The organism is Mesorhizobium sp. WSM4983, from assembly GCF_029625765.1.
In the GTDB taxonomy this organism is placed as follows: Bacteria; Pseudomonadota; Alphaproteobacteria; order Rhizobiales; family Rhizobiaceae; genus Mesorhizobium.
In genome coordinates, this window is sequence record NZ_JARTVM010000004.1 from 279305 (window position 1) to 386642 (window position 107338).

The following is a 107338-nucleotide window of genomic DNA, read 5'->3' on the forward strand; positions in this document are numbered from 1 at the left end:
GGTGGGCTTGACCTTCGCCGGCAAGGCCTATGACGACGTGGCGCTGCTGACGATGGCCGGCGGCTACGAGCGCGCCACCCAGCGCCGCACCGTCCCGCCACGCACGCCGCCGCTGGCCGATGATGTGTTTGAACGGAGCGAGGGCACATTGGGTCGCCCCAGCGAAGCGCTGCTTATGCTGGCCCTCACCGCCGAGACAATCCATGCCGGCGACACGGACGAGATCGCGATCGCGCTGGAGATCGACGCGGGCGAGGCCGGGCCGGATGCAGCCGTGAAAGTCCACGTCAACGGCGAACCGGTCGCCATGCAGGGAAGCGGCAACCGCCACACCGGCCGGGCCGTCGTGCCGGCTGCGACGCATCAGGGCTTCCACAGCGTCTGGCGCCGCGCTTACGGCTCGATCGTCACGGCGATCGTGAGGTTGGCGGACGGGCGGAGCGCCGGCGCTTATGTGGTGACGGGCGGGATTGGGTAGGGCGCTTATCTTCTCCCCTTGTGGGAGAAAGAGGATCGGCGGGTAGCGCCGAGACGGATGAGGGTGCTGGAAGAAGATTGAGCGCTCCGGCAGCGGTGCCGTGCCTGTAGGAGGCGGGCGTCCTTAATCTCAAACTAACCAGCGGAACAATAGAATACATCCATGAATTGGTGGATCGGACTTTGCTGGTCGGCTGGGACCCTTTGCTTTGCGGCGCTCGACTATCGGGCCCGGAAATCGGCCGGCAGGCGACATTCAGACTGGCTCTGGCGCCTGGCCATGTACTTTGCGGTGGGCGGCGGCCTTTTCGCGGCCATGGGATATGCGCCCATCGTCCTTTACCGCTTGGGTGAGTCCATCGTCGGTTTATACAATCATCCACCTGCACCGAAGATGCTGCTGGCTTTCGCAACTACTGCGGTCTGCGTGGTTCTGGCCCTGGAAATTCTTAAGGTAGCCGTTAGAACAATGCGCGAAGCCGGCAGTTCGCTGCCGGGTCGCCACTCAATGAATCCTGCCTGGCGGATCGCTATTGCTCTCGTGTTGTTCGCCATAGCCGTGGGCCTCCTTGCTGGCAGCGTCTATGTTCTGAGGAACCGCTAGCAGAAAGCTCTAGCTCGTACGGCCTGAACCCAAGCTCTGGCAAGCGGCGCCGAACTGTCGATCTGCCACAAGGGCGTGGACCACGCTCGTCCCCGTGCTTGACCCACCCCCCACCTCCGCTATCTTCGCGCCCATGCCAGACACCGCTCCCTCGGCCGCCGCTCCGCTGATCGTCATCGACCTCCAGACCGGCATGTTCGACGGCCGTTTCGATCCGCCGATCCATGATGCCGACGTCATTGCCGAGCGCGCGCGAAAATTGATCGATTGGGCGCGCAAAACCGGCCGCAAGGTGGCCTTCGTGCGTCATGACGGGCCGGCGGGGGATCCGCTGGCACCGGGCGCTTCCGGCTGGCCGGTATGGCCGCAGCTCGGCCAGGCGGCCGGCGAACCGACCTTCGGCAAGAGCGTCGGCAATGCCTTCTCCAACGCCGATCTCGGGCAGTGGGTCGCGGGGCAGGGCGTTCGCGACGTGGTGCTCATCGGCGCCCAGAGCGATTTCTGCGTTGCCGCCACGGTGAAAGGCGCTCTTGCCCAGGGCCTCGGCGTCACCGTCGTTTCGGATGCGCATTCGACGCTCGATTCCGAGGAGGAGAAAGCGCCCGACATCATCGTCCGGCACAACAAAGCCTTCGCCGAGCAGGGCGCGCGGCTGACGACGACCGCGGCGCTGATTGGGGGCTGAGGGCTTGGCTCCTCCTTCTTCCTTGTGGGAAGAACGTGTCGCCGAAGGCGACGGATGAGAAGGGAAAACCAACCAAGGAGCGCTCATGCCAATTCCCTCCCTGCCTGCCGAAGGTGGCTGCCGCTGCGGCCGCGTGCGCCTCAGGATCTCCGCCAAGCCGCTGCTCACCATGGCCTGCCATTGCACCGGCTGCCAGAAGATGTCGTCGAGCGCTTATTCGCTGAGCGCCGCCATTCCCGCGGATGGCTTCGAGATCACCAAGGGCGAGCCGGTGATCGGCGGCCTGCGCGGCGCTTCGAAGCACTATTTCTGCGGCTACTGCATGAGCTGGATGTTCACCCGGCCGGAGGGGCTCGACTGGTTCGTCAACCTGCGCCCGACCATGCTGGACGACCCCGCCTGGTTCACGCCTTTCGTCGAGACCTGGACCAGCGAGAAGCTGCCCTGGGCCGAGACGCCCGCCCTGCACAGCTACGCGGCCTTGCCGGCCTTCGAGGAATATGACGGGCTGGTCGCGGAATACGCCAAGTCCCAGGCCTGATGGCCAAAAACAAAACGGCGACCCGGGTCAGATCGCCGTTCAGTACAAGGTCGACGCGGCCGTTGGGGGCGACATTGTTGGGGATGTGCTTGGGCGTCCGCGTCGACCAAGGCGGCCTCGTACCGCAGCCTGGACTATGGCATGTTTTTCTCGTGCCGAAACTTCCGCGATAGCGGAATAGGCAGGCGACAGGGACTTCCCCACCGCCGCTTGGAATTAAGGTTAACGGCGGCGCAGGCGATCGGGCGCGCGATCTGCCAACCGCGGGTGACAGAGAACTTCGGCGAAACACTTTCTATCCCGATCCGCATTGACCTCTGCCTGCCGAGGGACGACGACTGATGCATCATTGCTGATGGATTGCATCTTGCCCCGCTTTCTCAACGCGAAAATCGCCGACGGCTCCCTGGCCGACCTCACCGTCGCCGGCGGCCGCTTCAGCGCCATCACGCCCGCCGCCAATGCCGCCGGCACGCCGCCAGGCGCCGTCGACCTCGCCGGCCAGCTCGTGCTGCCGGCCTTCGTCGAGGGCCACATCCATCTCGACACCTCCTTCTATGGCGATGTCTGGCGCCCGCACATTCCCTGCACCAACGGCTTCGACGTGCGCGAGCGGGTCGCCTTCCAGATGCGGAACCTCGAGCAGGCCGCGCCGATGGAAGAGCGCGCGAAAAACCAGCTCGAGCTTTGCGTCGGCAATGGCAGCCTTGCGATGCGCAGCCATGTCATGGTCGACGCCGCGGTCGGGCTGAAACATGTCGAGACGATCCTTGCCGTGCGCGGAAAATATCGCGAGCTGATCGACATCCAGCTCGTCGCCTTCCCGCAAAGCGGCATCCAGTCGTCGCCCGGCACCGCCGAGCTTCTGGACGAGGCTTTGAAGCTCGGCTGTGATCTGATCGGCGGGCTCGACCCGGCAAGCTTTGACCGCGATGTGAAGGGCCATCTCGACGTCGTCTTCGGCCTTGCCGAAAAACACGGCGCCGGAATCGATATCCACCTGCATGACGGCGGCACCCTCGGCCTGTTCGAGATCGAGGAGATCGCCGCGCGGAGCACGGCACTGGGCATGCAAGGCAAAGTCGCCGTCAGCCACGCCTATGCGCTGGGCGACATTTCCGCCGACGCGCTGGCCAAAGCCGGCGAGCTGCTCGCCGCCTCCGGCGTCGCCATCATGACCAACGCGCCCGGCAACCATCCTTTCCCGCCGGTGGCGGCATTGCGCAAGGCGGGCGTCACGGTCTTTGCCGGCTCCGACAACATCCGCGATTCCTGGTGGCCTTACGGCGATGGCGACATGCTGAACCGCGCCAACATGATCGGCTACCGCTCCGGCTTCTACGAGGATTGCCAGCTGGAAGCAGCCTACGACGTGGTGAGCCATGCCGGCGCCAGGGCGCTGGGGCTCGAAGGCTATGGCATCGCCGTCGGGGCCAAGGCCGATTTCGTCGCGCTCAGGGCCGAGCATGTGCCGGAAGCGGTGGTGGCCGTGCCGAAGGAGCGGACCGTGTATCGCGCGGGCAGGGAAGTGATCAGGGACGGGAAGGTGGTCGATCCGGCCGGTCTCACCGGGCTGCCATCTGCTTGACAGTCCGATAGCCGTACCGCATTTTCCGGCGAGGCAGGGGAGATTTCGCCATGAAAAAAGAATATTCGAAGCCGACGCTCGTCCGCAAAGGCCGGCTCTCGGCGCAGACCGCGCAGCAACTTCCTTCCGGTAGTACGGACTAACGCCTGACGCCTATCTTGGCGAGCAAGGCAGTCAGCAATTGTGCGCCCGTCATAGCCGGCAGCGCCGCCTGTTGGCGCTCGCCACTAATGCCGCGGCGTCGAAACCCAATTTAATTCGCACACAAATGTTTCAGGCCGCTCCGGCTTCGTGAAGCATTTCACCGTCTGCGCGCAATCGCCTGGTTACAGACGCACCTCAAAAGCGGCGCCCGGAGGGCGGCCGCCAGTTCTGCCGCTGCTTTGTGGAGGTTGCGATGTTTAAGAGCCTTAACCGAATCCGCGCCGCGTTCGCGCAGGCGAGAAGGCGCCGCAGAACGACGCGCGAGCTGAACGAACTGCCGCCGGAGATCCGCAAGGACATCGGATGGCCCGATACGGCCCGGGACGACGAGATTCGATTGCCGTTCTAATGCATGTTGCCCAAAGTGCGGAGCGGTTTGGGGATAAGGGCATGCATAAGCAAAGCCTCGGCTTGCGGTGACGTGATGCCGGCAGCACGGGACGACGAACGCGCCGTCCCTGCTGCCTGGCCAGGCCGTCAGCCGGCGGGCTTGTAGGCCCCGGCAGCCTTGTTGGCGACCGCGAGCACCGCCTTCATGTCGAGTTCTTCGAGGACGACCAGCTCGCTCAACGAGCCGCTCGCGCGCACGGCAAGGGCCATGCCCATCCCGGCGACCTGATCCGGCACCTCGCCATTGACGACGACGTCGTAAATGCCGCGCGTGAACATGACACTGCTCATCCTGCCGCCGACGCTTTCAAAGAGCGCCTGGATTGCAGCTTCGCGGTTCGATCCCTGCATCAGCCCTTTGGCGGCATGGGGTTCGTAACTTGCCAGTATGGTGACCTTCATGGCTATCTCCTCCAAATATCATTGCCTCAGGCTGCTCAATGGTTTGAGCAGCCGAGGTGCTTGTTGTTTCACTGACATTTGACCTGGTCACGGACCGCCCGGGCACCATGGCCAACAGGCGGTTCAGCCGGAGCACGGCTTCGGCTTGCGACAATATGCGCCTATTCTAATATTACGACAATCCCGCGATGAGCGGACCGCCGTCGTGTCAGATATCTCCGTCAGGATATGTGGGCCAAATGTCGTCAGAGCGATGCGCCATGGCCGTTTTGTGTATTCACGCGACGGACGTGGCCTGATAATAGGTCAACGAAGCTGACCTAAATGCTAAGACCCTGAACGAAGCACTGCGGGAGGTGCGCTTTGACCCTGTTGAACCTTCTGGCCTCGCGCTCCTCGCGCATGAAGGCCTCGGAAATCCGCGAGCTCCTGAAGCTGCTCGATCAGCCCGACATCATCTCGTTCGCCGGCGGTATTCCCGATGCCTCGCTGTTTCCGGCCGAGGCCATCGGCGACGCCTATCAGGCCGTGCTCGGCGGCGCGGAAGCGGGGGCCGCGCTGCAATACCAGGTCAGCGAAGGTTTCCTGCCGCTGCGCAAATGGCTGGCCGGCTATATGGGCGGACTCGGCATCCGATGCGACGAGGGCAACATCTTCATCACCTCCGGCTCGCAGCAGGCGCTCGACTATCTCGGCAAGTTGTTTCTGTCGCCCGGCGATACCGCGCTGGTCACCTGGCCGACCTATCTCGGCGCGCTGCAGGCCTTCAACGCCTACGAGCCGCGTTACGACCGGCTGAACATTGCCGGCGGCAACATGACGCCGGACGCCTATCGCGCGGCCGCCGCGGCTAACGGCGGCAAAGTGAAATTCGCCTATCTGGTGCCGGATTTCGCCAACCCGACCGGCAACACGCTGGATAGCAAGCAGCGCGAGGCGGTGCTCGACCTCGCCGGCGAGCTCGACATCGCCGTCATCGAGGACGCCGCCTATCGGGCGCTGCGCTATGACGGCGCGGCGGTGCCGCCGATCCTGGCGCTGGATTGTGCCCGCTCGGGCGGCATCGACAATGCCCGCACGCTCTTTTGCGGCTCCTTCTCCAAGATCCTGTCGCCAGGCATGCGCGTCGGCTGGGTCTGCGCGCCGCGCCATGTGGTGGAAAAGCTGGTGCTGATGAAACAGGCCTCCGATCTGCACAGCCCGTCGATCAACCAGATGGTCATGCATCGCGTTGCCGAGACCATCTTCGACGCCCAGGTGGAGAAGCTGATCGGTGCCTATCGCCGTCGCCGCGACGCGCTGCTCGGCGCGCTCGAGGAAAACATGCCGGACGGCATTTCCTGGAGCCGGCCGGAAGGCGGCATGTTCGTCTGGCTGACGCTGCCCGAAGGCACTGACGCCACCGCGTTGCTGGCGCGTTCGGTAAAAGAGGCGCGCGTCGCCTTCGTGCCGGGCAACGCCTTTTATGCCGACGGCACTGGCCGCAACACGCTGCGCATGTCCTTCACGCTGGCCGACGACCGCGCGGTGGGCGAGGGCGTGCCGCGATTGGCGAAGCTGCTGAGGTAGCCAATTTCCTCAAAGAGAGATCGACAGCCGGCTATCACCTCCTTCTCGCGCAGGCGTGATTGGTAGTGCGCAGCCGTGATTATAGCCCCGCCGATTCTTCGGCTAGGGTCGCGGCCGATCCAACACCCCCTGGATCGGCAGGCAGCGAAGTCCCACCTTCAAGGCCTCAACGAAAGGGCCCCGACGGCTTCCACCGGCGGGGCTTTTTTGTGTCGGCGATCCGGCGCGAATCGAAACCGCCCTACTTGTTGCAGTTCTGCATGTTCGAGGTCGTATTGCCGCTGGCCGTGTTGTTGTCGGTATCGTTGGCGCCCGTATCCTTGCAGCGATCCTGCATGCCGGCCGGCTGGTTCGTCGAATTCGTGGAATTCATGGAATTCGTGGAATTCGTGGTGGTCGTATCCGTGCCAGGGGTTGTCGGCGTGGTGACCGTGGCACCGCCCGTCGCACTGCCCGAGGCGCCGCCAGTCGTGCCCGAGACGCCGCCCGAAACGCTGCCGCTGGCGTCGCCGCTCGCGCCGGCTGTCTGAGCCATGGCGCCCGAGGTCGCGAGCGCCAGGGTAAGAACGGAAGCTGCGAGAATCTTCTTCATCATCAGGAAATCTCCATTGGTTTGCATCGTTGACTAAGTTTCCAACGGAGCTTTCCAGGGGATGTTCCGGCTGAAAAAATTCGTGAAGAACCGCATAGCTCTGTTTTTCTGAGCCAACAGCGAGATCGGGTGGCGGCACTTTCAGGAAGGGCCGGCAAGGACAAATCGTGTCGCCCGGGTTGGCGAGAGGGGGGATAGTATACACGCATCGCCGCGCGTGACACTGGTCATCCGCAGTGCTCCGGATCCTCTCCTTGTAAGGGAGATCGGCAGCTCCGGCGCCTGCCGGCCGTCACGCAAAGTTGCTCGGCTCCGGCGCGCCTTTCGGATAGACTTTGGGCAATCCAAGTAGAAGGAGTGAAGCCATGACTTCGCGCCTCAGCCTGATTGGACTTGCCTTCGCTGCCTTCGCCACCCAGGCATCCGCCTTCGAGATCTCCAGCCCATCGGTTTACAACGACAAGTGGGACGCAAAATATCTCGGCGACAAGCCCGGATGCGGCGGCAAGAGCGTCTCGATCGCGCTTGGCTGGAAGGACCCGCCGGCGGGCACCAGGAGCTACGCGCTCACCATGTTCGATCCCGATGCCAACGACGGCAAGGGGTTCTGGCATTGGCTTGCCTGGAACATCCCGGCAAGCGCCAAGGGCCTCGCCGAGGGCGCCGGCTCCAAAAGCGGCAAGCGCCTGCCGAAGGACACGGTGTCCGGCACGGGCGGCGTCGGTCGCACCGGCTATTTCGGCCCATGTCCGCCGCCCGGCAGCGGCACGCACCACTATGTCTTCACGCTCTATGCGCTGAGTGAGGCAAAGCTGCGCACGCCGGAAAATCCGTCGCCCGAAATGGTGTCGGTCGCGGCGAAGAGCCAGGCGCTGGCGGAGGCCAGTGTGACGTATACCTACGGGAGGTAGCTGATCTCCCCCTTTAAGGGCCCTCGAGGGGGAGATGTCGCCGAAGGCGACAGAGGGGGTCGGCGCGCACGATGCGCCAACTTGCCCTCTTGTTGTTCGTCGGGCGTCGGCGCTCCACGCGCAGCGAACCGCTTTGGCCTGCCGGCCATCTCCCACGCAAGGCGGGGAGATCAGCAGCTCACTCCGCCGCTTGCAACCTGTCCTGCGTCTTCGTCTCGAAATCGCTGGCGTCGTGGCGCTCGTGCAACTGATAGGCCGGATCGCCGGAGATGCGGTTGACCATGCGGCCGCGCCTTACCGCCGGCCTGGCGTCGATCGCGTCGGCCCAGCGCTGCACGTGCTTGTATTCATGCACGGCGAGGAACTGCGCGGCATCGTTGTAGCTGCGGCCTTTGGCGAGCCCGCCATACCAGGGCCAGACCGCCATGTCGGCGATGGTGTAATCCGGCCCGGCGAGATACTCGCTTTCGGCCAGCCGCCGATCCAGCACGTCCATCTGCCGCTTGGTTTCCATGGCGAAGCGGTCGATGGCGTATTCGATCTTCTCCGGCGCATAGGCGTAAAAATGCCCGAAGCCGCCGCCGAGATAGGGCGCCGAGCCCATCTGCCAGAACAGCCACGAGAAGGTTTCGGCCCTCGCTGCACGCTCCGTCGGCAGAAACTCGCCGAATTTTTCCGCCAGATAGGTGAGGATCGAGCCCGACTCGAACACGCGCACCGGCTTCGGCTCGCTGCGGTCCATCAGCGCCGGGATCTTGGAGTTCGGGTTGACCTCGACGAAGCCCGAGCCGAACTGGTCGCCGTCATTGATGCGGATCAGCCAGGCGTCGTATTCGGCGCCCTTGTGGCCGCGCGCCAGCAACTCCTCCAGCATGATCGTCACCTTCTGGCCGTTGGGCGTGGCCAGCGAATAGAGCTGCAGCGGATGCTTGCCGACAGGCAATTCCTTCTCATGCGTCGGCCCGGCGACTGGCCGGTTGATGGAGGCGAAGGTGCCGCCATTCGGCTTGTTCCAGGTCCAGACTTTCGGCGGGTTGTACTGGTTCATCTCGGGAGGCCTTGTTCCTGTGAGCGGGGTGCGGGGTTCGTTGGCGCAAGATTTAGGTGCGGTTGCGCGGGCGTCAAAGAAAAAAGTTCAAATTTCGTTGAACTAACGCTTGGGCCAGCAGCGCCCCGCCTTCTCCGTCAGGGACAGATGCCCTTGCACCGCGTCCCTTTGGCCATACTTATAGAAAAAGACCCGTAATTCAGGATCGACGATGACCATCGAAAAAATCTCGCGCTCCGTCGTGGCCGTGCGCGCCACGGTTCCGGACGACGCCTTCACCGCCAATGCGCTGGGCACGCGCCGTGAGGGCAGCGGCGTGGTGATCCGCGACAGCGGGCTGGTTCTCACCATCGGCTATCTCATCACCGAGGCCGAGGAGGTCTGGCTGACCGACCAGGACGGCCGCGTGGTTGCGGCGCATGCGCTGGCCTATGACCAGGAGACCGGCTTCGGCCTGGTGCAGGCGCTGGCGCCGCTCGGGCTGCCGGCAGTCAAGTTCGGCAATGCCAGGAAGGCCAATATCGGCGACGCCGTGACGCTTGCCGACGGCATCGGCCAGCAGGTCGACGCCTACATCGTCACCAAGCAGGAATTCGCCGGCTATTGGGAATATCTCATCGACGAGGCGATCTTCACCGCGCCGGCGCATCCGTCGTGGGGTGGTGCTGCGCTGTTCGACCGTGACGGCAAGCTGCTCGGCGTCGGCTCGCTGCGCCTGCAGATGAGCCGCGCCGGCGAGGTTGCCGACATCAACATGATCGTGCCGATCGACCTTCTGACGCCGATCCTCGACGATCTGGTCAAGCGCGGCCAGGTCGCCAAGCCGCCGCGCCCGTGGCTCGGCGCCTTCTCGGCGGAGTCGAACGGCATGGTGGTGGTGATGAGCGTCGCCGAAGGTGGTCCCGCGGCAAAGGCTGGCCTTCGCCAAGGCGACATCATCTCCGACGTGCGCGACGGCGAGGTTGACGGTCTCGCCGACTTCTATCGAAAACTCTGGCAGAACCCGGCCGGCGCGGAAATTCCGTTGCGCGTCGTGCGCGACGGCCGTGAGACCTGGCTTCGTGTAAAATCGGCCGACCGCAACTCCTTCCTCAAGAAGCCGCAGCTGCAGTAACGTGCATCCAAGGCTGCTGAAGACCTTTCTCGCGGTCGCGCGCACACGCAAGGTCACGCGCGCGGCGGGCGAGCTCAATCTCGCACAGTCGAGCGTCAGCGACCAGATCCAGGCGCTCGAGGCCGAGCTGGGCGCGACGCTGTTCATACGGTCGCGGCAAGGGCTGGACCTGACGCCGGCCGGCGAGGCGCTGCAACCTTACGCCGAGGAATTGCTGGCGCTCGCCGACGACGCCCGGGCCGCCATCGATGCCACCAAGGCCGAGACGGCCGGCAGCCTCACGCTCGGCGCGCTCAAGACGATCGCTTCGGCAAAACTTCCCGGCTGGCTCGCCGGTTTCCAGGCCGTTCATCCCGACATCGACATCAGGCTGAAAATCGCAGGCAGCGGCGAGTTGCGCCGCAGGCTGGGAGAGGGCGGGATCGACCTCGCCTTCTGCTTCGACAGACCGGGCGCCAGCGAGCCCGACGAGCGCTTCGCCAGGCGCCCCGTCGCGGCCGAGCCACTGGTGCTGATCGCGCCGCCGGGCGAGAACCGGGCGGGTGTCGATCTGGGGGAGCTTGCCGAAAAGCGCTTCGTCGCCACCGAAACCGGATGCGTCTACCGCGCCATGGTCGACACGGCCTTCACCGAGGCGGGCCTCGGCGGACCGAAGCTCGCGGCCGAGGCTGGCAGCATTGACGCCATCGCCGGCCTGGTGGCGGCCGGCGCCGGCTTCGGCCTTGTGCCGCGGCTGGCGGTCGCCGCGGCGCTCGATCGCGGCGAGGTGGCCGAGATCGCATGGCCGGGCCCGATCCGCTCGGCGGAGCTGGTCATGATCTGGCGGCGCCGGCGCGTCCAGCCGCCGGCGCTGAAGCTCTTGCTCGCGGCGATGGGCGAAAACTTCGCGATCGTCAGACCAGCCGCTGCCCGCCCTCGACATGCAGCGTCGTTCCCGTCGTAAAGCCGTTGCCCATCAGGAAGCGGATCGCGTCCGCAATGTCTTCCGGCCGTCCGACCCGTCCCGCCGGCAGGCGCTTCGCCATCGCGGCAAGCGTCTCGTCCTTCGCATCGCCGGCAACGAATTGCCAGATCGGCGTGTCGACCCAGCCGGGCGAGACGGCATTGACTCGGATCGGCGCCAGCTCGATCGCCAAGGCCCGCACCAGCCCTTCGAGCCCGGCGTTGACGGCCGCGACCACCGAGCCGCGCGCGGCCGGGCGGTAGGCGGCAATGCCGGAGACGAAGGTGAGCGAACCATTGGCCGAAAGTTTCGGCGCGCCATGCTTGGCCAACAGCAGCGGCCCGTAGAACTTGCTGTCGACAACCTTTTGCGCCGCCGACAGCTCGATCTCGGGCAAAAGCCGGTAGGCGCCTTCGATATCGGCCGCCGTGCTGACGATATGCTCGAGCCGGCCGATGCGCGCGAACAGCGCCGCGACCTCGGCCTCGCGGCTGATGTCAACCATCGCCGTTGCCAGCGCGGCCGGGCGATCGAGCTCATCGCGCGCGGCGTTCAGCCTCGCTGCATTACGCCCGGCGATGATGACGCCGGCGCCTTCGTCGAGGCAGCGCCTGGCGAGCGCCAGCCCCATGCCCGAACCGCCGCCGACGATCAGGATTTTTGTCTCGTCCATGTCCATGCCTTTCCTTTGCATGGACGGTGATGTGGCAGGCCGGCCGGCGGAGCGGAAACGGAAGAAACCGATAGTGTTATCGGAGAGTCCGATGGTTGGCTGGCGCGGCTCTGATAATTCAGCCAGCAGGGCAGACGGCGCGCGAAGGAACGCGGCCTTAAACTCCCCACGACTATAAGCCAAAGCGGCGACGACGGATTGGCGCGACAGCGCGCCCTCTGGCCTGCCGGCCGTCTCCCAACAAAGGGGAAGATCGGAGCCTCGGCTCACGCAAAAGAAGGAACACCGATGGCCCCCATCAAGGTCGACCCGAGCAAGGTCCACGAGTTCTCGGACGCTGAAAGCTTCTACGCCTGGCTCAGCTAAAACCACGCCGGCGAAAGCGAGGTCTGGATCAAGATCCACAAGGTTGGCTCTGGCCTTCCTTCGATCACGCCGAAGGAAGCGATCGACGTCGTGCTCTGCTTCGGCTGGATCGATGCGGTGCGCAAGTCGCTCGACGAGAAGAGCTTTCTGCAGCGCTACACGCCGCGCGGCAGGAAGAGCATCTGGAGCAGGATCAACGTCGACAATGTCGCGCGCTTGATCGAAGAGGGCCGCATGACGGAGCATGGCCTGCGCGAAGTCGAGGCGGCCAAAGCCGATGGCCGCTGGGACCGCGCCTATGGCGGCTCGAAAGAGATGACAATTCCGCCCGACCTGCAGGCCGCGATCGATGCCGAACCGAAGGCCAAAGCGATGCTGGCAAAGCTTTCGGCGCAGAACCGTTTCGCGCTCGCCTTCCGCGTCCACAACATGAAGACCGAGGCGGGGCGCAAGAAGAAGATCGAGACGTTCGTCGAAATGCTGAAGCGCGGCGAGACGATCTATCCGCAGAAGAAGTAGGGCACGATCCGGACCGGACGACCGCGCCAGCGACCCGGTAAGCAAAAACGCCGCCTTTGAGGGACGGCGTTTCCGGGAAGCGATGATCCCGAACCCTGTTGAAGCGGTCCGGGATCATTCGGTCATGAAGTCTTTGGCCAATTGCTGAAAAGCCAAAAGCCGGCGACGCGCCTTATGCGGCGACCTTCTTGCCGTGCTTCTTGTGGGTACGCTTCTTGGTGTGGTGCTTCACATGATGCTTCTTGGCGTGATGCTTCGAGTGCTTCTTCACGTGATGCTTGCGGGCGTGACGGCGATGATGCTTGACATGCTTCTTGTGCGGGCCGTTGGCGTCCGGCTTGGCCGTCTGGGTGGCCGCAGCCGGAGCCGCGGTGGTCGTCGTGGCCGCAGCCGTCGTGGTCGCGGCAGCGTTGGCTTCGGTAGTGCCGAGCGCCGGCACCGCGAAAGCAAGCGCGACCGCCAGGCCGAGAACGGAGAGAAGGGTCTTTTTCATAAGTCGGCATTCCTTTTTCGAAGATCGATATCAGGTTGTCGCTGGCCGTAGTTCGGCTGCTCCGGTGCCGCTTATGACAGCCGGTCTTTTCGCGAGTTTTTCCGCGCTGTTGAATCTTGTTTCCGGATTGTGTCTGGCGGGGAGGGGGCGCTTGCTGGTCAATTCGACCTGCCCCGGCTGGGTCGCGACATGGGCGGTGCCGGCGGCCGCCCCGTCGCGCAAGGCGCAGCCGGCATCGTCTGCGCCGCAACCTTGCCCGACGGTCCGACCGGCGGCTTTTTAGCGATGGCAAGCGGCTGCCCTGGTGAAGGGACACCATGCTGCCCCCAACCCATCCGCATGCTACGAAAATAGCATTCCCGGCCAGCGAAATGTGATGCTAGGCTCGCGCCCGTGCACCCAAGGCGCGCGGCGGCCCAGCCGCAAACGAGCAGACCCGCAAGAATAGGAGTGGCAGGCGGGATCGAGGCCTCAATCCACAATCCGACGGAACTGTTGAACCATTGCGAGGTCCGCCGCGTTTCCCGTGGTTGACCACAAGGGAGGAACTACCAGTGAAAGCATCCTATCTCGTCTCCGCCGCGCTCATTGCGGCATCCGCAATGCCGGCGGCGGCTGGCGAAATCTCGGACGGCAAGGTCAAGATCGGCATCTTGAACGACCAGTCCGGCGTCTATGCCGATTTCGGCGGCAAATGGTCGGTAGAGGCCGCCAAGATGGCGGTCGAGGATTTCGGCGGCAAGGTGCAGGGCGCGCCGATCGAGATCGTCAGCGCCGACCACCAGAACAAGCCGGACATCGCCTCCAACATCGCGCGCCAGTGGTACGACACCGAGCAGGTCGACGCGATCATGGAGCTCACCACGTCTTCCGTCGCGCTCGCCGTCCAGGGGCTTTCCAAGGAAAAGAAGAAGATCGACATCGTCACCGGCGCCGCCTCCACCGACCTCACCGGCAAGCAGTGCTCGCCCTATGGTTTCCACTGGGCCTACGACACCCACTCCCAAGCGGTCGGCACCGGCGGCGCACTGGTGCAGCAGGGCGGCGACAGCTGGTATTTCATCACCGTCGACTATGCATTCGGCTATTCGCTGAAGGACCAGACCGCCAAGCTCGTGGAATCCAGTGGCGGCAAGGTGCTGGGCGAGGTGCGCTATCCGCTTGGCTCCACCGACTATTCCTCCTTCCTGCTGCAGGCGCAGTCCTCCGGCGCCAAGATCATCGGCCTAGCCAATGCCGGCCTCGACACCTCGAACTCGATCAAGCAGGCGGCCGAGTTCGGCATCGTCGCCGGCGGCCAGCGGTTGGCGGCGCTGCTCTTCACGCTGGCCGAGGTGCATGGCCTTGGCCTGCAGGCGGCGCAGGGCGTTGTGCTGACGGAAGGCTATTACTGGGACCGCGACGATGTGAGCCGCGATTTCGCGCAACGCTTCTTCAAGCGCACCAACCGCATGCCAAACATGGTCCAGGCCGGCACCTATTCGGCGGTGACGCAGTATCTGAAGGCCATCGACAAGGCCGGCACCGACGAGACTGAAGCGGTGGCCAAGCAATTGCATGAGATGCCGGTCAACGACGTGTTCACGGTGAACGGCAAGGTGCAGGCCGACGGCTCGATGGTGCACGACATGTATCTCTACCAGGTCAAGAAGCCGGAGGAGAGCAAGAAGGACTGGGACTACTACACCTACCTGGCGACCATTCCCGGCGACAAGGCCTTCATGAAAGCCGAGGACAGCGGCTGCCCGCTCGTCAGCAAGTGACGCTCGACACCGCCACCGCCGTCCGCCGGGACGGCATCGACCAGACGCCGCGGGTGGTGCTTTCCGCCCGCGGCCTGCGGCGCGACTTCGCCGGATTCGTCGCCGTGAAGGATGTCGACCTCGACGTCCACCACGGCAGGATCCATGCCTTGATCGGCCCGAACGGCGCCGGCAAGACCACCATCTTCAACCTGTTGACCAAATTCCTGCAGCCGACCAGCGGCACCATCCAGCTGCTCGGCACCGACATCACCCGCACGCCGCCGGCCAAGGTGGCGCGCATGGGCCTTGTACGCTCCTTCCAGATATCGGCGATCTTTCCGCATCTCAGCGTGCTCGACAATGTGCGCGTCGCGCTGCAGCGTCCGGGCGGGCTGGGCTATCAGTTCTGGCGCCCGGTCTCGGCGCTGGACCAGCTGACGCCCCGGGCGCGCGAGCTGCTCGCCATAGTCGGGCTCGACGACGCCGCGCATCGGCTGGCGGGCGATCTCTCCTATGGCAGGAAGCGTGTGCTGGAAATCGCCACCACGCTGGCGCTCGATCCAAAAGTTCTGCTGCTCGACGAGCCGATGGCCGGCATGGGGCATGAGGATGTCGGCACGATCTCAGGCATCATCCGCTCGCTGGCGAAAGACCGCGCCGTGCTGATGGTCGAGCACAACCTCACCGTCGTTGCCGATCTCTGCGACTGGATCACCGTCATGCAGCGCGGCCAGGTGCTTGCCGCCGGCGACTACGCGACTGTGAGCCAGGACGAGCGCGTGCGCGTCGCCTATATGGGGACCGAGCATGAGTGAGCCACTGCTTGCCGTGCGCGACCTTCATGCCTGGTACGGCGAGGGCCATGCGCTGCACGGCGTCAACCTCGAAGTCCTGCGCGGCGAGACGGTTACGCTGCTTGGCCGCAACGGCGTCGGCAAGACGACGACGCTGCGCGCCATCATGGGGCTGAACCGCAAACGGACGGGCAGCGTCACTTTCAATGGCAAGGACCTGATCCGCCTGCCGCTGCACCGCGTCGCCCACCAGGGCATCGGTTTCGTGCCGGAGGAGCGCGGCATCTTCGCCACGCTCACCGTCGACGAAAATCTGATCCTCCCGCCGGTGGTGGCCAAGGGCGGCATGAGCGTGGAGGAGATCTTCGACCTCTTCCCCAACCTCAAGGAACGTCGCAACAGCCAGGGCACGAAGCTTTCCGGCGGCGAGCAGCAGATGCTGGCGATCGCCCGCATCCTGAGGACCGGCGTCGAAATGCTTTTGCTCGACGAGCCGACCGAAGGCCTTGCGCCGGTCATCGTCCAGCGCATCGGCGAATTGTTGGCGACGCTGAAGAAGCGTGGCATGACCATCCTTTTGGTCGAGCAGAATTTCCGCTTCGCCGCCCGCATCGCCGATCGCTTCTACCTGATGGATCACGGCAAGGTGGTGGAAGGTTTCCCGGTCGGCCAGCTTTCCGCGCACACCGACAAACTGCACGAGGTGCTGGGGGTATGATGGCCAAATGACCATGATCTTCGGCATCCCCATCCAAGCCTTGCTCGGCCAACTGCTTGTCGGCCTGATCAACGGCTCTTTTTACGCCATGCTCAGCCTCGGGCTGGCCGTCATCTTCGGGCTCTTGCGCATCATCAATTTCGCCCATGGCGCGCTCTATATGTTCGGCGCCTTCATCGGCTATCTGCTGCTCGTCCATCTCGGCATCGGCTACTGGCCGGCGCTGATCATCGTGCCTTTGGCCGTCGGCCTGTTCGGCATCGTGGTGGAGCGCGTAGCACTGTCGCGGCTCTACCGGCTCGACCCGCTTTATGGCCTGCTTTTCACCTTCGGCCTTGCGCTGGTCATCGAAGGCGTGTTCCGCTTCTATTATGGCGTCTCCGGCAATCCTTACGCGGTGCCGACCCTGCTTGCCGGAGGCACCAATCTCGGCTTCATGTTCCTGCCCAATTACCGCGGCTGGGTGGTGGTGGCCTCGCTCATCGTCTGCATCGGCACCTGGCTGCTGATCGAAAAGACCAGGCTCGGCTCCTATTTGCGCGCCGCCACGGAGAACTCCGAGCTGGTGCAGGCTTTCGGCGTCAACGTGCCGCTGCTGCTGACGCTCACTTATGGGCTGGGCGCAGCACTTGCCGGGCTGGCCGGCATTCTTGCGGCGCCCGTCTACCAGGTCAGCCCGCTGATGGGATCGGACCTCATCATCGTCGTCTTCGCCGTCGTCGTGGTCGGCGGCATGGGCTCGATCCTCGGCGCCATCGTCACCGGCTACATGCTCGGCCTCGCCGAGGGCCTGACCAAAGTTTTCTATCCGGAGGCCTCGAACCTGGTGGTCTTCGTCATCATGGCAATCGTGCTTTTGCTCCGCCCCGCGGGCCTGTTCGGAAGGGACGCGTAAGATGAGCGAGGCGACCCTTCACGCAGAGCGCGCCGCTGCCTCCGTCCGGCTGGAACGGGCGCTTGTGGCGCTGGGGATCATGGCGCTCGTCGCCGCCCCGTTCGTCATCTACCCGATCTTCGTCATGAAGATGCTGTGCTTCGCGCTGTTCGCCTGCGCCTTCAACCTGCTCCTCGGCTACACCGGGCTGCTTTCCTTCGGCCACGCCGCCTTCTTTGGCGGCGCCGCCTATTTCTGCGCCTATGCCGTGAAAGCCTGGGGCTGGCCGCCCGAGGCCGGCATCCTGCTCGGCGCTGCGGGCGCGGCAGGCATGGGCCTCGTCGTCGGCTTCCTCGCCATCCGCCGGCAAGGCATCTATTTCGCCATGATCACGCTGGCGATGGCGCAGATGTTCTATTTCTTCTGCGTGCAGGCGCCCTTCACCGAAGGCGAGGACGGCATCCAGGGCGTGCCGCGGGGCCATCTCTTCGGCATGCTCGACCTCAACGTGCCGATGAACATGTATTTCTTCGTGCTCGCCATCTTCCTGATAGGCCTTTTCGCCATCTGGCGCATCGTCAACTCGCCCTTCGGCATGATCCTGCGCTCGATCCGCGAGAACGAGAACCGTGCCATTTCGCTCGGCTATTCCGTCGGCCGCTACAAGCTCGCCGCCTTCGTCATGTCGGCGGCCCTTGCCGGCCTCGCCGGCGCGGTGAAGGCGATCGTCTTCCAGTTCGCGACCCTCACCGACGTCACCTGGCAGATGTCGGGCGAGGTCATCCTGATGACGCTTCTTGGCGGCATCGGCACCATGGTCGGCCCGGTGGTCGGCGCCGGCCTCGTCGTCGGCCTCGAGAACACCCTTGCCACCTCCGGCTTCCCGGTGACGATAGCGACCGGCGTGATCTTCATGGTCTGCGTGCTGATCTTCCGGCGCGGGATCGTTGGGGAGATCTATGCGCGGTTGCTGGGGAGGGAGGGCGGCAAGAGCTCTTAAGCAGCCGCCTCGAACCGTTTAATTTCCTTGAGCTCTTCCTGCAGCGACGCGCCCTCCACGGCCAGGTCGTAACTGGCTTGCATGTTCATCCAGAACTGTGGCGTGGTCCCAAAGAATTTGGCGAGACGCAGAGCGGTGTCCGGCGTAACGGGCGTGGTCTCGTTGGCGAGGCGCTCGATACGGGTACGTGGGACGTGAAGCTTTTTCGCCAGGGTGTAGGGCTTCAGGTCGAGTGGCTCTAGGAACTCGGCCCGCAATATCTCGCCGGGATGAATAGGCTTATCGAGGTTGATCATTGGTTCCGCTCCTGTCGGACAGAGCTGTTGGTTTAGCTAATGGTAGTCGGTGATCTCCACATTGTCCGCTCCTCCATCGGTCCACCGAAAGCAAACACGAAATTGGTCGTTGATACGGATTGAGTACTGACCGGCGCGATCGCCCTTCAGCGCTTCAAGCCGATTTCCCGGTGGGACTTTGAGGTCGGCCAGTTCGGCTGCGTTGTCCAGCATGAACAGTTTCCGCTGAGCGACACGAATGAGATCTGCCGGAAATCCTTTCGGAGCTTTGCCTGTCGAATCGCTTCAGTGGTCTTGTCTGTGAACGAACGTATCATCCACTGCCCCTCGCAACGTATCTTTGCATGATACGTCTGCGAGATCAAGCGCAGAGTATCATGCCGCGATACGAAATGCCCCGAGGGATCATGTTGAGTGAGGTGCGCCCACCGGCACCTCCAGCCCGACCTTTACCCGATCCATCGCAACGAACGTGCGAAACCGCCTGACGTTGTTGTTCTCCAAAAACAATCGCCGGGTCAGCGCCTCGTAGTCGGCCATCGTCGCCACGGTGACGACCAGGATGAAGTCGGCCTCGCCGGTCACGTAATAGCACTGCTGTACTTCGGGCACCGCGGCGAAGCCGCGCTTGGCGGCGTCGATCAGCTCGGCCCGCTCGCTCTCCACCTCGACCTCGACGAAGATGGTGATCGGATGGCCGACCTTGGCCGGATCGACAAGCGCGACATTGGCGCGGATGACGCCCATTTCCTCCATGCGCTTGATGCGCCGCTGCACGGCCGGCGCCGAGAGGTTCACCGTCTCGCCGATAATGCGCTGGGGCGTGCTGTTGTCCTTCTGCAGGATGGCGAGGATGGCGCGGTCGAAGGCGTCGAGGTCGGGCAAAATGGACATGACAGCATCTGAACGAAACAAACTTGCATTTCAGGTGCCGAAACAGAGCGCCTTTCTCACTGGACTTGCAATAAATTTCAGCCAACAAGACAGAGAAAGCCGATCCATGTTCCTGCTCAACCACCACCCGAGCCATCGCCAGCCGCTGACCGAACAAGACGCCGCGACGCTTGGGCTCGCCGGAGCCGCCGACGCCGAGCGCTTCCTGGCCGCACGCGACAACCATGCCGAGACGCCGCTGTATGCCTTGCCGGCGCTGGCCGGCGAACTCGGCGTCGGCTCGCTGTATGTCAAGGATGAGGGCAAGCGCCTCGGCCTCGGCAGCTTCAAGGCGCTGGGCGGCGCCTACGCCGTCATCCGACTGGTGCTGGAAGAGGCTGGGAAACGGCTCGGCCGTGCCATCGATGTTGCGGAACTGCATGGGCCCGACGTAAAGGCGATTGCCTCGGGCATGACCTTCGCCTGCGCGACCGACGGCAATCATGGACGCTCGGTAGCGCAAGGCGCCGGCCTGGTCGGTGCGCGCTCCGTCATCTTCGTCCATTCGGGCGTCAGCAACGAACGCGTCGCGGCGATTGCCCGCTTCGGCGCCGAGATCGTGCGCATCGCCGGCGATTACGACCAGTCGGTCAGGGAAGCCGCCCGTGTCGCCGCCGAGCGCGGCTGGACCGTCGTCTCCGACACATCCTGGCCGGGCTATGAGCGCATCCCGAGGCTGGTGATGCAGGGCTACACCGTTATCGTGCGCGAAACGCTGAGGCGCTTGCCGCAGCCGCCCACCCACGTCTTCCTGCAGGCCGGCGTCGGCGGCCTTGCGGCGGCGGTGGCCGGCCATTTCGCCATCGTGCTTGGCGAAGATCGCCCGACGGCAATCGTGGTCGAGCCCGCGCGGGCGGCGTGCGTCTACGCCACCGCGAAGGCGGGGCGTCCAATCGCGATTGCGCACAGCAAGCCCACGGTGATGGCGATGCTCGAGTGTTATGAACCGTCGCTCGTAGCCTGGCGCGTGCTGTCGCGGCTTGGCGACGCTTTCATGACCGTGGACGAGGAAGACGCGGTTTCGGTGATGAACCGCCTGGCGCGGCCTTCAGGCACTGATCCGGCGATCGTTTCCGGCGAGAGCGGCGGGGCAGGGCTCGCCGGGCTGATCCGCGCTGCCGGCGACAAGAAGATGCGCGGGGCTCTCGGCCTCGATGCCCAGTCGCGCGTGCTCATCATCAACTCCGAAGGCGCGACCGACCCCGGCCGCTATGCCGAGCTGGTCGGGATGGCGCCGGACGAGGTTGCGCTTGCGAGGCAGCCGGCATGAGCAGTCTGACGATCAATGCCGACCGTCTGCTTGGCCGTATCGAGGAGCTCGGCAGCCTCGGTCGCGATACGCAGGGCCGGCTCGTCCGCGTCGCCGCCTCCGACATGGACAAGCTTGGCCGCGACCGCCTTGTCGGTTGGCTGGAAGAGGCAGGGCTCGACGTCGCCATCGATCGCATCGGCAACATCTTCGGCATCTGGCAGGGCGACGCCGATGCCGGCCAGGAACCGGTGATGCTTGGCTCGCACATCGACACGGTGATCGACGCCGGCATCTATGACGGCTGCTACGGCGTGCTTGCCGGCCTCGAAGCGATCGAGAGCCTGAAGGAGGCAGGATTCGCGCCGGCGCGCCCGCTTGTGGTCGCCGCCTTCACCAACGAGGAGGGCGTGCGCTATTCGCCTGATATGATGGGCTCGCTGGTCTTTGCCGGCGGCCGGGATATCGAAGAGGCGCTGGCCTCGATCGGCACCGACGGCTCGGTGCTGGGCAAGGAGTTGGAGCGCATCGGCTATGCCGGCCGACATCAGCCCGGCTTCCTCAAGCCGCATGTCTATGTCGAGCTGCATGTCGAACAGGGGCCGGTGCTGGAGCGCGAGGGCATCGCCATCGGCGCGGTCGAGAACCTGCAGGGCATTTCCTGGCAGCGCATAACCATCGACGGCGTGGCCAACCATGCCGGCACCACGCCGATGTCGATGCGCCAGGATGCCGGCGTCGCCGCCGCGCGGGTGATCAGCTTCCTCGCTGACCGAGCCAGCGCCTCGCCGACGCCCACGGTCGCCACCGTCGGCACCATCGCTTTCGAGCCAAACGCCATCAACGTCATCCCGTCGCGGGCAATCTTCACCATCGACCTTCGCGATCCGAACGAAATGCATCTTCGCGAAGCGGAAGCGGCGCTCGCCGCCTTCCTGGACGACCTTGCCGCAAGCGCCGGCGTCACCATCCATGCCGAAAGCCTGGCGCGCTTCGAGCCGGTGACGTTCGATGCCGGCATCGTCTCGCTGATCGAGGATGGCGCCAGAGCCGCCGGCCTCTCCTGCCGGCGCATGACGTCGGGCGCGGGGCACGACGCGCAGATGATTGCCCGCATTGCGCCGTCCGCGATGATCTTCGTGCCGAGCCGGGGCGGCATCAGCCACAGCCCGGACGAGTTCACCGCCGCCGACGAACTGGTTGCGGGCGCCAATGTCCTGCTTGGCGTCGCCGCCCGGCTGGCAGCCGACTGATCGCGGAACCAAACGGTATGTTGTCGACGGCAGGTGCCGCCAAGGCGAAACACCACCAAAAATAGTCATCTCGAAACGTTGCGTGCCACCAAGGCGGGAATCCGGCGACATCTGATCGAAACAAACTTCAATCACTAGCCAGATCAGGGAGCGCGATTCTCGCGCGCGTCAAAAAAGTTCAGTGTATCGAAGAAAGAATAGCATGCTGCTCATCAACCAGCGCCCCGAACACAACCAGCCGCTGGTGCCGGCCGACGCCGAGGCCCTCGGCCTGGCGGGCGCCGACCGGGCCGAGCATTATCTCAGGGCTCGCGACGATCATGCCGAAACGCCTCTCTATGCCTTGCCGGCGCTCGCCAATGGCCTCGGCATCGCAGCACTGCATGTCAAGGACGAGGGCCAGCGTCTTGGCCTTGGCAGCTTCAAGGCGCTGGGCGGCGCCTATGCCGTCATGCGGCTGGTGCTGGAAGAGGCCGGCAAGCGCTTCGGTCGCGAAGTCGATATCTGCGAAATCAACGATCCGAAGCTGCGCGCTATCGCCGGCCAGATGACCTTCTGCTGCGCCACCGATGGCAACCATGGCCGATCGGTCGCGCAGGGGGCGGGCCTCGTCGGCGCGCGTTCGGTCATCTACGTCCATGCCGGCGTCAGCGCCGAGCGCGTGGCGGCCATCGCCCGCTTCGGCGCCGAGATCGTGCAGGTCGAGGGCGGTTATGATCATGCGGTCCGCGAGGTCGCCCGGGTCGGCGCCGAGCGCGGCTGGAAGATCGTCTCCAACACCTCCTGGCGCGGCTACGAGCGCATTCCGGGGCTTGTCATGCAGGGCTACACCGTGATCGTGCGCGAGGCGCTGCGGCATATGGCCGAACCGCCCACGCACGTCTTCCTGCAGGCCGGCGTCGGCGGCTTTGCGGCGGCGCTTGCGGGCTATATGGCGATTCTGCTCGGCGAGCGGCGGCCGAAGGCCGTGGTGGTCGAGCCGAGGCGCTCGGCTTGCGTCTACGCCTCGATGGAGGCCGGCCGTCCCGTAACGATCGCGCCTCAGCAGTCGACGGTGATGGCGATGCTGGAATGCGCCGAGCCGTCCCTGATCGCCTGGCGGGTGCTGGCCCGCGTCGGCGATGCCTTCATGACCGTCGACGAAGACGACGCGGTCGCGGTGATGAACCGGCTGGCCCGGCCCTTGGACAACGATCCGGCCATCGTTTCCGGCGAGAGCGGCGGCGCGGGGCTTGCCGGGCTGATCCGCGCAGCCGGAGACAAGGGCATGCGCGCGGCTCTCGGGCTCGATGCGACGTCGCGTGTCCTCGTCATCAATTCGGAAGGCGCGACCGACGCCGGCCGTTACACCGAGCTGGTCGGGGCGGTGCCGCGGGAGCTGGAGCTGCAGATCGCCTGAAGATTTTCAGGAAAGCGGGCTTCCCCCCGGAATCGATGGAAATGAAGCGCAACTTCGGGAAGACTCGCCTGGAACGAGCGCTGGGGAAAGAGAAGATGGCTGACCTCGACCAGCAGCAGCTGCATCGCGCGATGACGGCCTGGCGGCGCGACCTCCACGCCCACCCGGAATTCGGCTTCGAGGAAAAGAGCACCGCCGCCTTCGTGGCGGAGAAGCTTCGCGCCTTCGGGCTCGAAGTCGCGGAAGGCATCGGCGGCACCGGCGTTGTCGGCACGCTGGCCAGGGGCAGCGGCAATCGCGCGATTGCGCTGCGCGCCGACATGGATGCGCTGCGCATCGCCGAGCAAGGGACGCGAGCCTGGACCTCGCAGACGCCCGGCACCATGCATGCGTGCGGCCATGACGGCCACACCGCCATGCTGCTCGGCGCGGCGAAGCTGCTGGCGGAAGAAGGGGGCTTCGACGGCACGGTGCGGTTCATCTTCCAGCCGGCCGAGGAGTGGGGCAGGGGCGCGCTTGCGATGATCGAAGACGGGCTCATCGAACGCTTTCCCTTCGAGGAAATCTTCGGGCTGCACAATATGCCGGGCTTGCCCATCGGCCACTTCGAGACCCGGAGCGGTCCGATCATGTCGGCCGAGGACAATTTCGAGATCGTGCTGAAAGGCTTGGGCGGCCACGCCGCCAGGCCGCACGACGCTCGCGAGACGCTGATTGCCGCCTGCGCGCTGGTCGTCAACCTGCAGACCATCGTCTCGCGACGCCTGAGCCCCGTCGATATCGGCGTCGTCTCGGTCACCGAGCTCATCACCGACGGCACCCGCAACGCGCTGCCCGGCCTCGCCCGCATCCTTGGCGACTGTCGCAGTTTCCGGCCCGAGGTGAGCGCGGCGATCGAGAAGGAGATGCGCGGCATCGCCGAAGGCACGGCGCAGGCCTATAACGTAGCGGCTGAGGTCACTTACACGCGCGAGTTCGTGCCCTTGATCAACGACGCGGCGCTGGTGAATGAGGCGCTTGCTGCGGCCCGAACGGTGCTGGCCGGCGATGCCGTCGGCATCGCCGCCGAGCCGATGACCGCCTCGGAGGATTTCGCCCGCTTCCTCACCGAAGTGCCCGGCTGTTTCGTCTTCCCCGGCAACGGCAATTCCGCCCCGCTGCACAACCCGGCCTACGATTTCAACGATGAAGGCCTGCTGCATGGCGCGCGTTTCCACGCGGCGGTGGTGCGGCGAAGGCTGGCGGCGGGGTAAGGGCGTCTGCGATTGGCGAAAGCGGCGGAGCTTCTGCTTCGTCATCCTCGAGCTTGACCCGAGGATCCATTCGATGACCTTTGGCGTAGAGTTCGGCAGCGCAGAATACTGTAGCTGTTGCAACGCTTTAGCGTAACGGCATGAATCCCAGGGTCTGCGCGCGTCGCTTCGCTCCTTGCTTCGCCCTCGGATGACGAAGCAGATGGGCCGCGATCCTTCGCGCCCCCCTGTTCTGCCGGACCTTTCCTCCAAAAAGCGGGGAGATTGGCAGCTTCACCCCAGTAACCCTTTTTTGTCAGCTTTCATGCACTATGCCCGAACGGGGACGGCAAGAACGAGGGCATGGCGGACGACACCAAACGCAACGGCGAATTCTGGGCGCTGGCGCTCGATCGCGCCCAGCTCGGCCTATGGGACTGGAATCTCCCGACGGGCGATTGCTACTATTCGCCGACCTGGTGGAAGATGCTGGGTTATGCCGAGGGCGAGCTCGATACCTCCGATCTGTGGCTGAAGCTCACTCATCCCGACGACTGCGAGCGAGCACTGGCGAGCGGCGACCGCCATATCGCTGGTGACACCGAGTCGATCGAGACGGAACTACGGCTGAAGCACAAGGACGGCCGCTGGGTCTGGGTGCTTGACCGCGGCGGCATCGTCGAGCGCGATGCCGAGGGCAAGCCGCTGCGCCTGATGGGCGTGCAGACCGATATCACCAGGCAGAAGGAGGCCGAGGCCGCGCTTGAGCAGGTCAATGTCCGCTTGCGGCTCGCGCTCGCCGCCAGCGGCACCGGCATCTGGCACTACGATATCGGCACCAACAAGAGCTATTGGGACCCGCGCACCAGGGAGATCTTCGGCCTGGTCAGCGATACCGACGAGGTGACGGCCGATCTCTGGCACACCTATCTCCACCCGGACGACAAGGAGGCCACCGAGCGCGCGCATCTGCCGCCGCCGGGCTCGAAAAGCGTGACCGCCACGCAATACCGTATCGTCCGGCGCGACGGCTCGGTCCGCCATGTCGAGTCGCTGGTGCGTTTGATCGCCGGCGCCGGCTCGGCCGGCCAGATCCTCGGCACGGTACGCGACATCACCGACGAGACGAAGCGCGCCGAGGAGCTCGCTTACGCCGCCCATCACGATGCGCTGACCGGGCTGTGGAACCGCTCGGCCTTCGACCGGCTGCTCGCCGAAAACATCGGCGCGGCGGACCGGCTGCCGCTTGCCGTCTTCTATGTCGACCTCGACTACTTCAAGGCGCTGAACGACTATGCCGGCCATGCCGCGGGCGATATCGCGCTGAAGAGCGTCGCCGGCGGCATGCGCGCCAGCCTGCCGCCTTCGGCGCACGCCGCGCGCCTCGGCGGCGACGAATTCGCGCTGCTGGTTCCGAACTGCAACGACGCTTGCGCCCAGCGGCTGGCGCGTGCCGTGCTCGCCGCGGTGCGCGACGCCGATCTCGGCTCCGCCGTGTCGTCCCGCAGGCTAGCCGCCAGCATCGGCATCGCCTTCGTGCGCGATCCCCGAACGACGGTAACCGATGCGCTCGCCTGCGCCGACGATGCCTGCTACGCCGCCAAAGCCGGCGGGCGCAACCGCTTCGCCGTGTTCTCGGCCGAAACAGCTTCCGGAGCCGGCGGCCTCAACGCAGCGCGGCTTGCCGCCGATTTGGTCGATGCCATGGAGGACAGCCGGTTGAAGCTGTTCGGCCAGGAGATCCATCGCCTCGGCAGGCCCTGGCAAGACAGCCGCCATGTCGAGGTGCTGGCGCGGCTCGAGGCGCGCAACGGCAAGCTGATCTTGCCGGGCGAGTTCATGCCGGTGGCCGAACGCTTCGGGCTTGCCGCCCGGCTCGACCGCTGGATCATCCGCACGGCGCTGTCGCGCCATGGCAGGGCGATGCTCTCCGGCGCCGTCTCGCTCGGCTTCAACCTGTCGGCGCAGACGCTCTCCGATCCGCAGCTTTGGGATTTCGTCGACGCGGCGATCGCCGAGAACGGCGCGCCGCCGTCTGCAATCGGCTTCGAGATCACCGAGACCGCGGCTGTCACCAATTTCGACGCAGCGGAGGAATTCGTGCGCCGGGCAAGGCTGCGCCATTGCCGTGTCAGCCTCGACGATTTCGGCGCCGGCATGAGCTCGTTCGAATATCTGCGGCGCTTTCCTATCGATGCGATCAAGATTGACGGCTCCTTCGTCCAGCACATCGCCGACAGCCGCTTCGACCGCGAGATCGTCTCGGCAATCGCCGGCATCGCCCGCTCGATGGGCTGCGCCGTCGTGGCCGAGAAGGTCGAGGGGAAAAGCGCGCTGGAGATCCTCGTCGGCATGGGCGTCGGCTATGGCCAAGGCTATTTCCTGCACCGGCCAGAGCCGCTGGAGGCGATCGTGGCGCGGGCCGCGGCTGAGAAGCCACAAGCCCGGGTGGGTGTCGCAAATTAAGCCACGGCTAAAATTGCGAGCACCCTCCGCGATTGCCGAGATCGAACAGCAGCTCGGCCTGGATCAGCTCGGCATTTTCGCCCGATACAATGGTCCCGCGATCATCGACCCGCAGGACCCCGACCCGCTGGACCGGCGCTGGAAAAGCATCTGGGCTGGATCGACGAGACCGCTTCGATCGCGTCTGGCGAAATTGGGGTCTACGGCAGTTGATGCGATGGAGAGCCAATCTCCTCCTTGGGGAGATGCCCCGGCATGGCAGAGGGCGGCCGCCGGCGTTTACCCCATCACCCACCGCAATACCCCGGCCGAAGCCACGCCGATGACCACCGTCGGCAGCATCGACAGTCTTGTCGCCGCGAGCAATGTGATGGCGAGCGCCGCCAGGTCGGCCGGATTCTTCGACACGAAGTCGGGCGCGATCACCGAGATCAGCACGCAGCCAGGCGCGGCTTCCATCACGGCGGTGGCGCGTGGGCTGAGCGTGCGGTTCCTGAGCACGACATAGCCGCCGATCCGCGTCAAATAGGTGACGCCGGCCATGGCAAGGATGGCGAGAACGGTCCAGGGCTCGATCATTTCTCACCTGCCAGAAGCCAGGCGGACACCAACCCGGACAGCGCGCCTGCCGCCACGTACCAGGCGCCCGGAACGACCAGATAAGTTGCCGCCGCCACCACCAGGCTGACAAGCCAGGGGCGCGCCGCGGCAAAACCCTTGCACATGCCGCGCAGCAGCACCAGGAACACAGCCGGAAAGGCCATGGCGAAGCCGTAACGCTCGACGTCGCCAAGCACCGGCCCGAGCGCCGCTCCGCAGGTCGTGAAAATCACCCAGGCAAGATAGAAAGGAAGGGCAGTTCCCGCATAGTAGGCGAGGCTGAAGGCTGGCCGCAGCCCGCCTGCCGCGCGGCGCTTCGCGTCGGCGAGCCCGAGCGCCCAGCTCTCGTCACACATCAAGAACAGCGCGGGCAGCGCCTTGCGCTTGGGCAGGTGGCGCAGGAACGGCGCAAGTGCCGCGCCCATCAGGAAATGCCGGCTGTTGACCAGCAATGTGATGGCGGCGATCAACAGCACATGCGGCGGCGAGGTCCAGAGCTGGATGGCGGCAAATTCGGAGCCGCCGGCGAAGTTGAGGCCCGTCATCAACGGCACCTCGACGACGCTCAAGCCCTTCTGCGCCGCCTGCGCGCCCAGCACGAGTGCGTAGGGGACAATGCCAAGCAGAACCGGCGTCGAGGCGGCGGCGCCCCGCCGGAATTCGGCGCCGCGTGCTTCGGCGGGAGGGTGGCCCAGGGTTATCTCGGAAACGCTCATGGCTCTTCTTCGGCCAGCCTTGCGGGGCGGCCTTCTCCGGTTGCTCGATGGTCGGTTATCGCTGGCCACCATAGCCGAAATGCTCCGCAATCGGGTTGCGAAGATGCGCCGTTTCTGCCAAGGTCTGGCATTGGATAGCGAGAATTAAGCCAATATTGGAATCAGACGCCATGAAGCTGGATGAGATCGACAAGCGGATCCTGCGCGCCCTGCAGCGCGACGGGCGCATGGCCAACAACGATCTTGCGAGAGAGGTCGGCCTGTCGCCGTCACCCTGTCTCAGGCGCGTAAAATTGCTGGAGGAGGCTGGCGTCATCGACCGCTATGTCGCGGTGCTCAACCCGGCCAAGATCGGTCGCGGTCATACCTTCTTCACTCGCATCTGGCTGAAGCAGCAGGACGAGGACACTATCGAGCATTTCGCCAGGGAGGTGGCCAAGCTGCCCGAGGTGCTGGAATGCTATCTGATGCTGGGCGATTGCGACGCTATGGTGCGGGTTGTGGCGGCGGGCATCGAGGACTATCGCCGCTTCCAGTCCGAGCACTTAAGTCGCATCAAGGGGGTGCAGAACGTCAAGACCGACGTGCCCAGCCAGACGGTCAAGCAGACTTCGGAGATGCCGCTTTAGCTTTCCCTTTTCCGTTGAGGGGGAAGGTGGCCGCGAAGCGTCCGGATGCTGCTGGAAGGACCGCCGCGCGGCAATGAGGCGCCAGTTTCCCAGCGCCTCGTTTCGTTCTATCGTCTCGGATCCGCCGGTCTCCGGCAAGGGAGAAGGCGAACCCCCGCCAAGCTCCCGCCTAATGATGCGCGTGGTGCTCCGCGTTGCGTTTGCGCGTCGCCGCCGCCTTCTTGGCGGAAGCAGAACGCTCGGCCGCCGAGCGCGAGCTTGATGCTTGGCCGCCGGCCTTGCCGCCCTTATGCGCCGCCGGATGGCCGGTGTGCTTGCCACGGCCCGAGCCGCCCGCCTTCTTGCCGCCGCCATCGTCCTTGTTGACGGTCGCCCAGGCCCGGCGCTCGGCTTCCTTCTCGGAGACGCCGCGCTTTTCGTAGCCCTCGGCGATATGGTCGGCCTTGCGCTCCTGCTTGTCGGTGTATTTCGATTTGTCTCCGCGTGGCATTTTTCTTCTCCTGTTGGGCTGAGAGGAGCCGCCCTACGGCTCCTTCTTCGTTTTGACCGCGTCGCCGAGATCGGACCGCTCGGGGTCCTGGTTGTTCTCGCCGGCCGCGTCGCGATCCTTGTCGGGATCGTCCTTGGCTGGCAGATAACCTCTCGGCCGATTGGCTTTCGGACCTTCCCAACGTGGCCATTGATCGGATGTGCCTGGACGTCCCGTACGGGGTGAGTTGCTCATCGTTGCCTCGCTTTCAGAGAGCCGGTCAGCCCTCGGCCTTCATGGTTCGTGCGATTTCAAGCAGCTTGTCGCGGTCATGCCCGTGCTCGCGGATCAGCTCGCGCGCCTGCTTCGGTGAAAGGTCGGTGTTCTCGGCCAGGAACCGCACGTCCGGATCGTCGCCGCCCTTGGTCGGCAGCCTTGCGTCTTGTGCCGTTCGGCCAGCGCCCGGGCGATGTGGAAGTTTGCTTTTATCCATCGTTTTCTCCTTCCGATAACCAACCCTTGGCGAAAGGACTGGTTCCTTCGCCGAGCTGGCGACCGCGATGAGGCAGGGCGCCTGAAACGGGCGGCTGCGGTCGTGCGGGGCTGGGGCTACGCCTTCTCGTTTTCGTGCCCGCGCTCGGCAGCTTCCTTCTGGCGGCGCAGCACTTCGTCGGTGCCGACGATGTCCTTCGCGCCACCGCTGATGGCGGTGGAGACGACCGCGGGCGGATCACTCGCCGGGAAACTGTCTTCGAGACCGGACTGCAATTGTTCTTCCAGCGTGTCCGGGTTCTCCGAGCGTCCTTGCGTGCGGCGGCCGTCGATCTGTTCCACATCCTGTTTGGCGTCGGGATGCTCGCGCACATTGCGCAGCGTGGACACGACGAGTTCGATCGCGAACTCCTTCATTGCCTCGACGTCTCCCGTGACGACGTCCGCTTCTTCGATGACGCGGATGAGGGACGCCTCGACCTTGTCCATCTCGCTCTTGCCTTGGCAGCGCGCCAGCTTCTGGCTCAGGGCGGTGATGAGCAGCGGAGCGAAGGTCGAATAGGCCTGCATACGTGTCTCATCGACACGTTCGGGGTGAAGTGTGCGCACGGACATTGTTGCCTCCGTTCAAACGTCCTGCCGACGGCCGAGCCGCCGGGGTTTCGGAGGAACCAAGGGGAGGGGAAGAAGTTCCAAATTGGATGTTCTGGGCGGCGTCCCGCGAAGGGATCGCGGGACGCCTGCTTAAAGCTCAGCGCTGGCCGCCCTTGCGGCCGGCTTCGGATGCACGTTCGCGGTCTTCGGCGAAGTTGCCGCTGCCGCCCCGGTGCTGACCTGAATCCTGCTGACGCATGTTGCGGTCCTCGGCCTGCTGCTGGCCGCGGCGCTGATTGTCGCGGTTCTTTTGGCTCTGCTGGCCTGCTCTGACGTGCTGTTGGTGAGTTCCGCCTTGATTAGGCATATCTGCAACTCCGTTGGGGATTGGTCTTCGGGGTTTGATTCAAGGAGGTTCGACCGCCTTGAGTAACGAGAACCGCTGCCCGCGATCGATGTTCCCCCACGAAATATTTCGTGAATCCTTTTAGCCCGACCATGCCGCAACAGCCTTGTCGTGCGTCGCCGGTCCGCGCGGGCGCCAGGGCCCGGGGCCACGGTCGGTCTCTTTCCTACGACTGAAGTCGGAGTGGCTCGCGCATTGGGCCCTCGACGGCAACCAAAGCGGAGGCTTCGAGTTGGTAGCGGTCGTCGACGAAGTCCCCTTCGTCGGCGCCGTTTTGGGTGCCCGCCGTTTCCGCGCAAATGGCGGGCATCCAATACCATCCACAATCATTGGAACCAGGAAGTCGCGCGGCCGGCTTCGAAAGCGAGACGACGTTTTGACCTTTATTTCTGCCAAGCCCAATCTGCGAGAGCCCGAAAGCCTGCCCGCGAACGACAATCGCCTCTCCGTCCTCGCCGACACCTCGATTCTCCAATTCCTCAACGACGACGACGATGTCACCGACATCGCCAGGCGCGCCGAGCGCCTTGGCAATGCCGTGGTGATTGTGATGGCGCTTTGCCTGATCGTTGCGCCGGCGATCTACCTCACCCTGGCCTACGGCCTGTAGCCGGCAAAAAACTCGCCGAGCCTTGCGGCTGTCTCGGCCGGGGCTTCTTCGGGAAAGAAATGCCCGCCGGGCATCGTCCCGCCGCTGACCCCGCCGCTGACGTCGTCGGCCCACTCCCGCCACAGTGCCAGCGGACCGCCCTCTCGCGCGTACCATTCGGCGAGCGCGCCATGTCCGCTCCATAGCGCAAGCATCGGGCAGCCGATGCGCCGGCCGGCTTTGCGGTCCGCCTGGTCGTGCTCACGGTCTAGCGTCGCTGCCGCACGGTATTCCTCGCAGATGGCGTGCGCGTGGGCTGGATCGCGCAAGGCCTCGGCATAAGCCTGCCGGACCTCGGCGGGAAAGGCGGCAGGCGAGGAACCCCAGCCAGCCAACGCGCTGTCGACGATCGCATCCGCGGCCGCCGTCATGATCGTCTCCGGCAGCGGCTCGGCTTGCGCCAAGAGCGACCAGGGCCAATAGCCCAGCGCCAGCCGGGCGTCGGCCCTGTCCCAGACATCGGCGGTGGGTACGATGTCGAGCACGGCAAGCTTCTCGACGCGGTCCGGGTGGTCCAGCGCCAGGCGATACGCAACGCGTCCACCGCGATCGTGGCCGGCAACCATGAAGCGGCCAAAGCCGAGCTTCGTCATCAGCGCCGCGAGGTCGGCAGCCATGGCGCGCTTGGCGTAGGGCGCATGATCCGGATCGGATGGCGGACAGGAGCTTTTGCCGTAGCCGCGCAAGTCGGCGCAGACGACGCTAAAGCGGTCGATCAGCTTCGGCGCCACGTCGCGCCACATCAGATGCGTTTCGGGGAAGCCGTGCAGCAGGAGCAGCGCCGGGCCGCTGCCGGCAGTCCGGATGAATGTCCGTGCCGCGCCCGTATCGACTTCCGCGCTTTCGAAACCGCCGAACATGCTTTGTACTCCACAGGCGGAACGGCCGCGGGCGGGATGGTTGCTCGGGCCGCGGCTTCTCTCGGCTGGCGCCTTCCGTGGTCAGCTCCAGGCGGATTTGACTGTAAGGGACGCCTCGAATATCTGGCCTCTCTTGTCGGTGCGCATTTTGATGGTGATCTTGAGGTTATCACTGTTCGGCATCTCGTCGCGCGCGACATCCTGCAAGATCCTGAGCGCCTCCTTTCGCGCGTTTTCTGCTGAGGAGAAGAGCTGCCCCTCGCTGTCCATTTGCGTGTGCACGGTGTTGTACAAATCGAAGTAGAAGCGTTCCATCCGCGAAAGCATCCGCCGCAACCTGGACGTTCAATCCCTGCGCGCGATCATGGTTCCAAAGGACCGTCTTGGCCGGGGACTGCTTTGCCGGCGGCCGGCGGTGTGGTGGTCCGCTGCAACCCGGCCCGGCTCTGCAACGTTAGGCCCTTGCAAAATCACAACGGGCGGCCGCGCATGCTGGAACCCCTTTATCTGAACCTGGGTCAGCACGATGCTCTCTCCGAAAGCGAGAAGGCGTTGCTGGCCAGCGCCACATCGGTGGAGAAGTATTTCGTCGCTGGCGAGGATCTCGTCGCCGAAGGATCAAGGCCGACTTTCAGCACCCTCATCGTCGACGGGATTGCCGCGCGCTACAAGGTGCTGGAGGACGGCGGCCGGCAGTTCACTGCGCTCCATGTTGCCGGCGATTTCGTCGATCTGCACGCTTTTCTCCTGAAGACCATGGACCATGGCATCGTCGCGCTGTCGCCCTGCCATATCATCGCTGCGGAGCACAGCAAGTTGAGGGAAATCACCGAAAAGGCCCCGCATTTGACGAGGCTGCTCTGGTTGGACACGCTGGTGGACGGCGCCATCCACCGGGAATGGATCGTGGCCATGGGACGCCGCTCCAAGACCGCGCATCTGGCGCATCTGATATGCGAACTCTTCGTCAGGCTGCAGGCCGTGAAGAAGACGCGGGTCATGAGCTTCAATCTGCCGCTTTCGCAGGCCGAACTCGCCGATGTGCTCGGTCTCTCCGTCGTCCATATGAATCGGGTCATCGGCACGTTGCGCCGCATGAACGTCATCAACTGGACCAACCACCTGATCGACATCCTCGACTGGAACCGCCTGGTCGCCATTGCGGAATTCGACCCGACCTATCTCAGCATGAGGAACGAGCCAAGGTGAGAACGCGTCAGCGCGGCGGCCCTTGGTCGTCGCCAGACCACAGCGAGTCGAGCATCGAGAGTGCCGCGCTCGGGTCGGCCGTCCTCAGCAGGCCCTGCCGGGCGGCGGCCTGCTTGAAAGCGTCGAAGGCGACCGCCGGACGGCAGATGCCCGCCATGGCGTCGTCCACCAGCCGCGCCGCCGCCAAATAGTCGGGCGCTTCCTTGTTCTTCCAGGCTCCGTCCAAGGCCTTCCTTGCGTCGGCGATCGACGAAACCACCATTGAGCCGCCAGTGACGAAGCGGATGGTGAGCGGCAGGAATCTACTCATCCCCGGTCACCATCCAAGCCACTGTTGAGCCCGCCAGGCGAGGCCCGCGAAGGGCGCCGCGGTCACCGCCGCTGCCGCCAGAATGAAAAGATGATTGTTGGTCCGAAAGGGTCTCATCGTTGCCACCACATGTTTTTGGATCGTCATAACGAGGATGCCGCCGACCGGTTGCACAGGCAGGCGCTGAATAAGCGGCAAGCTAATTGCTCGCCGGCCGGCTCGGCTGCGGGCGGTACGGCGGGCGCGGACGCGGCCTGAGCGGCACGCCGGCGCGCAAAGACTGGATCGGCCACGGACGCCGGGCACCCTGGCGCAGAAATGACCTGGACAGTGTGCCGATCAGATCTCGAATTTCCATGGGACTCTCCTCGTAGAGTGCCCCCAAGCTGCGAGCGACTAGCACTCCGGCAGCATTCGCGCATTTAACTTTGATGTACGTGCGCCACGCCCTGCCGAGACCGCAGCCTCTACCGAAAGCCAACCTTTTCGGCCGGCATGCGTTGTCTCTCCGATAGCGTTGTCTCTCGAGAAGAGGATGACGAATGCCCCGGTGCCCCACCGCCACCCGGTGGCAAACACGGCGAGCGGGGCCAGAGTCGACGTCGGCCTGCCAAGGCGAACGGCTCTCCCCGATCGTCGGCGGTTGCCGAATCCATAAGGAGGATCCAATGAAGAAAGCACTTCTTGGCTTCGCCATTGTCCTGATGTCGGGCCAAATGTCGGGAACGACTGCCGCGGCCCAGACCCAGCTGGAGAATCCGCAGATCGAGGATTGCCAGGTCAAACCGGACGCCAGCGCGACCCCTAATCAGACCGGCGAGCAGCCGAAAGCGCAGGCCCCGAAAGCGCAGGCCAATGATCAGTCCAACAACCTGACCGCCAGCCTGGCGCCTTGCGACGGTGTGCTGAAGCCTCCCCCCACGGGCGACAAGAACGCTACCGCTCCGCCGGCCGACACCAGCCAGATGCCGGTGATCAAGCCGGGCGAGGTCCCGCCGCAGCCGTCGAAGTAGAACGCATGATCGGTCTGGCGGGAAACTTTTCCCGCGCGGGCGAGTTACTGACTGTGCAGTTCCCGGATACCCGAACTGCTTCCCACAATTGCCGCCCCGGTTCTCCCATCCGGGGCGGTTTTTTGCCGGCCGCGGGCCCGGCACGGCCTGCCTCGGTGCCTTATCTTCTCGGCTCCGAAGCACGGAACCATCGGGCCCGCGCCGAATTGTCCTCAGCGGGCCGCGTCAGCCGGACCTGGTGGTAAAGAGAACAGGGTTTGGTTTCTCCGGCTTCACACCCTGGCCAACGAAAAGGCAGACGAGCTCTTGTCCCACCCGGCCCGCCCAACTCGGGCGTGGGCGCATGGCAAACAGCACAGATTTCAGCAAGAGCCCTAAGCCGCGCAAAGGCATGCCGAGCCCGCGTCTTGGCGAAAGCGAATTCAAGGCACGCTATCTGAGACAATTCTACGATCCGGCCTTTCAGCCGGAGGCGGATGCCATTGGCAGGCTGGCCGAGATCGCCTGGCAGGCCTACAGCGAAGAACGCAAGGCACCGATCACCAGAAAGGCGGGACAGGGCTTCCACGATCCGGACTATGATCTCTCCGTCGACTGGTTCGCCGCGCACGAAGCGGTCGAAGCGGCACAGCGCCGGTACGAGGACAAGACCGCGCCGTCCCGCATCCTGCTCATAAACGGCTCCTCGCGCAGCGAGCACACGTGCCCGGGCGAAATGTCGAAGACCTTCCGCCTTGTCGAGTTGGCGCGCAGCGCCATTGCAGCAAGACCGGGCTTCGCGATCGAGGTTCTCGACCTTGCGCGGCTCGCCTCCGAATACGGCCGCAGGATCTTTCCCTGCAAGGCGTGCTTCTCGACGGCGGCCGCGCTCTGCCATTGGCCGTGTTCCTGCTACCCCAATCATTCGCTCGGGCAGGTCAGTGACTGGATGAACGACATCTATCCGCTCTGGGTCGAGGCGCATGGCGTCATGATCGTCACGCCGGTCAACTGGTACCATTCCTCCTCGCCGGTGAAGCTGATGATGGACCGGCTTGTCTGCGCCGACGGCGGCAATCCCGATCCTTCGCTGACGCAGGGCAAGGATGCCGCGCTCGCCAAGAAGGTCGAGCTTGCCGGCTGGGACTATCCGCGCCATCTCGCCGGCCGGCTGTTCTCCGTAATCGTGCATGGCGACACCGAAGGTGCCGGAAGGGTGCGCCACAGCCTCGCCGACTGGCTGCGCTCGATGAAGCTCGATCCGGTGGGCGAGGCTGCCGAGCTCGACCGCTACATTGGCTACTGGAAGCCCTATGCGACGAGCCATGACGAGCTCGACGCCGACCATGCCGTGCAGACGGAAGTCCGCAATGCCGCGCTGGCGCTCGCCGAAGCCGTCGAGAAGCGTCGCGCGGGTTCGTTCCAGACCATCGGAGCCGGGCTCGAGGATCCGCGCCCCAAATAGCCGACGAGGAGAAGCAGCCGACGGGAAGGAAGATGCAGCGCTGGTTCCAGGAAGCCTGGGTTGTGCTGAAAGAGAGCATCACCGGCTATGTCAACGACAATGCGCTGAGCCATGGCGCGGCGATGGCCTTCTACGCCACGACCTCGCTGGCGCCGATCCTTCTGATCGTGGTAGCGATCGCGGGCGTCGTCATCGGCAACGACGCCGCGCAGCTCGCGCTTTCGGCTGAGTTCGCGGGGGTGATGGGCCCGCAGAGCGCCGAACTCCTCACGGCGGTGATCGAGACCGCCGCGCATCGCGGGTCCAGCACGCTGGCCACCCTCATCGGGCTGATCACGCTGCTTGTCGCCGCCTCCGGCGTCTTCGGAGAGATGCAGCAGTCGTTGAACGAGATATGGAAGGTCAAGCCCAGCGGCGTTTCCCTTTCGCGCCTGGTGCGGGCGAGGGCGGCAAGCCTCGGGCTGGTGGCAGCTCTTGGCTTCATGCTTCTGGTGTCGCTCGCCGCAAGCACGGCGATCTCGGCGCTGAGTGAGGTCATCAACCAGCACCTGCCGTTCGGCGAGCTGATCGTGAGCGCGATCAACACGATCGTCTCCTTCGTGCTGATCGCGCTGCTCTTCGCGGCGATCTACAAGGTCCTGCCGGACCGCAGGCTCAAATGGCGCGACGTCGGCGTCGGTTCCATCGTCACCGCGCTGCTCTTCACCATCGGCAAGTCGCTGATCGGCTGGTACATCGGCACCAGCGCCATCGGCACGTCCTATGGCGCTGCCGGCGCGCTGATGGTCGTGCTGGTCTGGGTTTACTATTCGGCACAGATTTTCCTCTTCGGTGCCGAGATCACCCGCGCCTATTCGGTGCGGAGCGGCAGCCGGCAGGATCTCGCGCCCGTGGTGGCGGCCAGCGACGAAACGTCAAGGTCAGGCAGGTCACCGCAACCGGGCGTGCCGGACGGCGAGGTCGTCAGATGGATCGTCCTCAGCAGCCTGATCACGGTGCTGGTCTCGGAGTTCCGGCGCTGGCGGCAGGGGTGACGCTGCTGGCCGCCGGTTCGAGAGTTGGCCGTTCTCTGCCTGTCGCTCCTGCTGACGCTTTTCGACTTCGTAGGAAAGCCAGCGGCAGAACATCCCGATGATCGAGGTGGCGGCGCCGCCCAGCAGGCAGGCAATCAGCAACGGATTTTGCGAAACGTGCTCCCAACTGACGATCGCCAGCAGCATCACGCTTACCGTTGAGATCGAATAGCCTATGCCCTTGAGCAGATGCAGCGACGATATGGTCATCCCGGCCCGCCTTTCAGGTGCAACAATCAGCGGCAACCGAAGTTCCATGCACCCAGTGCCAGGCGCTTGGCAGCGGTTTCGCCGCTGTGTGCGAGCCGTTGAAACCTTGTCCGGCCGAATGCGTTGCCTCACGTATCAATCGCGGGAGGAAGTCGTCACGATGCCAAAGACAGGGCCAGGTTGGGAGCAGGCCTATCAACCGCTCGAATTCGCCCAAAAGCACGGCCTGACCCTGAGGCAGGCTGAGATCGTCATCCAGACCAATGGACCGTCCAAATACAAATGCGATCTGGCGGCTCCGATTTTTCTCAAGGCGCTGAAGCAGCTCGCAAAGAATCGCGGGACGCCTGGCCGGCAAGCAGCATCAGTGTCGGCTTTTGAGGAACCGGGCTTCGCGCAGCAGCGAAGGCCAGTCGGTTCCGATTAGCTTGATCAACTCGCGGGCATCGTTTTCCGAAATGTCCGCGTCCTTTGCCAACCGGTGGGCGAGCATTTGGACATCGGCCTCCGTTTGCTGCACCTGCTTTCCATCATTTCCAACCATGGCGCGCCTCCTCTCAGACAAGAACTTTCGAGGTGGCCGTATGTTTCATTTTGGCGGCAAGAGGCAGGGCGCCGGCGAACCTAAAGTTCGCGCCGGCTTGCGCTACTTGCGTTTGGCCTTGAGCTTTTCACTCAATTCGACCGGATCGCGGCAGCCGTTCTCAAACAAAATCAGCGCGTGCCTTGCCGCATGAAGCCGCTCCTCACTGTCCGACGGTATGCGAAATGTGCGGCAGTAGTCGTCGAGAGCGGCTGCGAGGATGACCAAATCCTCGGGGTCGAGGAAACCCGGAAAAACCATAGCTCTCCCTCCCGATGACAGGTGAAAGTGAAAGCGTGGTCCGCGCTTACAAACGCTGGCCTGGGTTTGGGAGTTGCGGATAAGCGCTGGCGGCGGGGTCACATGTTGTGTCACCCTGCCATCAAGCGGAACCTTCTCGCGTCACGGACGGAGCGGTTTGGAACCCCGGGCTTTGCCGCCGAGCACAGCACTTGTGATCCTGGCCGAAGTCCGCTGCGGGTTTGAGAAAGATCGTATCCGATCGCCCGAGGCGATGGCGCCTAGCGCTTCCGCTTTCCGGCGCCGGAAGGCTTAGGCCCCACGGTCACGAGCGCCTCGCGCATTATCCGCAGGGCTTCATCGGGGGTAAGGCCGCATTTGCGGGCAAAATAAATCGCTTCGGAAGCCTCCGATCGCGAGGCTGCGGCGATAACGGACAAGGCCGGTCTCGATTTCTTCTTGGCCATCGGTTCACCGTGCCGCGAATCGCTTAGTCAACTAATATAACGTCCCTGTTCTGAAATCAAAATTTCTGGCTTTCGACGCCGCAGCCCCGATCGGGGCTGCGGGCTCATTTCATCCGGCGGCGGATCTTACCAGCCCTGGCGATTCGCCCAGTCGTCGATGTCGCGGCGGATGCGATCCTTCTCGATGCCGTAGCGCTCTTGGATCTTGCCTTCGAGCTGCTCGCGGTTGCCGGCGATGCGGTCGAGGTCGTCATCGGTGAGCTTGCCCCACTGTTCCTTCACCTTGCCCTTGACCTGCTTCCAGTTACCTTCGACGCGGTTCCAATCCATGGTGCAGACCTCCTTTGTGTTTGCGTAAATGCTAACGACTGCGCGGGCCGCGGGTTCCTGTTTTTCGGCCGGACACGAGGGAACATTTGAACGCTGCTCATGTTCTGCCGCAGTATGGCGCGCCGTCCCCTGCAAGGCGTGCCGGCGGACCGGGTCGGGACCCAATCCTGCCCGTCTCGTTGTCCCGTTGGGGCGGGCTTCCAATAGATCGAGGAGATCATGCTTTACCAGGCAGCGAAGATCGCCGAAGAGGCCCATCGCGGCCAGAAAGACAAGACCGGCCGTCCCTTTATCGAACATCTGAGACGCGTCGCCGATGCGGTCGAAACGCTTGACGAGAAAACCGTCGCCTACCTGCACGACGTGGTCGAGAAAGGCGAGGGGTGGACGCTCGATCGGCTCGAGGCCGAGGGCTTCGGCTTTCCGGTCGTCGCCGCCGTCGACGCGCTGACGAAAAGAATGGACGAAAGCGAGCACGACTTTGTCTGCCGTGCGGCGTCCAACGAGCTTGCGCTGCCTGTCAAGCAGGCGGACCTCAAGGACAATCTCTGGCAGGCGCACCAGGCGGGCATCGACCCCGAGAAGTACGAGAACGGACTGCGCCTGCTCGACGAGTTGACCAGCGAGTGACTGGAATTGCTCTAGCCCTTGTCGCTCACCTGCAGCAGATCCGCCGACTCGGGTGAAAGGAGCGAGCGTTCTCGCAACGCCTTTTCGAGGTCGTTGCGGCTGTCAGCCGGGCAGGCGTCGGGCAGGTCGAGCGCCGTCAGCGCCTCTTCGTCGAATTCGATGGCCCCGCCATAGAGCTGAGCCACCTGCATCACCAGAGTCTCGATATCCTCGCGGGCAATGTTCTCGCCGAGATTCATCAGCCTGATTTCTTCCGACAATTGGATGATGTTGACGATGCCGTTTTCCCGCAAAGCCCGCTGGACCTTGTGGTGAGCGTCGTTGCGCAACCGGTCGGAAAATCCTCGTAACATCGGAAAAACCTCCTTTCGCGGCGGTTCATCCCTCTGCCGGCCATAATGCGCCGACGTCGCTCGGTTGGCAACTAAAAAATGGAAAATCTGTAAAAAAATCAACAAGTTAGCATAGACCGGCAAATGCGGTGTAGCCATATCGTTAGCACCGCCAGCGTCCCCCGCCTTTGTTGTCTCGCATGACCTTGACGTCTTTTGAGCCGAATCCTACTTTTACTGGCAGTGAGTGACATACTCATTCGTGTCATGACCTGCGGGAGGCTAGGGTGGTTGAATTGGAGCGGCCGCAAAGGCTGCAGATCATGTTGACGGAAGAGGAACTGGCGGCAGTCGAGAACTGGCGCTTCGAGAAACGCATGCCGAGCCGCTCGGCCGCCGTGCGCGAGCTTCTGCGAAGGGGCCTCGCATCCGAAGGTTTCCTGACAGCCGAGACCGGCATGAAGTCGCAGGATTTCGGCGTGCTGGATCCAGCAAAGGGGAATGGCGAAAATCCTGACCCCTCCAAGGCTTAGCCGCTTGCTATGAGATTCGGCCGCGCTAACTAATGCCCATGGTGACATCCGGGGGCAGGGAATTTGAAGATGCCAGCGCCAATGCGCGTCTGGCCGCCATTGTCGATTCGTCCTTCGATGCCATCATCGGCAAGGATCTGAACAGCACCATCACCGACTGGAACCGCGCGGCAGAACGCATGTTCGGCTACAGCGCGGAAGAAGCCATCGGCCAATCGATGCTGCTCCTTATCCCCGAGCATATGCACGACGAGGAGACCGACATCATCAGCCGCATCCGCCGGGGCGAGGGCGTGGCAAATCTCGACACGATGCGAAAGCGCAAGGACGGCTCGCTCGTTGCCGTTTCGGTAACGGTGTCGCCGATCAGGAGCCTTGCGGGCGAGATCGTCGGCGCCTCCACGATCGCGCGCGACATCACCGCCGCAAGGGAAAATGAGCGCCGCATCCGGCTCCTGATGCGCGAGGTCAACCACCGTGTGAAGAACCAGTTCGCGGTGATCCTGTCGATGGTCAGGGAAACCAACAAGCGTTCTGCCAGCCCCAGCGAGTTCGAGGAGATGATCCGGGCCCGGATCATGGCGCTGTCGCGCTCGCACGATCTGCTGGTCACCTCGGAATGGGCAGGCGCCAGTCTCTTCGACCTGATCCAGGAACATCTGAAACCGTTTGGTCATGAGGAGCGCATCTCGCTTTCCGGCCCGCTTTTGACGCTGCAGTCGAATGCCGTGCAGAATCTCGGCATGGCCTTCCACGAGCTTGGCACCAACTCGTCGAAATATGGCGCGTTGGCAGGCGAGGGCGGGCATGTCGAGATCACCTGGACGGTCGAGACCGGCCCGAAGGCGCAGCGCCACTTTCACCTTGTCTGGCAGGAGAGGTCGAATGGCCATGCCAATGGCGAGCCGGACGAGACGGCGCGCAAGGGTTTTGGCACCGTGGTGCTGCAGCGGGTGGCGCCGCAATCCCTCAGCGGCTCCTCCAGTCTCGAGCGCTCGTCCGGTGCGTTGAAATGGTCGCTGACGGCACCGCTAGAGGCCATTGTCATGCCGCAGCTCGGCGCCGAGAGCGGAAGCGACTTCTACGGATGACAGTCCGTTCCCCACCTCGAAGGGCTTTCCCGTAAAAGGGACGGCCCGGCCCGATCCAGCGGGAGCTTGAGCGGGCCGCCACGGCGCGCAATACGGCTGCCGCGGAAGGTTCCCTTGTCGCTCCGTAAAAATGTATTACATCATGTAACATAGCGTGCGCATTGCACGCGATTGCAGTTGCTTTGGTCTGGCTTCATCGATGGAGGTTGTCATGGCAAGCAAACTGATGGAAGAAAGGAAGAGCAAGGACTGGGTTATCCTGGTCCTCGCGATCTGCCTGTTCATCTCACCCTGGGTCATCGGATTCACCGCGGCAATGATGCCCGCGTGGAACGCCTGGATTGTTGGCGTCCTGCTCGGTGCGCTGGCGCTCGCGACGCTTTCGGTGTTCGCCGAATGGGAGGAATGGGTAAATCTCGTGCTCGGGCTCTGGCTGATCGTGTCGCCCTGGCTGCTGGGCTTCGCGGCGGACAGGAACGTGATGCTCACGCACGTCATCCTTGGCGTGCTCGTGGTCGCGGCATCTGCCTGGGCCGTCTGGGACGTCCGTCATCCCCACGCGCATGCGTGAGCGGTGATTAAGGGAGCCCGCCGCGCAAGCGGCGAGCTCCTTTGAAAAGACAATTCCAGGAAAAGCGTGCAGCCGGTTTTCCGGCCGGAACTGCATGGAAGACCAATCGGGGCACGGGGCTGAGCAACGGTTGCGACCTCACGCAATTGCTGCAACCGGAAACCTTTTCGTGCATTCTTGGGAATGGCACCGATGCTCCATCCCGATCAGCCTGCCAAATGCTGCTCCTATTGCGGCGGCCGCGATCACGAGTTCGAGGCGTGCCCGAAGCGCAAGGCCGACGCCGAGAAGGAAAAGCCGCTGCGGCAGCCCGAGCCGGCCGGCCTGCTTCAGACTGACCTGAGCACCGCCAACCTGCCAGGGCAATCTAGAGAGCGTGGCGCTTTAGTTTCGCGGCCTTGCGCAGATCGTAGTTCATCCGAGTCTGCCAGCCGGGACCTTGGGCGCGGTAAGCGCTGACCACATCGGGGTCGAGCTTCAGCGAAACGGCCACTTTCTTGACTTCGGCGCGCGGGCGGCCCGGCTTGCGGCGCGGCAATGTTTCCGCAGGTTGCGCATCCGGGTCCGCCAACGCCGCCGCCCTGATCGCCGCATCTTCCTGTTCGGACATGCGCGAAAGCGCGGCCCGGGCGATGGCGAGGGCTTCCTCTCGGGTGCGCTTCGGCGGGATTGCTTCCCGGTGCACGAGCGCGGAGCGGGAACGACTAGATGTTTTCGACATAACTCTCGATCTCCTTCTTCGTGGCCCGTCGCAGCGAAATCACCCGGATCGTTTCGCTGCGCTCGACATAGACCATCACACAGACTGACAGGCCGATGATCCCGGTGGCGACCAGGCGTTCCTCGCCATAGTCCGTGCTGTCGTCGATGGCGACGACCGCGTTGGCGAATCGAATTCCGGAGCGAGCTCGAAATCGATGCCGTGCTTGGCCTTATTGATCTTAGCCTTTGCGGCATCCCATTCGAAACGCATCGCCCCCGCCCGTCTCGACAATTAAGGTATATACCGAAATTACTCTTTGATTGCAAATATTCTTGTAGTCATTCCCTTAGCGCATGCGCCGCTGCATCGGCGAACGAGATGTCGCCCTTGATCTCACGCATCGCCATCGAGGTGACGGTGCGGCGCACGCCGGGCAGCCGGCTGAGCTCCTCGCGCAGCATTCTGTCCAGCGCCCGCATGTCGACGGTGACGATCTGCAACAGATAGTCGGCCTCGCCGGTCGTGGCGTAGCAGCGGCGGATCAGCGGGTGCTTCCTCACCGCCGCCTCGAAGGCGTCCGACACCTCGAAGTCGATCGACACCTGGATGAAGGCCTCGATGTCAAAGCCGATCGCTGCCGGATCGATGCGGGTGGAATAGCTGCGGATGATGCCTTGAGCCTCGAGCGCCTTCACCCGTTTCCAGCACGGCGTCTTGCTCAGTCCCACCTCTTCGGCCAGCTCGCCGAAGGAGATGCGCGCGTCGCGCTCGAGTGCTGACACTATCTTGCGGTCAAGTGCATCAAGCATGATCGTTCTCCAATGTCGCGGCAATGGACGGTAATCGTACTCCAATTTACGCCGTTTGGATAACAGAAAGGAACAATGTTCAAGCCGGAAGCGCTATCCTTGGCTGCCTGCCGAACATGCCCGCGCGAGGAGGATGAACCATGGACAAGTCGGACTATCACGCCCGCATCGAGGCGCCCGAAATGCGCGACTACGGCGTCTATCTCAAATGCGACCAGCTGCTCGCCTGCCAGAAGCCGCTCTCGCAAATGGTCAATGCCGACGAGCTGCAGTTCCAGATCGTGCACCAGGTCGAGGAATTGTGGATGAAGCTCATCGCCTACACGCTGGTCGACGTACTCGACTATCTGGAGAGGCAGGACACGCACCGCATCGTCACGCTGATGGGCCGCGTGCACCGGCTGGTTCGCATGATGACGGCGCAGCTCGATCTGCTGGAGACGATGTCGCCCAAGGAGTACCAGCAGATCCGCCTCGAGCTCGGTAATGGCAGCGGCCAGGAATCGCCAGGCTTCAAGCTTATCCTGCGCCTGCCGCCGGACCTCTGGCGGGCCTTCAAGCATTCCTATCTCGACGGCCGCGGGCTTTCCGTCGAGGACGTCTACGACGCTCACTACGACCATGGCGATGCTTATGTCGTGGCCGAGGCGCTGATCGAGTTCGACGAGCTGTTCCAGAAATTCCGCGCCAACCACCTCTATCTCATCCACCGCTCGATCGGTCTCGGAGCCAAGTCGCTGAAGGGCCGCCCGGTGGAGATCCTGGAAGGCGGCGCCCGCCACCGCTTCTTCCCCGAGCTCTGGGACATACGCTGCGACATGACCGACCGCTGGGGTGCGGCCTACGGCACCGTGCGCGACTCGATCAGCCACCCGCCGCAGGCGAAGGCGGGCTGAGCCTTTCCTCGCCCCGCGCGAACAGGGGAGAGGTGGCGCGGCGTAGCCGCGAGGGAGAGCGCCCTCGTTGAGCGCCGGGCTTGGCTGTGGGCTCGCCGTCTGGCGCTTCCTCCCGGCGTCGCCGGCGCCTCTCCGGCCGCTGCGCGGCGACTCTCCTCGGCCTGCAGTGGGGGTGAGGAAACAAGTGAAGCAAAAATTCCGGCCCCTGTCGGAATCATTGCCCTTCCTCCGTCCTTGGGGCATCAACAGCTTCGAACCGGAGGGACAAACTTTGGAAACGCAATCGGCCTGGCAGACCGCCGCCATTCTCATCGCTCGCCTGATCTTCGCCGCCGTCTTCGCGATGGCCGTGACCTTCAAGTTCATGGATATGGGCGCCACCGCCGGCTACATCGCCGCCGCCGGCTTTCCGTTCCCGCTGTTTCTCGCCTAGTGCGCGGCGATCCTTGAGGTGCTTTTGGTGATCGCCTTCCTCACCGGCGCCTTCTTCACGCCGGCGGCGCTGGTCGCGGCGCTTTATGTGATCTTCCTCGGCTTTTCATTCCACGGCCCGTCGCACTGGGCCGGCAACCAGGCCGAGTTCGGCTTCTTCGTCGACCATTTCACTTTCCTCGCCGGCCTGTTCTTCGCCGCCGTGCATGGGCCGGGCAAGTTGCTCGCCGTCCGGCAGGGTTGGCCGGGCCGGGCGTGAGGCGCCGCCACCTCACATCTGATCGTTGTAGGGTTCCTTCATCTGCCCGACCATGCGCGCCAGCTTGGAGAAGGAAGGCATGTCCGCTTCCGGCTGGCATTGGTTGGCGAGCTCGAGCAGGCGGATCGGGAAGTTAATCGCATCGCGGTTCGACGCCGAAATCGCCTCGGACCGGTCCTCGCCTGTCTCGACGGCCTCGGCCTTGCGCAGCGCGATGTCGATCTCCTCGACCGTCAGCACCCCCTTGCGCACCAGAGTATGGTTGATTGCCGCGACGGCCATCAGCAGGCCCTCGAGTTGCAGATTGGCGACGTTCATGGCGCTTCCTCCCATTGACCTCGCTTGAAAACGCATGAGCGGCGTTTCCGATCCGGGACCGCCTTAGGCCTCCATCAGGCGCACGCCGTATTCGGCCCAGAGCTGCTTGATCTCGCGGGCGCCCAGCGGCGGGGTCGAGCGATCTCCATAGGAGATGGCCACGGCGCTCAGGTCATATTGGCCGTCGGCTTCGGCGATGAAGCGGATGGCTTCGCCAAGCGGGCGCGAATGGAAGACCGGATCCGCCTGGCCTCGGCCAAGACTGCGAACGCCTGAAATACCTGCTGGCGCATGCCGCATCCGAAAGACCGATGCCATGGCGGATTTGTCCATGCCCGCTCTCCGCGATTCCTCTTGGGGAATGATTCCATAAGGTCCGGCTAATGACCAGCCCAACCGGGCACACCAACGACAACCGGGCACACCAACCCGCCGCTATGGAAAGGCCGGGCTCTGGGCCCGGCCTCCTTCCGCGGCCTGCGCTGGGGCGGCCGTCGTGCTCTAGCGGGTCCAGGGGCGAGCCCAGTCGTGGTCTGCGTCCGAGTTGCGCGCCATCGCCATGCCGATCAGCAAGCCGACGAGGCCGCCGAGAACCATGGCAGTGGAAACGGTGCCGGGATTCTGCTGAACGGTTTCGGAAACGCTCTGCGCCTGGCTTCGCAACTGCCTTGCCGCGCGTGAGGCGCGATCGCTCGCGCCGCCGTAGAATTCAGAAGCTCGGTCGGCCGCGCCGCTGTAGAGGCCGGAGGCCCGGTCGGCCGCGCTCTGGTACCACCCTTGCGTCGCACTGGCGGCTTCCTCGGCCTGATCGGCAAGCGCGCGGTTGAGCCGGCTCACCTCGCGCTTCAATTCGGCGATCTGCTTCCTCATCGCCGCTTCCGAAGCGGCTGAAGATCTGGCGCTGGTGCGCGAAGCGCTGCCGCTGCGGGCAGCGCTGCTGCGGCTCGGATTGCTCCGCTCTGTGCCGCCGCCCTGGGACGTCGAGCTGCCGTTGCGCGCGGCTGCTGCGTTCGTGTCCTTACCCTGGTTGGTTTCATCGTCTGCCATGGGTCTCTCCTTGCTGAACTCTGCAACGGCTCACGCCCGACCTTGCAACGGCTCACGTCCGCCATGGTTCCCTTCCAAGCAAAGGGGCCGTGGAGCGCAACTCCACGGCCCTCGCGCGACGAAACTGCCGCGTCTCGTTACTACTTGCCGCAATGATTATCGTTGACCGACGGCGATGCCGTGCCAGGCGACGTGTGAGTTGCATCCGGCTGGGCGCCCTGCGGCGTGGCGGGGCAATTCCGATCGGCGTTCGAATTCATGCCGTCCGTGGTGATGCTGCCCGTCGTGCCTGTATCGGGCGCCATCTGATCGGGCGACGGATTGGCAGGCGTGGTGGGGTCCACCGTGATGCTCTGGCCGCTGCCCGCCGTGTCGGCGGTACCGCCCGTTGAATTCTGAGCCATCGCAGCCGTAGCCAGACCGATGGTCAGAGCCGATGCCGCAAGAATCTTTATGAGCATGATCTTCTCCTTCTTGTGCGAGATCGTTTCTCTGTTCGGGAGTCTGTCGCGTCGCGACTAAGGGTGGAACCCCTCGGCCCGGAGGTGGTTCCGAGAAAAAATTTCTGGAACTTTCAGACCTGGGCCACAATTTATCGGTGCGCGAGCGAAAGTCGCTTCCCGGCAAGGCTGCAGACAAGCAGCTAGGAAAATTTACAACATATATACGTGACAAAGTATGACTGATTCGGTAAGAAAGCCGGGACAGGCCGGCACGTTTTTGAGAATCAACCAGAGGTGCTATAAAGCCGCAAACCAAACGGGGTGCGGCAGGGTGAAACGCGTAAATCTGATTGAGTACTTTGAATTGGCAGAAGAGCTTCACGTAGCGAAGCGTAACTTGTCCTCTGAAGGGACAGTCAAGGGCGGACTGGTTTGGGTTTCAACGTCTGGCCTATCCAAATCTCTGTATGATTTTGCCAATGACGACAACGGCTTCTCTACAAGCAAAACTGTCGCGCGAGATTTGTCGAGCACTATTGCTGGATGGATAGACGCAAATTTGATGGATGGGAGCGATTCCCCGCCGACGTTCTCGACTGATAATTTTGATAAAGACTTCCATAGCTGGCAACTAAGCGCGATACGAACAAAGATCGACACATTCAGAAGCGTCTTTGCGGCAGAATGCGCCGAGGTAGATGTTTATTCTGTCGGCCAGATTTCGCTCTACAAAACATCAGACTTGGTATCGTCAGCGTCCAAGACATTACCCGCCGAAATCAGAGCCAGCATCCCATTTGAGGCGGCTGTAGAGTTCGATGATGCGGGACGCTGCCTCGCGTTTGGCCTCCCGACCGCTTGCGGGTTTCATGCTCTTCGCGGTCTGGAGCTAGCTATCGATGGGTATCTTCGCGCGTTCGGCGTGACCAAGAAAATGAACTCCTGGAACGACTATGTTACCGCCGCCAAGGATCTTGCAGAAGGCAGTGCCGACAAAAAGCCGGCCAAAAAGGTTGTCCAGATGATTGACAGGATGCGCGACCTTGACCGCAACCCGTTGATGCACCCGCGCGACACTCTAGATGAGATCGGCGCGGACATGCTCTTTAGGTCGAGCGCGATCACGGTCTACGAGATCGTCAAGGATATGAAGGCGAATGGGCGAACCATCCTTGGTGTGGACGCGCCAGAAGGCGCTGTAATAGCCCTCAGCAAACCCAAGGAAGGGGATGCGGCGGCATGAAGCCTGATCATACCAAGACAGACGAAAAGCGCTTCAACGAGACGCTGAAGCGGATGCTGAAGACGCCGCCCAAGGCCCATGCCGATCAAACAAAAAAAGGCGGCGACAAAGCGCCGCCGCCCTCTAAACCCAAGAAAACGCGTCCTACCAAGTGACTTTTTGATAAGACCCTAGGACCGGGTAGCAGTCATTGGCGGGTTGCTCTGCGGCTTGCGCCGACACTTCCCATTCGCAATGAGGTTGGAAGGTTGCTAAAAGCAATGGGCCGCGCTTCCTGGCCTCGAACCCCTTACATGCCAATGCGACCACACGAGGTATGGGTTCTTTGTATGTCACGTAACTTTGGATTGCGCGCAAACTCCTACCCAGTTCCGCAGCTGCGGCTTGTCGAGTCAAGCAATTGCGCTCAAGGAAGAGCGTGAACTCTTCCCCCGTCATCTGCTCTTGTGCCAAATCCTCGACGTGAGTCGCGGGCATATCGATTGCGCCATCCTCCCATTCTAGGGTCTCGCCGTCTTCTCCGACGACGACCTTAGAGAAAGCATCCTCGTTTCGAATGGGGGCATACAGCTTGTACTGCATTACGAGCGGCGCAAGATCCACGATCTCCGTCCTGCCGGATCGCCCACCCTTAGCCCACTCAACTTGCACACGTGACTCTCCTATGGCGCGCACCGAACCGATGCGCGGCATAGGCCTAGCGTCAAATTCTCCCCTAATCGCGCTCATTTAATTCACTCCATTTCTGCATCAGCAGCGCCATATTCTGCGCGGCCCAAGCAATGATTTCGGAATGGCTTCCGCACGCCTTACCCCTTGTGATCTCAAGCGTTTCCAAACTCACGACATACGAACAGCAACCGCCCGCCCGAACGTGGAAATGTGGTGGCGCATGGTCGCCGGGGTAAAGCTGTATCTTGTGTGCTCCTATGCGGTGGACAGTTGGCATCCTGCCCTCCGACAACGGATAAGATAGTGCAATGGTTGCGCTGTGTGCAAGATAATTTGTGCAACCATTGCATATGCCTGATATCGATAAACGAAAAGCGTTAACACCGCGTTTGCGGTTAATTCATTGGCGTTTAGCGCTTTTTTCGCATTCTGAGAAGCGCTTTCGCCTTCTCTTTAGGCGATACCGGCTTCACCAATCCGCCGATAGGTAAGGCGCTTCCCTTCGATCTTGGCAAGCAACTGGTCGTGGCGCTCGGTGTCGGTGATCTGGAGCGCGGCGCGGCGATTATAACGGAAATCGAACTCGGCAAGGTAGCGGTGCAAATGCGCTTCGCCGCAATGCTGGTAGACGCCGACCATGCCGCGCTTGAACACGGAAAACACGTTCTCAATCGTGTTGGTGTGGACTTCGCCGCGAGCATATTCCTTCGCGGAATGCTTCACGGTGTCGTGCTTGGCGAACTCTAGGCCGGTGATCGGGTAGAGGTTGCTCTCGTCAGTGTAGAGCGTCGATTTACGGTCGGCATTGCGGACCAGGATATCACGCACCGTGGCCTTAGTAGCATGCTGGACATGGAAGGAACGGACAGAGCCGCCACGCTCGACCAATGCAACGATGGTGCGCTTCTGAGCGCCGCCGCTCTTGCCTTTCTTGAGGAAGGGACGGCCCTTACGCTGCGGGGAGACGTAGTGAACGTCGCGCTTGCCTATGTAGGTCTCATCGGCTTCGATGGTCTTGCCTTCGCCGCCAAGCGGGCCGGACGAGTTAACGTCTTCGGCCATGGCTTCGCGAATGCGGTGAGCCATAAACCAAGCGGTCTTGTATGTGACGCCAAGCATACGGTGCAGCTGGTGCGCCGACATGCCCTTCTTAGACGAAGCCATGAGGAACGTCGCCAGAAGCCACTTATTGAGCGGGATTTTGGAGCGCTCGAACACGGTGCCTACAGTGACGGTGAATTGTTCGCGGCATTCCAGGCAATTGTACAGGCCAGCACGGTGAGCCTTGCCTTCCATCTTCGTAATGCGGTCGGCGCGAGCATTGCCGCAATGCGGGCAGTTTGGGCCATGCGGCCAGCGCTGCGCCTCAAGGTGCTCGCGGGCGGCTTCGGCGTCGGTGAAGATCGGGTGAGTGAGTTGCATGGCGGCGTTCCCCTATGCCGCAAATCTATGAAATCGCCCGTACTTTGTCAAGTATATAATTAGGAAAATTTACCTAAGAGCCTTGTCAGGTGAGGGCAGCTCTGCTATGATTTTATCCATGGTGCTGATTTGCGCCAACGACCCGCCAGCCGGCGGGTTTTTTTGTGGCTCCTCACCTTGGGGGCTTCGCCAGTTGGCGAGGCGACGGGACAGCATCCTCCTGTGGCGTGCCAGCCATATCCCCCGCAAGAAGGGGATCGATGGTCCCCCTTGCGGGCGAGATGTCCGGCAGGACAGGCGGGGCGGGAACTCGACCTTTTTAGTTGAATCCAATCTGCGGAAGCTCTGCATGCCACGCTATGCCACCATCATCACCGGCGACGACGGCGCCGAAATCGTCAGCGCCATCGGCGAGTTCGCATCGTTCGGCGAGCCGCCCCGCACAAGCCGCGTCGAGGCAGTCGCGCCGGGTGTGCGCATCGGCATGGTGCGCGGCGGTCCGGTCGACGCGATCGCCGGCTTCGGCTTTCCGCGCCAGGGTCTCGATCCGTCGGCCATGAGAGCCGCCGCGGCGAAGCTGAAACGAACGGAGCCGTTTTCCGGACAAGTCGATCAGCCCTCCGCGCCGAAGGTCGCCCGCGCCAAGCCGCGCAAGAAGCCGGCGCGCAAGGCCGCCAGGGCGCGTGCGCTACGTTCCGCCGGAACGTCGGCGGCCGCTGCAGCCGCCAATGGCTGACGGCGCAGGCAAGGCGCGGCGCGCCGGCGCCCGAACCGCTGGAGCGAAGGCTGAGCCGGCCGCCGCGCCGATCGCCGGGCGCTCGAACAAGACGCTGGGCGACGATTTCGCCGCGGCGCTGCGCGCTGATTTCCGCGCCCATGGCGCCGGCGTCATCGCCGCGGTCAGGGCGGAAAAGCCCGACCAGTATCTGAAGGTCGTACTGACGATGCTGCCCAAAGAGTTCTCGCAGGGTCTCGATGCGAACCAAAACAGTCTGGGCCAGTTGAGCGATGAGGAGATCCGCAGCCGCATCCGCTGCCTCGAAGCGAGGCTGCGGCCGTTCCTCGATGATAGCGACCTATTTGGCGCTGCTCGAGGAGATGGACCGACGCCGTCAACGTAACCTTCTTGCTGCCTACAGGCCGTACCAAAGGCAGTCCGAGTTCCACGCGGCGGGGGCAAAAAACCGCGAGCGCCTGTTCATGGCCGGTAACCAGCTCGGCAAGACCAGGGCAGGGGGCGCCGAATGGGCCATGCACCTCACCGGCCGCTATCCGGACTGGTGGAGGGGCAAGGTGTTCGACACGCCCGTCCGGCTCTGGGCCGCCGGCGTCACCGGCGAGGGCACGCGCGACAATCCGCAGCGTGTGCTGGTCGGCCCGCCGCAGCGACAGGCGGAATGGGGCACCGGCATGATCCCGGCCGACGCCATTGCCGAAACGACGATGGGCCGCGGCGCCCCTGGAGCGCTGGACAGCGTCGTCGTGCGCTGGGGCGGTGGCGGTGATGTGCAGGCGGGCGAAAGCGTGCTCTCCTTCAAGTCCTACGAAAAAGGCCGCGAGAAATGGCAGGGCGAGACGCTGCACGGTGTCTGGTTCGACGAGGAGCCGCCGCTGGACATTTATTCCGAGGGTCTGACCCGCACCAATGCGACGGGCGGGATAACCATCGTGACTTTCACACCGCTGCTCGGGATGTCGGATGTGGTGCTGCGGTTTTTGTCGGCGGAGGCGGTTCAGGGCTTGGGTTCCTCGCCCCCGCAAGGCGGGGTGGCCGCGCAGCGGCCGGAGAGGGGGTCTTCGTAGGGCGACAAGCTTACGAGTAGCTTTCCGCTCTTGCATCGACAGCCGGCGCTGCCCCCGCTCCGTCGCAGCTTCCGCCGCGCCACCTCTCCCCACGTTCGTGGGGCGAGGAATTGGAGCCAAAAAATACGGATGAAATCTGATCAGGGATATTTGCTGCCCGCAAGCTGCCTGGCGCGAGCCTTAGGGTCGGTCGCTTTCCGGGTTAGCGGTTGGCACCATATCCTTTCGTCACGAGTAATTGGATTGTACCAGACATTGCATACTTTGTTCGGTGTGTCCGGGATACAAACTTTGCGTTAAAACCCCCTGAACTCGTGCATCCCGCAGGTCTGCTTGCTCGTGTCATAGGGCACGTTCGACTGGCAGGCTGAGGCGCTCGCGGCAATGGCCACGACGATTGCAATGCGGATCATGTATCTCGCCCGTTTCATCAGGAACTTCGCATTGATGAACAGTATTATCAACGACAATAGTTGGTTGGGGCAGATAATTACGACGAGACTAATATGTCCCGACACGTGACCTTCATGACCATCGAAGATGCCGGGCACTATTCGCCCGAGCAGCGCGCGGAAATTATCGCCGCCTTTCGGACATCGTGTTCGAGGTGCTGGTGCGGCGCTTCAGGCCCGCACCAGAAGAATGAGCGGCGCGGAATGGGAGCCGTGCCGATCAGTCCCGAGCATTGGCGACACCGGCCGGCAAGAATTCTGCCAATCGCGATGAACCAATTCGCGTCGCCATGCGACGCATCGGTGCAAATGAACACCCGTGTATCCATGGAGATTTTCGATGCCTGCAATCCTTCGCAATGCACTTCTTGCCGCCCTGGCCTTATCCACCCTGGGTGGATCCGCGATGGCCGGCCAGCAGATCTACGAATGCGACAACACGCCGACCAACAAGCTGTGGGCCGGCCGCTGCTGCGGGGTCGGCGACGCCAATTGCCTCGGTGGTGAAAGCCATGGCCATGACCGGGGGAATCCCGGCCGGGGCAACAATGGCGGAGGCGACAACGGCAGGGGCGATAAAGGGCCCAAGTGAAGCTGGCGCTCAGCCCGAGGCTCGCCGGTTTGCCCGACCGGCGAGCAATCGGCGCAGACTGAGGCACCGTGGTTCGGTTAGTTTCCCTGCCAGTCGCCCTTTTCCAGGCGCCTTTCCCGTCGCCTTTTTCAGGCGCCCTTTTCCAGGCGCCCTTTTCCAGGCGCCCTTTTCCAGGCGCTTGAGCCGCTGGAAGAAGCGGGCCACAATCCCCACTTATGGAGAAATCCAAGGAGGTTTGACATGGCTTCTTCCGAACGCGCGGTCCTTGCCGGCGGCTGCTTCTGGGGCATGCAGGATCTGATCCGCCGCTTGCCCGGCGTGATCTCCACCCGTGTCGGCTACAGCGGCGGCGACGTGCCGAACGCAACCTACCGCAATCACGGCACCCATGCCGAGGCGATCGAGATCGTCTTCGATCCGACCAAGACCAGTTTCCGCACGCTGCTCGAGTTCTTCTTCCAGATCCACGATCCGACGACCCGGAACCGTCAGGGCAACGATGTCGGCATGAGCTACCGCTCGGCGATCTTCTATACCAGCGACGAGCAGAAGCGGGTGGCCGAAGACACCATCGCCGATGTCGACGCCTCGGGTCTCTGGCCGGGCAAGGTCGTCACCGAGCTCGCTCCGGCCGGTGCCTTCTGGCAGGCCGAACCCGAACATCAGGATTATCTGGAGCGCTATCCCAACGGCTACACCTGCCATTTCGTCCGGCCGGGCTGGAAGCTTCCCGTCCGCGAAAAGGCCGCCGCATCATAAAAATAGGGCTGCGCAGCCCTTCATTCAGGATCCCGCCCGCCGTGCCGAAAGGCATGGCGGGCTTTCTTGCGTTTCGGGCGCAAGCCCGCACCTCGCCGGCATGCTCCGGCTGGAACAGTGGCCTTAGCCCTTGGCCCGGCGGTTCTCGTTTTCATGGCCGATCCAATGGGCTCGGATGCGGTCGCTGGCTTCAAGGTAAGCCATGTCGATGAGATAGGTCAGAAGCTTTTCGCCGTCGGCCTCAGCCTTCTGGCGAAGCTCGCGCAAGATCCCCTGCGCAAACTGCAGGTTTTCCATTTTGCTCGGCTGGTCCATCGGTGCCCCCAATGTCTGCGTGGAAGTTTGGCTGACTATACTTGTACGAATGTTGTCGGCTCGCTCGCGGCCAGGCTGCGCCCGGTTGCACCTGCGCTCGATCAATGAAGCTGTTGCACATCGCGCGAAAATGTCGATATTTTACGCCCCCAATCGGATGGCGAATATGCATGAAGACGAGGGCAGCACTCCCGACAAGCTGCAAGCCATGCTTGACGTGATTGCCAGGAGCGAGCCCGCGCGCGGGAGCGGACAGGCCGATCTCGGCAGGCTGCAGGCCGATGCCGCCAAGGCCGCCAACGTGCTGATCGAATTCTACGGCGACGCTGCCCTCGAGCGAGCCAAGCTTATCGAGCGCCGCTCGCCCCACTCGCATTTCGCGCGCATGGTGACGGCCGAGATCGGCAGGCGCGGCAGGCTTCCGCCCAGAAGCTAGCCCGGAACCCGGCCGAGAAACCGACAAAGATCGCCTCAGGACGATTTGCGCCTCCTCGATCTCTCGCCAAGTCTTTGCAGGATCTCTTCCTCGATGTTGTCCAGCAGGTAGGAAAGCATGTCGTCCTCGATCGACTGCGCGATTTCCCTGGCCTGCTCGACATGGTCGTGGATTTCGCGCAGCGAGTGATCCTCGCCCGCGGCATCCTGCGTCAGGTCGATGAACCAGCCGGGATAGAGCGCTGCCTCGCCCATGTCATCGACATAGCACTGGCCGACGGCAAGGATTTTGCGCAGCCCCATCTTTTCCGAGCGGACCTTGTAGACCTCGCGGAAACCTGACCTGCGCTCGATCGCCTTGCGGATCGCCAGCCGAACCCGCGGCCGATCGTCCCGCTCTATGCTTTGCATGCACCGCTCCAGCGGCGCGCCGTGCGAGAACTCCTCGAGCGTCAGGTCGAAATAAGCGGACAGATTCGCGTCCCCATAGATGCGGTCGCGCTTGATGTCCCAGGTCCAAAACCCGTCGATCGGTGGATACCGCATATGCAGGTTGCGGCTGCGTTGAGGCGCCAGTGTCATGAAAACCGCCCCGTTCGGTTTCAGGATTCGCCAGTACTATGTCTTAAAATCAAAAAGAAACAAAGGTGAGTTTTTGTACAAGGCAGGAAAATGATTGGGCCTGCCGCTTGCTTGCATAGCTACGCCGCATAGTTGGCATCATCCAGGAAATACGTTTCGTGAAAAATTTTCTCTGGCCGAAACAATTTTCATTTCCGTGTCGCAAATGAAGCCGGTGCTTCACGCGAGAAGGAAGCTTTCGAACTTAAACAGCATCAAAAGTTGTATTCGCCCGGACGCAACGCCTGGGCTGGACATACTGTCCATCTTGTAAGGCCGGCGCGGCAATGCTGGTGTTGCCTGAGCCGCGCCGGCCGAAGCGGCCTCCAAAAGGTTTTCGCCGCGCCGGGGATGCTAGCGGCCGCTGCCGCGCCGGCAAACCGACCGTTGGTTGAAAATGCCCGACTTCCAGAAGAAGACAAGGCCCTCGCGGTCAGCGTCCGGTCGTTTACGGGCATAGGCGCCGGCTCGCTGGACCGATGCGTCCTTGCTCTGCGACTTAAGCCTTACTGCCATTCAGCATTTAGGCTGATTTGCGATACGGCTCGCGCACGGTCTCCGGCTCGGCATCATCGGCCGCCGACTCAGCGACGGTCCTGTCATGCTCGAATTGGCTCGCCTCGGGCAGAGGATGCAACCACTGCTCGCGCCGACCGATCCACAATTCGTAGCTGGGCTCAAGCCCTTCGGTCGGTACGACATCCAGGCTGCCGATCATCACCTCGGCCTCGTCCTCGCGAACCGACGGCAAGCGGCTGCCGCAGGTTGGACAGAAGCTTCGCCCGCCATAAGTGCTGGTGATACCCGCGCTTTCGAATGCCTGGCGCGGCCATATGGCAAAGGCCTGATACGCCGATCCGCTGGTCTTGCGGCAGTCCTTGCAATGGCAAAGTCCCACCCTCAGCGGCTCGCCGGTCACCCGGAACTGGACACCGCCGCACAGGCAGCTGCCGCTACGCATGACATCGTCGAACATGGCCGTTCCTCCTGCAGCCGGGACATTGGTGTCACCATCCGGTACAATTCGCATGCTGCCTCAACTGTTCCACAGCGCGGTCGGAACGTCGCTCAACCGGGAAAGTCGAAGACCGGTTCCTCGCAGCGGTAGACGCGGCATGGACCGTCACGGGTCGGAACCGCGACCGACATCGGGACTTCCGGCCAGTCGCACTCATTGCCGAATTGGCGCACGAAACGATCATAAGTGTTGGGCCCGGTGGTCAGCACCGCGGCATGCCGGCGCTGGATCAGCGCCTGCGTCTCGCCACAAGTCATGGCGCGTGTGTCGGGCCGCGCATCGGCGGCGCCCGCAGTCCATAATATCGTGCCGGCTACAAGGGCGGTCGTCAGGTTTCATGGAGGCGCCAGCTTTCAGTGATCGCTTTTGCGGTACGAATATGGCTCGCCGCCGGAACACCGCAAGGCTTTTGAACAGCAAAACGACGCCGATGAGGATGTCTGCGCAACCGGCCTTGTCGCGGTCGGACGGACGACGAAGCGACCGTCAGCGCGACGTCGGTAAGAACCCGGTCAGGCATTCTGGCCTCCCGATCCGCCGCATTCCAGGCAGATCACACTGTGTCCCGGACAGCTCAGCCGGTGCGTTCCTTCCGGGCAGCAATGGCCGTTGGAGGCGACCCAGCGGTCGCAAATGAAAATTTTCCTGGCGCCATGGCAGCGCCGGCATTCCGCCGAGGGCATCAGATTCTCGTTTGGCGAGACGCGATGCTCCGCTTCAACGACCGCGTTCATCCATTTAGTCCCCAACGACTGGATTGTCGGTCCTGTTTTTCTCAAGACATTACATTAGCCATCCGAGATATAAAAGCCCCGGGCGGATGACGAAAGTTTCATCCCTCGACCCTTTCCCTTTGCGCTGCCGTTGCTAAAGCTCGTCCGGCAAAGGGCGCTCGAGCAGATTCCGTCGGGCGCGGGCAGGCAACGGGATTTCCTGCAATGACATGGACCGGTGCGGGAGCGCTTTTCATCCTGGTAGCCACTTATGCCGGCGTTGCCGTCGGCCGTATTCCGGGCTTCAGGCTGGATCGCGCCGGCATCGCGCTGCTCGGTGGCGCCGCCATGATCGCGATCGGCGCGATCGGCATGGAGGATGCCTACCGCGCCATCAATTTCGACACGATCACGCTTTTGCTCGGCATGATGATCGTGGTCGCGCATCTGAAAGTGTCGGGCGCGTTCCGGGCGCTCGGCGGCTTCGCTATTGAGCATGCGCACGCGCCCTTCATGCTGCTCGTCATGGTGACGCTTCTGACCGGAGTGCTTTCGGCCTTTCTGGTCAATGACGCGATCTGCCTGGTGATGGCGCCGATCGTCGTCCACGTCACCCGCGTCATCCGGCGCAACCCGGTTCCCTACCTGATCGCCACCTGCACGGCCTCCAACTGCGGCAGCGTCGCCACCATCACCGGCAACCCGCAGAACATGGTCATCGGCGCGCTCTCGGGCATTTCCTATCCGGCCTTCACGGCGGCGCTCGCGCCGGTGGCGCTGTTCGGCCTTGTCGCCGTCATCGTCATTGTCCGCATCGTCTACCGCGGCGAATTCTCTCGCCCCGCCGAGCTCAGCCCCGAGGTCTATCGCGGCCGCATGCTGCCGGGACAGGTGCTGAAGGCGACCATCGTCTGCGTGGTGCTGGCGTTCGCCTTCTTCGCTGGCGTGCCCGTCGCCAAGGCGGCGCTCATTGCCGGCGCTTTCCTGCTCGTCACCCGCGCGATCAAGCCGCACCGCATCTACCGCGAGATCGACGGCCCGCTGCTCTTCATGTTCGCCGGACTGTTCGTGGTCGTGGCGGGCGCGGAGCGCACGCTGCTCACCCCCGACATGATCGCCGCGGCGAAGAATATGGGTCTCGACGATGTTTGGCGGCTCTCCGGCTTCACCGCGGTGCTTTCCAACGTCATGAGCAATGTGCCGGCGGTGCTGGCGTTGAGGCCGTTCATCCCGGGCCTCGAAAACCCCCACCGCGCGTGGCTGGTCGTGGCGATGAGCTCGACGCTCGCCGGCAATTTCACGCTGCTCGGCTCGGTCGCCAACCTCATCGTGGCTGAGCAGGCAAGAGCGGCGGGCAAGGAGCTGTCTTTCGCAGCTTTCTTCAAGGTCGGTTTGCCGCTGACGCTGTTGACGCTGGTCTTCGGCACGGCGTGGCTGGCGCTCACTTCGTAGCCGTTGGACGCCTTTACTTTGGGTGCGATCGCGTCGGCGTAGGCGATTAAGCCGGAAAACGCCAAGCAGCTGGCGGGGAGAATAGGGCAAGGTTCTGCTGTGAGTGCGACAATGCCCCATGGAGCCTTGTTTTTGTTTTCAGGCCCGGTTAAGCCGCCGCGCAACCAACCGAAGGACGACATAAAGTGAGCGAACCGACCGTGGCCGAAGCGACCGAAAGCATCTATGCCTCGATCCGCGCGGACAACGCCGACATCGATGCGCATATCGCGACGCTCAAGGCGGCGATGGCGCGGGAAGGGCTGAAACAGGCGGTGTTCGAGCCGGCCAAGCTGGCGCACAACAACCGCGCGGGCCGCAAGCTGATGCAGGCCTATTTCCGCCAGCGCGGCGTGACCGTGACGTTTTCGAGCTAGGGGCCGCGCGCCGACCGGGCGCCGCTGTTGCGACGAGGCTCCGCAAGAGGCCTTTTTGGGGCGTCGCGGCACCGCGCGGCTGCCTAAGGGCAATCGCATATGGCGCGCCCGATGTGATTGGCTGCCGAGTTGGCTTCGCTCATGTCGGGTACGCGGCCGACCCTTGCCTGTTCAGGTCAATCGCACGCCGCCACGGTCTTCAGCGTCTGGGCGCGCGCAGGTCCGGGCAAATTCCCGATCCTTCGAACGGCGGCGTAGAACCTTGGATAGTCGCCGGAGCACAAGTCGAACAGGCGAAGAAACGCCGGAACCTGTTCGCCATAGACGGCAGTCGCGGCGAGCTTTGCGTTGTTGATCGGGCTATCGAACCAGGCGTCATAGCCCCGGTATCCGGCCCAGCGCGTATCGCGCATGCGCCGGTAGCGCATCCGCAGCCTGTCGATCGTGGCTGCTTTGGCGGCGGCCATCTGCTGTGGGCCACGCGGACTTCCATAGACTTGGCGCAACTCGTCCCGGGTTTTCGCTATCAGTCCGAGAAAATCGGCGTTGCGCTTGCGATTGGCTTCGTAGCGGCGCAATCCCGCGCGATTGCCTGTGGCGCGGAGCCATTTCCTGACGCCGGTGGTTTCGACCGAGACCGCGAAAGCCTCGTTGAACGCGGAGTCGCCGTTCACATAGATTTTCTGATGCGCCAGCTCATGGAAGATCAGGCTTGCGAGATAGGTGTCGTCCTGGCGCAGCATGGTGCTGAGCAGCGGATCGCTGAACCATCCGAGCGTGGAATATGCGGTGACGCCCGAGACGTAGACGTCCAGCCCCTGCCGCTGCAGTTCGGCAGCGCTCTCTGCCGCCGATTTCCGGGAAAAGTAACCCCGGTACGGAACGCAGCCGAAGACCGGAAAGCACCATGTTACGGGCGTGAGCGAGAATTGCGGCGCGGCAAAAACCGCCAAGGTCACAGCGTCCCGGCCGATGTCGACATAGCTGCGGTAGCTGCTGTTTTCGGGCAGCGCCAGTTCATCCGTGGCAAAGCGGCGTATGGCGCTCGCCGACGTCAGCTTGACGCGCAATGCCTCCGGCGTTGCGGGGTCGCGGATCAGCTTGCCGACATTCTTGCGCGCCGCCATGATCTCAACATGGCCCTCCAGCGACTGCGCGTAATAGGAAATGCTGGTGCACCCGGCCACGCCGGCCGCCAGGACCGCCGCGGCAAGCAATCGAAAAACGCGCCTCACAGCCTGCCCACCGCCTGTTCATCTCCCCGTGAAGCAAGTGTCCCCATTTGACCGCGAGTCTCAAACAGGCCCGCCGATCTTCGTCAAGACCTGGTGGGACGTCACGGGTCGGACTTTGGCAGGATCGGCAACGCCTCAGAGCTGACATCGGTGCTGACCAGGTCCATGCCGCTCACGAGATGCAACGCATCAATCGTCGGCGGCATTCAAGCTTGGAGCACGATGCAGGTATCGAGTCCTGATGCGAAGATGCCAGCCCTTGGCCTCGCCACGACGACAGATAGGGCGTATATTTGAAGACCGCTGGCTCGGACCTGACACGCCGGCGAATTGAGAGCGGGAGACGTCGCTTCAACTAGGGCGCACTTCCAACTCGGGGGGTGTTCCACGCGCTCTCATCATTGCCCGCCGCGTCCGGCTTCTGCGCGCGATCGCGGTCGCTATTCGCATTTACTCACTGAAGGAGAACTGAGCTTTTCACTGGAGGAGAAGTGATCATGCATTACCTTCCCAGACGTGAATTCATGGTTCGAGGAGGGGCAACCCTCGTGGCGCTGGCGTCCTTTCAATCGCGGATTGCCTATGCTTTTCCAACCCGGGCCGGCGAGGAAGTCATCAAATGGCTCGATCAGTTGCCGCCAAACCCGGTTCCGCAAGTCATCAAAAATCAGTTGGTGTGGGAGGATCTCGATTCCTGGGTGACGCCCAACGACAAGTTCTTCTCAATCGCGCATTTCGACCGGCCGGTCATCGACGAAAGCACGTGGAAGCTCGAAATTGGCGGCTCCGTCAAAAAGCCGACAGACCTGACGCTCGCTGACATCAAGGCTCGAACGCGCCAGGAAGTCACGTTCACGGTCGAATGTTCGGGCAATACTGGCCTCCCGTTCTTCAATGGCGGGATTGGCAATGCTCGCTGGGCGGGCACGCCGCTCGCCACGATCCTTATGGAGGTCGGCGTCCTCGACAGTGGCATCGAGGTTGTCTTCTGGGGCACCGATAAAGGTGAAATCAAGCGAGCCGACGACGTCAAGTTCACGCAGAACTTTGCGCGCAGCATGTCGCTCGCCGACGCCTTGGACCCCAAAAATATCCTCTGCTACGAGATGAACGGCACTGCCTTGCCTGCCGATAACGGGTTCCCGCTGCGGCTGATAGCGCCGGGCTGGTACGGGATCGCGAACGTCAAGTGGCTCAAGCGTATCGAAGTCAGGGACCAACGCTTCGTGAACCAGTTCATGGGACGCGATTATGTCACGCTGCGCGAGGAGGAGCACAACGGCGAGACGGTATGGATGGAAACCTCTGTCGGGCGGGCGCGTCTGAAGTCTGCGCCGGCCCGGGTCACTCATATCGGCAATGATTACAGGATCGTCGGAGCGGCCTGGGGCGCGCCGATCGAGCGGGTCGAGGTGAAAATCGATGACGGCCCATGGATGCCGGCGACCATCGATGAAACCGAAAAGGCGGACTTCGCTTGGAAGATATGGTCCGTCGACTGGCCCAAGCCCTCCGCCGGGGAGCACACAGTCACCTCGCGCGCCGTTAGTACCGGAGGGCAGGTCCAACCCGCAATGGACGATCCCGTCATCGCCAAGAAGCACACTTACTGGGAAAGCAACGGTCAGGTGACGCGACGCATCGCCATTCACTGATCGGCGGAAGCCTATCAAACCTCTCACATCGATGTGACCCCATGCTTTTGGCATGGGGTCATGACGTCGATCGGGCCGGCTGTGACGGTGGCGACCCACGCGGGAGAACGCCTCTGCCGGCGGGTTGAGCCGCCTTATGGCATCATCCTGGCCTGATGGGCGCTCATCGGAGCCATGTTCAGGTTGAGATGGGCCATGATCCAGACCGAGCCGATCACGACCAGCGCGACGATCAGCACGCCGAAGGCGAGCGCGAGCACGTTGTTGGTGTTGTCGGGCCCGGTGGTCAGGTGCAGGAAGAAGACCAGATGCACGCCCATCTGCGCGATCGCCAGCACCACCAGGGCCGAGATCACCGCCGGCTGGTAGATCAAGCCGGTCTGCGCGGCGAGGAAAGAGGCGATGGTCAGCAGGATCGCGAGGCCGAAGCCGAGCAGGTAGCCCGACAGCCCTCCCGCCAGTTCGTGCTCGGTGATGCGCTCCTCGCCCGGCGCCGAATCGCGGCGGTCGAGTTCCTCGTCGGTCCGGCTGTCGATGTCGCTCATGGCGACGCTCCCAAGAGATAGACCAGGGTGAAGATGGCGACCCAGATAATGTCGAGCGCGTGCCAGAACAGGCCGAAGCAGTGGAGCCGGCGCAGTATTTCCGGCCGGAAGCCCTTCACCCAGAGCTGCGCCATCATGGTCCCGAGCCAGAGCAGGCCGAGCCCGACATGGGTACCGTGGCAGCCGACAAGGGCGAAGAAGGCTGACAGGAAGGCGCTGCGCGAAGGGCCTGCCTGCTCGCTCGCCATCACCGCGAATTCCTGCACCTCGAGGAACAGGAAGGCGGCACCGAGCAGGCCGGTGACCAGAAGCCAGAACTGCGTGGCGGCCATCGACCGGCGATGCGTCGCGAGCGTCGCCAGCCCGCCGGTGAAGCTCGATGTGAGCAGCAGCCCCGTTTGCGCCGCAACGCGCGGCAGCTCGAACAGCTCCTTACCGGATGGCCCGCCGGCGGTCGCCGTCGACAGGACCGCATAAGCCGCGAAGAAAGCCGAGAACATGATGATGTCGGACAGGAGGAAGATCCAGAAGCCGTAGGCCACGGTGACGAACTTCGAGGCCGGGCCGCCCTGGCCGTGGCCGGTCGCCGAGAGCAGGCCATGGCCGTGTCCCGCATGGCCGTGACCCCCATGACCGTGTCCCCCATGGCCATGCCCGCCGGACCGTCCAACCCGGTAGGGATCGCGCGCCGCGCTGCCGGCCGTGATGTCGCTCATGCCACGCGCTCCCGTCTGCGCAGCCAGGCAAGCTGTGCGGCCCTGCCGTCGCGGTCTATGCGCTCGACTTCCTCCGCGGAGACTTCGTAGTCGCCGTGCTCTCGCCAGGCGAAGACGACGAAAGTGATATAGGCGCCGATGAAGCCTACGATCGCCAGCCACCAGATGTGCCAGATCAGGGCGAAGCCGATCAGCGTGCTGAAGAAGGCGGTGACGAAGCCGGTCGGGCTGTTGCGCGGCATTTCGATCGGCTCATAGCTTTCGTCCTCGCCGGGCCTTTGCTCCTCCATCGCCCGCTGCTTGATGGTCCAGTAGGGTTCCTCGTTCTCGACATGCGGCAGCCGCGCGTAGTTGAAGAAGGGCGGCGGGGAGGATGTCGACCATTCCAGCGAGCGGCCGTCCCAAGGGTCGCCCGTTTCGTCGCGCAATTCGTCGCGATGCCTGATCGAGACGACGAGCTGCGCGACCTGGCAGGCGGCGCCGACGATCATCACCGCTATGCCGAAGGCCGCCACGACCAGCCACGGCGTCCACAGGTCCATGTCGATATGCTGGAGACGGCGGGTCATGCCGAGCAGGCCGACGATATAGAGCGGCACGAAGACCAGCACGTAGCCGGCAAGGGTGAACCAGAACGCGGCCTTGCCCCAGCCCTCATGCAGCCGGAAGCCGAAGGCTTTCGGGAACCAGTAGGTGAAGCCGGCGAAGGCGGCGAACAGCACGCCAGAGATGATCACATTGTGGAAATGCGCCACCAGGAAGAGCGAATTGTGCAGCATGAAGTCGGCCGGCGGAACGGCGAGCAGCACGCCGGTCATGCCGCCGATGATGAAGGTGGTGACGAAGCCCAGCGCCCACAGCATCGGCGTGTCGAAGCGCACGCGCCCGCCATACATGGTGAAGAGCCAGTTGTAGATCTTGACCCCGGTGCCGACGGCGATGACCGAGGTGGCTATGCCGAAGGCGGCATTGACGTCGGCCCCGGCGCCCATGGTGAAGAAGTGGTGCAGCCAGACCATGAAGGAGACGATGCAGATGAACAGCGTCGCCGCGACCATCGACCGGTAGCCGAAAAGCGGCTTCGATGAGAAGGTCGAGAAGATCTCGGAATAGATGCCGAAGGCGGGCAGCACCAGGATGTAGACCTCCGGATGGCCCCACGCCCAGATCAGGTTCATGAACATCATCTGGTTGCCGCCGGCTTCGTTGGTGAAGAAATGGAAGCCGAGGTAGCGGTCGAGCGTCAGCATGGCGAGCGTGGCGGTGAGGATCGGGAAGGCCGCGACGATCAGCAGGTTGGAGGCGAGCGATGTCCAGCAGAACATCGGCATGCGCAGATAGCCCATGCCCGGCGCGCGCATCTTGAGGATGGTGGTCGCCAGGTTGACGCCGGTGAGCAGCGTGCCGACGCCGGAGATCTGGATCGACCAGAGATAATAGTCGACGCCGACGCCCGGCGAGTAGGTCGTCTCCGACAGCGGCGCATAGGGCAGCCAGCCGGTGCGGGCGAACTCGCCGACGACGAGCGAGATGTTGACCAGGAGCGCGCCGGTCGCCGTCAGCCAGAAACTCACCGAATTCAGCGTCGGAAAGGCGACGTCGCGGATGCCGAGCTGCAGCGGCACGACGAAGTTCATCAGCCCGATGACGAAGGGCATCGCGGCGAAGAAGATCATGATCGTGCCGTGGGCCGAAAAGACCTGGTCGTAATGCTCGGGCGGCAGATAGCCCGGCCCGTGGATGGCGAGCACCTGCTGCGTGCGCATCATCACGGCATCGACAAAGCCGCGCAGCAGCATCAGCGCCGCCAGAACGATATACATGACGCCGATGCGCTTGTGGTCGACCGAGGTTAGCCATTCGTCCCAGAGATAGGGCCAGTATCCTTTCACCGTGACCCAGATCAGCACCGCGGCGGCCGCCAGGAAGACGACGAGCGCGGCGCCCAGCGGGATGGGCTGATCGAAGGGAATGGCAGACCAGTCGAGCTTGCCGAGCATCGTCATCCTCCCGCTTTCGGCTGCGGCTGTTGGGCAGGCGCCGGCGTCCCGGCCTTGGGCTGGGCCTTGGGGCTTACCTGCGGCTCGCCGGCGGCGGTTTCGGCGGGACCCGGACCGGGCGGCAGCGTCTGGCGCACGATCGCGTCGAACAGGCCGTCCTGCACGACGCCGAACGAGGCCGGCGGCACGTTGATGCTCTGCCGGGCAAGCTCGCCATAGGCGCGGGCGTTGAGCACGCCGCCGGCGCCATGCAGCGAAGAGGCCCAGCGCGCAAATTCGTCGGGCGGGACCGCGCGCACGCGGAAATTCATGTCGGAGAAGCCGTCGCCGCTGAAATGCGCCGACAGGCCGAGATAGTCGCCCTCGCGGTCGGCCTGCAGGTTGAGCTCGGTCTGCATGCCGTTCATGACATAGATCATGCTGCCGAGCTGCGGCACAAAGAAGGTGTTCATCACGCTGGCCGAGGTCAGTTTGAAACGAACGGGAACGCCGGCCGGGATGACCAGCTGGTTGACCGTTCCGACGCCCTGGTCGGGGTAGAGGAACAGCCATTTCCAGTCGAGCGCCACCACCTGGATGTCGAGCGGCGGCTGGCTGGAGGCGATCGGCCGGCGCGGGTCGAGATGGTAGGATCCGTAATAGATCAGCCCGCCGAGGAAGAGGATGGTGAGCGTCGGGATCGACCAGACGATCAGCTCGATGCGGCCCGAATAGGTGAATTCCGGCTCGTAGCGGGCGTTGCGGTTGGAGGCGCGGAACATCCAGGCAAACAAAAGCAGCGCCACCAGCGTCGGAATGACGATGACCAGCATGACCGCCAGCGAGTTGAGCAGGATCGTGCGGTTGCCCGCTCCGATCGGGCCCTGCGGGTCGAGCACCCCGCCCGCGCAGCCGGGGAGCGCTGCGATCAAGCCTATCCAGAGCGGCGAGCGGCCTCGCCTTGGTCTAGGGAAGGAAAGCACTGGAACGGATCATGCTCGGCGCGAACGGATCGGTGGGACGTCTTGACTGTGGGCGGCGCGTCGTCGGCGCCGCTGGGCCGCGGCGCGGCCGGAAACAGACTTCGCGGCCAGTCCGGCTGGGCCGTGATCCTTCAAAAGCTCGCGCCTGCGAGGGTCGCGTTCTGCGGCAGCTTTCATCTGAAGTCTCCCCGTGTGCAGAGGCACTTCCGCCATATACCGTACGACTGCTGAACACGGCTGCCAACCCAAGCAGTTGCCGCCTGTTCCGCAAAGGCGGTGTTTTGCCCGATGGCTGGACGGGCCGCGGAAGACATAGGGCGCGGCTCCAGCCTGACCAGACGCCGTCTCGGCATGCTCGCGCTCGCCGATCGCCCGCCAGGATGGTGACAAGGCGTGCGGCGCGTGCATTGTACTGCGCAGGGAATTGCAGCCGACCTGCGGAGGAAGCCTTGTCCGAGATTGCAACCATCCTTTCCATCCTTGGCGTTTTCCTGCTGGGGGCGATGAGCCCGGGGCCGAGCTTCGTCGTCGTCTCGCGTATCGCGGTGGCCGGCGAGCGTACGGATGGCCTGGCGGCGGCGATCGGCATGGGCATCGGCGGCTTCATCTTCGCCATCATCGCGGTCGCGGGCCTGACCGCGCTGCTCGTCCAGATCGCCTGGTTGGACATTTTCCTGCGCATTGCCGGCGGCGCCTATCTGTTGTGGATCGGCATCAAGATCTGGCGCGGCGCCAATCAGCCGATCGAGATCGCGAACGATGCCTCGGCGCGCGCCGGCTCGTTCTGGCGGGCGCTGCGGCGCGCGCTTCTGGTCCAGCTCGCCAATCCGAAGACGGCGATCTTCTACGCCTCGATGTTCGCGGCCATGCTGCCGGCCTCGCCGCCGCTCTGGATGCTCTTGGTCCTGCCGCCGCTGCTCTTCCTCAACGAATTCGTCTGGTACGCGGTCGTCGCCTTCGCCTTTTCCTCCAGCCGGCCGCGCGCGGCCTATCTCGGCACCAAGCACTGGATCGACCGCGCCGCCGGCGCCGTGGTCGGCGCGCTCGGGATCAAGCTGATGTGGGAAGGCATGGCCGTCGCGCGGCGGGGTTTTGCCGGGTGAGGTGAGGTCGAGGCCCGAGCGGGCAGGCAACATCTCTCGCCGAGATCGTGAAACCTTCTGATTTTTGAGCCGTTGTCGGCTGATGTCTGAAGCAAAGCTCAAGCCAAGATCGGCCGACGGCGCCCAGCCGCGCGGTGCCGGGAAGTCGCGCCCCGCAAAGACCGGCGCAGCGAAGGCACCCCCGGGCAAGACGCGGCCGGAAAAGTCGCCGCCGGAAAGCTTGCACCCGGAAAGACCCCGCGAAGAAAGGTCGCCCCCGAAGCAATCGCCCGAGCAAGAGGAGCCGGCCGAAGCCACGCCGGAGGCCGTCGGCGAACCGGCGCCGCCGCCGCCGGAATCCGTCGAGCCCGGTCCGAAGCTGACGCCCGAGGAGGCCGAGCAGGCGCGCAGGAAGTACCTCTTTAGGCGGTTCTGGATCAGCGGGCGCGGCTACTGGGGCCGGAATGGCGACAAGCTCGCATGGCCGTTTACGATTGGGCTGTTGGTGCTGATCTGCGTCAATGTCGGCTTCCAGTATGGCATCAATGTCTGGAACCGCGCCTTCTTCGACGCCATCGAACAGCGCAATGTCCACACCGTCTATATGCTGAGCGCCGTCTTCGTGCCGCTAGTCGCCGGAAGCGCCAGCCTCGTCGTCGCTCAGGTCTATCTGCGTATGACGATCCAGCGCCGCTGGCGCTCCTGGCTCACCACATCTGTCATCGCGCGCTGGCTGGCCAGCGGCCGCTACTATCAGCTCAACCTCGTCGCCGGCGACCACTCGAACCCCGAAGCCCGTCTCACCGAAGATCTGCGCATCGCCACCGAGTCCCCCGTCGATTTCATCTCCGGCGTTCTCAACGCCTTCCTGGCGGCCTCGACCTTCATCGTCGTGCTGTGGACCATCGGCGGCGCGCTCACCTTGCCGCTCGGCCGCGAGAGCATCACCATCCCCGGCTTCCTCGTCGTCACCGCGGTCATCTATGCCGCCATCACCTCGACCTCGATGGTGGTCATCGGCCGCCATTTCGTGCAGCTTTCGGAGCGCAAGAACCAGGCGGAAGCCGAATTCCGCTACACGCTGACACGCGTGCGCGAAAACGGCGAGAGCATCGCGCTGCTCGGCGGAGAGGCGGAGGAGCGCAGCGGAATCGACAGGAATTTCGGCCATGTGCTGAGGCAATGGGCGCTGCTGACCGGACAGCACATGCGCACCGCGATTGTCTCGCAAGGGTCGATGCTGTTCGCGCCGGTGGTGCCGGTGCTGCTCTGCGCGCCGAAATTCCTCGAAGGCTCGATGTCGCTCGGCCAGGTCATGCAGGCGGCCTCCGCCTTTGCCATCGTGCAAGGCGCGTTCGGCTGGCTGGTCGACAATTATCCGCGCCTGGCCGATTGGAACGCCTCGGCGCGCCGCGTCGCTTCGCTGATGATGTCGCTCGACGGGCTGGAGCGCGCCGAAGACAGCGAGTCCTTTGGGCGCATCCGGCGCGGCGAGACGCAAAACGGCGCCATGCTCAGCCTGGACGATCTCTCCGTCACCCTCAACGACGGCACCGGCGTGGTCAAGGAGACGAAGGTCGAGATCAACCCGGGCGAGCGGGTGCTGGTCGCCGGCGAATCCGGCACCGGCAAGTCGACGCTGGTGCGGGCCGTCGCGGGCCTGTGGCCCTGGGGCGGCGGCAGCGTCAATTTCCATGCCGGCAAGCGGCTGTTCATGTTGCCGCAACGCCCCTACATCCCGACCGGCACGCTGCGGCGCGCGGTCGCCTATCCGGCCGCCGCCGACAACTGGACGGTGGACGAGATCGACGCCGCCCTCGACAAGGTCGGCCTCGGCTACCTGCGGGACAGGATCGAGGAAGAGGCGCCGTGGGACCAGACGCTCTCCGGCGGCGAAAAGCAGCGCCTCGCCTTCGCGCGCCTGCTGCTGCACGAGCCAGACATCGTCGTGCTGGACGAGGCGACCTCGGCGCTGGACGAGAAGAGCCAGGACAAGATGATGCAGACGGTGGTCCAGGCATTGCCGAAGGTCACCGTCATCAGCGTCGCCCACCGCGCCGAGCTGGAAGCCTTCCACAGCCGCAAGATCACGCTGGAGCGGCGCGAGGGCGGCGCGAAGCTGGTCAGCGATGTGGAGCTGGCGCCGCGCAAGGGCAAGCGCAACGTGTTCGCGCGGGCGCTGTGGGGGAGCGGGGCGAGAGGCGGGCAGGCGCGCTGAGGGCGGCATTATGGGCGGGGCGGCAAGAGCGTCAGTTGTGGTGATCGCGCTTCGGCCGGATGGCAACCTTGACGTCACCAGAGGCCCCGGTCTGTAATCGCCGCAGGCCAGGGAGAGGCGACCCCCATGGAAAAGATCATCCTCGACTGCGATCCGGGGCACGACGATGCCATCGCCATCCTGCTTGCGGCCGGCAACCCGGACATCGACCTTCTCGGCATCACCACGGTTTCGGGCAACCACAATGTCGAGAACACCACGCGCAATGCGCTCTCCGTATGCACGGCCTACGGCATAAAGGTGCCGGTGGCGAAAGGCTCGCCCGGCCCGCTGATCATCGACCAGGTGCTGGCCGTCGAGATCCACGGCGAGACCGGGCTCGATGGCCCGGAGCTGCCGCCCGCCTCGTTCGAGCTCGACAAGCGCCATGCCGTCGACTTCATCATCGAGACGGTCATGGCGCATGAGCCGAAAACCGTCACGCTGGTGCCGGTCGGGCCCTACACCAACATCGCTCTAGCCGTGCGCAAGGAGCCGCGCATCGTCGAGCGGGTGAAGCGGGTCGTCGCGATGGGCGGAAGTTTCACGCGCGGCAACATCACGCCGGCGGCCGAGTTCAACGTCTATGCCGACCCGGAGGCCGCAGACGTGGTGTTCCGCGCCGCTTGGGACGTCACCATGGTGGGGCTTGACCTCACGCACCAGGCCTTGGCCACCCCCGACCTGCAGGACAGGGTGCGCGCCGTCGGCGGGCCGATCGCCAAATTCATCCTCGACATCTGGGAATTCATTGCGACCACGCATGGCGGCCTGCTGCAGATAGCCTATCCCGCCGTCCATGACGCCTGCTGCGTGGCGGCGATGATCGACGCAGGCGTCTTCACCACCGAGAAGGCCGATATCCGCGTCGAGCTTGCCGGACGGTGGACCAAGGGCATGACGGTCTGCAATTTCGAGAAGCTGGGCGGCATGCGCCATTTCGGCGGCACGGCGAGCGAGCAGGTCGATTTCCGCCATACCGTGGCGATGAAGCTCGACCATTCGAAATTCTGCGACCTGATCGTCGATGCGCTCGAGCGCCTCACCAGTCAAAAGGCGTGAGGCGCTCCAGGGGCAAGGCCTAGCCGGCCCTCACAGCAGGAACGATTGCCTGTCGCGCAATGTGGCGCTGATGGCGGCGATGCCGGTCTCGATCTCGCGCTTGTTGGCCAGGATCGCATCGCCGGCCGCACCCTCGACCATCGATCGCAACAGGTCGGCCTGGCCGACCAGCACCGCATCCTTGTCGGCCAGCGCGACGAGCGTTGCGGCTTCGAGCCGGTAGCGCGGGCGCCTTGCCGCCCTGGGCGACTCTCAAGCCTCCAGGCCCGCGCACGCCAGGAAGTGGGGGAGAATTGGCCCGGCGAAGCCGAGACGGCCATTTCGACGAGAGCCCGGCGGTCGGCTTCAGCAACCGGCGCTGGCACGGTGGTGTCCTTGTTCTGTTGCATTTTAGTTGAAACTAATTTGAAAGTTACCCGTTAGCAGCGCGTAGGCGAGCTCAAACTTGCCCTGCTGTCGACAGCTAAGTTGAAAGGAGAAGTCCTAAGCCTTTTTCAGTGCTTGGCGTTGCCGAGACCGCTTTTCTCTCATTCGTCTTTCGAGCGGCCTCCAGCCGCGCCGGTCACCGCCGAGGCCGATGCCTGGCAGGGCGAGAAGTTGCCATCGCTCGGCACGCATTCGCGCGACGAAGGCTTCGCAGACCGCTGTCGAGCGGACGCTCGATGAGGAGCCACACAAGGTTGGCCTTGGAACAAAGGTCTGGCCATGAAAAAATACCTAGCAGCCGCGCTGGCGATCGCCATCCCGATCGGGCATGCCTCGGCGCTTGACGTCGGCGTGGGCGGCAAGGTCGGCGGCATCGGCGTCGGCGCCGGATTGGGCGCCGGTTCGCAAGGCGTGTCGGCGGGCGTGGGCGCCAGTGCCGACGGTGTCGGCGGCGCAAACGTCGGCGCATCGACCGGCGGCGGATCGCTCGGCGTCAATGCCGGCGGCAATCTGGGCAGCACCAGCACAGGCGTGTCGACAAGCGTGGGCGGCGCCGCCGCGGGCGACGATCCTTCCGCCGTCAGCGGATCGGCTGCCTCTGCGCAGAACCCGGCCGCGGTGCCGACAGCCCCTGCTTTGGCCAAGAGCGCGACGCAGACCATTGTGCTGCCTCCAGTGCTGAGGCCCTCCAGATCCGCCGGCGGCGACCTCCGGCGGGTCACCAAAGGCTATCGCATCGCGCCGCTGTCACCTCCGAAGGCGATACGGGGCACGCCGGCCGCCGTGGTGCGCGCCTGTCGCGCCGCGATCACGGCGGCCGCCAAGCCCCTCGGCGCCGTGCGTGTTTACACGGTCAGCGCCGGCCCCTTGCGTCAACGCCGAAGCGGGCTCAACGCGCCGATCGAGGTGCGCATAGACTATGACAGGCGAGGCGGCATCGAAGTGAGGCAGGCGAAAGTCGGCTGTCGCCTAAATGCGAAGGGCACGGTCACCGCGGTGATTTAGGGCAGAGGCAGAACGGCCGTTGCCATCCTTCCTGCCGGTTGCAACCTCGGCGGTTTGGCAATTCCTCGCCCCCACAAGGTGGACGGGAGAGGTGGCTCGGCGCAGCCGAGACGGAGCGGGGGAGCGCCATATCCGATAACCCTGCCGACCGCAGGCGCAGACCGCGGCCGGCTGCAGACAAGGCGCCCGCGCTTCGGCTAGAGTTCCGCCGGGCGCAAAAAAATCATCGAAGGGGAGCATCGCGATGAACGAAGTCAGGCCAATCGCCGAGATCGCCAGCTATCACGCCCATATCTATTACGGCGGGGAGGCCGAGCGGCAGCATGCCGAATGGCTTCGCCAGCGCATCGCAGAGCGCTTCCGCGTGCGCCTGGGCAACTGGCGCGACGAGCCGGTCGGCCCGCACCAGCAAGCCATGTACCAGGTCTCCTTCGCCACCGAGATCTTTGCCACGCTGGTTCCCTGGCTGATGCTGAACCACGGCGGCCTGAGCATCCTCATCCACCCCAACACCACCAACCCCAAGCGCGACCACCTGATCGACCCGATCTGGATCGGACGGGCACTGCCGGTGAAGGGCGACGTGCTTGGCGAGGAGGACGAGGCAGAGGAATCGCTGGAGGTGAATACCGAGCCGACGCTGGGGGTGTGAGGGGGGCGCGGCGATCTCGTCACGATGGCGTGAGAGGCGGCTGGCCGTCGGAGTTGTTGATTGACTGGCCAACCGCGGTGTGGCGAATTCGCGCCGATGGTTCCCTTCGGGGATCAAAAGGGAACGCGGTGCGGAGAAATCCAAAGCCGTGGCTGCCCCCGCAACTGTAAGCGGCATGCCGTTTTCACGATGCCACTGGCTGCATGGGCCGGGAAGGCGAAAGCGGCGGCAATCCGCGAGCCAGGAGACCTGCCATCATGGACGTCAAAGCAGAACATCGGACGGGGTGATCCGGTGTGCGCGCCTGGCCGGACGGCGGGGCGAGTTCCCTGCGATGACAGGCAACGTCAAAGGCAGAACCATGCTGATCCAACTATCGAAAATGCTGAAAAAAACCGCGCCCGACCTGAAGGCCAGGCTGATTACAATCTACGGCGCGCTCGCCATTCTCAACGTCGGGGCGTGGCTGTGGGCTTTCGTCGCCTTCCACGACAAGCCGACATTGCTTGGCGTCGCTCTCGTCATTTATGGCCTCGGCTTGCGCCATGCCGTCGATGCCGACCACATAGCGGCCATCGACAATGTCACGCGCAAGCTGATGCAGAACGGCAAACGGCCGGTCTCCGTCGGTTTCTTTTTCGCACTCGGCCATTCGACGATCGTCGTCATCGTCGCTGCGGCTATCGCGGCGGCAACGTCCCTGCTCGGCCGTTTCCAGAGCCTTCAGGAGATTGGCGGCACCATCAGTACCGGCGTTTCCGCACTCTTCCTGCTCGCCATCGCGGCGATGAACATCGTCATCTTCTTCTCGATCTACAGAAGCTATCGGCGGGTGCGGGCCGGTGGGGCGTTTGTCGAGGAGGATCTGGACCTGCTGCTCAACAATCGCGGCTTCCTGGCCCGCGTCTTCCGCCCGATGTTCCGGCTGGTGTCGCGCAGCTGGCACATGTTCCCACTTGGTTTCCTCTTCGGCCTTGGCTTCGACACCGCGACCGAAGTCGCCATGTTCGGCGTGTCCGCGGCACAAGCGGCCAAGGGCGTGCCGTTCGAGGCCATTCTGGTCTTCCCGGTGCTTTTCGCGGCCGGTATGTCACTGGTCGACACGACCGATGGTGTGATGATGCTCGGCGCCTATGAGTGGGCCTTCGTCAAGCCGATCCGCAAACTGTACTACAACATGACGATCACCCTGGTGTCGGTCCTTGTCGCAGTACTGATCGGCGGCATCGAGGCGCTCGGCCTGATCGGTGACAAGTTCGGTCTGTCGGGCGGCTTCTGGAACGGCGTCGGCACGCTCAACGACAATTTCAACAATCTGGGCTTCGCCATTATGGGCATCTTCATCGCCGCCTGGGCGATCTCCTATGTCGTCTACAAGGCCAAGGGGCTGGACGATGTGGAGATCGGATCCGCAGCAAAGAATTCATAAGCCGCCGGCGGCGGCTGGCTGCAGCAGGCCAGCCGCATCTCTCTGCCATCAGACGCCGGCGGGCTGCCAGCCTGCCGCCTTGAATGCCTCGGCATCGGGAAGCCGATGACGGCAAAGGTCGATCGCCGCCCCGTCAGCGGTGCTCGGCTTGACATTCTTGTTCCCGTTCACTGTTGGCAGACAGCGACAGGAGATCGCCGGCCCGTGCGCACGCGCTTCAAGGCATGCTGAGGAGCCGTAGCCCAAGCCTTTGGAAGTGTGACGGAATTCTGCGCTTGGATAAGCCAGGGGTTAAGGCCTGGGATAAGCCCCATAATCCATAAGCCAGAATCCAGAGTCCAAATATCCAGAGTCCAGAACAGAAAAGCTGGCGCTTTTCTGTTCTAAAAAAGCGGGGAAGGGGAAAGCAAAAATGGGAGCAGCGCAAGCCATTCGGCGTACGGCGCTACGGCGAGGGCTCGGCGGCGCCAGCGAGCTTCCGACGTGGCGGCGAGCCGCCCTGTTCGGTCTCCCAGGATGCAACCGGCCTCACGTCAGCCCGGCGATCTGCTCATCGCCGTCCAGCTCCGCCCCGCCGGCGACGACCACGTTGGCGAGCGGCGCCGAGAGCGTCCAGCGAACGAGGCCGGGCAGCCGTTCCATGGAGGCGCTGCCGGAGAGGCTGGTGGGGACGACGCGCTGGAGAACGACGCTGCCGAAGCCTTTATGCGGGTTGGCATCGGCGGCCGCGGGAGGTTCGGAAAAATGTTCCTCCCAGACCAGCTCGAAATCGCTGCCTTCGGGGGCCGGTGCTACCCGCCAGTCCATCCGCACGGTTCCGGCGTCGCCGGCCAGGGCGCCGTATTTCGTCGCGTTGGTGCCCAGCTCATGCAGCGCCATGCCGATGTTCTGCACCGCGTTCAGCCGCAACGTCACGTCCGGCCCGCAAGGCGAGATTCGCTCTTCGTGTCCGAACGGTCGCAGATGTTCGCGCACAAGGTCGGCCATGCCTGCGCCGCGCCAGTCGTTGAGCACCAAGAGGTCGTGCGAGCGCGACAGCGCCATGATGCGTTCGCGGATCTGGTGTTCGAACGCGCGCGGGTCGGTCGCGCGTTTGCTCGTCTCGCGGATCATGGAAAGGATCACGGCGTACTGGTTTTTGACGCGGTGGTTCACCTCGCGCATCAGAAGCTGGATCTGCTGTTCGCTCGCCCGTTTTTCGGTGATGTCGGCGGCCATGCCGAACCATTCCAGGATGCTGCCGGTGTCATCGACGATCGGGATTGCCCGTGAGGTGGTCCAGCCGGCGGACCCGTCGGCGCGCCGCACCCTGTGCTCGAGCTCGAACACGCCGCGCTCCATGATGGCGCGCTCGATCGCCGCCTGGATGCTCGCCTGGTCTTCCGGGAACAGGTATTCGTCGCGCCAGCGGATCGCCGGCCCCTGGGCGCTCGACAGGAAGCCGCGGCCGTCCAGCTCATGCATTTCCTGCCAGTCCGGGCTCATCCGGTAAACCACGTCGGAGCTAGCATTGACCAGCGCGCGAAACCGCTGCTCGCTTTCGCGCACCTTTGCTGCCGCCAGCACCCGGGCCGTGGTCTCCGAAACGATGCAGAGCACGGCTTCGACCGTGCCGTCCTGCGCCCGCACTGCGGAATAGGAGATGTCGAAATAGACCGTCTCGCCGACCAGGCCGGATCGTTCGATGTAGAAAGGCCGGTCCCTGGCCGAGAAGGTTTCGCCGGTTTCGAGAACTCCGCGCAGCAGCGGCTCGAGGTCGGTCCAGAGCTCGGACCAGTTTTCCTCGGCGGGACGGCCGAGCGCGCGCGGGTGCTTGTCGCCGATGGTCGGCGCGTAGGCGTCATTGTAGAGCGCGACAAACTCCGGCCCGCAGAAAAGCACGATCTGGGCTTCGGCGGCGAGCATCAGGTCGACCGTCGTCCTCAGGCTGAGCGTCCATGTCTCGATCGGCCCGAGCGGGCTTTCCGACCAGGGATATTCGCGAATGAATCGCGCCATCTCGCCGTTTCCGCGAGGCCACGATTCACGGAAGAGCCCGTCAGCCATAGGCGCATTAACGCGCGACGCCGTTTATGTATCCGTCTCCGTCACGCAAAATTTTAGCATCGTGAATAGACCCCAGGCTGCCGGTCCGCCGGAGGAATATTTCGGGCGCAGTTTCGTTAGTTCCTCATACGATGCCGTTTGAGGCAAAGTGCATATGTCCCGCAATCACGCATTGAAGCCGCCAGAGCGGCCGGCTCTGGCCCAACGGAGGTACCGGAGATGAAAACGGCTGTTTCGACCTCTCTTTCGAGACGAAGCGTCGTCGCCGTGCTGGCGGCGGCGGCCGCGTCGACCGCCATGTTGCCCGCCGGCGATGCGCTGGCGCAGACCAAGCAGACCGCGCCGGACAAGAGTCTATACGATCGGTTGGGAGGCGTGTTCGCCATCGCAGCCGTGGTCGATCACTTCAGCGACGCCGTCGTGAAAAACCCCATCGTCGGCAAGAAGTCCAAGAACCCGCAACTGCGCAAATGGCACACCAAGAACCTCGAACGGCTGCCGGGCCTCAAGTTCATGCGTACGCTGTGGGTGTGCGATGTTTCCGGCGGCCCCTTCAAGTTCGTGGCCACCGAGCCGGGCGCGACGCCGCTCGGCCTCGAGGAGGCCCACAAGGACCTGAAGATTTCTCCCGCCGAGTTCGACGAGGTCGCAGCGGAACTCGGGCGGACGCTCGACCGCTTCAAGGTTCCGAAAGCCGAAAAGACCGAGGTCCTGGAAGCCTTTGCCGCGCACAAGGATGAGGTCACTGCCGGCTCTGTCAAAAAGGGGTGAGGCTCAGCGCGAATCCGGCGAAGGCGGTCCGCCGCTCCGCCTATCCACCCGCCAGCCGCGGCAGCAGGAAAATCTCCGCCCCCGGCGGCAGTTCCTTCGACCACGTGTCGCGATAGATCGTCCCGTCGATCGCGACCGCGATGCCGCGATCGAGCAGGGGTTCGAACGCGGGATGCTGTTCCGCAAGCTTGCGGAACAGCTCCCTGATGTCCTTGGCCTCGATGTCGAGCTTGTCCTTGCCTCCGGCGGCGGCGCTGAGCGAGCCCCAGAGCGTGACTTGGACCATTATCGCCTGATCCTCATTGGACCGTGACGTGAGCTGAAAACCGCTTCGCGCTTTTCAGCATGCTAGCCTTCCCGTTCGGCCTCGAGCGCTGCAAGAATCCGCGGCGGCGACATCGGGATGTGGCTCATGCGCACGCCCACCGCGTTCGACACCGCGTTGGCGATCGCCGCCAGCGGCGGCACGATCGAGGTCTCGCCGACGCCGCGCACCCCGTAGGGGTGGTTGGGGTTGGGGATTTCGAGGATCTGCGTGTCGATCATCGGCAGGTCGGAGCACACCGGGATGCGGTAGTCGAGGAAGCCCGGGTTCTGCAGGCGGCCGTCCTTGCCGTAGATATACTCCTCGTTGAGCGCCCAGCCGATGCCTTGCGCGGCACCGCCCTGGTACTGGCCCTCGACATAGGTCGGGTGCACGGCCTTGCCGGCATCCTGCACCACCGTGTAGCGGATCACCCTGGTCGAGCCGGTCTCGGGATCGACCTCGACGTCGCAGATATGGGTGGCGAAGGAGACGCCGGCGCCGTCGGCGACGAGCTCGCTATGGCCGGCGATCGGCCCGCCGGTCTTGCCGGACTGTGCGGCGATCTCCTTCAGCGACAGCTTGCCGAGATTGCCGTGCTTCTCGCCCTTGGCGACCGCGTGGCCTTTTTCCCAGGCAACGTCGTCGACCGAGATGTCCCACATCTGCGCGGCGCGCTCGCGCAGCACCTTGATGGCGTTGCGGGCGGCCGAGATGGTCGCCATCGAGGAGGAGAAGGTGCCGCGGCTGCCGTCGGTCATGTCGTTGTAACCGAGGCTGGAAGTGTCGGCGACGATCGCCTTCACCTGGCTGTAGTCGATGCCGAGCTCTTCCGCCGCCACCAGCGACAGCGACGCGCGCGAACCGCCGACGTCGACCGTGCCGACGGCGAGCGACACCGTGCCGTCCATGCCGATGTTCAAGTCGGTGCAGGTCTGGCCGCCGAAGTTGAACCAGAAGCCGCAGGCCATGCCGCGGCCCTGGTTCTGAGCCAGCGGCGCGCGCATATGCGGGTGCTCCTTGACCGCCTCGAGCGTCGGTCCGATGCCGATCGGGCCGTAGACCGGGCCGTAGGAGGCGCGGGTGCCTTCCTGCGCCGCATTCTTGATGCGGAACTCGACCGGATCGATGCCGATCTCCTTGGCGAGCTCGTCGACAGCGCTTTCCACCGCGAACGCCGCCATCGGCGCCGAGGGCGCGCGATAGGCCGCGGTCTTCGGCCGGTTGACCAGCACTTCGTAGCCGACGGTCTTGACGTTCTCCAGCTTGTAGCAGGCGAATGCCGTCATGGCGCCGATCTCCGCCCACATGCCGGCATAGGGGCCGCAGGTGTAGCGCAGCGTCGCTTCGGCGGCGGTGATCGTGCCGTCCTTCTTCGCGCCGATCTTGACGTCGATCGAGGTGGCGCTGGTTGGCCCCGAGGCGCGGAACACTTCGTCGCGGGTCATCACCAGCTTCACCGGGCGGCCGGCCTTGCGCGACAGGGCCAGCGCCACCGGCTCGGCCCAGACATGGGTCTTGCCGCCGAAGCCGCCGCCGATCTCGGAAGAGGTGACGCGCAGCTTCGAGACTTCGAGGCCGAGCAGCTGGGCGCAATGCTGGCGATAGACGAAATGGCCTTGCGTGCAGACCCAGAGATCGGCCGTGCCGTCGGGATTGACGCTCGCCACGCAGGCATGCGGCTCGATATAGCCCTGATGCGTCTGCTCGGTCTTGAAGGAGCGCTCGACGACGAAATCGGCCTGGGCAAAACCCTGGTGGACGTCGCCATGGCCGTATTGCGTGCGCTTGGAGACGTTGGACGGCTTGACCGGCTTTTCCTCCAGCCCTTCGGTGAAGATGGCATCGTTGATGAGCGGGGCGTGGTGCTGCATCGCCTCGTCGACGTCGGTCACATGCGGCAGCACCTCATAGTCGACCTCGATCAGCTTCAGCGCCTGCCTGGCGGTGCGGGCATCGATCGCCGCCACCGCGGCCACGGCATGGCCGTCATAGAGCGCCTTCTTGCGCGCCATGCAATTGTCGAGGGTGTCGAACATGCCGGCATCGCCATCGGTCAGGTCCGGCAGGTCTTTCGCCGTGATCACCGCCTTCACGCCGGCGAGCTTTTCGGCTTTCGAGGTGTCGATCTTCTTGATGATCGCGTGGGCGTGCGGGCTGCGAAGCACACGGCCGACCAGCTGCCCGGCCATGTTGAAGTCGGCGCCGTAGCGGGCGCGTCCCGTCACCTTGTCGACGCCGTCGGGGCGGAGGGGGCGCGTGCCGACAGATGAGAAGCTGCGTCCCGAGTAGCGCGGATCGAAATTCATCTCAGGCTCCCTTCATCACGTTTGCCGCGTCCTGGACGGCGCGCACGATCTTGTCATAGCCGGTGCAGCGGCAGAGATTGCCGGCGAGCCCGAAGCGGATTTCCTCCTCGGTCGGGGAGGGGTTCTTCTCGAGCAGATCCTTCGCCGCAATCAAAAAACCTGGCGTGCAGATGCCGCATTGCAAGGCGGCGTGCTCGAGGAATTTCTGCTGCAGCGGATGCAGCTGGTCGCCATGCGCCATGCCTTCGATGGTCTCGATCTGGCGGCCTTCGGCCTCGGCGCCGAGCACCAGGCAGGAGCACACCAGCCGGTTGTCGACGATGACGCTGCAGGCGCCGCAGTCGCCGGTCCCGCAGCCTTCCTTGGCGCCGGTCAGTCCCAGCCGGTCGCGCAGCACGTCGAGCAGCGTCTCGTCCGGCTGGCAAAGATATTCGACGTGATCGCCGTTGATTGTCGTTGAAACCGCTACACCGGCCATCATTTGCCTCCTGCACGCTCATAGGCGGTGGTGGCGACACGCTTCGCCAGCACACCCGCAACTTTCCGTCTGAATTCGATGGTGCCGCGCTTGTCGTCGATCGGTCGGCAGGCGCCCGCGCAGATCTTGGCGAGCCGCTCCAGCGTCGCCTCATCCAGCTTCGAGCCGACGAGCACCTCGGCCGCCTCCTCGACCAGCAGCACCGTGGGCGCCGCGGCGCCCAGCGCCACGCGGGCCGACTTGATCGCGCCCGCCTCGCCGAGCGTCAGGTTCACGCCGGCGCTGACCACGGCGATGTCCATCTCGGTGCGCGGAATGAAGCGCTGATAGGCGTCGCCCGCATTTGGCGCGCGCTTGTCGAGCAGGATCGCCTCGATGATCTCGCCCTTGGCCAGCGAGGTACGGCCCGGTCCGGTCGGCACGGCTTCCACGGGGATCGTGCGCCTGCCGTTCGGCCCGGCAACCACGGCCTCGGCGCCGGCAGCCACCAACGCCGGCACGCTGTCGGCGGCGGGCGAGGCGTTGCAGAGATTGCCGACGATTGTGCAGCGTCCCTGCACCTGCTTCGAGCCGATCAGCTTGGCCGCCTCGACGACGCCCGGCCACGCCTTCTTCAGCGCCGCGTTCTCGCCGAGCACCGCGCAGGGCACCGCGGCGCCGATGCTGAAGCCTTCTGCCGTTTCCTTGATTTCGCTAAGGCCCGCGATCGCCTTGATGTCGACGATCAGCTCGGGCTCGATGAAGCCTCCCTTCATCCTCACCAGAAGGTCGCTGCCTCCGGCAAGGATCGCGGCCGGGCCGGCCGCGCTGGCCAACAGGCCGGCGGCCTCTTCTATTGATTGCGGACGTATGTAGCGCATCGTCTCCCCTTGGTGGTCATGATCAGATCGACCGTTATAAAGACTCTCCTTATAATGACCATCCGCTTCCTGCATTGCACCACCTAAGTCAGGCGCATTGCCCTAATTCCTACCCCTAAATTTTCTAAGCCTAGCCGCTAGAACTACTCGTTTGCGCTCGGCCGGCCAAGCCTCCACCATGCCCTGACGAGCCGGACATCGCATCCGGCAACAGGGAGGCTTCGATGACCGCTCTTGCCCGCAGGCCCTGGGTTCCCACGCACTGCGAGGATTTTATCCAGGCGCTGGCGACGGCCACAAGCGGGCAGGGGAACGACGCCGTGCTCGCCGCGATAGAGGGCGGCATCGCGCTCAACCGGCGAATCCACGAGGCCGACTGCATCAACCTCAATCCGGCGACCAATGTGATGAACCCGAAGGCGGAGGCCGCGCTTGCCGCCCGGCTCGGCTCGCGTCCGTCGCTCGGCTATCCCGGCGACAAATACGAGATGGGGCTGGAGGGCGTCGAACGCATCGAGGTCATCGCCGCCGAGCTGGCGGCGCAAGTCTTCGGCGCGAAATACGCCGAAATCCGCGTCCCTTCCGGCGCCATCGCCAATCTCTATGCTTTCATGGTCGCGGCGCGGCCGGGCGACGCCATCATCGCGCCGCCGCCGGCCATTGGCGGCCATGTCACGCATCATATGGCGGGCTGCGCCGGTCTGTACGGGCTGGAGATTCATGCCGCGCCCGTCGATGCCGGCGGCTACACGGTCGATATCGAGAGGCTGCGCGCGCTTGCCCTTAAGATCAGGCCGAAGATGATCACCATCGGCAGCAGCCTCAATCTCCTGCCGCATCCCATCCAGGAAATCAGGGCGATCGCCGACGAGGTCGGTGCGCTGGTGCTGTTCGATGCCGCGCATCTCTGCGGCATGATCGCCGGACAGGCCTGGCAGCAGCCGCTGGACGAGGGCGCCCATATGATGACGATGAGCACCTATAAGAGCCTCGGCGGCCCGCCTTCGGGCCTGATCGTCACCAACGACGCCGAGATCGCCGAAAAGCTCGACCGCATCGCCTTTCCCGGCATGACCGCCAATTTCGATGCCGCCAAGGCCGCCGCCCTGGCCATCACCATGCTCGACTGGAAGGCGCATGGCCGGGCCTATGCCGCCGCCATGGCCGGCACCGCCAAGGCGCTGGCAAGCGCGCTGGCTGAGCGCGGCCTGCCGGTGTTCTCGACCGCCAAGGGGCACACCGCCTCGCACCAGTTCGCCATCGAAGCGGCGGAGTTCGGCGGCGGCCAGGCGGCGGCGAAGCGGCTGAGGCGTGCAAACATCCTCACCTGCGGCATCGGCCTGCCGGTCACGGCGGTCGATGGCGACATGAACGGCCTGCGCTTAGGCACGCCGGAGATCGTTCGCTGGGGCATGACGAAGAAGGACATGCCCGAGCTTGCCGCCCTCATCGCCAGGGGACTGCGTGGCAACCATGCCGTGGAGGATGTCGCGGCGGATGTGAGTGCATTCCGGCGCCGGTTCACGAAGCTGCATTTCGTCAGCTGAGCGCCTGAACCCGCGGGCAGGGAGCCCGCTTCGTCAAAAGCAAGGGGCCGCGGGCGAGAAGCCCGCCTTCTTCAACAAAGGGGAATGACCATGCGCATGATTCTGCGATTGATGACTGCTGCCCTGATGGCCGCCGCCGCCGGCGTCGCCAGGGCGGATATCGTGCTGGGCGTCGCCGGCCCGATGTCGGGGCCGAACGCCGCCTATGGCGAGCAGTACCGCGTCGGCGTCGAGACGGCGATCCAGCGCATAAACGCCAATGGCGGCGTGCTCGGTCAAAAGCTCAGCGTCTCGGTCGGCGACGATGTCTCCGACCCCAAGCAGGGCGTGTCGGTCGCCAACAAGTTCGTCGCCGACGGCGTGCACTATGTCGTCGGCCACTACAATTCCGGTGTCACCATTCCGGCCTCGGAGATTTATGCGGAAAACGGCGTGCTCTTCGTCACGCCCACGGCCACCAACCCGATGGTGACTGAGCGAGGCCTATGGGACGCGTTCCGGGCCTGCGGCCGCGACGACCAGCAGGGCATCATCGCCGCGAAATTCGTGCTCGAGCGTTTTGCCGGCAAGAAGGTCGCGATCGTCGACGACAAGTCGACGGCCGGCAAGGGCCTCGCCGACGAGATGGCCAAGGCCTACAATTCCGGCGGCGGCAAGGAGGTGCTGCGCGAGGAGATCAACCCGGGCGAGAAGGACTACAGCGCGCTTGTCGCCAAGATCAAGGAGTCGGGCGCCGACCTTGTCTATTACGGCGGCCAGCACACAGAGGCCGGCCTGATCGTGCGCCAGATGCACGACCAGGGCGTCAAGACGGTCCTGATGGGCGGCGACGGCATATCCAACAGCGAGTTCGGCGCCATCGGCGGCGATGGCGCGGCCGGCACGCTGATGACGTCCTTCCCCGATCCGGCGAGCTTTCCCGAAGCCAAAGACGCGGTCGCCGACCTGAAGGCGAAGAACGTGCCCACTGAAGCCGTCACGCTCTATGCCTATGCCGCCACCCAGATCCTCGCCGAGGCGATCGCCAAGGCCAAGGTCGACGACCCGAAGGCGGCGTCCGACTATCTCCATTCGGGAGCGGCTATCCCGACCGTGCTTGGCACCATTTCCTATGACGACAAAGGGGATATCAAGCAGCCGGGCTTCGTCGTATTTGAGTGGCGGAAGGTCGACGGCAAGCTCGTTCCGGCGGCCCTCAAATAGACTTGAGGTCCTGGAGGCGAGCGCAGGCGGTCGCCGTTCTTTCGCTCGAAGCATTGCCGCGCCGTCATGGCAGGCGGCGCGGCATTGGGAAAGCTGCAGATGGCCGTCAATCCGCCGCGACCGCGCATGCCGCCGCTCAACGCTCTCAGGGCCTTCGAGGCGGCGGCACGCCATGAAAGCTTTGCCAAGGCGGCGGACGAACTCGGCGTGACCCCCGCCGCCGTCTCGCATCAGGTGAAGGCGCTGGAGGCTTGGCTAGGCTCTCCGCTATTCGTGCGTCACGCGCAAGGCCTGCACCTCACCGATGCTGGGCGTTCGGCGCTGCCCTCGTTTTCCACCGCCTTCGACGCCCTGGGGCTCGCCGTGCAGGAATTGCGCATCTCGGCGCCCCGGCCGCAGGTCAGCGTCGCGGCATTGCCTTCGATCGCGCAGCTCTGGCTGGCGCCGCGGCTGCCGGCCTTGCGCGCGGCGCATCCGGCGCTGCGCCCCTCCATCCATGCGCTGGAAGAGCCGCCGGACTTCCGGCGCGAGCCTTTCGACCTCGCCATTTTCCTCACCAGGTCGGGCGTCGGCCGATCCTTCAAGCTCTGCGACGACGTCATCTTTCCTGTCTGCGCGCCGGCGCTGGCCAGGCAATTGAAGACGCCGGCCGATCTTTCCTCGCAGCTCCTGCTCTGGGACACCACCTGGACGGAGGATTGGAGCCTTTGGTTCGAAGTCGCCGGCGTGAAAGGCCCTTCGATCGAGACGGGCTCCGAATTCTCGCTCTACAGCATGGCTGTGCAGGCCGCCGTCGACGGCGCTGGCGTTTTGATGGGGCATGAGGCGCTGGTGTCGCGCGCTCTCGCCGCCGGCTCGCTGGTGGCGCCATTTCCCGAGTTGCGCGTGCCGACCGGCCGCGCTCTCTCGATTCTCGCACCGGACCGTCCGCCCGCGCCCGCCGCCACCATGATCGACTGGCTGCTGGCAGAGGAGGGGGCAGCGCGCGGCTGAGGCTGCCGGAATTGCCCGTCGCGGTCCGCGGGGTCAGGACGCCAGGCGAGGTCTACGCCGCTGCCATCCGCGCCCGCACCAGCGTCGCGGCGGCGTGGCCGGCGGCCGTGATGTAGTCGGGATTGTGGTGGATCAGCATGCTGGAAAAGGCGCCGTCCATCAGAAGGACGATCTCGCGCGCCAGCATATTCGGCTCGCGCACGCCATGGTTTGAAAGCTCGCCCGCCAGCCATTTCTCGAAATTGCTCTTATGGCGCGAGCCCGCCTTCACCGCCGGATGGCCGGGCATCGCGGCGAGTTCGGCGGCCGTGCGCAGGAAGCCGCAGCCCTTCCATTTGACGTGCCGCGCCACGCGCGCCAGGTGGGTGAAGATCGCCGCGACCTTCTTGTCCGCGCCGCCTTGCGCCGCCTCGAACCAGCCGGCCATCTGCTTGAGGTTCGGCTGGTCGCGGCTGTCGAGATAGGCCGTGATCAGCTCGTCCTTGCTCTTGAAGTGGTAGTAGAGCGTGCGCTTGGTCAGCCCCGCCTTTTCCGCCACGGCATCAACGCTGACCCGGCCGATGCCTTCGGCATAGAAGAGTTTTGCAGCCGCGTCGACGAGGCGTTTCCTGGTTGGATTGGGCTTCTCGGTCATCCGTCAAGTATACCGACTAGTGAATATACAAACAAGCCGGAAGCTGATCCCTTGCAGCCGTTCCACAGAGCAATTCCAGGAAACTGCGCAGCGGTTTCCGTTCGGAATTGCGGAGAAAACGAACGGCTAAGGAGAACACTATGACCGAGCCCGTGCTTTGCGGCATCCGCGACCGCGTCGCGGTGCTGACGCTCAATCGCCCCGAAAAGCTCAATGCCCTGAATTACGGCCTTATCGACCGCCTGCTGGCGATCCTCGACAGGATAGAGACCGACGATGCCGTGCGTGCCGTGATCCTCACCGGGGCAGGGGAGCGCGCCTTCTCGGCCGGCGGCGACATCCACGAATTCGCGTTGAGCGTGGCCGAAGGCACGGATGTCGCGCTGCGCGATTTCGTCATGCGCGGCCAGCGGCTGACGGCGCGGCTGGAAGCGTTCCGCAAGCCGGTCATCGCCGCCGTCAACGGCCTTGCCTTCGGCGGTGGCTGCGAGATCACCGAGGCGGTGCCGCTGGCGGTCGCCAGCGACCGCGCCCTGTTCGCCAAGCCGGAAATAAAACTCGCCATGCCGCCGACCTTCGGCGGCACGCAGCGCCTGCCGAGGCTTGCCGGGCGCAAACGCGCGCTCGAACTGCTGCTTACCGGCGAGCCTTTCTCGCCCGCGCGGGCGCTGGAACTCGGGCTGGTCAACAAAGTCGTGCCGCATGAGGAGCTGATGCCGGCCGCGCTCGATCTTGCGAACCGCATCATCCGCCATTCGCAGGCGGCGGTGGCTGGCATTCTCACCGCGGTGGCGCGCGGCATCAGCCTTAGCATCGCCGAGGGCCTGCTGGTCGAGGCCGAGCAGTTCGCCCGCATGGCCCCGACCGCCGACCTCGGCGAAGGGCTCAGCGCCTGGATCGAGCGGCGCCAGCCCATCTATGACGGCTCATGGACGCACGTCACCCGGCTCAGCGAGGCACGGCGCGCCTCGCTTCGGCGCGATCCCGCGGCGGACTAGGGCGCCACGTTGAGGTGCCCCTTCATGTTGGGATGGAAGCGGCAGAAATAGTCGACCGCTCCCGCTTGCTTGAGCGTGATCCTGCCTTTCGATTTCGGCGGGATCATCACCTCCCAGCCGCCCTTCACTGTCGCGGTGTGGGCGATGACGTCCTTGTTCACCCACTCGATCGTGTCGCCGACCTTGGCCTCGACGCTCGCCGGCGAGTAGACCAGCCTGTCGATGGTCACCTCGATGGTGGCGGCGAGCGCCGGCGGCGCGACAAGCGCCAGCGTCAGCGAGCCGAGCAGCGATAACGCGCCCGCCCTCATTTCAACGTGCCGGCGACATGCTCGGCATGCTGCTCATGTCCCTGGAAGATTTTCAGCCCCGTCTCGAGCAGGCTCTTCAACTCGGCATTGCTGGCCGAAGGAATGAGCAGGGTTTCGAGCGCGCCGTTGACCTGCTTGTGATACGCGACCTCGTTCTCGATATAGGCCTTGTCGAAGGCAGTGCCCTCGAGCTTCGCCAGCTTGGCGCGCTCTTCCTTCGCCGCCTTGGTCAGCGCCTGGCTGGTGGCATTGTCTTCCGGCTTCACCTTCAGCTTCTTCACCAGGTCGAGAGCCTGCTTGTTCACCGCCTCGTGGTCGCGCTCCATATCCTTGGCAAAGTCGACGACCTCCTTGGTTTTCGACTTCTGGATCGCCAGCTTCGCCGCCTCGATGTCGAGCACGCCGGCTGTATAGGCGATATGGGCGATCTGCGGGTCGGTCGGCTTCTCGGCGGCCTCAGCCAGCGGCGCTGCGCTGAGGAGGAAGCCTGCGAGGGCTGCGGTCGGTCGGATAAACATGGCATCTCCTTCGCCCGGCACAGAGGCACCGGGCTCCATTCTGGGTTGACGGCCATTGGATGCGGGAGAGGGCGAAACGTTCCCGGGAAAAGTCGCGGGACACACATGTTGGACATTGCATGTTGGAGATTGGCCGAAAAGCTCATCCGCGATGCCTATCCTCAACGCGGGCTTCGCGAAATCTGAACGCGCCTCAGGCCTCGAACCCCAGCCTCTTCATCACCGCCTGCGTGAGCCGTTCGCAGCGCCGGCCGGCGAAAGGAAAAGCGTCGAGCAGCACCGGGCCGATCTCGTCGTCCAGCGCCTTGCGCACCAAGGCACGCGCCCGGTGCAGCCTTGTCTTCACCGTTTCCGGCCTGATGCCGAGCAGGTCGGCGGTTTCCTCGATGCTCAATCCCTCGATGACGCGGGCGACGAAGACCGTGCGATAGACATCGGGAAGGCTGTCGGTCGCCCGCTCGACAAGCCCGAGGATCTGCCGCTGCGCCATTGTCCGCTCCGGATCGTCGCCAGGGTTCAAGTCGCTTGAATTCAAAGGAAACCGGATGATCTGCGCGTCAGGGTTTTCAGGCATTGCCACGATGCGCTTTTTCTTGCGCAGCCGGCCGAGCGCCTCGTTGATGACGATGCGCGACAGCCAGGTCGAGAGCGAGGCATCGCCGCGGAAGCTGTCGAGGCTGGCGAAGGCGCGCATATAGGCTTCCTGCACGATGTCCTCGGCCTCGGCGTCGTTGCGTACCACGCCGCGCGCGATGCGGTAGAGCCGCTGGTTGTGCGTCTTGATGATCAAGCGAAAGGCGCCCGGGTCCCGTGCCAGGGTCCGGCGCACCAACGCCATCTCGCCGGCCTCCGCCGCCGAAACCGCGGCGGCCTGACTTGCTGACTTCATCATCGCGCCCCGATCTCCCGACAGGCGTTGCATCCGGGCAATTGGACGCGTCTGCCGGCAAAAGGTTCCCGGATTTTCCCGATCCAGTCGCGCGCTATGCTACAGCTTTCAGCGGCGGCCTGTCTGCAGCCTGCGCGCGGGCGGCGGCAGCAAGCAGATCGGTCTGGGTGATGAGTCCGAGAATATGCCGTCCGGCGTCGACGATCACCACCGCATGGCTGCGCCCGTCGGTCAGCAGCGGCAGCAGGCTCATCGCCGGCGTCTCGGGCGAGGCCGTGCCGGCCTTCGACATCACGCCCTTCACGGTGTCGGTCGCTTGCGTCAGTTCGCGCAGGCCGACGGCGCCGACCAGCCTCGCCTCGGCGTCGACCACCGGCAGGGTGCGGATATTGTGGTCGAGAAGCTGCTTGCGCGCCTCGTCGGCGGTGGCGCTCTCCGACATCGAGATCACGTCGCGGGACATGATGTCCTGGCAGAGCAGCGTCCGATGCGCGCGCACCATCGCCTGCAGCTCGACCTGGCGCAGCAGTCTTTCGATGTCGTCACGGTCGATGTCGAAGGTCTCGTCGAGTGCCGCCAGGGCGGCATCGACATCCTCGGGCCGGAAGCCGACGCGCTCCGCCGGCGGCCGGTCGGCTGTGCCGTGGCTGTTGGCGGCAGGCTGAGGCACATGCGGATAGTTGCGCCGCGACAGCTTGTGGAACAGGAAACCGAGCGTCACCAATATGATCGAGTTCAGCGCTACCGGCACGAAGGGAAACAGGAAGCCGGCGCTGATCACGGCCGGCCCGCCAAGCACGCCGGTGAGGGCTGCCGCACCGCCCGGCGGATGCAACGAGCGCGTGAAAGACATGGCTGCGATCGCCAGCGCCACCGCCAGCCCGGAGGCGATCACCGGGTTGTGCACGAAATGCGCCACCGTCACGCCGACCAGCGCGGAGATCGTGTTGCCGCCGATGATCGACCAGGGCTGCGCCAACGGGCTCGACGGAACGGCAAAGAGCAGCACGGCGGACGCGCCCATCGGCGCCACCAGCATCGCCACATGCGGTCCGTTGCCCATGGCGAGCCCGCTGATCACGCCGGTCAGCGCGATGCCGATGGTCGCGCCGATGCAGGCAAGCAGCCGCTCGCGCAGCGTCGCGCCGGCAAGGATCGGAACGAAGAGGCGGAACGCCATGGCAGCCCCAGGTCGAATGGCTTGAACTGTCGAATGGTGGAATTTGCGCTGCCCGAAATGCCGCCGAAGCCACGGATTTGGAAGCCAAACCAATCCGTATATTCGCGACTGGAGAGAATATTATTGCAGCGCGGATCGCCTGCGAGATGCCGCCAGCGGCCTCGGCTTTCTCAATCGCGCCAAGGCTTTACGGCCGTCCGCGGATTCAGTTTGGCAACGGCATTTAGCACCGTCGCTCAGGCCTCGGCCGCGGCGGCGAGGCCGCGCTGGATGTCGGCCTTGAGGTCCTCGACGTCTTCGAGCCCGATCTGCAGGCGGATCAGCGGCCCGGCATAGGCGCCCTTGGCGATGGTGCGGTCGCCGAGGAAAACCGGCACCGCAAGGCTCTCATAGCCGCCCCAGGAGTAGCCGAGGCCGAAGATGGTCAGCGCATCGAGGAAGGCGTGCTGCCCCTTCTGTCCGCCGCCATTCAGAACGATCGAAAAGACGCCGCTCGAGCCGCAGAAATCGCGCTTCCAGAGCGCATGGTCGGGATGGCTCGGCAGCGCCGGATGCAGCACCTGCGCCACGCCCGGTTGCTCCTCCAGCCAGCGCGCGATTTCGAGCGCGCTCTTCTGGTGCTGCTCCAGCCTCACCCCCATGGTGCGCAGGCCGCGCAGCGTCTGATAGATGTCGTCCGGGCCCGAACAGCAGCCCAGCGTGCAGAACCCTTCATAGAGCTGCTTCCAGCAAGCCTCATTGGCCGAGACCAGGCCGAGCAGCACGTCCGAATGGCCGGCCGGGTATTTGGTTGCCGCATGGATCGAGATGTCGACGCCGTGGTCGAGCGGCTTGAAGTAGAGCGGCGTCGCCCAGGTGTTGTCCATCATGACGATGGCGTTTGCCGCATGCGCCGCCTTGGCGATCGCCGGAATGTCCTGCACCTCATAGGTATTCGATCCCGGCGACTCGGTGAACACCACCTTGGTGTTGGGCTTGATCAGCGATGCAATTCCGGCGCCGATGCGCGGATCGTAATATTCGACTTCGATGCCGAGCCGCTTCAGCATCGTATCGGCGAAATTCCGCGTCGGGTGATAGACCGAATCGACGATCAAAACATGATCGCCGGCCGAGACGAAGGTGAGCAGGGGAATCGTCACCGCAGCCAGTCCCGACGGCACGGCGATCGTGCCGGCCGACCCTTCCAGCGCATCGACGGCGAGCGTGAGCGCATCCATCGTCGGCGTGCCGCGCGTGCCGTAGGTGTATTTCTGGCTGCGCGAGGCCATCGAGGCGGCGTCGGGGTAAAGCACCGTCGAGGCATGCACGACCGGCGGATTGACGAAGCCGAAATAGTCGCGCGGGTTGTTGCCGGAATGGGCAAGCCGCGTGTTGATGCCGATGTTGCTGCCGTCTGTCGCCATAGTTCGTCGCTCGTCGCCCATAGTTCGTCGCTCGTCGCAGTGTGTCAGGGGCTCAGCCATAGAGCGATGGAACTGGTCGCGCAACCGCTGCGAACCCGCCAAGCGATGGTGTTTGGATGGGCCAAATGAGAGGTCGCCTGCTCACCTTTCGTGCCCTTTGCAGGCCTCCGGCGACGATGCGCCGGAGGCAGCCCGGCGCGCCTTTCTTCGCTACGAATCACGCCAGTCCTTCCATTGGCGCCAACAAGTAGTAAGAGGCGGGAGTTCAGGTAACGGCCAAAATTTCGATGGCGCCGGACTTGCCGGTCCCGGCTGCAGCTCTTGACCAATTTGCGAGCGCTTTTGGCTGCAATTCGGTGATTTGCGGCAATCGGTTTTCAAACGTGTCGCAATTCGGTCATTTCCCTTGACCTCACAGGAATAATCGCCTTCGATGCGTTTCGTGAATGGGAGGCAGTGCATCGGCGAAACGATGCGGGTCCGGGAGCGGGCCCAAGTGGGAGCTGCATTCACAAACGAAAAAAGATCAAGCGTCGCCTACAATTAGGGGCGCCTGTAACAGAAAAGGGTCTGTGGGTCATGAAACACATTGCATTGGGCATGCTTGGCGCCGCCGCGCTCGGGCTCATGGCGTCCGCCGCTTCGGCCGCCACGCTCGACACCGTCAAGCAGAAGGGCTTCATCCAGTGCGGCGTCTCGACCGGCCTCGCCGGCTTCTCGGCGCCGGACGACAAGGGCGACTGGAAGGGCATCGATGCGGATTTCTGCCGCGCCGTCGCGGCCGCCGTCTTCGGTGACGGCTCCAAGGTCAAGTTCACGCCGCTCAGCGCCAAGGAGCGTTTCACCGCCCTGCAGTCGGGCGAGATCGATATCCTCTCGCGCAACACCACCTGGACGAGCAACCGCGACAGCGCGCTCGGCCTCGATTTTGTCGGCGTCACCTATTATGACGGCCAGGGCTTCATGATCAACGCCAAGAAGCTGCCGGGTGTGAACTCCGCGCTGCAGCTTTCGGGCGCCGCGGTCTGCGTGCAGAGCGGCACCACCACGGAGCTCAACCTCGCCGACTACTTCAAGAAGAACAAGATGGAGTACAACCCCGTCGTGTTCGAGAAGCTGGAAGAGGTCAACGCCGCCTATGATTCCGGCCGCTGCGACGCCTACACCACCGACCAGTCCGGCCTTTACGGCATCCGCCTGACGCTCTCCTCGCCCGCCGACCACGTCGTGCTGCCCGAGATCATCTCCAAGGAACCGCTCGGTCCGGCCGTGCGCCAGGGCGACGATCAATGGGCCCATATCGCGCGGTGGACGTATTTTGCGCTGCTCAATGCCGAGGAAGCCGGCATCACGCAGGCCAATGTCGAGGAGATGAAGTCGTCGACCGATCCGAACATCCAGCGCCTCCTTGGCACTGAGCCCGATGGCAAGTACGGCGCCGATCTCGGCCTCTCCAACGACTGGGTTGTCAACATCATCAAGGCGGTCGGCAACTACGGCGAAATGTTCGAGCGCAATGTCGGCTCGGGCAGCCCGCTCAAGATCGCGCGCGGCATCAACGCTCTGTGGACGAAGGGCGGCCTGCAATATGGTCCGCCGGTTCGCTGATTGAAATGTGATCCGGGAGGCAGGTCGTCTGCCTCCCGGTTTCTCTTTTCAGGGGATCGTCTATGGCTTCGCAGGAAATCCTTCGGCAGGAGCCGGGTCGCGGCTCCTTCATCAATGACCCGAAAATACGCGCCCTGTTCTTTCAGACGCTGGTCGTAATTCTTCTGTTCGTCTCGATCTGGTGGATCGTCAACAACGTCATCGAGAACCTCCAGCGCCTTCACATCGCCTCAGGCTTCCAGTTCCTCAGGAACAGGGCCGGTTTCGATATCTCCGACACGCCGATTGCCTATACGTCGGACGCAACCTATGGCCGTGCGCTCATCGTCGGCCTGCTCAACACAATCATCGTTGCCGCCGCCGGCATTGTCCTGGCCACCATAGTCGGCTTCATCATTGGCATCGGCCGGCTATCGCAAAATTGGCTGATCCGTAAGATCTGCACGGTCTATGTCGAGATCTTCCGCAATATCCCGCCGCTGCTGGTCATCTTCTTCTGGTATTCGGGCGTGCTCGCGGTGCTGCCGCCGCCGCGCGAGAGCTATCACCTGCCGTTCGGCTCCTTCCTCAACCAGCGCGGCTTCTATTTTCCGCGCGGCATCTGGGGCGACGGCTCCTGGCTGATCCTGGTTGCATTTGTCGTAGCGCTGGCCATGGCATGGTTTGTCGCGCACCGGGCGCGCCAGCGGCAGATGGCCACCGGCCAGCAATTCCCGGTGTTCTGGACCTCGGTCGGCCTGATCGTCGGACTGCCTGTGCTCGCCTTCCTGCTCGCCGGCATGCCGCTTACCTTCGACTTCCCGAAGCAGTCGACCTTCAATTTGACGGGCGGATTTCAGATCAAGCCTGAGTTCCTGTCGCTCCTGCTGGCGCTTTCCTTCTACACGGCCGCCTTCATCGCCGAGATCGTGCGCGCCGGCATCAAGGGCGTCAGCAAAGGCCAGAGCGAAGCGGCGGCTGCACTCGGCCTACGCTCCGGGCCGATCCTGCGCCTGGTGGTGATCCCGCAGGCGATGCGCATCGTCATCCCGCCGCTTACCAGCCAGTATCTGAACCTCACCAAGAACTCTTCGCTGGCGATCGCCATCGGCTACCCCGATCTGACGGCCACCGCCGGCACGGTGCTCAACCAGACCGGCCAGGCGGTCGAGGGCGTGTTCCTCATGATGATCGCTTATCTGGTGCTGAGCCTCGTCACCTCTGCGGTGATGAACGTGGTGAACGCCAGAATGGCGCTGGTGGAGAGGTAGAGCCATGCAGGAACACGACATGTCCTGGGTGCGCACCGAGATGACGCTGGCGCAGCCGGCGCCTCCTGGCGAGCGCGGCGCCTATGCCTGGGTGCGCAAGAACCTGACCGCCTCGGTTGGCGACACTATCCTGACCATCCTCGGCATCGCCATAGTCGCCTGGATCCTGCCGCAGGTCATCAACTGGGCCTTCATAAACGCAGTGTGGACCGGGCCGGACCGCACGGTCTGCGCCACCGTCTCGCAAGGCGGCATCCAGCCCGACGGCTGGACCGGCGCCTGCTGGGCTTTCGTCAACGCCAAGTTCGGCCAGTTCATGTTCGGCACCTATCACATCGAGGAACGCTGGCGGCCTATCCTGGTCGCCATCCTGTTCGTGGTGTTGCTGGTGCCTATGCTGATCCCGCGCGTGCCGCGCAAGGGGCTGAACGCCATCCTGCTCTTCCTCGTGCTGCCGGTCGTCGCCCACTTCCTTTTGGTCGGCGGCGTGTTCGGCCTGCCGCATGTCGAGACCTCGCGCTGGGGTGGGCTGCTGGTGACGCTCAGTCTCTCCTTCGTTGGTATGGCCGTGTCGCTGCCCCTGGGCATCGCTCTGGCGCTCGGCCGTCGCTCCCAGATGCCGATCGTCAAATGGCTTTGCGTCGTCTTCATCGAGACGGTGCGCGGCATTCCGCTGATCACCGTGCTGTTCTTCGCCAGCGTCATGCTGCCGCTTTTCCTTCCCGAGGGCGTTACCTTCGACAAGTACCTCAGGGCGCTGATCGGCGTGTCGCTGTTTGCCGCCGCCTATATGGCGGAAGTGGTGCGCGGCGGCCTCCAGGCGATCCCGAAGGGCCAGTATGAGGGCGCCGATTCGCTCGGCCTCGGCTATTGGCAGAAGATGGGCTTGATCGTGCTGCCGCAGGCCTTGAAGCTGGTCATTCCCGGCATCGTCAATACCTTCATCGGCATGTTCAAGGATACCAGCCTGGTGCTCATCATCTCGATGTTCGACCTGCTCGGCGTGGTGAAGCAGAATTTCTCCGATCCCAACTGGGCGACGCCGCAGACCCCGAAGTCCGGCTTGATCTTCGCCGCCTTCGTGTTCTGGCTGTTCTGCTTCGGCATGTCGCGCTATTCAATGTACACCGAGCGCCGGCTGGACACCGGCTACAAACGATAAAAAGGGGAATTGGCTATGGCCACCGAAAACGCCGTCAGCGCGGAAGACCTCAAGGTCGATGCCAAGAAGATGCACATCTCGACGACAGATGTCGCCATCGACATCGTCGGCATGCACAAATGGTATGGCGAGTTCCATGTGCTGAAGGACATCAACCTCAAGGTGATGCGCGGCGAGCGCATCGTCATCTGCGGTCCGTCCGGCTCCGGCAAGTCGACCATGATCCGCTGCATCAACCGCTTGGAAGAGCACCAGAAGGGCAAGATCATCGTCGACGGCAAGGAACTCACCAACGATCTGAAGAAGATCGACGAGGTGCGCCGCGAGGTCGGCATGGTGTTCCAGCACTTCAACCTGTTCCCGCATCTCACCATTCTGGAGAATTGCACGCTGGCGCCGATCTGGGTGCGCAAGACGCCGAAGAAGCAGGCCGAGGAAATCGCCATGCATTTCCTGAAGCGCGTCAAGATCCCGGAGCAGGCCAACAAATATCCTGGACAGCTCTCCGGCGGCCAGCAGCAGCGCGTGGCGATCGCCCGCTCGCTCTGCATGAACCCGCGCATCATGCTGTTCGACGAGCCGACCTCGGCGCTCGACCCGGAAATGATCAAGGAAGTGCTGGAGACGATGGTTGGCCTTGCCGAAGAAGGCATGACCATGCTGTGCGTCACCCACGAGATGGGCTTTGCCCGCAAGGTCGCCAACCGGGTGATCTTTATGGACCAGGGCCAGATCGTCGAGCAGAACACGCCGGCCGAGTTCTTCGATAATCCGCGCCATGAGCGGACGAAACTGTTCCTGTCGCAGATCCTGCACTGAGCTTCTGACGCCAATTCGAGAAGCCCGGCCGCCAACGGCCGGGCTTTTGAGCGACCGGTTGGTGAAGCGCGCTGCCGGTCTCGCTTCCATAGTTGTCGAGGCGCGGTAGCATTGGCGGTCGTGCAGGACACCGCTGCAGCGAACGCCTCACCGCCTGTTCCGCTCCTCCCAGCCATAGAGCCAGTCCAAATCTCCCGCGAGCTTCTCCGCCGGGCGCGTCGCCAGCACCAGGTTGCGCGCGATCGCAACCGGGCCCCATGCGTGCCAGGCCATGCGGTTGAGTGCGCCGCGTCTGAGCACCTTCTCGATGCGCGGCCGCCTGAGATTTTCCCATGTGGAGAGGTTCTGCCGCCGATCGCCGGGGAAGTCGGCGACCAGATCGGCGAGCGTCGCGGCATCCTCGATCGCCATCGCCGCGCCCTGCGCCGCGAACGGGGTCATGGCGTGCGCCGCGTCTCCGATCAGGGCTACCTGCGGCATCGTCCAGCGAGCCTGCTCGACGGTGTGGATCGGAAACGCCGTCCAAGGCCCGGCGAGCGCGGCGAGTCTCGCCAGCGCGGGCGACGTGCCGCGCATAGCGCTGGCGAGAATGGCGGGATCGGCATGGCCGGACCAGCCTTCGGCGATGCGCTCGCCCTTGGTGAAGGCGGCCAGATTGAAGGCGCTGCCTTTGCTCACCGGATAGGCGACCATATGGAAGCCGGGATGCAGGAAGGCGGTGATGCAGTCGCCGGCGGCGATTGCTGCAAAAGCCTGGCCGGCGGCGCTTGTCGCTGCAACCGTTGCGCGCCAGGCCAGCTCGCCCGAGAAGCGGTTCTTCCCGAAGGCCGGCTCTCGACCCGCAAGCAGCCTGCGAACCGACGACCAGACGCCGTCCGCGCCGATCAGCAGGCCGCCGGCGGCCTCGATGCTGCCGCCATCCGTTTCGGCGGCGACGGCGATGTCTTGCGGGTGAACAGCGACGTCCGTTACCCGCGCGCCGGTGACGAGTTGGATTTCAGGATGCTCCGCCATCCGCGCCGTCAGCGCCGCCTGCAGGTCGGCGCGGTGCGCCACCAGATAGGGCGCGCCCCAACGCTCTTCGCCGGCCTGGCCGAGCGGCACGCGCGCCAGTTCGCGCAAGGTGGCAGCGCCCTTCAGCACCACCGCTTCCGGGCGGATCGCGCTCAGCCGCAACCGGTCGAGCGCGCCGAGCCGACTGAGCATACGGGTGGCGTTGGGGGAAAGCTGGATGCCCGCGCCCACCGCTTCGAGCTGGCTGGCCTGTTCCAGCACCGTGACGGCATGGCCGTGTTCGGCAAAGGCAAGAGCTGCCGTCAGTCCGGCGATACCGGCCCCGGCGATGACGACCTGCCGGGACCGCGCCTCCTCCATGGTCTAGCGGTCACCCAGATCCGCGATCAGGCGGCCTGGTCGATATAGAGGCAGCCGGCAGGCTCGGTTTCCGTCGCCTTCAGCTTCGGCGAATAGCGGTAGAGCGTCGAGCAGTAAGGGCAGACCTTTTCATTGTCGTCGCCCATGTCGAGGAATACATGCGGGTGGTCGAAAGGCGGGTTGGCGCCGGTGCACATGAATTCCTTGACGCCGATATCGATCGCCGGATGGCCCGCGTCGTTCTGGAAATGGGGAATGGTACCGCCTGCCATCGTCGTCTCCTTCAGTTCGGCCCGTTTGCATCTGGATCATAACCGGCCGGTTTGCAAGATCGATGAAATGAAACTGTCGCAAAAGGCTGGCAGAGGATAAGTTGAGCCGGTTAAGCGCATGAGGCCGGAAACGAAGCGATTCCGTGACATCATGCGTCATAAAAGCGTGTTAGAGCGTGCATAGCGCGTCCGGCGGCGTATGGCGCTCAAAGAACGACGTTGTGGCCAAGAGCAGGAACCATGAACGAACTGAAGCCGGTGCAGAGCGAGTTCATCACCGTCGAGGCGGCGAGCCCGGACGGCGGCAATCCAGACCGTTTCGTCAACCGCGAGTTTTCCTGGCTGCAGTTCAACCGCCGGGTGCTCGAGGAATCGCTGAACGAGCATCACCCGCTGCTCGAGCGCGTCCGCTTCCTGTCGATCTCGGCCGCAAACCTCGACGAGTTCTTCATGGTGCGCGTCGCCGGCCTCGCCGGTCAGGTGCGCGAGGGCATCGCGTTGAAGAGCCCGGACGGCCGCACGCCTGAGCAGCAGTTGGAGCAATTGCTGCGCGAGGTCGAGCGCCTGCAGGAAGACCAGCAGAAGAGCCTGTCGGCCCTGATGGAGCTGCTCAACAAGGAAGGCATCGAAAGCATCCCCCGCGACGGCCTGACCAAGGACGAGAAGGCCTGGCTGGAGGAGCATTTCCAGGGTCAGGTTTTCCCGGTGCTCACGCCGCTGTCGATCGACCCGGCGCACCCGTTTCCGTTCATCCCCAATCTCGGTTTCTCAATGGCGCTGCAGCTGCGCCACCGCAAGAACGGCGAGGAGATGAGCGCGCTCTTGCGCTTGCCGGTGGCGCTGCGGCGGTTCATCCGTCTGCCCGACCGCAAGCATCATGTCCGCTTCATCCCGCTGGAGGAGGCGGTCGGCCTCTATATCGGCAAGCTCTTCCCTGGATATGAGGTCAAGGGCTCGGGCACGTTCCGCATCATCCGCGACAGCGATATCGAGGTGGAGGAGGAATCGGAAGACCTCGTTCGCCTGTTCGAGACGGCGCTGAAGCGCCGCCGCCGCGGCTCCGTCATCCGCATCGAATTCGACACGCTGATGCCGGCCGAGTTGCGCGACTTCGTCGCCGGCGAGCTCGGAGTGTCGTCGAGCCGCATCAGCGTGCTCACCGGGCCGCTGGCGCTCAACCAGATCTCCGAGATCGTCGCCATCCCGCGCGACGACCTCAAATTCACGCCCTATAACCCGCGCTTTCCCGAGCGCATCCGCGAGCATGGTGGCGACTGCCTGGCCGCCATCCGCGAGAAGGACATCATCGTCCACCACCCCTACGAATCCTTCGACGTCGTGGTGCAGTTCCTGCGCCAGGCGGCGGCCGATCCGGAAGTCGTCGCCATCAAGCAGACGCTCTACCGCACCTCGAACGACAGCCCGATCGTGCGGGCGTTGATCGACGCGGCGGAGGCCGGCAAGTCGGTGACGGCGCTCGTCGAGCTCAAGGCGCGCTTCGATGAAGAGGCCAATATCCGCTGGGCGCGCGACCTCGAGCGCGCCGGCGTCCAGGTCGTATTCGGCTTCCTGGAGTTGAAGACCCACGCCAAGATGTCGCTGGTGGTCCGCCGCGAGGACGGCCGGCTGCGCAATTACGTACATCTCGGCACCGGCAACTACCATCCGGTCACCGCCCGCATCTACACCGACCTGTCCTTCTTCACCACCGACCCGACGATCGCGCGCGATGTCGCGCAGATCTTCAACTTCATCACCGGCTACGCCGAGCCTGCCGAGGAGATGCGTCTTGCGGTGTCGCCGTTCACGCTGCGCGACCGCATCCTGAGGCACATCGCCGAGGAGATCGCCCATGCGCTCGAGGGCAGGCCGGCCCGTATCTGGATGAAGATGAACGCGCTCGTCGATCCGACCGTCATCGACGCTCTCTATGACGCCAGCCGCGCCGGCGTCGAGATAGATCTCGTCGTGCGCGGCATCTGCTGCCTGAGGCCGCAGGTGCCGGGTCTTTCCGAGAACATCCGGGTGAAGTCGATTGTCGGCCGCTTCCTTGAGCACAGCCGCATCTACTGCTTCGGCAACGGCCACGGTCTGCCGTCCGACGAAGCGGTCGTCTACATCTCCTCGGCCGATATCATGCCGCGCAATCTCGACCGCCGCGTCGAGACCCTGGTGCCGATCACCAATCCGACTGTGCATGAACAGGTGCTTGGCCAGATCATGCTCGGCAACATCATGGACAATCAGCAAAGTTTCGACGTATTGGCTGATGGCACCTCCCGGCGCGCTGCGCTCGAGGAGGGCGAGGAACCGTTCAACGCGCAGGAATATTTCATGACCAATCCGAGTCTTTCCGGACGGGGTGACGCGCTGAAATCGCATGCGCCCAGGCGCATTGCACAGTTCAAGCGCCGCAAGAAGAACGCCGCCGCGTGATTTCAGTCTCGCAGGGCCGGCTCCAGGACCGGCGGCCGCTGTCGATCATCGACATCGGATCGAACTCGATCCGCCTCGTCGTCTATGAAGGGCTGGCGCGCTCGCCGACGATGCTGTTCAACGAAAAGATGCTGGCCGGCCTCGGCCGCGGCATCGTTTCGACGGGCAAGCTCGATCCCGAGGCGGTGACGCGCTCGATGGAGGAGTTCCGCCGTTTTCGCGCGCTTTCCGATCAAGCCGGCGCCGAGCACATCTATGTGCTGGCGACCGCGGCCGCGCGCGAGGCGGTCAACGGCCCGGACTTCATCCACCGCGCCGAGGATGTGCTGAAGACCGAGATCCGCGTGCTTTCCGGCCGCCAGGAAGCGCATTATTCGGCGCTTGGCATCATTTCCGGCTTCTATCCGGCCAACGGCATCGCCGGCGACCTTGGCGGCGGCAGCCTGGAACTCGTCGACATCAATGGCGAGGCGATCGGCGACGGTATCACGCTGCCGCTCGGCGGCCTGCGCCTGCAGGACATGGCGAAGAACTCTCTCGTCCAGGCGCAGAAGATCGCGCGCCAGGAACTGGCGCGGGCGAAGCTTTTGAAGGGCGGGCAGGGCAGGGTGTTCTACGCCGTCGGCGGAACCTGGCGAAACCTCGCCCGGCTCCATATGGAAATGACCAACTACCCGCTCGGCGTCATGCATCATTACGAGATCGCCGCCGACAGCGCCCTGAACTTCCTCAGGCAGGTGGCCAAGGGCGAGGTCGAAAAGGTCAAGGGCATCGAAGGCGTCTCCAAGAACCGCCGCTCGCTGCTGCCTTACGGTGCGGTCGTGCTGCAGGAAATCATGGCGGCAATGCAGCCCTCGAAGATCGTCGTCTCGGCGCAGGGCGTGCGCGAAGGCTTCCTCTATTCGCTGCTCGACGCCGCCGAGCAGAAGGCGGATCCGCTGATCTCCGCGGCGGAGGAACTGGCGCTGCTGCGCTCGCGCTCGGTCCATCACGCGCATGACCTCGTCGAATGGACGGACAAGGCTTTCAAGGCCTTCGGCATCGACGAGACGGTGGATGAGGCGCGCTACCGCCACGCCGCCTGCCTGCTTGCCGATATCGGCTGGCGGGCGCATCCCGAATATCGCGGCCGGCAGTCGCTCAACATCATCGCGCATGCGTCCTTTATCGGCGTCGACCATCCTGGCCGCGCCTATCTGGCCCTGACCAACGCCTATCGCCATGACGGCATCTTCAACGATGCGATCGCGCCCGAGATCAAGACCCTGGCGCCGCCGCGGATGCTCGAGCGCGCCCGCGCGCTGGCGGCGATGATGCGCGTCGTCTACCTGCTGACGGCGGCGATGCCCGGGGTCATGCCGCGGCTGAAATGGGAAAGCCGCGGCAACGGTGCGCTTGCGCTGGTGCTGCCGGCGTCGCTTGCCGACCTCTATGGCGAACGACCTGCCGGGCGACTGGCGCAGCTGGCGCGCATCACCAACCGCCGGCTGGTGCTGGCGGTCGAGGGCGGGCCGAGCATTTCCGTCAAGTGACGGATCAGGTGATCTCGGCACCGACGCCGAAGGGGCGGCCGTCGGCCGACCATGCGCCGGCGCCGGCCATGGCGAGCGCCAGGAAGCCCCCGGCAATGGCAATGTCCTTCATCAGCATCTGCCGGTGCATGAATCCTAAGGTCGCATCCTCGCCGCCCTGGCCGAAATGGCCGATGAAGCCGGCGACGATAGTGAAGGCGGCAAGCAGCAGCGCCGCGATCCGCGTCTGAAAACCGACAAGGATCAAAAGTCCGGCGATCAGCTCGAACAGGCCGGTGCCCCAGGCCGCCAGGGTCGGTAGCGGCAGGCCGAGGCCGGTGAAGTAATCGATCGTGCCGGATATGTTGGTCAGCACCTGGAAGCCCGAGGGCACGAACAGCGCGGCAAGCAGGAGCCGCGAGGCGAGAAGCAACGCGTTGCGGTTCATGGCCCACCTCCCTTGCCGGTTACCCGGGAATGCACCGGCTCTCGGTGCAGTGTACGCCTGCACTCGGGAAAACGAAAAAGCGGCGCGGAAAATTCCGCGCCGCCAATTTCAGCTTGGGAGGGAAGGAGATCAGCCGCGCTTGGCGTCGATCGAATAGGCGCCGGCGCCGGAGGAGGCGAGCAGGATGAAGCCGCCGGTGATGGCGAGGTTCTTGAGAAACTGGATCATCTGCATCTGGTCGGCCCAGCCGGTGTGAGCAACCAGGCCGGTGGCGATCGTGAAGATGGCGAGCACCCAGGCGGCGACCCGCGTCTGGAAACCGACGAGAATGGCAAGGCCGCCGAGCAGCTCGATGAGGCCGACCACGACGGCCGTCACGGTCGGCAGCGGCAGGCCGAGGGCGCCGAAATAGCCGGCGGTGCCGGAAATAGCGGTAAGCTTGCCGAAACCGGAAAGCAGGAAGATCACGGCGAGCAGGATACGGCCGAGCAGGATGGTGGTGGAACTGTTGGACGCGATGCTGGTACCGGCGGCGGAAGTGTTGATGGACATTGGCGAGTCTCCGAATCGGGTTGAATGCCCAGTGAGATAGACGACGAAGACTGTTCACCAAAGCCGCCGATGCGGCGACACATTGTTCACAGGCAGTATGTTTCGGTGACCGTCGGACGCGCGCGAAAATCGTGTCGGCGGACTGGGATTAACGAGTAAATTGTGCCCCCGCAAAATAGCCAAGCCATCGGTGGGGCTGCAGTCGCAGACCTCGGAGGCTAGCCGAAACGCCCGATCGGGTCGTCTTCGCCCTGAAATGGCGACCTCTTGGGTCAGTCCGCGCCGCGAGAACTAGCCCGGATGCGTCATGTCCTCGGGCCGCACCAGCCGGTCGTAGTCGGCCTCGCTGACCAGCCCGGTGGCAAGAGCTTCCTCACGCAGCGTGGTGCCGTTCTTGTGCGCGGTCTTGGCGATCTTGGCGGCGTTGTCGTAGCCGATGGTGGGGGCGAGCGCCGTCACCAGCATCAGCGAGCGCTCCAGCGCCGCCTTGATGTTGTCTTCCCGCGCCTCGATGCCGACGACGCAATTGTCGGTGAAGGATACGGAAGCGTCGGCAAGCAGCTGCACCGACTGCAGGAAATTATAGGCCATCAGCGGGTTGTAGACGTTGAGCTCGAAATGGCCCTGGCTGCCGGCGAAGGTTAGCGCGGCATTGTTGCCGAACACCTGCACGCAGACCTGCGTCAGCGCCTCGCACTGCGTCGGGTTGACCTTGCCCGGCATGATCGACGAGCCCGGCTCGTTCTCCGGCAGCGACAGCTCGCCGAGGCCCGAGCGCGGGCCTGAACCGAGCAGGCGGATGTCGTTGGCGATCTTGAACAGCGCCGCCGCCGCCGCGCTGATCGCGCCATGCGAGAACACCATGGAATCGTGTGCTGCGAGCGCCTCGAACTTGTTCGGCGCCGTGACGAAGGCGATGCCGGTGATGGCGGCGATCCGGTCCGCCACCTTTTCCGCAAAGCCAACCGGCGCGTTGAGCCCGGTGCCGACCGCGGTGCCGCCCTGCGCCAGTTCCTGCAGGCCGGGCAGCGTCTGCTCGATGCGCTTGATCGACGACGCGACCTGCGCGGCGTAGCCGGAGAATTCCTGGCCGAGCGTAAGGGGTGTGGCGTCCTGCGTGTGGGTGCGGCCGATCTTGATGATGTGGTTGAAGGCGCGGGCCTTGGCGTCGAGCGCTTTGTGCAGATGGTGGAGCGCTGGGATCAGGTGATGCGCGACCCGCTCGGCGCAGGCGACATGCATGGCCGTCGGATAGGTGTCGTTTGACGACTGGCTCATATTGACGTGGTCATTCGGGTGCACGGGCTTCTTGGAGCCCATCACGCCGCCGAGCATCTCGATGGCCCGGTTGGAGATCACTTCATTGGCATTCATGTTGGACTGCGTGCCCGAACCGGTCTGCCAGACCACGAGCGGGAAATGGTCGTTGAGCTTGCCGTCGATCACTTCCTGCGCGGCGTCCACGATTGCCTTGCCGATGGCTGGATCCAGTCGTTTCATCTCCATGTTCACTTCGGCCGCGGCGCGCTTGACGATGCCCAGTGCGCGCACGATCGAGGCCGGCTGCTTTTCCCAACCGATCTTGAAATTGCCGAGCGAACGCTGCGCCTGCGCGCCCCAGTAGCGGTCGGCCGCGACCTCGATGGGACCGAATGTATCGGTTTCGGTTCTGGTCTTCTCAGCGCTCACGGGAAATCTCCGGTCTGTCGATTTGCGCAAGGGCGTATCGCGTTGCACAAAACCCTTCAAGCGGAGATTGCGGGCGAGGAAGATGCAAATCGGTTGAAGGGGGCTGCCGATCTCCCCCCTTGTGGGCCAGATCAGCCCTCCATCGGCGGTCCAACGATGTCGATGCCGTTCTCGGCGCAGAGTCTCGTCAGCGTCGCCATCATCTCGGGCGTCGGCGCCCCCGGCTGCGGCAGGTCCGGCCGTTCGGCGGGGCGGCTCGCCAGGCGCACCATCGTCTCGAAATCCGAGCCGCGCGTGACGGTGAGCGTATGCGCGCCTTGCGGAGATTCGACCCTGTATGTATGCGGCAGGCCCTTCGGCGCGATGACGGTTTCGCCCGCGCCCACGACCCGCTCATGGCCGTTGATCTGGAAACGCATTTGTCCTTCGAGGATGTGAAACACCTCGTCTTCGTTGCGGTGCATATGCAGCGGCGGGGAATCGCCATAGGGCAGGCGATGCTCGATGACGCAGATGCCGTCCTCTCCGTCGGCCGAAGAGACCTGGATGGCGACGAGCGTGTTGTTGAACCAAAGGAGTTCCTTGCCTGCGATGGTCCGGTTGATCATTGTCATGGTGTCTCTGCTTTGTGTTGGGCCGGCGAAGCGGCGTCGACGGCGAACTAACCAGCGACGCGTGGGCGATGGAAATCGAATGATCATATGGGCTGAATTGATGCGATGAATTTGAACGCGCTCGATCTCAACCTGGTGAGGGTGCTCGACGCGCTTTTGCGCGAGAAAAGCGTGACGCGCGCCGGCGAGCAGATCGGCCTCAGCCAGCCTGCGGTGAGTGCCGCGCTCAACCGCCTGCGGCATACGCTCAACGACCAGCTCTTCGTGCGGCGCGGCAACGACATGGTGCCGACGCCACGCGCCGAAAGCCTGGCCGGGCCTGTGCGTGCCGCGCTGCGCGAGATCGAGCGTGCTTTCCAGCCGGCGAAGGACTTCGATCCGGCCAGGCTGGAGCGGACCTTCACCTTCATGGGCGCGGATTTCTTTTCCATGCTCCTGATGCCGCCCTTTGCCGCGCGCATCGCGGCGGTGGCGCCATCAGTGTCGTTCCGCTTCCTCGACAGCGCCATCGGCGACGTCTCGAAACTGTTGCAGGAGGACCAAATCGACGTGGCGCTGGAGCGTCCCCTGGAAGTCGCCGAATGGGTTTCCAGCGTACCGCTGTTCGGCTCGCCTTTCGCCGTCATCGCGGCGAAGGGCAATGCAGCGCTCAATCGGGCCGGCATCGCCGAAGGCGAGCAGGTGCCGCTCGATCTCTTCTGCGAGCTGCCGCACGCGCTGCGCTCCATCGACGGCTCGATGTCGGGCTTCACCGATGACGCGCTGGGGAAGATGGGCCGGACGCGCCGGGTCACGCTTGCCTTGCCGCATTTCCAGGCGGTCGCGCTGGCCGTGGCGAGCGGACCCTATCTGGCGGCCGTTCCAATGCAGTTCGCGGCGGTGGCGGCGAAATCCTTGCCGCTCGGCATCTACCGGGCGCCGATCTCGATTCCCTCGCCGGCGGTCAGGATGTACTGGCACGCCCGCCATGACGACGAGGCGCCGCATCGCTGGATCCGCGAGCAGATCCTGGTGGAGGTCGAGGCGCTCGGTTTCCGCAACCTGGAGGATGAGGTCGGGGAGTAGATCTCACTCTGTTATCCGGCCGCCAGGCCGATGGTCCCGGGCTGGCGCAGCGCGAGCCGCCCCGCGACATAGTCCTTGACCTGGCGGACCGCCTGCGCGCGCGACACGCTGCCCGGCTGCAGGCCAAGCCTGAGCCACAGCCCGTCGATCAGTGCGGTGACGCCGAGTACGATCTCCGCGGCCAACTCCGGGGATGCGAGGCCGCGCAGGCCGGACAACAGGTTCGAGCGCATGCGCGCGTGGATCACTCGCTGGATGCGCGCCAGCTTCTCGTCGCGCGGCACCTCGGCGCAGAGCGACAGCCAGGCGTGACAGAGCGGCGGCAGGAACAAATGCTCCTCGAAATTGCCCTCGATCACCGCGTCCAGCCGCTCGATCGGCGTTCGCGCGCGCTTGAGCCGCGCCACCACCGCGTTGCACAGCACGGCATTGGCCTCGCGCATCGCGTGCTCGAACAATTCCTGCTTGTTGCGGAAATAGTGCAGCACGATGCCCTTCGAGGCGCCGGCCTGGGCCGCGACCTTTTCCAAGGTGGCGCCGGCAATGCCCTCGCGCTCGAGCACCGCAAAGGCCGCTTGCCGCAACTCCTTGCGGCGTATGTCGCTGAGACGTGTGAGCTTCACCGGATCGATCCATGTTTGCGAATCCATGTTGACATTTTCGCCCGCTCAGATCAATGATTGACCACTGGGACAATAACATGACCAAATGGTCAACAGAGGAGAACCGGAATGGTGCGCTTGCTTGCGAATGGCGTCTGTCTCGCTGCCTTGATGGTGGCCGCTCAAACCGTTCAGGCGGCCGAGGCGGAGGAATGTAAGGTGGTGCGAATGGCCGAGCCCGGCTGGAACGATCTCGCCTTCACGACGGGCGTGGCCAAGGTCCTGCTCCAGGTGCTCGGCTATGAGCCGCAGAGCGACGTGCTTGGCATCAACGTCATCTACGAAGGCATGAAGAACAAAGACCTCGACCTGTTCCTCGGCTACTGGGATCCGGCGATGGTCACTTATTACGAGCCTTACAGGAAGGACGGCTCGATCGAGAATGTGCGGGTCAATCTGGTCGGCGCCAAATACACCTTCGCCGTGCCGACCTATGTCTGGGAAGCCGGCGTCAAGGATCTCTCCGACCTGCACAAATTCGCCGACAAGTTCGGGAAGAAGATGTACGGCATCGAGCCCGGCTCGAACCAGCTGATGATGGATGCTATCGCCGATCCTCAGTTCCAGCTCGACGGCTGGCAGGTGGTCGAATCGAGCGAAGCCGGCATGCTCTCGGAGGTCGGCTACGAGATCAAGGAGAAGCAGTTCATCGTCTTCCAGGGCTGGGCGCCCCATCCGATGAACACGATGTACGACTTCAAGTATCTGACCGGCGGCGACAAGTTCTTCGGCCCGAATTTCGGCGCCGCGACGGTGACGACCCAGGTGCGCAAGGGATTCCTGCAGGAGTGCCCGAACGTGGCGCAGTTCCTGAAGAACCTTGCCTTCGACATCGATCTGGAAAATGTCGGCATGGGCTACCTCATCAATGACGGCATGAAGCCGGAGGAAGCGGCGCTTAAGTCGATCGCGCTCAACAAGGATCGTGTCGACGCCTGGCTTGCCGGCGTCACCACCTTCGACGGCAAGCCCGGCCTCGCCGCGGTCAAGGAAAAGCTTGGACTGTGAGGCCCGCGGCATTGGATCTGTCGGGACAGGGGGGCGAGCAGGACGC

General features: G+C 64.1%; 125 protein-coding genes, 3 pseudogenes and 1 riboswitch (2 of these 129 cut by a window edge). Of the genes and pseudogenes, 64 read left to right on the plus strand and 64 right to left on the minus strand.

Annotated elements, in window-relative coordinates; translation table 11 throughout:
- The 6 genes from P9254_RS15335 to P9254_RS15360 form a co-directional block, all read left to right on the plus strand.
- Nucleotides 1-478: the end of an amidase gene (locus P9254_RS15335; RefSeq protein ID WP_278056838.1), read on the plus strand. It extends 1535 nt beyond the left edge of the window; only the last 478 of its 2013 coding nucleotides appear in the window; its start codon lies beyond the left edge, outside the window; its stop codon occupies nt 476-478.
- A gap of 162 nt (nt 479-640) precedes the next feature.
- Nucleotides 641-1081 (plus strand): hypothetical protein, encoded by a 441-nt coding sequence (locus tag P9254_RS15340; RefSeq protein ID WP_127325577.1) that lies wholly within the window; start codon nt 641-643, stop codon nt 1079-1081.
- A gap of 133 nt (nt 1082-1214) precedes the next feature.
- Entirely contained in the window at nt 1215-1766 is a 552-nt protein-coding gene (locus tag P9254_RS15345; RefSeq protein ID WP_127246774.1) for an isochorismatase family protein, read from the plus strand.
- An 85-nt stretch (nt 1767-1851) separates the two neighbouring features.
- Nucleotides 1852-2307, plus strand: coding sequence for a GFA family protein (locus P9254_RS15350; RefSeq protein WP_067322530.1), 456 nt, complete (start codon nt 1852-1854; stop codon nt 2305-2307).
- Nucleotides 2308-2674: 367 nt separating this feature from the next.
- Nucleotides 2675-3895 carry an amidohydrolase family protein gene (locus P9254_RS15355; protein WP_442920315.1) on the plus strand — a complete coding sequence of 407 codons (1221 nt, stop codon included), beginning with the start codon at nt 2675-2677 and terminating at the stop codon, nt 3893-3895.
- Between the two features lie 397 nt (nt 3896-4292).
- Nucleotides 4293-4448: a DUF1127 domain-containing protein gene (locus P9254_RS15360; protein ID WP_082953795.1), complete on the plus strand. Its 156-nt coding sequence runs from the start codon at nt 4293-4295 to the stop codon at nt 4446-4448.
- Nucleotides 4449-4576: 128 nt separating this feature from the next.
- Here the strand turns inward: P9254_RS15360 and P9254_RS15365 are convergent, their stop codons facing one another.
- On the minus strand, nt 4577-4891 hold the full coding sequence (locus P9254_RS15365) for a GYD domain-containing protein (protein WP_067322535.1): 315 nt from the start codon (nt 4889-4891) through the stop codon (nt 4577-4579).
- A gap of 402 nt (nt 4892-5293) precedes the next feature.
- On the opposite strand from P9254_RS15365, the gene P9254_RS15370 reads away from it, so the two are divergent.
- Nucleotides 5294-6460: an aminotransferase-like domain-containing protein gene (locus tag P9254_RS15370; RefSeq protein ID WP_278056988.1), complete on the plus strand. Its 1167-nt coding sequence runs from the start codon at nt 5294-5296 to the stop codon at nt 6458-6460.
- A 241-nt stretch (nt 6461-6701) separates the two neighbouring features.
- Here the strand turns inward: P9254_RS15370 and P9254_RS15375 are convergent, their stop codons facing one another.
- Nucleotides 6702-7055: a hypothetical protein gene (locus P9254_RS15375; RefSeq protein ID WP_095824669.1), complete on the minus strand. Its 354-nt coding sequence runs from the start codon at nt 7053-7055 to the stop codon at nt 6702-6704.
- A 362-nt stretch (nt 7056-7417) separates the two neighbouring features.
- Here P9254_RS15375 and P9254_RS15380 point away from each other — a divergent pair, with 362 nt between their 5' ends.
- Nucleotides 7418-7963, plus strand: coding sequence for a YbhB/YbcL family Raf kinase inhibitor-like protein (locus P9254_RS15380; RefSeq protein WP_278056843.1), 546 nt, complete (start codon nt 7418-7420; stop codon nt 7961-7963).
- A 178-nt stretch (nt 7964-8141) separates the two neighbouring features.
- Here the strand turns inward: P9254_RS15380 and yghU are convergent, their stop codons facing one another.
- On the minus strand, nt 8142-9011 hold the full coding sequence (yghU, locus tag P9254_RS15385; RefSeq protein WP_095801381.1) for a glutathione-dependent disulfide-bond oxidoreductase: 870 nt from the start codon (nt 9009-9011) through the stop codon (nt 8142-8144).
- Between the two features lie 211 nt (nt 9012-9222).
- On the opposite strand from yghU, the gene P9254_RS15390 reads away from it, so the two are divergent.
- Nucleotides 9223-10125 carry a S1C family serine protease gene (locus P9254_RS15390; protein ID WP_278056845.1) on the plus strand — a complete coding sequence of 301 codons (903 nt, stop codon included), beginning with the start codon at nt 9223-9225 and terminating at the stop codon, nt 10123-10125.
- A 1-nt stretch (nt 10126) separates the two neighbouring features.
- Nucleotides 10127-11068: a LysR family transcriptional regulator gene (locus P9254_RS15395; protein WP_278056846.1), complete on the plus strand. Its 942-nt coding sequence runs from the start codon at nt 10127-10129 to the stop codon at nt 11066-11068.
- On the opposite strand, the gene P9254_RS15400 is transcribed toward P9254_RS15395, so the two are convergent.
- Nucleotides 11019-11741 carry an SDR family oxidoreductase gene (locus tag P9254_RS15400; protein ID WP_442920316.1) on the minus strand — a complete coding sequence of 241 codons (723 nt, stop codon included), beginning with the start codon at nt 11739-11741 and terminating at the stop codon, nt 11019-11021. The genes P9254_RS15395 and P9254_RS15400 overlap by 50 nt on opposite strands.
- A 288-nt stretch (nt 11742-12029) precedes the next feature.
- Between P9254_RS15400 and P9254_RS15405 the strand changes: the two are divergent.
- Nucleotides 12030-12626 (plus strand): annotated as a pseudogene (locus P9254_RS15405) (YdeI/OmpD-associated family protein).
- 172 nt (nt 12627-12798) lie between these two features.
- On the opposite strand, the gene P9254_RS15410 reads toward P9254_RS15405, so the two are convergent.
- Nucleotides 12799-13119, minus strand: coding sequence for a hypothetical protein (locus P9254_RS15410; RefSeq protein ID WP_095824513.1), 321 nt, complete (start codon nt 13117-13119; stop codon nt 12799-12801).
- A 554-nt stretch (nt 13120-13673) separates the two neighbouring features.
- Between P9254_RS15410 and P9254_RS15415 the strand changes: the two genes are divergently transcribed.
- From P9254_RS15415 to P9254_RS15435, 5 genes are read left to right on the plus strand one after another with little or no spacing between them, the layout of a single operon-like run.
- Nucleotides 13674-14882: an ABC transporter substrate-binding protein gene (locus tag P9254_RS15415; RefSeq protein WP_066998453.1), complete on the plus strand. Its 1209-nt coding sequence runs from the start codon at nt 13674-13676 to the stop codon at nt 14880-14882.
- Nucleotides 14879-15679 carry an ABC transporter ATP-binding protein gene (locus P9254_RS15420; protein ID WP_245418863.1) on the plus strand — a complete coding sequence of 267 codons (801 nt, stop codon included), beginning with the start codon at nt 14879-14881 and terminating at the stop codon, nt 15677-15679. Before P9254_RS15415 ends, P9254_RS15420 begins: the two co-directional genes overlap by 4 nt.
- Nucleotides 15672-16376, plus strand: coding sequence for an ABC transporter ATP-binding protein (locus P9254_RS15425; RefSeq protein ID WP_278103886.1), 705 nt, complete (start codon nt 15672-15674; stop codon nt 16374-16376). The genes P9254_RS15420 and P9254_RS15425 overlap by 8 nt, the downstream gene beginning before the upstream one ends.
- Before the next feature lie 7 nt (nt 16377-16383).
- Complete coding sequence (locus P9254_RS15430) at nt 16384-17271, plus strand: branched-chain amino acid ABC transporter permease (protein ID WP_278056849.1); 888 nt, start codon at nt 16384-16386, stop codon at nt 17269-17271.
- A 1-nt stretch (nt 17272) separates the two neighbouring features.
- Complete coding sequence (locus P9254_RS15435) at nt 17273-18250, plus strand: branched-chain amino acid ABC transporter permease (RefSeq protein ID WP_067322567.1); 978 nt, start codon at nt 17273-17275, stop codon at nt 18248-18250.
- Here the strand turns inward: P9254_RS15435 and P9254_RS15440 are convergent.
- From P9254_RS15440 to P9254_RS15450, 3 genes and pseudogenes are all read right to left on the minus strand, one after another.
- Nucleotides 18247-18546 (minus strand): HigA family addiction module antitoxin, encoded by a 300-nt coding sequence (locus P9254_RS15440; protein WP_067322571.1) that lies wholly within the window; start codon nt 18544-18546, stop codon nt 18247-18249. The genes P9254_RS15435 and P9254_RS15440 overlap by 4 nt on opposite strands.
- Nucleotides 18547-18582: 36 nt before the next feature.
- Nucleotides 18583-18863, minus strand: a pseudogene (locus P9254_RS15445) (type II toxin-antitoxin system RelE/ParE family toxin).
- A gap of 88 nt (nt 18864-18951) precedes the next feature.
- Complete coding sequence (locus tag P9254_RS15450; protein WP_095801374.1) at nt 18952-19440, minus strand: Lrp/AsnC family transcriptional regulator; 489 nt, start codon at nt 19438-19440, stop codon at nt 18952-18954.
- A 106-nt stretch (nt 19441-19546) separates the two neighbouring features.
- On the opposite strand from P9254_RS15450, the gene P9254_RS15455 reads away from it, so the two are divergent.
- The 5 genes from P9254_RS15455 (at nt 19547) to P9254_RS15475 (ending at nt 27078) form a co-directional block, all read left to right on the plus strand.
- Nucleotides 19547-20749 carry a diaminopropionate ammonia-lyase gene (locus P9254_RS15455; RefSeq protein WP_278056853.1) on the plus strand — a complete coding sequence of 401 codons (1203 nt, stop codon included), beginning with the start codon at nt 19547-19549 and terminating at the stop codon, nt 20747-20749.
- Nucleotides 20746-21981 (plus strand): Zn-dependent hydrolase, encoded by a 1236-nt coding sequence (locus P9254_RS15460; RefSeq protein ID WP_278056854.1) that lies wholly within the window; start codon nt 20746-20748, stop codon nt 21979-21981. Before P9254_RS15455 ends, P9254_RS15460 begins: the two co-directional genes overlap by 4 nt.
- Before the next feature lie 202 nt (nt 21982-22183).
- On the plus strand, nt 22184-23380 hold the full coding sequence (locus tag P9254_RS15465; protein ID WP_278056855.1) for a diaminopropionate ammonia-lyase: 1197 nt from the start codon (nt 22184-22186) through the stop codon (nt 23378-23380).
- Between the two features lie 95 nt (nt 23381-23475).
- Nucleotides 23476-24633, plus strand: coding sequence for a M20 aminoacylase family protein (locus tag P9254_RS15470; protein ID WP_278056856.1), 1158 nt, complete (start codon nt 23476-23478; stop codon nt 24631-24633).
- 342 nt (nt 24634-24975) lie between these two features.
- Nucleotides 24976-27078, plus strand: a complete 2103-nt coding sequence (locus P9254_RS15475; protein WP_278056857.1) for an EAL domain-containing protein — start codon at nt 24976-24978, stop codon at nt 27076-27078.
- A gap of 279 nt (nt 27079-27357) precedes the next feature.
- Here P9254_RS15475 and P9254_RS15480 read toward each other — a convergent pair whose 3' ends face one another.
- Together P9254_RS15480 and P9254_RS15485 are read right to left on the minus strand one after the other, a co-directional pair.
- On the minus strand, nt 27358-27657 hold the full coding sequence (locus P9254_RS15480) for an AzlD family protein (protein WP_067322590.1): 300 nt from the start codon (nt 27655-27657) through the stop codon (nt 27358-27360).
- Complete coding sequence (locus P9254_RS15485) at nt 27654-28394, minus strand: AzlC family ABC transporter permease (protein ID WP_278056859.1); 741 nt, start codon at nt 28392-28394, stop codon at nt 27654-27656. Before P9254_RS15485 ends, P9254_RS15480 begins: the two co-directional genes overlap by 4 nt.
- 170 nt (nt 28395-28564) lie before the next feature.
- Between P9254_RS15485 and P9254_RS15490 the strand changes: the two genes are divergently transcribed.
- Nucleotides 28565-29023: an Lrp/AsnC family transcriptional regulator gene (locus P9254_RS15490; RefSeq protein ID WP_095778267.1), complete on the plus strand. Its 459-nt coding sequence runs from the start codon at nt 28565-28567 to the stop codon at nt 29021-29023.
- 169 nt (nt 29024-29192) lie between these two features.
- Here P9254_RS15490 and P9254_RS15495 read toward each other — a convergent pair whose 3' ends face one another.
- From P9254_RS15495 to P9254_RS29075, 5 genes are all read right to left on the minus strand, one after another.
- Complete coding sequence (locus P9254_RS15495; protein ID WP_127214958.1) at nt 29193-29513, minus strand: plasmid stabilization protein; 321 nt, start codon at nt 29511-29513, stop codon at nt 29193-29195.
- 33 nt (nt 29514-29546) lie between these two features.
- On the minus strand, nt 29547-29747 hold the full coding sequence (locus P9254_RS15500) for a hypothetical protein (RefSeq protein WP_067322603.1): 201 nt from the start codon (nt 29745-29747) through the stop codon (nt 29547-29549).
- Between the two features lie 25 nt (nt 29748-29772).
- Nucleotides 29773-29985 carry a hypothetical protein gene (locus P9254_RS15505; protein WP_066998409.1) on the minus strand — a complete coding sequence of 71 codons (213 nt, stop codon included), beginning with the start codon at nt 29983-29985 and terminating at the stop codon, nt 29773-29775.
- 116 nt (nt 29986-30101) lie between these two features.
- Nucleotides 30102-30599: a hypothetical protein gene (locus tag P9254_RS15510; protein WP_066998406.1), complete on the minus strand. Its 498-nt coding sequence runs from the start codon at nt 30597-30599 to the stop codon at nt 30102-30104.
- A gap of 136 nt (nt 30600-30735) precedes the next feature.
- Nucleotides 30736-30945, minus strand: a complete 210-nt coding sequence (locus P9254_RS29075) for a KGG domain-containing protein (RefSeq protein ID WP_442920317.1) — start codon at nt 30943-30945, stop codon at nt 30736-30738.
- A 415-nt stretch (nt 30946-31360) separates the two neighbouring features.
- Here P9254_RS29075 and P9254_RS15520 point away from each other — a divergent pair, with 415 nt between their 5' ends.
- Complete coding sequence (locus tag P9254_RS15520) at nt 31361-31594, plus strand: hypothetical protein (RefSeq protein ID WP_067322613.1); 234 nt, start codon at nt 31361-31363, stop codon at nt 31592-31594.
- Here the strand turns inward: P9254_RS15520 and P9254_RS15525 are convergent.
- The gene (locus P9254_RS15525) at nt 31582-32493 is read right to left on the minus strand and encodes an alpha/beta fold hydrolase (protein WP_278056863.1); all 912 of its coding nucleotides are present in this window, start codon (nt 32491-32493) and stop codon (nt 31582-31584) included. The genes P9254_RS15520 and P9254_RS15525 overlap by 13 nt on opposite strands.
- 81 nt (nt 32494-32574) lie before the next feature.
- Nucleotides 32575-32808, minus strand: a complete 234-nt coding sequence (locus P9254_RS15530; protein ID WP_278056865.1) for a DUF6894 family protein — start codon at nt 32806-32808, stop codon at nt 32575-32577.
- A gap of 174 nt (nt 32809-32982) precedes the next feature.
- Between P9254_RS15530 and P9254_RS15535 the strand changes: the two genes are divergently transcribed.
- Complete coding sequence (locus P9254_RS15535) at nt 32983-33702, plus strand: Crp/Fnr family transcriptional regulator (protein WP_066998395.1); 720 nt, start codon at nt 32983-32985, stop codon at nt 33700-33702.
- Between the two features lie 7 nt (nt 33703-33709).
- On the opposite strand, the gene P9254_RS15540 is transcribed toward P9254_RS15535, so the two are convergent.
- A complete protein-coding gene (locus P9254_RS15540; RefSeq protein ID WP_095824503.1) occupies nt 33710-34012 on the minus strand; it encodes a DUF982 domain-containing protein in 303 nt (100 codons plus the stop codon).
- Nucleotides 34013-34211: 199 nt separating this feature from the next.
- A complete protein-coding gene (locus P9254_RS15545) occupies nt 34212-34370 on the minus strand; it encodes a hypothetical protein (RefSeq protein WP_278103887.1) in 159 nt (52 codons plus the stop codon).
- Between the two features lie 310 nt (nt 34371-34680).
- On the opposite strand from P9254_RS15545, the gene P9254_RS15550 reads away from it, so the two are divergent.
- From P9254_RS15550 to P9254_RS15560, 3 genes are all read left to right on the plus strand, one after another.
- On the plus strand, nt 34681-35025 hold the full coding sequence (locus P9254_RS15550) for a hypothetical protein (protein WP_067322626.1): 345 nt from the start codon (nt 34681-34683) through the stop codon (nt 35023-35025).
- Between the two features lie 343 nt (nt 35026-35368).
- The gene (locus tag P9254_RS15555; RefSeq protein ID WP_095801364.1) at nt 35369-36469 is read left to right on the plus strand and encodes a flavodoxin family protein; all 1101 of its coding nucleotides are present in this window, start codon (nt 35369-35371) and stop codon (nt 36467-36469) included.
- Nucleotides 36470-36501: 32 nt separating this feature from the next.
- Nucleotides 36502-37503 carry a YihY/virulence factor BrkB family protein gene (locus P9254_RS15560; RefSeq protein WP_278056866.1) on the plus strand — a complete coding sequence of 334 codons (1002 nt, stop codon included), beginning with the start codon at nt 36502-36504 and terminating at the stop codon, nt 37501-37503.
- On the opposite strand, the gene P9254_RS15565 is transcribed toward P9254_RS15560, so the two are convergent.
- From P9254_RS15565 to P9254_RS15585, 5 genes are all read right to left on the minus strand, one after another.
- Nucleotides 37399-37800 (minus strand): hypothetical protein, encoded by a 402-nt coding sequence (locus P9254_RS15565; RefSeq protein WP_141247079.1) that lies wholly within the window; start codon nt 37798-37800, stop codon nt 37399-37401. The genes P9254_RS15560 and P9254_RS15565 overlap by 105 nt on opposite strands.
- A 316-nt stretch (nt 37801-38116) precedes the next feature.
- A complete protein-coding gene (locus tag P9254_RS15570; protein ID WP_082953924.1) occupies nt 38117-38296 on the minus strand; it encodes a hypothetical protein in 180 nt (59 codons plus the stop codon).
- Nucleotides 38297-38398: 102 nt separating this feature from the next.
- Nucleotides 38399-38596: a hypothetical protein gene (locus tag P9254_RS15575; RefSeq protein WP_067325226.1), complete on the minus strand. Its 198-nt coding sequence runs from the start codon at nt 38594-38596 to the stop codon at nt 38399-38401.
- 260 nt (nt 38597-38856) lie between these two features.
- Nucleotides 38857-39042, minus strand: coding sequence for a hypothetical protein (locus P9254_RS15580; RefSeq protein ID WP_067325223.1), 186 nt, complete (start codon nt 39040-39042; stop codon nt 38857-38859).
- A 126-nt stretch (nt 39043-39168) separates the two neighbouring features.
- Complete coding sequence (locus tag P9254_RS15585) at nt 39169-39372, minus strand: CsbD family protein (RefSeq protein WP_067325220.1); 204 nt, start codon at nt 39370-39372, stop codon at nt 39169-39171.
- Nucleotides 39373-39591: 219 nt separating this feature from the next.
- On the opposite strand from P9254_RS15585, the gene P9254_RS15590 reads away from it, so the two are divergent.
- Nucleotides 39592-40002 carry an HD domain-containing protein gene (locus tag P9254_RS15590; RefSeq protein WP_067325217.1) on the plus strand — a complete coding sequence of 137 codons (411 nt, stop codon included), beginning with the start codon at nt 39592-39594 and terminating at the stop codon, nt 40000-40002.
- Between the two features lie 11 nt (nt 40003-40013).
- Here P9254_RS15590 and P9254_RS15595 read toward each other — a convergent pair whose 3' ends face one another.
- Nucleotides 40014-40493, minus strand: coding sequence for a hypothetical protein (locus P9254_RS15595; protein WP_278056869.1), 480 nt, complete (start codon nt 40491-40493; stop codon nt 40014-40016).
- A 128-nt stretch (nt 40494-40621) separates the two neighbouring features.
- Between P9254_RS15595 and P9254_RS15600 the strand changes: the two genes are divergently transcribed.
- The 3 genes from P9254_RS15600 (at nt 40622) to P9254_RS15610 (ending at nt 42529) form a co-directional block, all read left to right on the plus strand.
- On the plus strand, nt 40622-40867 hold the full coding sequence (locus tag P9254_RS15600; RefSeq protein ID WP_067325210.1) for a hypothetical protein: 246 nt from the start codon (nt 40622-40624) through the stop codon (nt 40865-40867).
- A gap of 38 nt (nt 40868-40905) precedes the next feature.
- On the plus strand, nt 40906-41958 hold the full coding sequence (locus P9254_RS15605) for a sensor histidine kinase (RefSeq protein ID WP_095802604.1): 1053 nt from the start codon (nt 40906-40908) through the stop codon (nt 41956-41958).
- A gap of 211 nt (nt 41959-42169) precedes the next feature.
- Nucleotides 42170-42529: an SPW repeat protein gene (locus P9254_RS15610; RefSeq protein WP_066999436.1), complete on the plus strand. Its 360-nt coding sequence runs from the start codon at nt 42170-42172 to the stop codon at nt 42527-42529.
- Between the two features lie 367 nt (nt 42530-42896).
- Here P9254_RS15610 and P9254_RS15615 read toward each other — a convergent pair whose 3' ends face one another.
- From P9254_RS15615 to P9254_RS15620, 3 genes are all read right to left on the minus strand, one after another.
- The gene (locus tag P9254_RS15615; RefSeq protein WP_278056872.1) at nt 42897-43250 is read right to left on the minus strand and encodes a BrnA antitoxin family protein; all 354 of its coding nucleotides are present in this window, start codon (nt 43248-43250) and stop codon (nt 42897-42899) included.
- Nucleotides 43234-43425, minus strand: a complete 192-nt coding sequence (locus tag P9254_RS29080) for a BrnT family toxin (protein ID WP_197507481.1) — start codon at nt 43423-43425, stop codon at nt 43234-43236. Before P9254_RS29080 ends, P9254_RS15615 begins: the two co-directional genes overlap by 17 nt.
- Nucleotides 43426-43570: 145 nt before the next feature.
- Nucleotides 43571-44041: an Lrp/AsnC family transcriptional regulator gene (locus P9254_RS15620; protein WP_067325198.1), complete on the minus strand. Its 471-nt coding sequence runs from the start codon at nt 44039-44041 to the stop codon at nt 43571-43573.
- 140 nt (nt 44042-44181) lie between these two features.
- Between P9254_RS15620 and P9254_RS15625 the strand changes: the two genes are divergently transcribed.
- Nucleotides 44182-44937, plus strand: a complete 756-nt coding sequence (locus tag P9254_RS15625; RefSeq protein ID WP_278056874.1) for a tryptophan 2,3-dioxygenase family protein — start codon at nt 44182-44184, stop codon at nt 44935-44937.
- A gap of 343 nt (nt 44938-45280) precedes the next feature.
- A pseudogene (locus P9254_RS15630) lies at nt 45281-45628 on the plus strand (DoxX family protein).
- A 12-nt stretch (nt 45629-45640) separates the two neighbouring features.
- Here P9254_RS15630 and P9254_RS15635 read toward each other — a convergent pair.
- The 4 genes from P9254_RS15635 to P9254_RS15650 form a co-directional block, all read right to left on the minus strand.
- Nucleotides 45641-45946 carry a hypothetical protein gene (locus P9254_RS15635; protein WP_066999393.1) on the minus strand — a complete coding sequence of 102 codons (306 nt, stop codon included), beginning with the start codon at nt 45944-45946 and terminating at the stop codon, nt 45641-45643.
- A 63-nt stretch (nt 45947-46009) separates the two neighbouring features.
- Complete coding sequence (locus P9254_RS15640; RefSeq protein WP_095778279.1) at nt 46010-46279, minus strand: hypothetical protein; 270 nt, start codon at nt 46277-46279, stop codon at nt 46010-46012.
- A 168-nt stretch (nt 46280-46447) separates the two neighbouring features.
- Nucleotides 46448-46993, minus strand: a complete 546-nt coding sequence (locus P9254_RS15645) for a hypothetical protein (protein ID WP_095802599.1) — start codon at nt 46991-46993, stop codon at nt 46448-46450.
- A gap of 140 nt (nt 46994-47133) precedes the next feature.
- A complete protein-coding gene (locus P9254_RS15650; protein WP_278056102.1) occupies nt 47134-47454 on the minus strand; it encodes a hypothetical protein in 321 nt (106 codons plus the stop codon).
- A 217-nt stretch (nt 47455-47671) separates the two neighbouring features.
- Here P9254_RS15650 and P9254_RS15655 point away from each other — a divergent pair, with 217 nt between their 5' ends.
- Nucleotides 47672-48679 (plus strand): hypothetical protein, encoded by a 1008-nt coding sequence (locus P9254_RS15655; protein WP_278103888.1) that lies wholly within the window; start codon nt 47672-47674, stop codon nt 48677-48679.
- Complete coding sequence (locus P9254_RS15660; RefSeq protein WP_278056879.1) at nt 48676-48834, plus strand: hypothetical protein; 159 nt, start codon at nt 48676-48678, stop codon at nt 48832-48834. The genes P9254_RS15655 and P9254_RS15660 overlap by 4 nt, the downstream gene beginning before the upstream one ends.
- Here P9254_RS15660 and P9254_RS15665 read toward each other — a convergent pair.
- The 3 genes from P9254_RS15665 to P9254_RS15670 form a co-directional block, all read right to left on the minus strand.
- On the minus strand, nt 48824-49282 hold the full coding sequence (locus P9254_RS15665; protein ID WP_336619654.1) for a hypothetical protein: 459 nt from the start codon (nt 49280-49282) through the stop codon (nt 48824-48826). The two genes, P9254_RS15660 and P9254_RS15665, sit on opposite strands and share 11 nt — an antisense overlap.
- Nucleotides 49283-49394: 112 nt before the next feature.
- Complete coding sequence (locus P9254_RS29085; RefSeq protein WP_442920318.1) at nt 49395-49628, minus strand: DUF4160 domain-containing protein; 234 nt, start codon at nt 49626-49628, stop codon at nt 49395-49397.
- Nucleotides 49629-49804: 176 nt separating this feature from the next.
- Nucleotides 49805-50773, minus strand: a complete 969-nt coding sequence (locus tag P9254_RS15670) for an IS1595 family transposase (RefSeq protein WP_278056880.1) — start codon at nt 50771-50773, stop codon at nt 49805-49807.
- 349 nt (nt 50774-51122) lie between these two features.
- Between P9254_RS15670 and P9254_RS15675 the strand changes: the two genes are divergently transcribed.
- The 3 genes from P9254_RS15675 to P9254_RS15685 all read left to right on the plus strand — a co-directional run bounded on the left by P9254_RS15675 (nt 51123) and on the right by P9254_RS15685 (nt 52576).
- A complete protein-coding gene (locus P9254_RS15675; RefSeq protein ID WP_278056881.1) occupies nt 51123-51509 on the plus strand; it encodes a hypothetical protein in 387 nt (128 codons plus the stop codon).
- On the plus strand, nt 51502-51894 hold the full coding sequence (locus P9254_RS15680; RefSeq protein WP_278056882.1) for a hypothetical protein: 393 nt from the start codon (nt 51502-51504) through the stop codon (nt 51892-51894). Before P9254_RS15675 ends, P9254_RS15680 begins: the two co-directional genes overlap by 8 nt.
- A 79-nt stretch (nt 51895-51973) precedes the next feature.
- Nucleotides 51974-52576 carry a terminase large subunit domain-containing protein gene (locus tag P9254_RS15685; protein ID WP_278103889.1) on the plus strand — a complete coding sequence of 201 codons (603 nt, stop codon included), beginning with the start codon at nt 51974-51976 and terminating at the stop codon, nt 52574-52576.
- 296 nt (nt 52577-52872) lie between these two features.
- Here the strand turns inward: P9254_RS15685 and P9254_RS15690 are convergent, their stop codons facing one another.
- The gene (locus tag P9254_RS15690) at nt 52873-53007 is read right to left on the minus strand and encodes a hypothetical protein (protein ID WP_278056884.1); all 135 of its coding nucleotides are present in this window, start codon (nt 53005-53007) and stop codon (nt 52873-52875) included.
- A 361-nt stretch (nt 53008-53368) separates the two neighbouring features.
- Between P9254_RS15690 and P9254_RS15695 the strand changes: the two genes are divergently transcribed.
- Nucleotides 53369-53620, plus strand: a complete 252-nt coding sequence (locus tag P9254_RS15695; protein ID WP_278056885.1) for a hypothetical protein — start codon at nt 53369-53371, stop codon at nt 53618-53620.
- Between the two features lie 240 nt (nt 53621-53860).
- Nucleotides 53861-54379: a peptide-methionine (S)-S-oxide reductase MsrA gene (gene msrA / locus P9254_RS15700; protein ID WP_067325167.1), complete on the plus strand. Its 519-nt coding sequence runs from the start codon at nt 53861-53863 to the stop codon at nt 54377-54379.
- A 123-nt stretch (nt 54380-54502) separates the two neighbouring features.
- Here the strand turns inward: msrA and P9254_RS15705 are convergent, their stop codons facing one another.
- A complete protein-coding gene (locus P9254_RS15705; RefSeq protein ID WP_067325165.1) occupies nt 54503-54694 on the minus strand; it encodes a hypothetical protein in 192 nt (63 codons plus the stop codon).
- A gap of 166 nt (nt 54695-54860) precedes the next feature.
- Between P9254_RS15705 and P9254_RS15710 the strand changes: the two genes are divergently transcribed.
- Nucleotides 54861-55130, plus strand: coding sequence for a hypothetical protein (locus P9254_RS15710; RefSeq protein WP_127246804.1), 270 nt, complete (start codon nt 54861-54863; stop codon nt 55128-55130).
- A gap of 35 nt (nt 55131-55165) precedes the next feature.
- Here P9254_RS15710 and P9254_RS15715 read toward each other — a convergent pair whose 3' ends face one another.
- The 3 genes from P9254_RS15715 to P9254_RS15725 form a co-directional block, all read right to left on the minus strand.
- Nucleotides 55166-55711, minus strand: coding sequence for a hypothetical protein (locus P9254_RS15715; protein WP_095824462.1), 546 nt, complete (start codon nt 55709-55711; stop codon nt 55166-55168).
- A gap of 562 nt (nt 55712-56273) precedes the next feature.
- On the minus strand, nt 56274-56726 hold the full coding sequence (locus P9254_RS15720) for a GFA family protein (protein ID WP_067325159.1): 453 nt from the start codon (nt 56724-56726) through the stop codon (nt 56274-56276).
- A 92-nt stretch (nt 56727-56818) separates the two neighbouring features.
- Nucleotides 56819-57025: a hypothetical protein gene (locus P9254_RS15725; protein WP_442920319.1), complete on the minus strand. Its 207-nt coding sequence runs from the start codon at nt 57023-57025 to the stop codon at nt 56819-56821.
- A gap of 681 nt (nt 57026-57706) precedes the next feature.
- Here P9254_RS15725 and P9254_RS15730 point away from each other — a divergent pair.
- A complete protein-coding gene (locus tag P9254_RS15730; RefSeq protein WP_067325157.1) occupies nt 57707-58933 on the plus strand; it encodes an anion transporter in 1227 nt (408 codons plus the stop codon).
- Nucleotides 58934-59118: 185 nt separating this feature from the next.
- Nucleotides 59119-59349 (plus strand): hypothetical protein, encoded by a 231-nt coding sequence (locus P9254_RS15735; RefSeq protein WP_067325155.1) that lies wholly within the window; start codon nt 59119-59121, stop codon nt 59347-59349.
- Nucleotides 59350-59525: 176 nt separating this feature from the next.
- Here the strand turns inward: P9254_RS15735 and P9254_RS15740 are convergent, their stop codons facing one another.
- Nucleotides 59526-60584, minus strand: a complete 1059-nt coding sequence (locus tag P9254_RS15740; RefSeq protein WP_067325154.1) for an aminopeptidase — start codon at nt 60582-60584, stop codon at nt 59526-59528.
- Nucleotides 60585-61081: 497 nt separating this feature from the next.
- Between P9254_RS15740 and P9254_RS15745 the strand changes: the two genes are divergently transcribed.
- On the plus strand, nt 61082-62239 hold the full coding sequence (locus tag P9254_RS15745) for a sulfite oxidase (RefSeq protein ID WP_067325152.1): 1158 nt from the start codon (nt 61082-61084) through the stop codon (nt 62237-62239).
- A 134-nt stretch (nt 62240-62373) separates the two neighbouring features.
- Here the strand turns inward: P9254_RS15745 and cyoD are convergent, their stop codons facing one another.
- From cyoD to cyoA, 4 genes are read right to left on the minus strand one after another with little or no spacing between them, the layout of a single operon-like run.
- A complete protein-coding gene (gene cyoD / locus P9254_RS15750; RefSeq protein ID WP_095778315.1) occupies nt 62374-62784 on the minus strand; it encodes a cytochrome o ubiquinol oxidase subunit IV in 411 nt (136 codons plus the stop codon).
- Nucleotides 62781-63500 carry a cytochrome (ubi)quinol oxidase subunit III gene (locus P9254_RS15755; RefSeq protein WP_127214672.1) on the minus strand — a complete coding sequence of 240 codons (720 nt, stop codon included), beginning with the start codon at nt 63498-63500 and terminating at the stop codon, nt 62781-62783. The genes cyoD and P9254_RS15755 overlap by 4 nt, the downstream gene beginning before the upstream one ends.
- On the minus strand, nt 63497-65500 hold the full coding sequence (cyoB, locus tag P9254_RS15760; protein ID WP_278056890.1) for a cytochrome o ubiquinol oxidase subunit I: 2004 nt from the start codon (nt 65498-65500) through the stop codon (nt 63497-63499). The genes P9254_RS15755 and cyoB overlap by 4 nt, the downstream gene beginning before the upstream one ends.
- A gap of 2 nt (nt 65501-65502) precedes the next feature.
- Complete coding sequence (gene cyoA, locus P9254_RS15765; protein ID WP_278056892.1) at nt 65503-66411, minus strand: ubiquinol oxidase subunit II; 909 nt, start codon at nt 66409-66411, stop codon at nt 65503-65505.
- Between the two features lie 500 nt (nt 66412-66911).
- Between cyoA and P9254_RS15770 the strand changes: the two genes are divergently transcribed.
- From P9254_RS15770 to P9254_RS15780, 3 genes are all read left to right on the plus strand, one after another.
- Complete coding sequence (locus P9254_RS15770; RefSeq protein ID WP_442920320.1) at nt 66912-67565, plus strand: LysE family translocator; 654 nt, start codon at nt 66912-66914, stop codon at nt 67563-67565.
- An 82-nt stretch (nt 67566-67647) separates the two neighbouring features.
- Nucleotides 67648-69762 (plus strand): ABC transporter ATP-binding protein/permease, encoded by a 2115-nt coding sequence (locus P9254_RS15775; protein WP_278056894.1) that lies wholly within the window; start codon nt 67648-67650, stop codon nt 69760-69762.
- 126 nt (nt 69763-69888) lie between these two features.
- Nucleotides 69889-70863, plus strand: a complete 975-nt coding sequence (locus P9254_RS15780; protein WP_278056896.1) for a nucleoside hydrolase — start codon at nt 69889-69891, stop codon at nt 70861-70863.
- 30 nt (nt 70864-70893) lie between these two features.
- Here P9254_RS15780 and P9254_RS15785 read toward each other — a convergent pair whose 3' ends face one another.
- Nucleotides 70894-71037, minus strand: a complete 144-nt coding sequence (locus tag P9254_RS15785) for a hypothetical protein (protein WP_156752689.1) — start codon at nt 71035-71037, stop codon at nt 70894-70896.
- 531 nt (nt 71038-71568) lie between these two features.
- Here P9254_RS15785 and P9254_RS15790 point away from each other — a divergent pair.
- The 3 genes from P9254_RS15790 (at nt 71569) to P9254_RS15800 (ending at nt 74375) form a co-directional block, all read left to right on the plus strand.
- The gene (locus P9254_RS15790; RefSeq protein WP_278056898.1) at nt 71569-72294 is read left to right on the plus strand and encodes a hypothetical protein; all 726 of its coding nucleotides are present in this window, start codon (nt 71569-71571) and stop codon (nt 72292-72294) included.
- Nucleotides 72295-72538: 244 nt separating this feature from the next.
- Complete coding sequence (locus P9254_RS15795; protein ID WP_127242036.1) at nt 72539-72946, plus strand: DOPA 4,5-dioxygenase family protein; 408 nt, start codon at nt 72539-72541, stop codon at nt 72944-72946.
- 80 nt (nt 72947-73026) lie between these two features.
- A riboswitch (cobalamin riboswitch) is annotated at nt 73027-73217 on the plus strand.
- A 90-nt stretch (nt 73218-73307) separates the two neighbouring features.
- Nucleotides 73308-74375, plus strand: coding sequence for a HoxN/HupN/NixA family nickel/cobalt transporter (locus P9254_RS15800; RefSeq protein ID WP_278056899.1), 1068 nt, complete (start codon nt 73308-73310; stop codon nt 74373-74375).
- A 528-nt stretch (nt 74376-74903) separates the two neighbouring features.
- Here P9254_RS15800 and P9254_RS15805 read toward each other — a convergent pair.
- Nucleotides 74904-76373 carry a sensor histidine kinase gene (locus P9254_RS15805; RefSeq protein ID WP_278056900.1) on the minus strand — a complete coding sequence of 490 codons (1470 nt, stop codon included), beginning with the start codon at nt 76371-76373 and terminating at the stop codon, nt 74904-74906.
- Nucleotides 76374-76688: 315 nt separating this feature from the next.
- Between P9254_RS15805 and P9254_RS15810 the strand changes: the two genes are divergently transcribed.
- Nucleotides 76689-77192 carry a group I truncated hemoglobin gene (locus tag P9254_RS15810; protein WP_245307528.1) on the plus strand — a complete coding sequence of 168 codons (504 nt, stop codon included), beginning with the start codon at nt 76689-76691 and terminating at the stop codon, nt 77190-77192.
- Nucleotides 77193-77232: 40 nt separating this feature from the next.
- Here the strand turns inward: P9254_RS15810 and P9254_RS15815 are convergent, their stop codons facing one another.
- The 4 genes from P9254_RS15815 to P9254_RS15830 form a co-directional block, all read right to left on the minus strand.
- Nucleotides 77233-77478: a MoaD/ThiS family protein gene (locus P9254_RS15815; RefSeq protein ID WP_066997117.1), complete on the minus strand. Its 246-nt coding sequence runs from the start codon at nt 77476-77478 to the stop codon at nt 77233-77235.
- A 62-nt stretch (nt 77479-77540) separates the two neighbouring features.
- The gene (locus P9254_RS15820; RefSeq protein ID WP_278056903.1) at nt 77541-79805 is read right to left on the minus strand and encodes a xanthine dehydrogenase family protein molybdopterin-binding subunit; all 2265 of its coding nucleotides are present in this window, start codon (nt 79803-79805) and stop codon (nt 77541-77543) included.
- Between the two features lies 1 nt (nt 79806).
- Complete coding sequence (locus tag P9254_RS15825) at nt 79807-80283, minus strand: (2Fe-2S)-binding protein (RefSeq protein ID WP_066997187.1); 477 nt, start codon at nt 80281-80283, stop codon at nt 79807-79809.
- A complete protein-coding gene (locus tag P9254_RS15830; protein WP_067324793.1) occupies nt 80283-81143 on the minus strand; it encodes an FAD binding domain-containing protein in 861 nt (286 codons plus the stop codon). Before P9254_RS15830 ends, P9254_RS15825 begins: the two co-directional genes overlap by 1 nt.
- A 224-nt stretch (nt 81144-81367) precedes the next feature.
- On the opposite strand from P9254_RS15830, the gene glyA reads away from it, so the two are divergent.
- The 3 genes from glyA to P9254_RS15845 all read left to right on the plus strand — a co-directional run bounded on the left by glyA (nt 81368) and on the right by P9254_RS15845 (nt 84886).
- A complete protein-coding gene (gene glyA, locus P9254_RS15835) occupies nt 81368-82690 on the plus strand; it encodes a serine hydroxymethyltransferase (protein WP_278056906.1) in 1323 nt (440 codons plus the stop codon).
- 84 nt (nt 82691-82774) lie between these two features.
- Nucleotides 82775-83893 (plus strand): branched-chain amino acid ABC transporter substrate-binding protein, encoded by a 1119-nt coding sequence (locus P9254_RS15840; RefSeq protein WP_278056907.1) that lies wholly within the window; start codon nt 82775-82777, stop codon nt 83891-83893.
- A gap of 99 nt (nt 83894-83992) precedes the next feature.
- Nucleotides 83993-84886 (plus strand): LysR family transcriptional regulator, encoded by an 894-nt coding sequence (locus P9254_RS15845; protein ID WP_278056908.1) that lies wholly within the window; start codon nt 83993-83995, stop codon nt 84884-84886.
- A gap of 52 nt (nt 84887-84938) precedes the next feature.
- Here the strand turns inward: P9254_RS15845 and P9254_RS15850 are convergent, their stop codons facing one another.
- Nucleotides 84939-85520, minus strand: coding sequence for a TetR/AcrR family transcriptional regulator (locus tag P9254_RS15850; RefSeq protein ID WP_278056909.1), 582 nt, complete (start codon nt 85518-85520; stop codon nt 84939-84941).
- A gap of 140 nt (nt 85521-85660) precedes the next feature.
- Here P9254_RS15850 and P9254_RS15855 point away from each other — a divergent pair, with 140 nt between their 5' ends.
- A complete protein-coding gene (locus P9254_RS15855; RefSeq protein ID WP_278056910.1) occupies nt 85661-86518 on the plus strand; it encodes a crotonase/enoyl-CoA hydratase family protein in 858 nt (285 codons plus the stop codon).
- On the opposite strand, the gene P9254_RS15860 is transcribed toward P9254_RS15855, so the two are convergent.
- The 5 genes from P9254_RS15860 to P9254_RS15880 all read right to left on the minus strand — a co-directional run bounded on the left by P9254_RS15860 (nt 86515) and on the right by P9254_RS15880 (nt 90822).
- Nucleotides 86515-86829 carry a cupredoxin domain-containing protein gene (locus P9254_RS15860; protein WP_278056912.1) on the minus strand — a complete coding sequence of 105 codons (315 nt, stop codon included), beginning with the start codon at nt 86827-86829 and terminating at the stop codon, nt 86515-86517. The genes P9254_RS15855 and P9254_RS15860 overlap by 4 nt on opposite strands.
- Complete coding sequence (locus P9254_RS15865) at nt 86826-87347, minus strand: DUF4142 domain-containing protein (RefSeq protein WP_278056913.1); 522 nt, start codon at nt 87345-87347, stop codon at nt 86826-86828. The genes P9254_RS15860 and P9254_RS15865 overlap by 4 nt, the downstream gene beginning before the upstream one ends.
- A 193-nt stretch (nt 87348-87540) precedes the next feature.
- Nucleotides 87541-88236: an RNA polymerase sigma factor gene (locus P9254_RS15870; RefSeq protein WP_278056259.1), complete on the minus strand. Its 696-nt coding sequence runs from the start codon at nt 88234-88236 to the stop codon at nt 87541-87543.
- A gap of 94 nt (nt 88237-88330) precedes the next feature.
- Nucleotides 88331-89416: an HPP family protein gene (locus P9254_RS15875; protein ID WP_278056914.1), complete on the minus strand. Its 1086-nt coding sequence runs from the start codon at nt 89414-89416 to the stop codon at nt 88331-88333.
- A 236-nt stretch (nt 89417-89652) separates the two neighbouring features.
- Nucleotides 89653-90822 (minus strand): cystathionine beta-lyase, encoded by a 1170-nt coding sequence (locus P9254_RS15880; RefSeq protein ID WP_278056915.1) that lies wholly within the window; start codon nt 90820-90822, stop codon nt 89653-89655.
- Between the two features lie 579 nt (nt 90823-91401).
- On the opposite strand from P9254_RS15880, the gene P9254_RS15885 reads away from it, so the two are divergent.
- From P9254_RS15885 to P9254_RS15900, 4 genes are all read left to right on the plus strand, one after another.
- Complete coding sequence (locus P9254_RS15885) at nt 91402-92430, plus strand: amino acid ABC transporter substrate-binding protein (protein WP_278056917.1); 1029 nt, start codon at nt 91402-91404, stop codon at nt 92428-92430.
- Nucleotides 92431-92492: 62 nt separating this feature from the next.
- Nucleotides 92493-93680 (plus strand): amino acid ABC transporter permease, encoded by a 1188-nt coding sequence (locus P9254_RS15890; RefSeq protein ID WP_127241988.1) that lies wholly within the window; start codon nt 92493-92495, stop codon nt 93678-93680.
- A 4-nt stretch (nt 93681-93684) separates the two neighbouring features.
- Nucleotides 93685-94842, plus strand: a complete 1158-nt coding sequence (locus P9254_RS15895; RefSeq protein ID WP_066997152.1) for an amino acid ABC transporter permease — start codon at nt 93685-93687, stop codon at nt 94840-94842.
- A 15-nt stretch (nt 94843-94857) separates the two neighbouring features.
- Entirely contained in the window at nt 94858-95661 is an 804-nt protein-coding gene (locus tag P9254_RS15900) for an amino acid ABC transporter ATP-binding protein (RefSeq protein WP_066997155.1), read from the plus strand.
- A gap of 147 nt (nt 95662-95808) precedes the next feature.
- Here the strand turns inward: P9254_RS15900 and P9254_RS15905 are convergent, their stop codons facing one another.
- Nucleotides 95809-97035, minus strand: coding sequence for an FAD-dependent monooxygenase (locus tag P9254_RS15905; RefSeq protein WP_278056920.1), 1227 nt, complete (start codon nt 97033-97035; stop codon nt 95809-95811).
- Nucleotides 97036-97061: 26 nt separating this feature from the next.
- Nucleotides 97062-97307, minus strand: coding sequence for a zinc-finger domain-containing protein (locus P9254_RS15910; protein WP_066997164.1), 246 nt, complete (start codon nt 97305-97307; stop codon nt 97062-97064).
- Between the two features lie 240 nt (nt 97308-97547).
- Between P9254_RS15910 and P9254_RS15915 the strand changes: the two genes are divergently transcribed.
- Both P9254_RS15915 and ppx read left to right on the plus strand, forming a co-directional pair.
- Nucleotides 97548-99743, plus strand: a complete 2196-nt coding sequence (locus tag P9254_RS15915) for an RNA degradosome polyphosphate kinase (RefSeq protein ID WP_095784098.1) — start codon at nt 97548-97550, stop codon at nt 99741-99743.
- Nucleotides 99740-101275: an exopolyphosphatase gene (ppx, locus tag P9254_RS15920; RefSeq protein WP_095829080.1), complete on the plus strand. Its 1536-nt coding sequence runs from the start codon at nt 99740-99742 to the stop codon at nt 101273-101275. Before P9254_RS15915 ends, ppx begins: the two co-directional genes overlap by 4 nt.
- A gap of 4 nt (nt 101276-101279) precedes the next feature.
- Here the strand turns inward: ppx and P9254_RS15925 are convergent, their stop codons facing one another.
- From P9254_RS15925 to P9254_RS15940, 4 genes are all read right to left on the minus strand, one after another.
- A complete protein-coding gene (locus P9254_RS15925; RefSeq protein WP_127246828.1) occupies nt 101280-101702 on the minus strand; it encodes a DoxX family protein in 423 nt (140 codons plus the stop codon).
- A gap of 129 nt (nt 101703-101831) precedes the next feature.
- On the minus strand, nt 101832-102254 hold the full coding sequence (locus P9254_RS15930) for a DoxX family protein (RefSeq protein ID WP_127246829.1): 423 nt from the start codon (nt 102252-102254) through the stop codon (nt 101832-101834).
- A 291-nt stretch (nt 102255-102545) separates the two neighbouring features.
- The gene (gene fumC / locus P9254_RS15935) at nt 102546-103943 is read right to left on the minus strand and encodes a class II fumarate hydratase (protein WP_127325725.1); all 1398 of its coding nucleotides are present in this window, start codon (nt 103941-103943) and stop codon (nt 102546-102548) included.
- A 131-nt stretch (nt 103944-104074) separates the two neighbouring features.
- Nucleotides 104075-104557 carry a cupin domain-containing protein gene (locus tag P9254_RS15940; protein WP_127246831.1) on the minus strand — a complete coding sequence of 161 codons (483 nt, stop codon included), beginning with the start codon at nt 104555-104557 and terminating at the stop codon, nt 104075-104077.
- Between the two features lie 105 nt (nt 104558-104662).
- Between P9254_RS15940 and P9254_RS15945 the strand changes: the two genes are divergently transcribed.
- Nucleotides 104663-105622, plus strand: a complete 960-nt coding sequence (locus P9254_RS15945; protein WP_278056923.1) for a LysR family transcriptional regulator — start codon at nt 104663-104665, stop codon at nt 105620-105622.
- 11 nt (nt 105623-105633) lie between these two features.
- On the opposite strand, the gene betI is transcribed toward P9254_RS15945, so the two are convergent.
- Nucleotides 105634-106245, minus strand: coding sequence for a choline-binding transcriptional repressor BetI (gene betI, locus P9254_RS15950; protein ID WP_278056261.1), 612 nt, complete (start codon nt 106243-106245; stop codon nt 105634-105636).
- A 108-nt stretch (nt 106246-106353) separates the two neighbouring features.
- On the opposite strand from betI, the gene choX reads away from it, so the two are divergent.
- Both choX and P9254_RS15960 read left to right on the plus strand, forming a co-directional pair.
- Nucleotides 106354-107292 carry a choline ABC transporter substrate-binding protein gene (gene choX / locus P9254_RS15955; RefSeq protein WP_278056924.1) on the plus strand — a complete coding sequence of 313 codons (939 nt, stop codon included), beginning with the start codon at nt 106354-106356 and terminating at the stop codon, nt 107290-107292.
- Nucleotides 107289-107338: the beginning of an alpha/beta fold hydrolase gene (locus P9254_RS15960; protein ID WP_278056925.1), read on the plus strand. The gene runs 787 nt beyond the window's last position; the window shows 50 of its 837 coding nt (coding positions 1-50); its start codon is at nt 107289-107291; its stop codon lies beyond the right edge, outside the window. Before choX ends, P9254_RS15960 begins: the two co-directional genes overlap by 4 nt.

Coding starts and splice junctions, on each gene's coding strand:
- P9254_RS15605 (WP_095802604.1), top strand. CDS start 40,906: ATGGTGACATCCGGGGGCAGGGAATTTGAAGATGCCAGCGCCAATGCG.
- P9254_RS15495 (WP_127214958.1), bottom strand. CDS start 29,513: ATGCCACGCGGAGACAAATCGAAATACACCGACAAGCAGGAGCGCAAG.
- P9254_RS15565 (WP_141247079.1), bottom strand. CDS start 37,800: ATGGAACTTCGGTTGCCGCTGATTGTTGCACCTGAAAGGCGGGCCGGG.
- P9254_RS15730 (WP_067325157.1), top strand. CDS start 57,707: ATGACATGGACCGGTGCGGGAGCGCTTTTCATCCTGGTAGCCACTTAT.
- P9254_RS15925 (WP_127246828.1), bottom strand. CDS start 101,702: ATGAACCGCAACGCGTTGCTTCTCGCCTCGCGGCTCCTGCTTGCCGCG.
- P9254_RS15745 (WP_067325152.1), top strand. CDS start 61,082: ATGCATTACCTTCCCAGACGTGAATTCATGGTTCGAGGAGGGGCAACC.
- P9254_RS15720 (WP_067325159.1), bottom strand. CDS start 56,726: ATGTTCGACGATGTCATGCGTAGCGGCAGCTGCCTGTGCGGCGGTGTC.
- P9254_RS15685 (WP_278103889.1), top strand. CDS start 51,974: ATGGCCGGTAACCAGCTCGGCAAGACCAGGGCAGGGGGCGCCGAATGG.
- P9254_RS15855 (WP_278056910.1), top strand. CDS start 85,661: ATGACCGAGCCCGTGCTTTGCGGCATCCGCGACCGCGTCGCGGTGCTG.
- P9254_RS15650 (WP_278056102.1), bottom strand. CDS start 47,454: ATGCTCATAAAGATTCTTGCGGCATCGGCTCTGACCATCGGTCTGGCT.
- P9254_RS15880 (WP_278056915.1), bottom strand. CDS start 90,822: ATGGCGACAGACGGCAGCAACATCGGCATCAACACGCGGCTTGCCCAT.
- P9254_RS15655 (WP_278103888.1), top strand. CDS start 47,672: ATGACTGATTCGGTAAGAAAGCCGGGACAGGCCGGCACGTTTTTGAGA.
- P9254_RS15505 (WP_066998409.1), bottom strand. CDS start 29,985: ATGGATAAAAGCAAACTTCCACATCGCCCGGGCGCTGGCCGAACGGCA.
- P9254_RS15535 (WP_066998395.1), top strand. CDS start 32,983: ATGCTGGAACCCCTTTATCTGAACCTGGGTCAGCACGATGCTCTCTCC.
- P9254_RS15475 (WP_278056857.1), top strand. CDS start 24,976: ATGGCGGACGACACCAAACGCAACGGCGAATTCTGGGCGCTGGCGCTC.
- P9254_RS15890 (WP_127241988.1), top strand. CDS start 92,493: ATGGCTTCGCAGGAAATCCTTCGGCAGGAGCCGGGTCGCGGCTCCTTC.
- P9254_RS15755 (WP_127214672.1), bottom strand. CDS start 63,500: ATGAGCGACATCACGGCCGGCAGCGCGGCGCGCGATCCCTACCGGGTT.
- P9254_RS15460 (WP_278056854.1), top strand. CDS start 20,746: ATGAGCAGTCTGACGATCAATGCCGACCGTCTGCTTGGCCGTATCGAG.
- P9254_RS15450 (WP_095801374.1), bottom strand. CDS start 19,440: ATGTCCATTTTGCCCGACCTCGACGCCTTCGACCGCGCCATCCTCGCC.
- P9254_RS15545 (WP_278103887.1), bottom strand. CDS start 34,370: ATGGAAATTCGAGATCTGATCGGCACACTGTCCAGGTCATTTCTGCGC.
- P9254_RS15510 (WP_066998406.1), bottom strand. CDS start 30,599: ATGTCCGTGCGCACACTTCACCCCGAACGTGTCGATGAGACACGTATG.
- P9254_RS15795 (WP_127242036.1), top strand. CDS start 72,539: ATGAACGAAGTCAGGCCAATCGCCGAGATCGCCAGCTATCACGCCCAT.
- P9254_RS15695 (WP_278056885.1), top strand. CDS start 53,369: ATGCCTGCAATCCTTCGCAATGCACTTCTTGCCGCCCTGGCCTTATCC.
- P9254_RS15660 (WP_278056879.1), top strand. CDS start 48,676: ATGAAGCCTGATCATACCAAGACAGACGAAAAGCGCTTCAACGAGACG.
- P9254_RS15410 (WP_095824513.1), bottom strand. CDS start 13,119: ATGAAAAAGACCCTTCTCTCCGTTCTCGGCCTGGCGGTCGCGCTTGCT.
- P9254_RS15635 (WP_066999393.1), bottom strand. CDS start 45,946: ATGAACGTCGCCAATCTGCAACTCGAGGGCCTGCTGATGGCCGTCGCG.
- P9254_RS15500 (WP_067322603.1), bottom strand. CDS start 29,747: ATGAGCAACTCACCCCGTACGGGACGTCCAGGCACATCCGATCAATGG.
- P9254_RS15900 (WP_066997155.1), top strand. CDS start 94,858: ATGGCCACCGAAAACGCCGTCAGCGCGGAAGACCTCAAGGTCGATGCC.
- P9254_RS15710 (WP_127246804.1), top strand. CDS start 54,861: ATGCATGAAGACGAGGGCAGCACTCCCGACAAGCTGCAAGCCATGCTT.
- P9254_RS15610 (WP_066999436.1), top strand. CDS start 42,170: ATGGCAAGCAAACTGATGGAAGAAAGGAAGAGCAAGGACTGGGTTATC.
- P9254_RS15360 (WP_082953795.1), top strand. CDS start 4,293: ATGTTTAAGAGCCTTAACCGAATCCGCGCCGCGTTCGCGCAGGCGAGA.
- P9254_RS15915 (WP_095784098.1), top strand. CDS start 97,548: ATGAACGAACTGAAGCCGGTGCAGAGCGAGTTCATCACCGTCGAGGCG.
- P9254_RS15560 (WP_278056866.1), top strand. CDS start 36,502: ATGCAGCGCTGGTTCCAGGAAGCCTGGGTTGTGCTGAAAGAGAGCATC.
- P9254_RS15830 (WP_067324793.1), bottom strand. CDS start 81,143: ATGCGCTACATACGTCCGCAATCAATAGAAGAGGCCGCCGGCCTGTTG.
- P9254_RS15585 (WP_067325220.1), bottom strand. CDS start 39,372: ATGGATTGGAACCGCGTCGAAGGTAACTGGAAGCAGGTCAAGGGCAAG.
- P9254_RS15530 (WP_278056865.1), bottom strand. CDS start 32,808: ATGGAACGCTTCTACTTCGATTTGTACAACACCGTGCACACGCAAATG.
- P9254_RS15680 (WP_278056882.1), top strand. CDS start 51,502: ATGGCTGACGGCGCAGGCAAGGCGCGGCGCGCCGGCGCCCGAACCGCT.
- P9254_RS15570 (WP_082953924.1), bottom strand. CDS start 38,296: ATGGTTGGAAATGATGGAAAGCAGGTGCAGCAAACGGAGGCCGATGTC.
- P9254_RS15945 (WP_278056923.1), top strand. CDS start 104,663: ATGAATTTGAACGCGCTCGATCTCAACCTGGTGAGGGTGCTCGACGCG.
- P9254_RS15470 (WP_278056856.1), top strand. CDS start 23,476: ATGGCTGACCTCGACCAGCAGCAGCTGCATCGCGCGATGACGGCCTGG.
- P9254_RS15620 (WP_067325198.1), bottom strand. CDS start 44,041: ATGCTTGATGCACTTGACCGCAAGATAGTGTCAGCACTCGAGCGCGAC.
- P9254_RS15615 (WP_278056872.1), bottom strand. CDS start 43,250: ATGTCGAAAACATCTAGTCGTTCCCGCTCCGCGCTCGTGCACCGGGAA.
- P9254_RS15715 (WP_095824462.1), bottom strand. CDS start 55,711: ATGACACTGGCGCCTCAACGCAGCCGCAACCTGCATATGCGGTATCCA.
- P9254_RS15930 (WP_127246829.1), bottom strand. CDS start 102,254: ATGTCCATCAACACTTCCGCCGCCGGTACCAGCATCGCGTCCAACAGT.
- cyoD (WP_095778315.1), bottom strand. CDS start 62,784: ATGAGCGACATCGACAGCCGGACCGACGAGGAACTCGACCGCCGCGAT.
- P9254_RS15455 (WP_278056853.1), top strand. CDS start 19,547: ATGTTCCTGCTCAACCACCACCCGAGCCATCGCCAGCCGCTGACCGAA.
- P9254_RS15905 (WP_278056920.1), bottom strand. CDS start 97,035: ATGGAGGAGGCGCGGTCCCGGCAGGTCGTCATCGCCGGGGCCGGTATC.
- P9254_RS15860 (WP_278056912.1), bottom strand. CDS start 86,829: ATGAGGGCGGGCGCGTTATCGCTGCTCGGCTCGCTGACGCTGGCGCTT.
- P9254_RS15875 (WP_278056914.1), bottom strand. CDS start 89,416: ATGGCGTTCCGCCTCTTCGTTCCGATCCTTGCCGGCGCGACGCTGCGC.
- P9254_RS15440 (WP_067322571.1), bottom strand. CDS start 18,546: ATGATCAACCTCGATAAGCCTATTCATCCCGGCGAGATATTGCGGGCC.
- P9254_RS15675 (WP_278056881.1), top strand. CDS start 51,123: ATGCCACGCTATGCCACCATCATCACCGGCGACGACGGCGCCGAAATC.
- msrA (WP_067325167.1), top strand. CDS start 53,861: ATGGCTTCTTCCGAACGCGCGGTCCTTGCCGGCGGCTGCTTCTGGGGC.
- P9254_RS15345 (WP_127246774.1), top strand. CDS start 1,215: ATGCCAGACACCGCTCCCTCGGCCGCCGCTCCGCTGATCGTCATCGAC.
- P9254_RS15365 (WP_067322535.1), bottom strand. CDS start 4,891: ATGAAGGTCACCATACTGGCAAGTTACGAACCCCATGCCGCCAAAGGG.
- P9254_RS15840 (WP_278056907.1), top strand. CDS start 82,775: ATGACCATGCGCATGATTCTGCGATTGATGACTGCTGCCCTGATGGCC.
- P9254_RS15845 (WP_278056908.1), top strand. CDS start 83,993: ATGGCCGTCAATCCGCCGCGACCGCGCATGCCGCCGCTCAACGCTCTC.
- P9254_RS15490 (WP_095778267.1), top strand. CDS start 28,565: ATGAAGCTGGATGAGATCGACAAGCGGATCCTGCGCGCCCTGCAGCGC.
- P9254_RS15780 (WP_278056896.1), top strand. CDS start 69,889: ATGGAAAAGATCATCCTCGACTGCGATCCGGGGCACGACGATGCCATC.
- P9254_RS15400 (WP_442920316.1), bottom strand. CDS start 11,741: ATGGACGAGACAAAAATCCTGATCGTCGGCGGCGGTTCGGGCATGGGG.
- P9254_RS15820 (WP_278056903.1), bottom strand. CDS start 79,805: ATGAATTTCGATCCGCGCTACTCGGGACGCAGCTTCTCATCTGTCGGC.
- P9254_RS15690 (WP_278056884.1), bottom strand. CDS start 53,007: ATGAAACGGGCGAGATACATGATCCGCATTGCAATCGTCGTGGCCATT.
- P9254_RS15380 (WP_278056843.1), top strand. CDS start 7,418: ATGACTTCGCGCCTCAGCCTGATTGGACTTGCCTTCGCTGCCTTCGCC.
- P9254_RS15525 (WP_278056863.1), bottom strand. CDS start 32,493: ATGTTCGGCGGTTTCGAAAGCGCGGAAGTCGATACGGGCGCGGCACGG.
- P9254_RS15625 (WP_278056874.1), top strand. CDS start 44,182: ATGGACAAGTCGGACTATCACGCCCGCATCGAGGCGCCCGAAATGCGC.
- P9254_RS15480 (WP_067322590.1), bottom strand. CDS start 27,657: ATGATCGAGCCCTGGACCGTTCTCGCCATCCTTGCCATGGCCGGCGTC.
- P9254_RS29085 (WP_442920318.1), bottom strand. CDS start 49,628: ATGCCAACTGTCCACCGCATAGGAGCACACAAGATACAGCTTTACCCC.
- P9254_RS15825 (WP_066997187.1), bottom strand. CDS start 80,283: ATGGCCGGTGTAGCGGTTTCAACGACAATCAACGGCGATCACGTCGAA.
- P9254_RS15850 (WP_278056909.1), bottom strand. CDS start 85,520: ATGACCGAGAAGCCCAATCCAACCAGGAAACGCCTCGTCGACGCGGCT.
- P9254_RS15775 (WP_278056894.1), top strand. CDS start 67,648: ATGTCTGAAGCAAAGCTCAAGCCAAGATCGGCCGACGGCGCCCAGCCG.
- glyA (WP_278056906.1), top strand. CDS start 81,368: ATGACCGCTCTTGCCCGCAGGCCCTGGGTTCCCACGCACTGCGAGGAT.
- P9254_RS15435 (WP_067322567.1), top strand. CDS start 17,273: ATGAGCGAGGCGACCCTTCACGCAGAGCGCGCCGCTGCCTCCGTCCGG.
- P9254_RS15370 (WP_278056988.1), top strand. CDS start 5,294: ATGAAGGCCTCGGAAATCCGCGAGCTCCTGAAGCTGCTCGATCAGCCC.
- P9254_RS15885 (WP_278056917.1), top strand. CDS start 91,402: ATGAAACACATTGCATTGGGCATGCTTGGCGCCGCCGCGCTCGGGCTC.
- P9254_RS15485 (WP_278056859.1), bottom strand. CDS start 28,394: ATGAGCGTTTCCGAGATAACCCTGGGCCACCCTCCCGCCGAAGCACGC.
- P9254_RS15575 (WP_067325226.1), bottom strand. CDS start 38,596: ATGGTTTTTCCGGGTTTCCTCGACCCCGAGGATTTGGTCATCCTCGCA.
- P9254_RS15805 (WP_278056900.1), bottom strand. CDS start 76,373: ATGGCGCGATTCATTCGCGAATATCCCTGGTCGGAAAGCCCGCTCGGG.
- P9254_RS15910 (WP_066997164.1), bottom strand. CDS start 97,307: ATGGCAGGCGGTACCATTCCCCATTTCCAGAACGACGCGGGCCATCCG.
- yghU (WP_095801381.1), bottom strand. CDS start 9,011: ATGAACCAGTACAACCCGCCGAAAGTCTGGACCTGGAACAAGCCGAAT.
- P9254_RS15705 (WP_067325165.1), bottom strand. CDS start 54,694: ATGGACCAGCCGAGCAAAATGGAAAACCTGCAGTTTGCGCAGGGGATC.
- P9254_RS29075 (WP_442920317.1), bottom strand. CDS start 30,945: ATGCCTAATCAAGGCGGAACTCACCAACAGCACGTCAGAGCAGGCCAG.
- P9254_RS15870 (WP_278056259.1), bottom strand. CDS start 88,236: ATGAAGTCAGCAAGTCAGGCCGCCGCGGTTTCGGCGGCGGAGGCCGGC.
- P9254_RS15465 (WP_278056855.1), top strand. CDS start 22,184: ATGCTGCTCATCAACCAGCGCCCCGAACACAACCAGCCGCTGGTGCCG.
- P9254_RS15670 (WP_278056880.1), bottom strand. CDS start 50,773: ATGCAACTCACTCACCCGATCTTCACCGACGCCGAAGCCGCCCGCGAG.
- P9254_RS15590 (WP_067325217.1), top strand. CDS start 39,592: ATGCTTTACCAGGCAGCGAAGATCGCCGAAGAGGCCCATCGCGGCCAG.
- P9254_RS15540 (WP_095824503.1), bottom strand. CDS start 34,012: ATGAGTAGATTCCTGCCGCTCACCATCCGCTTCGTCACTGGCGGCTCA.
- P9254_RS15430 (WP_278056849.1), top strand. CDS start 16,384: ATGACCATGATCTTCGGCATCCCCATCCAAGCCTTGCTCGGCCAACTG.
- P9254_RS15375 (WP_095824669.1), bottom strand. CDS start 7,055: ATGATGAAGAAGATTCTCGCAGCTTCCGTTCTTACCCTGGCGCTCGCG.
- P9254_RS15640 (WP_095778279.1), bottom strand. CDS start 46,279: ATGGACAAATCCGCCATGGCATCGGTCTTTCGGATGCGGCATGCGCCA.
- P9254_RS15595 (WP_278056869.1), bottom strand. CDS start 40,493: ATGGCTACACCGCATTTGCCGGTCTATGCTAACTTGTTGATTTTTTTA.
- P9254_RS15815 (WP_066997117.1), bottom strand. CDS start 77,478: ATGGTCCAAGTCACGCTCTGGGGCTCGCTCAGCGCCGCCGCCGGAGGC.
- P9254_RS15550 (WP_067322626.1), top strand. CDS start 34,681: ATGAAGAAAGCACTTCTTGGCTTCGCCATTGTCCTGATGTCGGGCCAA.
- P9254_RS15645 (WP_095802599.1), bottom strand. CDS start 46,993: ATGGCAGACGATGAAACCAACCAGGGTAAGGACACGAACGCAGCAGCC.
- P9254_RS15390 (WP_278056845.1), top strand. CDS start 9,223: ATGACCATCGAAAAAATCTCGCGCTCCGTCGTGGCCGTGCGCGCCACG.
- P9254_RS15800 (WP_278056899.1), top strand. CDS start 73,308: ATGCTGATCCAACTATCGAAAATGCTGAAAAAAACCGCGCCCGACCTG.
- choX (WP_278056924.1), top strand. CDS start 106,354: ATGGTGCGCTTGCTTGCGAATGGCGTCTGTCTCGCTGCCTTGATGGTG.
- P9254_RS15725 (WP_442920319.1), bottom strand. CDS start 57,025: ATGACTTGTGGCGAGACGCAGGCGCTGATCCAGCGCCGGCATGCCGCG.
- P9254_RS15580 (WP_067325223.1), bottom strand. CDS start 39,042: ATGGCCAAGAAGAAATCGAGACCGGCCTTGTCCGTTATCGCCGCAGCC.
- P9254_RS15790 (WP_278056898.1), top strand. CDS start 71,569: ATGAAAAAATACCTAGCAGCCGCGCTGGCGATCGCCATCCCGATCGGG.
- cyoB (WP_278056890.1), bottom strand. CDS start 65,500: ATGCTCGGCAAGCTCGACTGGTCTGCCATTCCCTTCGATCAGCCCATC.
- P9254_RS15895 (WP_066997152.1), top strand. CDS start 93,685: ATGCAGGAACACGACATGTCCTGGGTGCGCACCGAGATGACGCTGGCG.
- P9254_RS15940 (WP_127246831.1), bottom strand. CDS start 104,557: ATGACAATGATCAACCGGACCATCGCAGGCAAGGAACTCCTTTGGTTC.
- P9254_RS15340 (WP_127325577.1), top strand. CDS start 641: ATGAATTGGTGGATCGGACTTTGCTGGTCGGCTGGGACCCTTTGCTTT.
- P9254_RS15555 (WP_095801364.1), top strand. CDS start 35,369: ATGGCAAACAGCACAGATTTCAGCAAGAGCCCTAAGCCGCGCAAAGGC.
- P9254_RS15425 (WP_278103886.1), top strand. CDS start 15,672: ATGAGTGAGCCACTGCTTGCCGTGCGCGACCTTCATGCCTGGTACGGC.
- P9254_RS15350 (WP_067322530.1), top strand. CDS start 1,852: ATGCCAATTCCCTCCCTGCCTGCCGAAGGTGGCTGCCGCTGCGGCCGC.
- P9254_RS15865 (WP_278056913.1), bottom strand. CDS start 87,347: ATGTTTATCCGACCGACCGCAGCCCTCGCAGGCTTCCTCCTCAGCGCA.